Origin of the sequence: Clostridium ganghwense (assembly GCF_026735165.1) — a bacterium.
Classification (GTDB): domain Bacteria; phylum Bacillota; class Clostridia; order Clostridiales; family Clostridiaceae; genus Clostridium_H; species Clostridium_H ganghwense.
Genome location: NZ_JAPQES010000004.1, coordinates 1 through 115343, shown reverse-complemented (window position 1 = coordinate 115343; position 115343 = coordinate 1). Strand labels below are relative to the sequence as shown.

Annotated in this window: 106 protein-coding genes (1 of these 106 running past the window's edge); 80 read left to right on the top strand and 26 right to left on the bottom strand. The window is 28.9% G+C overall.

The genetic code is table 11. The annotated features are described in order from the left end of the window. A protein-coding gene (locus OXH55_RS11810) for a GNAT family N-acetyltransferase (RefSeq protein ID WP_268050182.1) crosses the window boundary here: on the top strand, nt 1-171 show its final stretch. It extends 252 nt beyond the left edge of the window; only the last 171 of its 423 coding nucleotides appear in the window; its start codon lies off the left edge, out of view; its stop codon occupies nt 169-171. 134 nt (nt 172-305) lie between these two features. Here the strand turns inward: OXH55_RS11810 and OXH55_RS11805 are convergent, their stop codons facing one another. Next, entirely contained in the window at nt 306-1217 is a 912-nt protein-coding gene (locus OXH55_RS11805) for a vanadium-dependent haloperoxidase (protein ID WP_268050181.1), read from the bottom strand. Nucleotides 1218-1406: 189 nt separating this feature from the next. After that, on the bottom strand, nt 1407-1850 hold the full coding sequence (locus OXH55_RS11800; RefSeq protein WP_268050180.1) for a MarR family winged helix-turn-helix transcriptional regulator: 444 nt from the start codon (nt 1848-1850) through the stop codon (nt 1407-1409). A 282-nt stretch (nt 1851-2132) separates the two neighbouring features. On the opposite strand from OXH55_RS11800, the gene OXH55_RS11795 reads away from it, so the two are divergent. Then, complete coding sequence (locus OXH55_RS11795) at nt 2133-2750, top strand: GNAT family N-acetyltransferase (RefSeq protein ID WP_268050179.1); 618 nt, start codon at nt 2133-2135, stop codon at nt 2748-2750. Nucleotides 2751-2801: 51 nt separating this feature from the next. On the opposite strand, the gene OXH55_RS11790 is transcribed toward OXH55_RS11795, so the two are convergent. Together OXH55_RS11790 and OXH55_RS11785 are read right to left on the bottom strand one after the other, a co-directional pair. Further along, nucleotides 2802-3443, bottom strand: a complete 642-nt coding sequence (locus OXH55_RS11790) for a lactate utilization protein (RefSeq protein WP_268050178.1) — start codon at nt 3441-3443, stop codon at nt 2802-2804. Nucleotides 3444-3875: 432 nt separating this feature from the next. Next, nucleotides 3876-4202 (bottom strand): hypothetical protein, encoded by a 327-nt coding sequence (locus OXH55_RS11785; RefSeq protein ID WP_268050177.1) that lies wholly within the window; start codon nt 4200-4202, stop codon nt 3876-3878. A 632-nt stretch (nt 4203-4834) separates the two neighbouring features. Between OXH55_RS11785 and OXH55_RS11780 the strand changes: the two genes are divergently transcribed. The 4 genes from OXH55_RS11780 to OXH55_RS11765 all read left to right on the top strand — a co-directional run bounded on the left by OXH55_RS11780 (nt 4835) and on the right by OXH55_RS11765 (nt 10431). After that, complete coding sequence (locus OXH55_RS11780; protein WP_268050176.1) at nt 4835-6757, top strand: endonuclease MutS2; 1923 nt, start codon at nt 4835-4837, stop codon at nt 6755-6757. A 165-nt stretch (nt 6758-6922) separates the two neighbouring features. Continuing rightward, complete coding sequence (locus tag OXH55_RS11775) at nt 6923-8266, top strand: hypothetical protein (protein ID WP_268050175.1); 1344 nt, start codon at nt 6923-6925, stop codon at nt 8264-8266. 81 nt (nt 8267-8347) lie between these two features. After that, nucleotides 8348-9046, top strand: coding sequence for a response regulator transcription factor (locus OXH55_RS11770; RefSeq protein WP_268050174.1), 699 nt, complete (start codon nt 8348-8350; stop codon nt 9044-9046). Then, nucleotides 9043-10431 (top strand): sensor histidine kinase, encoded by a 1389-nt coding sequence (locus OXH55_RS11765; RefSeq protein ID WP_268050173.1) that lies wholly within the window; start codon nt 9043-9045, stop codon nt 10429-10431. Before OXH55_RS11770 ends, OXH55_RS11765 begins: the two co-directional genes overlap by 4 nt. Here OXH55_RS11765 and OXH55_RS11760 read toward each other — a convergent pair. Then, nucleotides 10428-10715, bottom strand: coding sequence for a hypothetical protein (locus OXH55_RS11760; protein WP_268050172.1), 288 nt, complete (start codon nt 10713-10715; stop codon nt 10428-10430). The genes OXH55_RS11765 and OXH55_RS11760 overlap by 4 nt on opposite strands. A gap of 206 nt (nt 10716-10921) precedes the next feature. Here OXH55_RS11760 and OXH55_RS11755 point away from each other — a divergent pair, with 206 nt between their 5' ends. From OXH55_RS11755 to OXH55_RS11715, 9 genes are all read left to right on the top strand, one after another. Beyond that, on the top strand, nt 10922-11638 hold the full coding sequence (locus tag OXH55_RS11755) for a hypothetical protein (protein WP_268050171.1): 717 nt from the start codon (nt 10922-10924) through the stop codon (nt 11636-11638). Nucleotides 11639-11813: 175 nt separating this feature from the next. After that, the gene (locus OXH55_RS11750; RefSeq protein ID WP_268050170.1) at nt 11814-12194 is read left to right on the top strand and encodes a hypothetical protein; all 381 of its coding nucleotides are present in this window, start codon (nt 11814-11816) and stop codon (nt 12192-12194) included. A 142-nt stretch (nt 12195-12336) separates the two neighbouring features. Beyond that, complete coding sequence (locus OXH55_RS11745; RefSeq protein WP_418921840.1) at nt 12337-13557, top strand: MerR family transcriptional regulator; 1221 nt, start codon at nt 12337-12339, stop codon at nt 13555-13557. Nucleotides 13558-13599: 42 nt separating this feature from the next. Next, entirely contained in the window at nt 13600-14772 is a 1173-nt protein-coding gene (locus tag OXH55_RS11740; RefSeq protein ID WP_268050498.1) for a DegT/DnrJ/EryC1/StrS family aminotransferase, read from the top strand. A gap of 354 nt (nt 14773-15126) precedes the next feature. Further along, a complete protein-coding gene (locus OXH55_RS11735) occupies nt 15127-16149 on the top strand; it encodes a LacI family DNA-binding transcriptional regulator (protein WP_268050168.1) in 1023 nt (340 codons plus the stop codon). Nucleotides 16150-16288: 139 nt separating this feature from the next. Next, nucleotides 16289-16957 (top strand): deoxyribose-phosphate aldolase, encoded by a 669-nt coding sequence (gene deoC / locus OXH55_RS11730; protein ID WP_268050167.1) that lies wholly within the window; start codon nt 16289-16291, stop codon nt 16955-16957. A gap of 34 nt (nt 16958-16991) precedes the next feature. Further along, a complete protein-coding gene (locus tag OXH55_RS11725) occupies nt 16992-18317 on the top strand; it encodes a pyrimidine-nucleoside phosphorylase (RefSeq protein WP_268050166.1) in 1326 nt (441 codons plus the stop codon). A 160-nt stretch (nt 18318-18477) separates the two neighbouring features. Beyond that, entirely contained in the window at nt 18478-20442 is a 1965-nt protein-coding gene (locus OXH55_RS11720) for a PAS domain-containing sensor histidine kinase (RefSeq protein ID WP_268050165.1), read from the top strand. 225 nt (nt 20443-20667) lie between these two features. Next, nucleotides 20668-21579 (top strand): radical SAM protein, encoded by a 912-nt coding sequence (locus tag OXH55_RS11715; protein WP_268050164.1) that lies wholly within the window; start codon nt 20668-20670, stop codon nt 21577-21579. Nucleotides 21580-21679: 100 nt separating this feature from the next. On the opposite strand, the gene eam is transcribed toward OXH55_RS11715, so the two are convergent. The 4 genes from eam to sdaAB all read right to left on the bottom strand — a co-directional run bounded on the left by eam (nt 21680) and on the right by sdaAB (nt 27369). Next, entirely contained in the window at nt 21680-22951 is a 1272-nt protein-coding gene (gene eam, locus OXH55_RS11710; protein WP_268050163.1) for a glutamate 2,3-aminomutase, read from the bottom strand. Between the two features lie 598 nt (nt 22952-23549). After that, nucleotides 23550-25481, bottom strand: coding sequence for a Cache 3/Cache 2 fusion domain-containing protein (locus OXH55_RS11705; protein WP_268050162.1), 1932 nt, complete (start codon nt 25479-25481; stop codon nt 23550-23552). Nucleotides 25482-25804: 323 nt separating this feature from the next. Beyond that, nucleotides 25805-26683 (bottom strand): L-serine ammonia-lyase, iron-sulfur-dependent, subunit alpha, encoded by an 879-nt coding sequence (gene sdaAA, locus OXH55_RS11700; protein WP_268050161.1) that lies wholly within the window; start codon nt 26681-26683, stop codon nt 25805-25807. 2 nt (nt 26684-26685) lie between these two features. Next, the gene (gene sdaAB / locus OXH55_RS11695; protein WP_268050160.1) at nt 26686-27369 is read right to left on the bottom strand and encodes an L-serine ammonia-lyase, iron-sulfur-dependent subunit beta; all 684 of its coding nucleotides are present in this window, start codon (nt 27367-27369) and stop codon (nt 26686-26688) included. A gap of 405 nt (nt 27370-27774) precedes the next feature. Between sdaAB and OXH55_RS11690 the strand changes: the two genes are divergently transcribed. The 34 genes from OXH55_RS11690 (at nt 27775) to asnA (ending at nt 64650) form a co-directional block, all read left to right on the top strand. Further along, nucleotides 27775-28233: a COG2426 family protein gene (locus OXH55_RS11690; RefSeq protein WP_268050159.1), complete on the top strand. Its 459-nt coding sequence runs from the start codon at nt 27775-27777 to the stop codon at nt 28231-28233. A gap of 181 nt (nt 28234-28414) precedes the next feature. Further along, on the top strand, nt 28415-30088 hold the full coding sequence (locus OXH55_RS11685; RefSeq protein ID WP_268050158.1) for a sensor histidine kinase: 1674 nt from the start codon (nt 28415-28417) through the stop codon (nt 30086-30088). A gap of 4 nt (nt 30089-30092) precedes the next feature. Continuing rightward, the gene (locus OXH55_RS11680; protein WP_268050157.1) at nt 30093-30797 is read left to right on the top strand and encodes a LytR/AlgR family response regulator transcription factor; all 705 of its coding nucleotides are present in this window, start codon (nt 30093-30095) and stop codon (nt 30795-30797) included. Nucleotides 30798-30916: 119 nt separating this feature from the next. Then, nucleotides 30917-32350: a carbon starvation CstA family protein gene (locus tag OXH55_RS11675; RefSeq protein ID WP_268050156.1), complete on the top strand. Its 1434-nt coding sequence runs from the start codon at nt 30917-30919 to the stop codon at nt 32348-32350. Nucleotides 32351-32667: 317 nt separating this feature from the next. Beyond that, nucleotides 32668-33261, top strand: coding sequence for a hypothetical protein (locus tag OXH55_RS11670; protein WP_268050155.1), 594 nt, complete (start codon nt 32668-32670; stop codon nt 33259-33261). Between the two features lie 198 nt (nt 33262-33459). Beyond that, nucleotides 33460-33810, top strand: a complete 351-nt coding sequence (locus tag OXH55_RS11665) for a DUF6514 family protein (RefSeq protein ID WP_268050154.1) — start codon at nt 33460-33462, stop codon at nt 33808-33810. Nucleotides 33811-33935: 125 nt separating this feature from the next. Then, nucleotides 33936-34349 carry a holo-ACP synthase gene (locus OXH55_RS11660; protein ID WP_268050153.1) on the top strand — a complete coding sequence of 138 codons (414 nt, stop codon included), beginning with the start codon at nt 33936-33938 and terminating at the stop codon, nt 34347-34349. Further along, nucleotides 34312-35820: an NAD(P)H-hydrate dehydratase gene (locus OXH55_RS11655; RefSeq protein ID WP_268050497.1), complete on the top strand. Its 1509-nt coding sequence runs from the start codon at nt 34312-34314 to the stop codon at nt 35818-35820. Before OXH55_RS11660 ends, OXH55_RS11655 begins: the two co-directional genes overlap by 38 nt. 79 nt (nt 35821-35899) lie before the next feature. Then, complete coding sequence (locus tag OXH55_RS11650; protein WP_268050152.1) at nt 35900-36529, top strand: germination lipoprotein GerS-related protein; 630 nt, start codon at nt 35900-35902, stop codon at nt 36527-36529. A gap of 50 nt (nt 36530-36579) precedes the next feature. Next, the gene (gene alr, locus OXH55_RS11645) at nt 36580-37743 is read left to right on the top strand and encodes an alanine racemase (protein WP_268050151.1); all 1164 of its coding nucleotides are present in this window, start codon (nt 36580-36582) and stop codon (nt 37741-37743) included. Nucleotides 37744-37884: 141 nt separating this feature from the next. Continuing rightward, nucleotides 37885-38205, top strand: coding sequence for a CopG family transcriptional regulator (locus tag OXH55_RS11640; protein ID WP_268050150.1), 321 nt, complete (start codon nt 37885-37887; stop codon nt 38203-38205). Beyond that, entirely contained in the window at nt 38165-38512 is a 348-nt protein-coding gene (locus OXH55_RS11635) for a type II toxin-antitoxin system PemK/MazF family toxin (protein ID WP_272509053.1), read from the top strand. The genes OXH55_RS11640 and OXH55_RS11635 overlap by 41 nt, the downstream gene beginning before the upstream one ends. Nucleotides 38513-38643: 131 nt before the next feature. Then, complete coding sequence (locus tag OXH55_RS11630; RefSeq protein ID WP_268050149.1) at nt 38644-39468, top strand: transketolase; 825 nt, start codon at nt 38644-38646, stop codon at nt 39466-39468. Further along, complete coding sequence (locus OXH55_RS11625) at nt 39468-40409, top strand: transketolase family protein (protein WP_268050148.1); 942 nt, start codon at nt 39468-39470, stop codon at nt 40407-40409. The genes OXH55_RS11630 and OXH55_RS11625 overlap by 1 nt, the downstream gene beginning before the upstream one ends. Nucleotides 40410-40584: 175 nt before the next feature. Further along, nucleotides 40585-41439: a YitT family protein gene (locus OXH55_RS11620; protein WP_268050147.1), complete on the top strand. Its 855-nt coding sequence runs from the start codon at nt 40585-40587 to the stop codon at nt 41437-41439. 104 nt (nt 41440-41543) lie between these two features. Then, nucleotides 41544-42230 (top strand): cell division ATP-binding protein FtsE, encoded by a 687-nt coding sequence (ftsE, locus tag OXH55_RS11615; protein ID WP_268050146.1) that lies wholly within the window; start codon nt 41544-41546, stop codon nt 42228-42230. After that, nucleotides 42220-43110, top strand: coding sequence for a permease-like cell division protein FtsX (ftsX, locus tag OXH55_RS11610; RefSeq protein WP_268050145.1), 891 nt, complete (start codon nt 42220-42222; stop codon nt 43108-43110). The genes ftsE and ftsX overlap by 11 nt, the downstream gene beginning before the upstream one ends. Nucleotides 43111-43236: 126 nt before the next feature. Further along, a complete protein-coding gene (locus tag OXH55_RS11605) occupies nt 43237-44499 on the top strand; it encodes a S41 family peptidase (RefSeq protein WP_268050144.1) in 1263 nt (420 codons plus the stop codon). A 19-nt stretch (nt 44500-44518) separates the two neighbouring features. Beyond that, a complete protein-coding gene (locus tag OXH55_RS11600) occupies nt 44519-45808 on the top strand; it encodes a PDZ domain-containing protein (RefSeq protein WP_268050143.1) in 1290 nt (429 codons plus the stop codon). A gap of 145 nt (nt 45809-45953) precedes the next feature. Next, the gene (gene uvrB / locus OXH55_RS11595; protein ID WP_268050142.1) at nt 45954-47942 is read left to right on the top strand and encodes an excinuclease ABC subunit UvrB; all 1989 of its coding nucleotides are present in this window, start codon (nt 45954-45956) and stop codon (nt 47940-47942) included. Further along, on the top strand, nt 47932-50754 hold the full coding sequence (gene uvrA, locus OXH55_RS11590) for an excinuclease ABC subunit UvrA (RefSeq protein WP_268050141.1): 2823 nt from the start codon (nt 47932-47934) through the stop codon (nt 50752-50754). Before uvrB ends, uvrA begins: the two co-directional genes overlap by 11 nt. A gap of 84 nt (nt 50755-50838) precedes the next feature. Further along, nucleotides 50839-51273 carry an FHA domain-containing protein gene (locus OXH55_RS11585; protein ID WP_268050140.1) on the top strand — a complete coding sequence of 145 codons (435 nt, stop codon included), beginning with the start codon at nt 50839-50841 and terminating at the stop codon, nt 51271-51273. A 40-nt stretch (nt 51274-51313) separates the two neighbouring features. Beyond that, complete coding sequence (locus OXH55_RS11580; protein ID WP_268050139.1) at nt 51314-52534, top strand: FtsW/RodA/SpoVE family cell cycle protein; 1221 nt, start codon at nt 51314-51316, stop codon at nt 52532-52534. Further along, nucleotides 52527-53960 (top strand): peptidoglycan D,D-transpeptidase FtsI family protein, encoded by a 1434-nt coding sequence (locus OXH55_RS11575; RefSeq protein WP_268050138.1) that lies wholly within the window; start codon nt 52527-52529, stop codon nt 53958-53960. The genes OXH55_RS11580 and OXH55_RS11575 overlap by 8 nt, the downstream gene beginning before the upstream one ends. Nucleotides 53961-54087: 127 nt before the next feature. Continuing rightward, the gene (locus OXH55_RS11570) at nt 54088-54690 is read left to right on the top strand and encodes a metal-dependent hydrolase (protein ID WP_268050137.1); all 603 of its coding nucleotides are present in this window, start codon (nt 54088-54090) and stop codon (nt 54688-54690) included. Nucleotides 54691-54726: 36 nt separating this feature from the next. Then, on the top strand, nt 54727-56592 hold the full coding sequence (uvrC, locus tag OXH55_RS11565) for an excinuclease ABC subunit UvrC (RefSeq protein WP_268050136.1): 1866 nt from the start codon (nt 54727-54729) through the stop codon (nt 56590-56592). Nucleotides 56593-56606: 14 nt separating this feature from the next. After that, nucleotides 56607-57341, top strand: a complete 735-nt coding sequence (locus tag OXH55_RS11560; RefSeq protein WP_268050135.1) for a phosphatase — start codon at nt 56607-56609, stop codon at nt 57339-57341. A gap of 57 nt (nt 57342-57398) precedes the next feature. Next, nucleotides 57399-58322, top strand: coding sequence for a UDP-N-acetylmuramate dehydrogenase (gene murB / locus OXH55_RS11555; RefSeq protein ID WP_268050134.1), 924 nt, complete (start codon nt 57399-57401; stop codon nt 58320-58322). A 177-nt stretch (nt 58323-58499) separates the two neighbouring features. Further along, the gene (gene rapZ / locus OXH55_RS11550) at nt 58500-59384 is read left to right on the top strand and encodes an RNase adapter RapZ (RefSeq protein ID WP_268050133.1); all 885 of its coding nucleotides are present in this window, start codon (nt 58500-58502) and stop codon (nt 59382-59384) included. Beyond that, on the top strand, nt 59381-60718 hold the full coding sequence (locus tag OXH55_RS11545; RefSeq protein ID WP_268050132.1) for a gluconeogenesis factor YvcK family protein: 1338 nt from the start codon (nt 59381-59383) through the stop codon (nt 60716-60718). The genes rapZ and OXH55_RS11545 overlap by 4 nt, the downstream gene beginning before the upstream one ends. A 7-nt stretch (nt 60719-60725) precedes the next feature. Then, the gene (whiA, locus tag OXH55_RS11540; protein WP_268050131.1) at nt 60726-61679 is read left to right on the top strand and encodes a DNA-binding protein WhiA; all 954 of its coding nucleotides are present in this window, start codon (nt 60726-60728) and stop codon (nt 61677-61679) included. Nucleotides 61680-61688: 9 nt separating this feature from the next. Further along, nucleotides 61689-62990: a DRTGG domain-containing protein gene (locus OXH55_RS11535; RefSeq protein WP_268050130.1), complete on the top strand. Its 1302-nt coding sequence runs from the start codon at nt 61689-61691 to the stop codon at nt 62988-62990. Between the two features lie 34 nt (nt 62991-63024). Beyond that, the gene (locus OXH55_RS11530; RefSeq protein ID WP_268050129.1) at nt 63025-63309 is read left to right on the top strand and encodes a Dabb family protein; all 285 of its coding nucleotides are present in this window, start codon (nt 63025-63027) and stop codon (nt 63307-63309) included. Between the two features lie 330 nt (nt 63310-63639). After that, nucleotides 63640-64650 (top strand): aspartate--ammonia ligase, encoded by a 1011-nt coding sequence (gene asnA, locus OXH55_RS11525; protein WP_268050493.1) that lies wholly within the window; start codon nt 63640-63642, stop codon nt 64648-64650. Nucleotides 64651-64701: 51 nt separating this feature from the next. Here the strand turns inward: asnA and OXH55_RS11520 are convergent, their stop codons facing one another. Both OXH55_RS11520 and OXH55_RS11515 read right to left on the bottom strand, forming a co-directional pair. Further along, complete coding sequence (locus tag OXH55_RS11520; protein ID WP_268050128.1) at nt 64702-65397, bottom strand: DUF1048 domain-containing protein; 696 nt, start codon at nt 65395-65397, stop codon at nt 64702-64704. Between the two features lie 2 nt (nt 65398-65399). After that, on the bottom strand, nt 65400-65720 hold the full coding sequence (locus OXH55_RS11515) for a PadR family transcriptional regulator (protein WP_268050127.1): 321 nt from the start codon (nt 65718-65720) through the stop codon (nt 65400-65402). 265 nt (nt 65721-65985) lie between these two features. Between OXH55_RS11515 and OXH55_RS11510 the strand changes: the two genes are divergently transcribed. From OXH55_RS11510 to rlmD, 6 genes are all read left to right on the top strand, one after another. Beyond that, complete coding sequence (locus OXH55_RS11510) at nt 65986-69510, top strand: DNA polymerase III subunit alpha (protein ID WP_268050126.1); 3525 nt, start codon at nt 65986-65988, stop codon at nt 69508-69510. A 238-nt stretch (nt 69511-69748) separates the two neighbouring features. Beyond that, entirely contained in the window at nt 69749-70708 is a 960-nt protein-coding gene (pfkA, locus tag OXH55_RS11505; RefSeq protein WP_268050125.1) for a 6-phosphofructokinase, read from the top strand. Nucleotides 70709-70734: 26 nt separating this feature from the next. Further along, nucleotides 70735-72492, top strand: a complete 1758-nt coding sequence (gene pyk / locus OXH55_RS11500; RefSeq protein ID WP_268050124.1) for a pyruvate kinase — start codon at nt 70735-70737, stop codon at nt 72490-72492. 433 nt (nt 72493-72925) lie between these two features. Continuing rightward, the gene (locus OXH55_RS11495; RefSeq protein WP_268050123.1) at nt 72926-73630 is read left to right on the top strand and encodes a DUF554 domain-containing protein; all 705 of its coding nucleotides are present in this window, start codon (nt 72926-72928) and stop codon (nt 73628-73630) included. Nucleotides 73631-73694: 64 nt separating this feature from the next. After that, nucleotides 73695-74060 (top strand): DUF1540 domain-containing protein, encoded by a 366-nt coding sequence (locus OXH55_RS11490; RefSeq protein WP_268050122.1) that lies wholly within the window; start codon nt 73695-73697, stop codon nt 74058-74060. Nucleotides 74061-74164: 104 nt separating this feature from the next. Further along, entirely contained in the window at nt 74165-75547 is a 1383-nt protein-coding gene (gene rlmD, locus OXH55_RS11485) for a 23S rRNA (uracil(1939)-C(5))-methyltransferase RlmD (protein WP_268050121.1), read from the top strand. A 68-nt stretch (nt 75548-75615) separates the two neighbouring features. Here the strand turns inward: rlmD and OXH55_RS11480 are convergent, their stop codons facing one another. Together OXH55_RS11480 and OXH55_RS11475 are read right to left on the bottom strand one after the other, a co-directional pair. Further along, complete coding sequence (locus OXH55_RS11480; RefSeq protein WP_268050120.1) at nt 75616-76755, bottom strand: site-specific integrase; 1140 nt, start codon at nt 76753-76755, stop codon at nt 75616-75618. Between the two features lie 126 nt (nt 76756-76881). Continuing rightward, a complete protein-coding gene (locus OXH55_RS11475; RefSeq protein ID WP_268050119.1) occupies nt 76882-77451 on the bottom strand; it encodes a helix-turn-helix domain-containing protein in 570 nt (189 codons plus the stop codon). 263 nt (nt 77452-77714) lie between these two features. On the opposite strand from OXH55_RS11475, the gene OXH55_RS11470 reads away from it, so the two are divergent. The 8 genes from OXH55_RS11470 (at nt 77715) to OXH55_RS11435 (ending at nt 84644) form a co-directional block, all read left to right on the top strand. Beyond that, nucleotides 77715-77936: a helix-turn-helix transcriptional regulator gene (locus OXH55_RS11470; protein WP_268050118.1), complete on the top strand. Its 222-nt coding sequence runs from the start codon at nt 77715-77717 to the stop codon at nt 77934-77936. A 29-nt stretch (nt 77937-77965) separates the two neighbouring features. Continuing rightward, nucleotides 77966-78175, top strand: coding sequence for a helix-turn-helix domain-containing protein (locus OXH55_RS11465; protein ID WP_268050117.1), 210 nt, complete (start codon nt 77966-77968; stop codon nt 78173-78175). Between the two features lie 19 nt (nt 78176-78194). Beyond that, nucleotides 78195-78395 (top strand): helix-turn-helix domain-containing protein, encoded by a 201-nt coding sequence (locus tag OXH55_RS11460; protein WP_268050116.1) that lies wholly within the window; start codon nt 78195-78197, stop codon nt 78393-78395. Between the two features lie 75 nt (nt 78396-78470). Further along, nucleotides 78471-78722, top strand: coding sequence for a hypothetical protein (locus OXH55_RS11455; protein ID WP_268050115.1), 252 nt, complete (start codon nt 78471-78473; stop codon nt 78720-78722). Nucleotides 78723-78750: 28 nt separating this feature from the next. Then, complete coding sequence (locus OXH55_RS11450; RefSeq protein WP_418921839.1) at nt 78751-79818, top strand: DnaD domain-containing protein; 1068 nt, start codon at nt 78751-78753, stop codon at nt 79816-79818. A gap of 333 nt (nt 79819-80151) precedes the next feature. Further along, on the top strand, nt 80152-81852 hold the full coding sequence (locus tag OXH55_RS11445; RefSeq protein ID WP_268050113.1) for a P-loop NTPase fold protein: 1701 nt from the start codon (nt 80152-80154) through the stop codon (nt 81850-81852). 113 nt (nt 81853-81965) lie between these two features. Continuing rightward, complete coding sequence (locus tag OXH55_RS11440) at nt 81966-83534, top strand: protein kinase domain-containing protein (protein WP_268050112.1); 1569 nt, start codon at nt 81966-81968, stop codon at nt 83532-83534. A 750-nt stretch (nt 83535-84284) separates the two neighbouring features. Continuing rightward, the gene (locus OXH55_RS11435) at nt 84285-84644 is read left to right on the top strand and encodes a helix-turn-helix domain-containing protein (RefSeq protein WP_268050111.1); all 360 of its coding nucleotides are present in this window, start codon (nt 84285-84287) and stop codon (nt 84642-84644) included. A gap of 558 nt (nt 84645-85202) precedes the next feature. On the opposite strand, the gene OXH55_RS11430 is transcribed toward OXH55_RS11435, so the two are convergent. Further along, nucleotides 85203-85634 carry a hypothetical protein gene (locus OXH55_RS11430; RefSeq protein ID WP_268050110.1) on the bottom strand — a complete coding sequence of 144 codons (432 nt, stop codon included), beginning with the start codon at nt 85632-85634 and terminating at the stop codon, nt 85203-85205. 293 nt (nt 85635-85927) lie between these two features. Between OXH55_RS11430 and OXH55_RS11425 the strand changes: the two genes are divergently transcribed. The 3 genes from OXH55_RS11425 to OXH55_RS11415 all read left to right on the top strand — a co-directional run bounded on the left by OXH55_RS11425 (nt 85928) and on the right by OXH55_RS11415 (nt 88343). Next, nucleotides 85928-86095 (top strand): hypothetical protein, encoded by a 168-nt coding sequence (locus OXH55_RS11425; protein ID WP_268050109.1) that lies wholly within the window; start codon nt 85928-85930, stop codon nt 86093-86095. Between the two features lie 254 nt (nt 86096-86349). Continuing rightward, nucleotides 86350-86610: a helix-turn-helix domain-containing protein gene (locus tag OXH55_RS11420; protein ID WP_268050108.1), complete on the top strand. Its 261-nt coding sequence runs from the start codon at nt 86350-86352 to the stop codon at nt 86608-86610. A 209-nt stretch (nt 86611-86819) separates the two neighbouring features. Further along, on the top strand, nt 86820-88343 hold the full coding sequence (locus tag OXH55_RS11415) for a DNA cytosine methyltransferase (protein WP_268050107.1): 1524 nt from the start codon (nt 86820-86822) through the stop codon (nt 88341-88343). Between the two features lie 50 nt (nt 88344-88393). Here the strand turns inward: OXH55_RS11415 and OXH55_RS11410 are convergent, their stop codons facing one another. Next, nucleotides 88394-89572 (bottom strand): MvaI/BcnI family restriction endonuclease, encoded by a 1179-nt coding sequence (locus OXH55_RS11410; protein ID WP_268050106.1) that lies wholly within the window; start codon nt 89570-89572, stop codon nt 88394-88396. 196 nt (nt 89573-89768) lie between these two features. On the opposite strand from OXH55_RS11410, the gene OXH55_RS11405 reads away from it, so the two are divergent. Continuing rightward, nucleotides 89769-90473, top strand: coding sequence for a M48 family metallopeptidase (locus tag OXH55_RS11405; protein ID WP_268050105.1), 705 nt, complete (start codon nt 89769-89771; stop codon nt 90471-90473). A 35-nt stretch (nt 90474-90508) separates the two neighbouring features. Here the strand turns inward: OXH55_RS11405 and OXH55_RS11400 are convergent, their stop codons facing one another. From OXH55_RS11400 to OXH55_RS11380, 5 genes are all read right to left on the bottom strand, one after another. Then, nucleotides 90509-90991 (bottom strand): hypothetical protein, encoded by a 483-nt coding sequence (locus tag OXH55_RS11400; RefSeq protein ID WP_268050104.1) that lies wholly within the window; start codon nt 90989-90991, stop codon nt 90509-90511. Nucleotides 90992-91046: 55 nt separating this feature from the next. Beyond that, nucleotides 91047-91259: a DUF2922 domain-containing protein gene (locus OXH55_RS11395; RefSeq protein WP_268050103.1), complete on the bottom strand. Its 213-nt coding sequence runs from the start codon at nt 91257-91259 to the stop codon at nt 91047-91049. 12 nt (nt 91260-91271) lie between these two features. After that, the gene (locus tag OXH55_RS11390; protein ID WP_268050102.1) at nt 91272-91493 is read right to left on the bottom strand and encodes a DUF1659 domain-containing protein; all 222 of its coding nucleotides are present in this window, start codon (nt 91491-91493) and stop codon (nt 91272-91274) included. 83 nt (nt 91494-91576) lie between these two features. Next, entirely contained in the window at nt 91577-92164 is a 588-nt protein-coding gene (locus OXH55_RS11385) for an N-acetylmuramoyl-L-alanine amidase (protein ID WP_268050101.1), read from the bottom strand. 13 nt (nt 92165-92177) lie between these two features. Next, nucleotides 92178-92414 carry a BhlA/UviB family holin-like peptide gene (locus OXH55_RS11380; protein WP_268050100.1) on the bottom strand — a complete coding sequence of 79 codons (237 nt, stop codon included), beginning with the start codon at nt 92412-92414 and terminating at the stop codon, nt 92178-92180. Between the two features lie 286 nt (nt 92415-92700). Between OXH55_RS11380 and OXH55_RS11375 the strand changes: the two genes are divergently transcribed. Then, the gene (locus tag OXH55_RS11375) at nt 92701-93246 is read left to right on the top strand and encodes a sigma-70 family RNA polymerase sigma factor (protein ID WP_268050099.1); all 546 of its coding nucleotides are present in this window, start codon (nt 92701-92703) and stop codon (nt 93244-93246) included. Between the two features lie 500 nt (nt 93247-93746). On the opposite strand, the gene OXH55_RS11370 is transcribed toward OXH55_RS11375, so the two are convergent. Both OXH55_RS11370 and OXH55_RS11365 read right to left on the bottom strand, forming a co-directional pair. Further along, on the bottom strand, nt 93747-94679 hold the full coding sequence (locus tag OXH55_RS11370) for an RloB family protein (protein WP_268050098.1): 933 nt from the start codon (nt 94677-94679) through the stop codon (nt 93747-93749). Nucleotides 94680-94683: 4 nt separating this feature from the next. Continuing rightward, a complete protein-coding gene (locus tag OXH55_RS11365) occupies nt 94684-96066 on the bottom strand; it encodes an AAA family ATPase (protein ID WP_268050097.1) in 1383 nt (460 codons plus the stop codon). A gap of 284 nt (nt 96067-96350) precedes the next feature. Here OXH55_RS11365 and OXH55_RS11360 point away from each other — a divergent pair, with 284 nt between their 5' ends. The 4 genes from OXH55_RS11360 to OXH55_RS11345 all read left to right on the top strand — a co-directional run bounded on the left by OXH55_RS11360 (nt 96351) and on the right by OXH55_RS11345 (nt 103719). Beyond that, nucleotides 96351-96518, top strand: a complete 168-nt coding sequence (locus OXH55_RS11360) for a hypothetical protein (protein ID WP_268050096.1) — start codon at nt 96351-96353, stop codon at nt 96516-96518. Between the two features lie 1544 nt (nt 96519-98062). After that, a complete protein-coding gene (locus OXH55_RS11355; RefSeq protein ID WP_268050095.1) occupies nt 98063-101695 on the top strand; it encodes an SIR2 family protein in 3633 nt (1210 codons plus the stop codon). Nucleotides 101696-101756: 61 nt separating this feature from the next. Beyond that, nucleotides 101757-101975: a hypothetical protein gene (locus OXH55_RS11350; protein ID WP_268050094.1), complete on the top strand. Its 219-nt coding sequence runs from the start codon at nt 101757-101759 to the stop codon at nt 101973-101975. A gap of 862 nt (nt 101976-102837) precedes the next feature. After that, a complete protein-coding gene (locus OXH55_RS11345; RefSeq protein ID WP_268050093.1) occupies nt 102838-103719 on the top strand; it encodes a helix-turn-helix transcriptional regulator in 882 nt (293 codons plus the stop codon). 254 nt (nt 103720-103973) lie between these two features. Here OXH55_RS11345 and OXH55_RS11340 read toward each other — a convergent pair whose 3' ends face one another. The 4 genes from OXH55_RS11340 to OXH55_RS11325 all read right to left on the bottom strand — a co-directional run bounded on the left by OXH55_RS11340 (nt 103974) and on the right by OXH55_RS11325 (nt 106342). Further along, nucleotides 103974-104546: a cupin domain-containing protein gene (locus OXH55_RS11340; RefSeq protein WP_268050092.1), complete on the bottom strand. Its 573-nt coding sequence runs from the start codon at nt 104544-104546 to the stop codon at nt 103974-103976. Between the two features lie 75 nt (nt 104547-104621). Then, nucleotides 104622-105113: a hypothetical protein gene (locus OXH55_RS11335; RefSeq protein ID WP_268050091.1), complete on the bottom strand. Its 492-nt coding sequence runs from the start codon at nt 105111-105113 to the stop codon at nt 104622-104624. Nucleotides 105114-105284: 171 nt separating this feature from the next. Continuing rightward, a complete protein-coding gene (locus OXH55_RS11330) occupies nt 105285-105740 on the bottom strand; it encodes a GerW family sporulation protein (RefSeq protein ID WP_268050090.1) in 456 nt (151 codons plus the stop codon). Nucleotides 105741-105808: 68 nt separating this feature from the next. Beyond that, a complete protein-coding gene (locus tag OXH55_RS11325) occupies nt 105809-106342 on the bottom strand; it encodes a DUF2953 domain-containing protein (RefSeq protein ID WP_268050089.1) in 534 nt (177 codons plus the stop codon). A gap of 313 nt (nt 106343-106655) precedes the next feature. Here OXH55_RS11325 and OXH55_RS11320 point away from each other — a divergent pair, with 313 nt between their 5' ends. The 8 genes from OXH55_RS11320 to OXH55_RS11285 form a co-directional block, all read left to right on the top strand. Next, the gene (locus OXH55_RS11320) at nt 106656-107594 is read left to right on the top strand and encodes an MBL fold metallo-hydrolase (protein ID WP_268050088.1); all 939 of its coding nucleotides are present in this window, start codon (nt 106656-106658) and stop codon (nt 107592-107594) included. Between the two features lie 2 nt (nt 107595-107596). Further along, nucleotides 107597-108478, top strand: coding sequence for an AraC family transcriptional regulator (locus OXH55_RS11315; protein ID WP_268050087.1), 882 nt, complete (start codon nt 107597-107599; stop codon nt 108476-108478). Nucleotides 108479-108511: 33 nt separating this feature from the next. Next, entirely contained in the window at nt 108512-109984 is a 1473-nt protein-coding gene (locus OXH55_RS11310) for a Na+/H+ antiporter NhaC family protein (RefSeq protein ID WP_268050086.1), read from the top strand. Nucleotides 109985-110038: 54 nt separating this feature from the next. Next, nucleotides 110039-110713, top strand: a complete 675-nt coding sequence (locus OXH55_RS11305) for a 4Fe-4S binding protein (protein WP_268050085.1) — start codon at nt 110039-110041, stop codon at nt 110711-110713. A 142-nt stretch (nt 110714-110855) separates the two neighbouring features. Then, the gene (gene lepB / locus OXH55_RS11300) at nt 110856-111392 is read left to right on the top strand and encodes a signal peptidase I (RefSeq protein WP_268050084.1); all 537 of its coding nucleotides are present in this window, start codon (nt 110856-110858) and stop codon (nt 111390-111392) included. Nucleotides 111393-111997: 605 nt separating this feature from the next. Continuing rightward, the gene (locus OXH55_RS11295; RefSeq protein ID WP_268050083.1) at nt 111998-112702 is read left to right on the top strand and encodes an MIP/aquaporin family protein; all 705 of its coding nucleotides are present in this window, start codon (nt 111998-112000) and stop codon (nt 112700-112702) included. A 145-nt stretch (nt 112703-112847) separates the two neighbouring features. Beyond that, entirely contained in the window at nt 112848-114344 is a 1497-nt protein-coding gene (gene glpK / locus OXH55_RS11290) for a glycerol kinase GlpK (protein WP_268050082.1), read from the top strand. A 161-nt stretch (nt 114345-114505) separates the two neighbouring features. Then, nucleotides 114506-115343 (top strand): NAD(P)/FAD-dependent oxidoreductase (locus OXH55_RS11285; RefSeq protein WP_268050081.1); only part of this gene is annotated, 838 nt, incomplete at its 3' end.

Here is a 115343-nt window from a genome sequence, read left to right as displayed (position 1 = left end):
GTGCTTATGGAAAATATGTTAATGAAAGCAGAGGAATTAGGGGCAAATGAAATTAGATTACATGCTCAATTTTATGCAAAAAATTTTTACGAAAAATTAGGATTTGAAGCTTATGGTAAAATTTTTAATGAAGCTGGAATTGATCATATTTGCATGAAAAAGGATTTATAAAAAATCGAAAAAATATTATTTTAGTAACTAGTGAATAGTTATGATAATTTTGCTGATATAAATAAAATAAGTCTAAAGATAGATGTTATCTATCTTTAGACTTATTTTAACTTTTATAGATAATCAATTAAAAGTTAATCATAATATTTATCATCATCTAAGGTTTTACATTTACAATTATTTTTATTATCAAGAGAACTTGATCTACAATCATCTTCATATTCAAAAGGAATTACCTGTCGTCTGTAAGGTGGTGGATTCAAGTCAGCCTCTTTATCTTCTAAAATAGGATAATCTATAGCATTTTGACTAATTGAGGATTGTTTCTTCAATATATTAACAATAATATTTCCAATATAACGACCAAGTCTTAATCCCTCGTCATTGTCTATTGGAAAGTGTACTCCAGCATATAGTCTAGACACTGCGCATTCTTCAGCTAAGTAGTGAAGCTGTCGTTTTTCACTTTCAAAGAAATAACTTAATACTACTTCAGCACAACCAGCAACAGTGGCATGCCCAGAAGGATATGATGGATGTTCAGGTGTACATAATAGAGGTACTAGTTCTTGATCTAATTGGTTGGGTCTAGCTACTTTCCACAAATATTTGTAGTACCATGCAATTACAAATGCATCATTAATTGCAGAATAAACTGCAGCTAAGATTCTGGCAGCTCTTGGAGCTGAAACTCCATAGGTATCGATAAGTCTATCTATAATAGGAGTCCACTGCTTAGAGGCTGGGCCGGCACCCCAATATCTTGCTATAGCCCTTCTTCTATGATTTAAGCATTGTAAAACTTTTCTTACTCTTTCTAATTGTTCACCTTCGAAATCTATTCCATTGTTGGGAGTACGAATACCTGCATATATAGGTTTACCTTCATCATCTAAGAAGTTTCCATTTTCATCTCTTTTTATAAAAAAAGTAGGCCATGAACCTGCATCAGGTTCTTCAGATAGTGGAACACGTTTAGCACCAGTATAAGAAAGTTTGTCCCAACTCCTAGGGAGGTTTTTTTCACAATTATTATAGTTATTCATTAAATACCACTCCAAAATATAAAATAATATAGTCGATTACAGAATTCTAAAATTATTGGTTTAATATCTCCTAAGTATATAGATTAGTTATAAATTTTTATAATTTTATATTCTGCAATTATTTATTAATAGTAGAAAATAAGAGTATTATCAGTTTATTATATTAAATGTAGTGATATTTGGTGAACCCTATTTTAACTTAGAAACAATTCTATAAAAATCTTCAGCAGCATTATTAAGTGTGATAATATCCGCATTGTCTAACTCTATAAGTTGATTTTTCATATGCATTATAATTTCTTTTTTCTTTTTTTTAACAAAAGATTTTCCAGCCTCAGTTAGAGAAATTTTTATTATTCTTCTATCATTCTCATCATGGTTACGATTGGCTAATCCACTTTTTATTAGTATATCGATAGCTTTACTACAATTAGGTTTTGAAATAAAAGTGTCTTTACTTATTTGTGAAACTGAAAGATCTGTATTATAGAAAAGCATAAATAATATTCTTAAATGAGATAAAGTAATATTTGTATCTTTTAAGAAAACTTCTGGATTCATTAGTTTCCTTTTCATGATTGAATTTATTCCAAACATATTTTTAATCATTCTTTCAAAATCTATGTTGCTCAAAATAATCCTCCTAGCACATCTAAATTTTATTATAACCAAATAATTGTTAAGTAGAAGTTCTATGAAAAGTATAACACAAAATAAGAGAAATATTGAAAGCAAAGAAAAAGCAATTTAATAGTTAATGGGAAGGAGTAAAGGGCAAGAGTAGTAAATTTATTTAACAATTTATTGACAAATAGAATAAGTTGGATTATTATGCTAGTATAATAGTTATGTTAATACAACTATTATACTAATATAACTATTATAATAGTATGTTTATTTTTGGGGGAATAGTATATGGTAAAAGATTTAGAGAATATTTTTCTCTTGACGAAAGCCCATATTAAACCTGCAGTAGAAACACTAACTAAGGCATTTGAAAATGATCCAGTATATTCTTATCTTATTCCAGATGAAGAGGAAAGAAAAAGAATTTTACCTCATCTCTTTCAATTCAGAATGTGCTATGGTATCACATATGGAGAAGCTTATGCAATTTCTCCAGATGTTGAAGGGCTTGCAGTTTGGATTCCACATAAAAATGCTGCTATGACTCCATGGAGAATGCTTAGATGTGGAGGTTTTCCCCTCTTTCTTAAAGCAGGTAAAAGTGTTATGACAAGATTATCTTCATTTGGGGAATATGAGTCGCAGTTACATAAGAAATATGCAAATTTTCCTCATTTATTTTTATCACCTATTGCTGTAGATCCTGTTTTTCAAGGAAGAGGGTTTGCACGAACTCTTTTAAAAGATATGTTTGAACGAGTAGACAGAGAAAAATTACCGTGCTTTTTACAAACCCAAAGTGAGTATAATGTGTCAATCTATGAAAAATACGGATTTAGAGTAGTTGAGCAAGGAAAAATTCCTGGAACTAATTTATCTAATTGGGCTATGATAAGACATAAATAAGAACTCCTCCTTATCTCATTTATTTAAATGGTAGATAAGGAGGAGCTTTTATTAGTAGCCTAATTCTTTTCCAACGATTATAACATTAATTCTTCCTTTTTGACCTTGTTTCCTTATTAAAACATAGTCATTACAAATTCTTTCAGGACTATTACAGTCTACACAATAACCTAGCTTAGCACAAGGAGTTTTCCTATCTAATCTTTTAGCATTTGCTGGTGCAGCACATCTTCTATTTCTTTCAATAGCTTCATCTAAATTTTTTACTATTTTATTGAGTCCTATAACTACTATTACCTTATCAGGTCCATAAATCATAGCAGCTACTCGATTACCAGTTCCATCTACATTATAAAGTTCTCCATCTTCAGTTACGGCATTACTGCTTGTAAAATATGCATCAGCATAAAAACTTTTTCTATAAATTTCTTTAATATCCTCTTTAGTTAAATTAGGCTTATATCTATCTAAGAAATTATATTTACCGCTGCGAAGCATATCAATAACTCCTGTTTCAAAAAGAGACATAGAACCTCCTACTGATACTGTATCACCTTCATTGATAAGTTCACTAATTTTTTCAAGTAGAGAATTCTCATCTTTTACAAAATAAGCTCCCATATTGTTTTTTTCTAAGTTTTCAATTGTTCTTTGAAGTTTTTTTTCAATAACCCATTCTACATTTTTATCCATAAAGCTAACCTCCTTATATAATAAATTCACAAAATTACTTTTGATATAAAATATATTGTTTTATGAAGTTATAAATGTATTTAGTATTAAATTCTAATACTAAATACACTTATATAGAGTTTGTATACAATATAATTATAAATTAATTATATTTATTATGTAAGTATGTAAAATACTTTTGTTATCTTATATAGTATAGAAATCTTAGTAAGACAGATAGTAATATAAAAAAATAAATTAGAGGTTTTTATAATGAAATTTATATTAGTGAAGATAGAAAAATAAAAGGTGGAGAAAATCGAGAGATTAGAGAACCAAGTTCCCCAATATTTAGGCTGTTGAAAAAGCATAAAAGAAAAAAGTACATCCTTTCCCAAAATTAAGAGTTAGTATGGAGAAAGGACGTCTTTAATGATTGAACTGTATTTAAAATTATTTAAGTCCTGTAAGTTTACCCTTAAGAGCTTTTATACGTCCATTTACATAGTTAAGCAGTTCAGCTTCATCATTTTTTATATTAGTTGGAGCTTTAGAAACTATTGTAAGAATATCTAAAGTATTTACTTTTATTGTTTTAGAGATATCATAAGCTAAATATTTATTTTTTACTTTCCAATAGGTAGTATTAAATTCATCTACCTGCTTTTTATTGTAATATCCCTTTTCAATACCAAATTGAAATAAATCTGCTGCTGCTTCTAATTCATCTAAGTCTTCAACTTGTAAAGTTTCATCAATAAGATTTTTAAATGTTTTCATTATAGCACCACTTTCTAGTGTGATAATAATATTTTAAACTTATACTATAGTTTATATACTGGAGTATATTGGAGTTAATCTCAATTTAAATAAAGTATTTTATTGAGATAAATAAACCAGTTTATAAATTAGTTTCACAGGATAAGTCAGATTAATTGTAATATGCTATGTGGAAAATGTAAAGAGATTTTATTACTATTTGTGATTTTTTTACCTCAACTTCTCTATTTTGAAGTTTCAACTGTCATAAATACTTGACATAAAATATGAAGTGTTTTAAACTGATTTTGGGTAGATTAAAAAATAAAATGAAGAAGAGGTGCTTGATGAGCGGGGTAGTATTTAAATAGACAAAACTTATAAATGAATAAATTCTTTCAAAAAGGTATTCGATATACCTTTATTTATCATGGGATTTATTCGGTTTGACTATGAAGATACTAAAAGCCACTTATCAAATACTTTAAGATAGATAGAGTATGCATATATACTAGAAGTTTATCTATTTTAAATGAAGATTACTAAGTTGTGGGTGTATCCACAGCTTTTTTTATTATAGTGCTTCAAGTCTACCTAGTGGAAGTACGTATCTTTATAGAAAATAAAAATTTTCTATAAAGGGAGAGAGAACATTGAATACAAAAACATTTGAAACATTAGAATATAATAAATTAAAAGAAATAGTTAAAGGGTTCTGCACAAGTGGATTGGGAAAAGATTTGATTGATAGATTACAACCATCTAGTAATATAAATGTAGTAACAAGAAGGTTAAAGGAAACAAGTGAAGCTAAAAATATATTAAATAATTCAAATTATGTTCCATTACAAGGACTATACAATATAAAAGATTTGATAGAGAAAGTAAGTAAAGGTGTTATTTTGCATCCAGAAGAATTAGTTATGATATCAGATTTATTAAGAGGATGTAGAAAAATAAAGAAATTTATGATGAGTCAAGAATTTTATGCTCCTATTTTAAGTGAATATGCTAATTCAATTACTGAGCTTCAGAAGATTGAAGAAGAAATTAATTATTCAATAAAAGGTAATAGAATAGATTCTTCAGCAACCAAAGAACTTAAAAGAATAAGAAGACATATAGAAAATACAGAGGTGAAAATCGAAGATAGATTAAATAAATTTATTACATCATCTAAAAATAAAAAATATATTCAAGAGTTTTTTATAAGCAAAAGAAATGAGAGATATGTAGTTCCTATTAAGGCTTCATATAAAAATCAAGTTCAAGGAGTAATAGTTGATGCATCATCTAAAGGTTCAACTGTGTTTATAGAACCTAGTTCTGTTTCAAAGTTAAATATAGAACTTGTTAGTTTAAAAGCAGAAGAAATGGCAGAAGAATATCAAATACTTGCCTATTTAACAGGTATTATTTATGAAAACTTAAAAGCAATTAATATTAATTTAGAGTTAATGGCGGAATATGATATGGTATTTGCTAAAGCCAAATACAGCAATAAAATAAAAGGAATTGAACCTAAAATTAATACAAATGGATATATAAAATTAATAAATGTAAAACATCCTTTATTAAAAGGTGAGGTAGTTCCTTTAGAGTTTGAAGTAGGGAAAGATTATAGAAGTTTAATAATAACAGGGCCTAATGCAGGGGGGAAAACAATTGTATTGAAAACAATAGGAATTTTGACATTAGCTGTTCAATCTGGTTTTCATATTGAGGCACAAGAAGGTACAGAATTCTCAGTTTTTCAAAATATATTTGTTGATATAGGAGATAATCAAAGTATAGAAAACTCACTTAGTACATTTTCTTCACATATTAAAAATATTGCTGAGATAATGAGAGGTTCTAATAAATCAACACTTATATTATTTGATGAAATAGGAACTGGAACTGAACCAAATGAGGGTGCAGGTCTTGCCATTGCAATATTAGAAGAACTTTATCATATGGGATGTATAAGTATTGCAACAACTCATTATGCAGAGATTAAGAAGTTTTCACAGAATCATCCAGAGTTTGAAAATGCATGTATGAAGTTTAATGCTGAAACATTAGAACCTTTATATAAGTTAATAATAGGAAGGTCAGGAGAAAGTAATGCTCTATGGATTTCTAAAAAGATGGGATTGAAAACTTCTGTTTTAGAAAGAGCTAAAAAATATATTGATAGAAAAGAATATAATTTTGAGCTTGTTAAGAGAAGTAAAATTAATAAAAATGATAAAGTGTCCAAAAATATAAATGAAGAAGCAGAAAAATACGAGTTTAGAAAAGGAGATAAAGTTAAACTTCTAGAAACAAATGAATGTGCCATTGTATATAAAGAAAGGGACGAGTTCAATAATATTGAAGTGTTGACTGATGATAAATTTGAAAAAGTGAATATTAAAAGAGTAATTTTATATTTGAAAAGAGAAGAATTATATCCAGAAGGATATGATTTAGATAGTTTATTTATTTCTTATGGAAAAAGAAAATTAGAAAAAGATATTGAAAGAGGTTCTAAAAAAGCATTAAAGAAAATACAAAAAGATATGAGAAAAAGAAATAATGATTTAAAAATATAAAATCAATAAAATAATGTATTAAAATAGCTGCTAGTAGTTTCTTCTGGCAGCTTATATTAGTTAAAAATGGATTATATAGCTGTATCATGGTGAAATGTTAACCAGTCTGTAAATAAATAATGTACTGTAGTGGCTATAATAATAAGTAAAGAAGGAGGAAAACTAGTGTATAAAAAGATAAATACAATTATTATATGTATATTTATGATTTTCGTAGTATTAGGTTGCTCAATAACAAAACCTCCAAGTGAGCTAATAAATAAACCTAAAAATTTAATAGAAGGTATTGAAATAGATAATATAGTTTCACAATTTTTATCTGATAAAGAGACATTAACATTAGCTATAAGACAAAATGATAAGGAATCCGTTAGAAGAGTTAATCTTGATGAAGATGAAGAGAAGGAGTTGCTCTTATTATATAAAGGAGATAAAAATTCTTTTGCAGATAAAAATGAATATGGTGTGATTATTTTAAAAAAAAATAAAGATAAGTGGCATGAGATAAATAGAATTTCACAAAATGTGGATGGATTGGATCTAGTAGAATATAAGGATTTAACAGGAGATAAAAAGCCAGATTTACTTATAGGATGGAATATGGGAGAGAATCAAGATAAAATTTTAAGTCTATATTCCTGGCATAATGGATATTTTCATTCAATCTATGAAAGTAGATATAGAGAACTTAGCATAGATGATTTGAATAATGATGGACAAAATGAATTAGTTTTATTAGAAAGACTTCCTAAAAGTGATGCTACAAGTATAGAAGTTCTTAGATATTCCAAGGAAGAAATGATTTCGATTGATAAATTTAATATTAATAATAAGAGTTATTACAGTACTATGACAGTTGGTAATGCATCACTAGATAAAAAGGGAATCTTTATTGATTTTGATATGGATATATTTTCTTCTTATACGGATTTACTAATTATGAAAAATAATAAATTAGTTGAAGTATTAGGAAATGAGACTATAGATATACCTAAAACATCACATGAGTATATGATTAAATCAAAAGATATAAATAATGACGGAATTATAGAATTTGGTCTTTTAGAAAAGATTACTGAAGTAAAAAATTCTTCAAAATACAATATACCTCTGATTAATACGTGGTATAAATGGGATGGGAAAAATGATATTACTTTAGTATTAAAAGAATATTATAATCATGATAAAGGTTATAAAGTTCAAATTCCTAAGGAATGGGGAGAAGAGTTTACTATTATTAAAAAATTTGATGAAAAAGGCTTTGAAAATAAGGTGGAGTTTTATACTTTAGATAGCAATAGGAATTTACATGAATTTATTTTTTCTATTCAAAGCTTTAGTAAAGAAGAGTGGGAAGAAAATAAATATTTATTACAAGATAAAAGATATGTAGTTTTAGAAGAAAATGAAAAGAGTGTAATAGTAGGGGGAATATCTGATTTACAAAAAGAATCAAAATATTTTATGAATGAAGATAGGCTAAAAGGAATTTTTTCTACTCTTAAATAGTGAAAAATTTTCATTATTAAATTATTAAGATGTATATAAGTTTGTTAAATAAAATAATATGTTTAATTTAGGAGAGTAACTATGAGCAATAAGATATTAATTTTAGAAGATGAAAAATCAATAAGAAGTTTTATGAAAATAAAATTAAGAGCTTTAAAATATGATGTTATAGAAGCGGAAAATGGTAATGAGGCTTTAAAAAAAGTGGATGGAAGTGTGGACATTGCATTATTAGATGTTATGCTTCCAGATATAGATGGATTTGAGGTTTGTAGAAGACTTAGAGAAGGTTATCCTAATATTGGCATTATCATGATTACAGCGAAAGGACAAGATGATGATAAAGTAGTTGGTTTAGGAAGTGGAGCTGATGATTATCTTGTAAAGCCATTTAGTCCTAAAGAGTTGGTAGCTAGAATTGAAGCGTTATTAAGGCGCATTAACAGAACTATTAATAAACAAACAGCAGATACTAATCTTATTAAGAATGGTCCTTTTACTTTAGATATGAATAAAAAAGTTTTAAGGAAAGAAGATGTGGAAATTTCGATTACGCCAACAGAATATGAAATTATAAAGCTGCTAATAAATAATGCTAATAAAACTGTTAGTAGAGATGAAATATTAGATAGGGTTTGGGGTAAAAATTATTTTGGGGATATAAAAACTGTGGATGTTAACATAAGGAGAATAAGACGAAAAATAGAAGAAGATGCTTCAAATCCTATTTATTTAAAAACAGTTTGGGGACACGGATATATGTGGAGTATTGATAAATGAAAGGAATAAAAAGCCGTATATATAAACAAAATGGTATTATCATTATAAGTATTGTTCTTATTTTAGAGATTATTTTTCTTTTGGTAGTAAGAAATTATTATTTTCAAAGTGTACAACAAGAATTATTAAATAAAGTAAAGGTTTCAGGTGGATTTTATAATAAATATCTTATAAATGAAAGAATAGAGGAAAAAGCAAGATATATATTAGAGAATGATTCAAGAGACCCTGTTTTTTATATGCAGGTATATGATACTAATAGAAGGATGCTTACAGATTCAAATGGATTAAAGTCTAATGAACCAATTGATGCAGCTGATATTAAAGCAGCACTAAATGAGGAAATGCAAATTATTAAAGAGAAAAATAATGAAACTAAGGAAAGTATAATGGCTGTATCTACTCCACTTTATCATTTGGGGGAGATTTCAGGAGCTTTGAGATATACTGTTTCTGTTGAAAAAATAGAAACTATGCTGTTAAAGATTTTTTTTGCTTCAATTTTTATAGGCGTGTTTGTAGTAATTATAACATTTTTATTAAGTTCATTTTTAGCTAAGGGAATAGTGTATCCTATTGAAGAAGTAACAAAAGTTGCAGAAATAATGGCCGCAGGTGATTTTACAAAGAGAGCTGTAAAAATAAATAATGATGAAATAGGCAAGCTATCAGATACATTAAATTATATGTCAGAGGAAATACAGAAAAGTAATTTAATTAAAAATGAATTTATTTCATCAATATCACATGAATTAAGAACACCTCTAACTGCAATACAGGGGTGGAGTGAAATTATACTTACAGGTGAGGTTGAAAATTTAGAAGAGGCAAAGGAAGGTTTGAAAATAATATCTAGTGAAACTAAAAGATTAACTGGATTAGTAGAAGAACTTCTTGATTTTTCTAAATTTGAAGCTGGTAAAATCAGTTTAAATTTAGAGAAGGTTGATATAAATCAATTAACAATGGAAGTATATAATTATTTTAAAAAAAGATTTGAAAAAGTAGGCATTGAAGTTAGTTTAAATATTGAAAAAAAGCCTTGTTATGCAGCAGGTGATGTAAATAGACTTAAACAGGTTCTAATTAATATTATAGATAATGCCATAAAATTTTCAGAGGAGGATGGGAAGATAAGCATTAATACTTACCTTCGCCAAGAAAATGTTTTAATACAAATAGAGGATAATGGCATAGGAATACCAAAGAAAGACATCCACAAAGTAACACATAAATTTTATAAAGGTAAATCAAAAAAATCAGGTAGTGGTATTGGTTTATCAATTTGTAAAGAGATTATACATCTGCATGGTGGAGAATTAAGTATAGATAGTGTAGAAGGAGAAGGAACAAAAGTAAATATACTTATTCCTATTGAGTATTAAAATTGATAAAGTTCTTTTGCTAAATCTTTTGGTAAGAATACTGTTGCAATGAATCTAAAGGGAATTAAGCAGATTTCATTTTCAGCTTCAGTAATTACAACACCATTATCTACTTTTAAAATTAATAAATTTTTAAAAATTCCCTCACGGCCATTTAGCAAGATATCTACTCTTTTACCTACTAATCTATTAAATAAATTTTTAAAATAAGTATTTGTGTCCATTGGCATCTGCGACGTAGGCATTTGACGAAATGGCATAAATGGATACATAGCATTGAACATTATATAACCTCCTTATAGATATAACCACTTATTATGTTATGAAATCAATATAAAAATGTTACAGTTATTTTTAAATTGTTTTACAATAACCTTAACCTATTTGTAAAGATTTGATTAGGGTATTTAAATTACAATATAAATATAGGGAGATGATTTGTAGCAGATAAATTCGAACTATCAAATATAAATTGAGGAGGAAATCAAATATGAAATCAATTATCAAAAAAATATCTTGTTTTGCATGTGTTTCAGTTTTAACAGCTGTAATAGTAGGATGTGGAGCAAAAGGGAAAGCTGAAGTAGCAAAAAATAAGGATGCAGCTAAGACAGCTAAAGTTTATAGTGAGGAACTAGCAAAATATTTTCCAGCACTAGAAGGAACTGTTTTAAAATATTCTGGAACAGCTGAATATGGTCACACGATAACTTTGAATAAAGTTACAGATAATCAAGAATCATTAACATTAGACTTTAAAGGTGAAATTCAAGATGTAAGTGAGGGAGAAGGACCTTCAAAAGAAGATTTATTACTTGAAACTCAGTATGTAGTAGATAAAGATTCTGTTAAAGAAATTCAAAAGAATGTAAAAAGAAGACATTCACAATCTATTATACGAGAACAAGTGGTTTTAAAGCTGCCTATTGAAAAAGGAAAAACATGGAGCCAAAAAGTTAGTATAGATGGAAAAGAATATACTGCAGAAACAAAAATTGTTGAAGTATCTACCGATGATAAAAATAAAAATATAGTAAAAACAGAAACAGTAGTTAAAGGTATAGAATCCTATCCAGAAAATACTTATAAAGAAATAAAAATATTTAAAGAGGGTAAAGGACTTGTAGAATTTCAAAATGTAATTTTACTACAAAAAGAACCTTTCGAATTTAGATATAAATTATTTGAACCACAAGAGAATAAATAAAGTTTGGGCATGCATATATAGATTTATATATTGCATGCTTTTGTATTTAAATTTCTTTGAATTCGTATTTATTTATTTTCTAAACATGTATCGACAATTTTATGGTAAATTTGATATAATATACAATTGTATAGTTAAAAATGGAAAAAAATAAATTGAAGAAAGGAAAAGGAATATGTTTAAGAAAATTACTGATATGGAAACTGCAAAAAAAACAGCTAGAGAAGGAGCTGCAGTATCTATTATTATAGCAATTATTACAGCTGTAACAATTATAATAAGTATGAATGTTTCTAAAATCTATGATATGGACTATTGGGCTTTTGGTGATGTAGCGGTTTTTCTTATAATTGCATTGGGAATATATAAAATGTCAAGAATAGCAGCTGTTTTAGGATTAACAATTTATTGGCTTGAGCAAATAATGATGATGGCATCACATGGAGTAAAGTTCAGTGTATTAATGATTATTTTTACTATAGTGTATATAGAATCAATACGAGCGACTTTTGCATATCATAAATATAAAAAAGAACAAAGAGAGATAAGTGCTTAACTACAATAAATGATAAAATAGAAAATAAGCATCTGCTGGAAAGTAGATGTTTATTTTTATAGTTATATTTATTCACAAGATTTAAAAAATATATAATAATTAATAGTTAAATATTGCAACTTACGTTACGTAATGTATTATAATGTTTCATAAAGAGGTGATAAGAGTGAATAATGATGACCACCTTATAAATATCGGTGAGTTTGCTTCAAAAGCAGGCATTACATTAAGAACTTTAAGGTATTATGATAATATAGGCTTACTCAAACCTTGTTCTTACAGTGATACAGGACATAGAATGTATAATAAACAAGATTTTGCCAAACTTCAGAAAATTTTAACCTTAAAATTTATTGGATTTTCTTTGAATGATATTAAAAATGTAGTAAAGCATGATGTTAATGATAAAGATTTTAGAAAATCCTTAGAAATACAAAAAAAGATAATGGAAGAAAAAATACATCATACACATATGGTTATTAAAGCCATAGATGAAACATTAGACATGTTGAATTATAAAGAGGTAATGAATTGGGATAAATTTGTAAATATAATGAATGTATTGAATACAGACAAAAAATTATTAGATCAATATAAGAATGCTTCTAATCTTAGATCAAGGATAAACATTCATGAATTATATAGTGTGAATAAATATGGTTGGATGAAATGGTTTTTTGAACAATTGAATATTCCTAAAAATGCTAAAATTCTTGAAGTGGGTTGTGGAGATGCTAGTTTATGGGAAAAAAACTTAAATAGAATTCCAAAAGGATGGGATATTACACTTACTGATTTTTCAAAAGGAATGTTGGAGGATGCTAAAAGAAATTTAGGTAATAATGCAACTAACTTTAAATTTAAAATAGTTGATGCTCAAGATATTCCTTTTGATGACTGTAGTTTTGATGTAGTAATAGCTAATCACATGTTATATCATGTTGAAAATAGAGAAAAAGCTTTTGCAGAGATAGCTAGGGTTTTGAAAATGGGGGGATGTTTTTACACGTCTACAGTAGGAAAAAATCATATGGCTGAAATGAGAGAACTTATATTTAAATTTAAATCACAAGCAATGACTTCAAAAAGTTGGGATATTACTTCTAGCTTTCAATTGGAAAATGGCTTTAAACAGATTGATAAGTGGTTCAAAAATGTTAAGTTAAAAAAATATGAAGATAGTTTAATTGTTACAGAACCAGAACCATTGATAGATTATATTTTTTCAATGCCTGGTAATGTAAAAGAAAGTTTTAATAATAAAAAACTAAAGCAGTTTGAAAAGTTTTTACAAGATAAAATTTATAAGGAAGATGGTATTTATATAACAAAGGATACAGGATTTTTTGAAGCTAAAAAATAATATAAAATTTATAACTTAAAAGAAAGGATGAGTATCATGAAGATAAAAAATATACCTTTTTCACCTCCAGATATAACAGAACATGAAAAAAAAGCAGTAATGGATGTTTTAGAATCTGGATGGATTACAACTGGACCTAGGACTGTTGAATTTGAAGAAAAAATTTCTGAGTATTGCTGTACAAATGAAGCAGTAACACTTTCTAGTAATACTGCTGGATTGGAATTAATTTTGAAGGCTTTCAATATTAAAGAAGGAGATGAGGTAATTACTACTCCATATACATATACAGCTACAGCTAATGTAATTCTTCATAGAGGAATTATGCCTAAATTTGTAGATGTAAAAGAGGAAAGCTTTTTCCTAGATGAACAAAACCTTTTTGATGCTATTACACCTAAAACAAAGGCAATTATAACTGTTGATTTTGCAGGTGTACCTGTGGATTATGATTCTATAAGAGAAGTTCTAAAAGCTAAAAATCGTGAAGATATTATATTTATATCAGATTCAGCTCATTCTTTTGGAGCGAAATATAAAGGTGAAAGAGTTGGAGGACAAGCAGATTTTCATGTTTTCTCTTTTCATGCAGTAAAAAATTTAACAACTTCAGAAGGAGGAGCTGTTACTTTCAATAATTATTTTGGCAGAGATGATTTGAAAAAAGAATTAAAAATTACTTCACTTCATGGACAGTCTAAGGATGCATTATCTAAGATGAAGGCAGGAGCATGGAAATATGATATTGTAACAGATGGGTTTAAATGCAATATGACAGATATTAATGCAGCTATTGGATTAAGTCAACTTAGTCGCTATGATGTAATGCTGAAAAATAGAAAAGCTATATTTGATACATATAATAAAGCACTTTGTGATAAAGAATGGGCAATACTTCCTTTTAAAAGTGATGAGAACAAAGAAACGTCATACCACCTTTATCCGCTTAGAATTAAAAGATTTAGTGAAGAAATGAGAGATAAGTTAATACAGAATCTTGCTAATAAAGGGATAGCGACAAATGTTCACTATATGCCATTACCAATGTTTACTTTATATAAAAATCTTGGATATAATATAAAGGATTATCCTAATGCTTATAAACAATATGTAAATGAAATTTCATTACCAATATACTCAACTCTTACATTAGAGGATGCAGAATATGTAGTTAAAGAACTTGTAAAGAGTGTAGCGGAAATTGAGAAAAGATAAAAATTAGTTTTATAAGTGATGATAGTTTCAGGAGTGCAGAAAATAAAAGGATTCTTGAAACTATTATTACTTATTTTTACTATATAGGAAGTTATATAAATAAAAGTTATTGAATTGTTAAAAATATATTGAAAATTCTATAACAATATGGTATGTTAAATATATGAGAGCGGTCACATATTTTAAATTACTAAAATATATCACAATAAACATAAATATTTAAATTTTTATTGAAGTAATTTGTGATATTATTTATCATAATTACTATTCTTATACATTATTAGATACATATGTGATATAATAATGTATAAGGATTGTGAGAGCAGTTCCTTAAAAAAAATTGGGGGGAATAAGATGTCAGTTACTATATATGACATTGCTCAGAAATCAGGAGTATCTCGTGCTACAGTATCAAGAGTCTTAAATGATTCAGGATATGTAAAAGAAGAAACAAAACAAAAGGTTTTAAAAGCAATAAAAGAGTTAAATTATACTCCTAGTGCAATAGCGAGAAGTTTATCTACAAGTAAAACAAATACAATAGGAGTTGTTGTTCCAGAGATAAGTAATCCTTTTTTTGGAGAAATAATAAAAGGTATTAGTCAAATAGCAGATGAGCATAATTTGAATATAATTCTTTGTGATACTGAAGAAAATATAAATAAAGAAATAAAAGCACTTAAACTTCTTAGACAGCAAAGGATTGAGGGAATCATCATAACACCAACGGCAGCTGAACATAAATTTAACAGTGAGTATTTATCTACTCTTGAGAATTTAGGAATTCCAATTGTTTTAGTAGATGGACATGTTGAGTATTCTAATTTTAATGGGGTTTTTGTTGATCACATAAAAGGAGCTTATGATGGAACAGAAGCTTTAATAAAAGAAGGGCATAGAAAAATAGCAATTATTACTGGAGATATGAAATCTAGACCAGCAAAGGATAGACTAATAGGATATAAAAAGGCGCTATCCGCAAATAATATACCTATAGAAGATAGATATATTTTTTATGGTGATTACAATTATGAAAGTGCATATGGGATTACAAAAGAAATAATAAAAATGGAAGATAGACCTACCGCTATTTTTGTAAGTAGTAATATGATGAGTCTAGGATGTGTAAAAGCATTTTATGAAGAAAAAATGAATATTCCAGAAGATATAGCTATTATAGGATTTGATAAATTAGATGTATTAAATATATTAGGTCTAGATATTAGTTTTGTTAATGGACCTACTGTAGAAATGGGTAGAGTAGGTATGAATATGCTTATAGATATTATAAGAAATAAAAATAGCAGAGAAGTGAAAAGGATTACCCTTTTACCTGAGCTTGTTTTAAAAGGATCAGAAATGTATATAAAAAAATAAATGTGAATATGTTTATTATTCACATTTATAAATTTCTATGATGTGTGAGCGGTTTCATACCGTTTCGCAAAATAGCAATCATTTGTAGGTATTAAAATTATAAAATATATAAAAGATAAGATAAAAGGAGAGGATAAAAATGAAACTACAAGGATATATAGACCACACATTATTAAAACCACAAGCAACAGAGGAACAAATTATAAAAATTTGTGAAGAAGCTAAGAAATATGAATTTGCTTCAGTATGTGTAAACGCATACTATGCTCCATTAGTAAGTAAAGAGTTAGAAGGAACTAACGTAAAAACTTGTGTAGTTGTAGGTTTCCCGCTAGGTGCTACAACAAAAGAAGTAAAGGCATTTGAAACAAAACAAGCTATCGAAAATGGCGCAAATGAAGTAGATATGGTAATAAATGTTGGAGCTTTAAAAGATAAAAAATATGATGTAGTGAAGGAAGATATTAAAGCAGTAGTAGAAGCAGCAAAGGAAAAAGCTTTAGTAAAAGTTATCCTTGAAAATTGTCTTTTAACAAAAGATGAAATCGTTAAAGCATGTGAATTATCAAAAGAAGCTGGAGCTGATTTTGTAAAGACTTCAACTGGATTTTCTACAGGGGGAGCAACTGTTGAAGACTTAAAATTAATGAGAGAAACTGTTGGAACTGAAATGGGAGTTAAAGCATCAGGTGGAGTAAGAACTAAAGAAGATGCAGAAGCAGTTATTGCAGCAGGTGCTAATAGAATAGGTGCTAGTGCTTCAATAGCAATTGTTGAAGGAACTAAAGCTGAAAATGCTGGATATTAATTTAAAAAGATAAAGAGAGTATGAGGTGAATAGTATGAGAATGTATGATATTATCATGAAAAAGAGAAATGGTGAAGAACTCACTACACAAGAAATTAATTTTTTTGTAGAAGGATATACTAAGGGCGAAATTCCAGATTATCAAGTATCAGCTCTTATGATGGCTATTTACTTTCAAAAGATGAATAAAAGAGAAACAGCTGATTTAACAAAAGCTATGGTAGATAGTGGAGAAATTATTGATCTATCAGCTATAGAAGGTATAAAGGTTGATAAACATAGTACAGGTGGAGTTGGTGACACAACAACTTTAATTCTTGGACCTATAGTTGCAGCAGCAGGAGTACCTGTTGCAAAAATGTCTGGTAGAGGTCTTGGACATACTGGTGGAACTATTGACAAATTAGAGTCTTTTGATGGATTTTCAGTAGAGATGCCAATTGAAAAGTTTATGCAAAACGTAAACGAAAAGAAAATAGCAATAGGTGGTCAAACAGCTAATTTAGCTCCGGCTGATAAAAAGCTATATGCGCTTCGTGATGTTACTGCAACTGTTGATAATATGTCATTAATTGCTGGAAGTATTATGAGTAAGAAGATAGCTTCTGGAGCTGATGCTATTGTACTTGATGTAAAAACAGGCAGTGGTGCTTTTATGAAGGATGAAAATAGTTCTTTTGAACTTGCACAAGAAATGGTTGATATCGGAACACATGTTGGAAGAAATACAGTTGGTGTAATAACTGATATGGACCAGCCATTAGGTTTTGCTGTAGGTAATGCTTTAGAAGTTAAAGAGGCTATCGATACTTTAAGAGGAGAAGGTCCTGCTGACCTTACTGAGCTTTGCTTAACTCTTGGATCACATATGCTTGTTTTAGGAGAAAAAGCAAAAAATGCTGAAGAAGCAAGAGAAATACTTGAAGACATAATTAAATCAGGAAAAGGAATTGCAAAATTAAAAGAACTTGTTGAAGCTCAAGGTGGAAATCCAACTTATGTTGATGATACGTCTTTATTCCCTATTCCAAGTATTGTAGAACCAGTTGTAGCTGCTGAAGATGGATATGTAAAGGGAATAAAAGCAGATGACATAGGAATAGCAGCACTTGTACTTGGTGCAGGACGTGAAACTAAGGAAAGTGATATAGATTTAGCTGTTGGAATAGTTCTTCATAAAAAAATTGGAGATTTTGTGAAGAAGGGTGAAACTATAGCAACTATATATGCTAATGACGCTAAAAAACAAAAAACATCTGAAGAAATGATTATAAAAGCTTATGATATTGTAGAAGAAGAAATTAAAGCAAAACCATTAATAAAAGGTATTGTTACAAAGGATGGTATAACAAAATTTTAATTTTATAGTTAAAAAAATATGAGGTATATGATTAATTTCATATACCTCATATTTTTTTTGTTGGATTTTGAAGGAAAAAGTAAATATTAGAAGAATATACCTATAATGCATTAAAATTTCAATTGTATAAAGATTCTTATTTAGGGGGATAACAGGTTATATGTTTAGTGATAGCATTGATATGGAATTATTTTTTTATAATATACCTACACCTATTGTAGTTTTTGATAATAATATAGAAATTATAAATATAAACAATGAAGTTATAAATTTGTGTGAAGGTAGTCTACTTATGAAATCTGATAATACTAATAGTTATATAAAGAATTGGCTTGAAGAAGATTTAATACTTTTTAAAAATGATACCACGAAAGAATCTCTATGTTTAGAAAAGTACTTGAAATCAAATGGAAAAGCTTCATATTTTAAAATAAATTTTAAAAAAATATTTAATGATAAATTTCAATTAAAGAATATAATTGTTGTTTTAAATGATATAACTAGTTGTAAGCTATATGAAATAAATCTTAAAAAAAGTGAGGAACATTTACGTTCTGTTCTTCAAAATATGCCTATAATGATGGATGCTATTGATGAAAATGATAATATTACAGTATGGAACAAAGAATGTGAGCTTGTAACAGGTTATTCTAAGAGTGAGATTATTGATAATCCTAAAATATGGGATAACTTATATCCAGATGAAACATATAAAGAAAAAATATTAAAACAAATAAGGGAAAAAGATTGTGATTTTAGAGATTTAGAGTATGATATTATATGCAAAGATGGCAGCAGAAAAACTATATCATGGTTTAATATATCTAAGAAGTTCCCTATTCCAGGATGGCATTCTTGGGCTTTTGGAATTGATGTTACCAATCGAAAAAATACAGAAGAGGCACTTAGAGATAGTGAAGAACGTTATCGTACTTTCTTTAATATATGTCCAGATTTTATTTATCTCGTTGATATAAACAATAATTGTATCATTAATGCTAACCCAGCTTTTCTAAGAAAATTTGGAATTAAGAAAGAACAAATAAGTAATGTAACGTTTAAACACTTAATAGATGACAATAGCATTGATATATGTAAGCAAACTTGCTTGAGATTATCAAAAGGTGAAGAATTTACAGGGGTAAATCTTAGAGGAAAAGATGTTTATGGAAACTCCTTCGATGTTGAAATAAATTGTACACCAATAATTAAAAATGGTAGAGTAGTAAAAATATTATGTTGTGCAAGGGATATAACTGAGAGAAATAAAATGATAGAAATGAGAAAAAAAGCTGAAGTAAATCAGAAGCTGTTAAAAGAGGCTGTAGAATATGAAAAGTTAAGAACAGAATTTTTTGCTAATATATCTCATGAGTTTAGAACTCCATTAAATGTAGTATTAGGATCTATACAGTTAATGGACATGTACCTTAATAATATATCGTATTTAGGGTTTTATGAAAAATTTTCAAAACTAAATAAAAGTATGAAGCAAAATTGTTATAGATTAATAAGGTTAGTTAATAATTTAATTGATGTTACGAAGATAGATTCAGGTTTTTTAGAATTAAATCTTACAAATTGTGATATTGTAAAAATAGTAAAGGACATAACTTTATCAGTATCAGATTTTGCAAAACTTAAGTCTTTAAATCTCCAATTTGATTCAGATATACATAAAAAAACAATAGCATGTGATCCAGATAAAATTGAGCGTATACTGTTAAATCTTTTATCAAATGCTATAAAATTTACAAAAGAAGGGGATAAAATATCTGTTGATATACAAAATGCAAAAGATACAGTTATAATTACTGTACAAGATTCAGGAATAGGTATTAAAGAAGAAGATAAAAAGGTTATATTCGAAAGATTTAGGCAGGTAAATAAATCTCTAACTAGGGAGAATGAAGGAAGCGGAATAGGATTATCGCTTGTAAAGTCATTAATTGAAATGCATGAAGGGGATATAGATGTTGAAAGTGAGTATGAAAAGGGAAGCAAATTTATTATAAAACTTCCTGTAAAACTAGTTAAGGATAGTACCAGTAATATTTCTTCAAAGAATATTCAGGCAAATAAGGTTGAAAAGATATCTATAGAATTTTCGGATATATATTTTTAAAGTTCCATTTATAAATTTATATGGTTGAAAAATAAGCTCCTTACTAAAAAAAATATAAGTAAGGAGCTTTTAAACTATAATATTTCTTCTTTTAATACTTCAGACATAGCAGTAATAGTATTAAGAAATCAATAATAAGATGTGCATTATATTATTTTTTATAAAGGGAAATATAAATCATATGTTATTGTTTAATAAATATTTTAATAGTAAAGGATGAGAATTATGCTTAAGCCAGGATATTTAGATTTATTATCAAGTGGTGAGCTAGAAAATAGAGTAAAAACTTTAAAGGAAATGCTTGTAAATTGTGTTCTTTGTCCTCATCAATGTGGTGTAAATAGACTAAAAGGAGAAAAAGGTTATTGCAAAACATTAGATAATGTTATTGTATCTGGAGCTCAAGCACATTTAGGTGAAGAAGAAGAATTAGTGGGTAGATATGGATCAGGTACAATATTTTTTTCACATTGTAATTTAGGATGTGTATTTTGTCAAAACTATGAAATAAGTTATTGTGGAGAAGGTGAAGAAGTAAATACAAATGAACTGGCTGAAATGATGCTTTATTTGCAGAGGAGAAGATGTCATAATATTAATCTTGTTTCTCCAGGTCATATAGTACCGCAAATTGTGGAGGCCATTTTTATAGCTGCAAAAAACGGATTGAACATACCTATAGTATATAATTCAAATGGATATGATCTAACGGATACACTTAAGCTTTTAGAGGGTATTGTGGATATTTATATGCCTGATATGAAATTCTCAGATGATAATATTGCTGAGAAATATTTAGGCGTAAAAAATTATTATAAAATAGCAAAAGCTGCAATAAAAGAAATGTACAGACAAGTTGGAGATTTAAAAACAGATGATAAAAATATAGCTTATAAGGGACTTCTTATTAGACATTTGATAATGCCACAGAATTTAGCAGGTACAGAAGAAATAATGAGATTTATAGCTGAAGAAATATCTAAAGATATATATGTAAATATTATGGAACAGTATTATCCTGCTCATAAATCGTACAATTTTGAAGAATTAAGTAGGAGAATATCAAGGGAGGAATATAAAAAGGCAGTAAACTCTGCTAAATTAGTGGGATTAAAAAGGTATAAATATAGTATATAAAATAAATATTTTTTAGTAACAATAAAAATATAAAACCCTATATTATGAAAGAAGTTGTTTCTTTTATAATATAGGGTCTTATATATTAAAGTTATAAAACTTATTTTTCGTTATTAGATAACATAGCTTTTATATCAACAGAAGGATGATTTGGATAATCTATTACTTCACCTTCCCAAGTTCTGATTTTTACTGAATCTTTTCCTCTAGATATTAAATATTGAGGCAAGATAGGAGTTTTACCTTTACCCTTTGGTGCGTTAACTATATAAGTTGGTATAGCTAGACCAGAAGTATAGCCTCTTAAATACTCCATAATTTCTATTCCATCATCTATTGATGTATTGAAGTGTGTTGTACCGATTACATGTTTAGCATGGAAAATGTAATAAGGTCTAACTCTACATTTTAATAATTCTTGATTTAATAGTCTCATGACATATTTATCATTGTTTATACCATTTAATAGAACACATTGGTTTCCTAAAGGAATACCTGCATTTGCAAGTTTTTCACAAGCAGCTTTTGATTCTTCTGTTATTTCTAGTGGATGATTAAAGTGTGTATTTATATAAAGTGGATGATACTTTTTGAAGATATTAACTAAATTATCAGTAATTCTTTGAGGCATTGTAACTAAAGTTCTACTTCCTAATCTTATTATTTCAACTGTAGGAATTGAACGTAATTCAGAAAGCAACCAATCAAGCATATTATCTGATAAAGCTAGTGAATCTCCACCTGTAATTAATACATCTCTAATTTCAGGATTATTTCTTATATAGTCTATAGATTCTTGTATTGTTTCTTTACTTTTGTGAGAATCTGTAGTACTGATATTTCTTCTTCTTTGACAATGTCTACAGTACATAGCACATTCGTTTGTCACATTTATTATAAGTCTATCTGGATATCTTCTTGTAATTGAACCAGCTGGATTAGTGAATTCTTCTCCCATAGGATCTGTATCACCCTCGCCAACAAGTTCTAAACCAGTTGGTAGTGATTGAAGTTTTACAGCGTTAAATTTATCTTCATCTATTAAAGAAAGATAATAAGGTGAAATAGCCCATCTATAGTTTTCGCCTACTTTTTTTATGTTTTCTAGTTCATTATCGTCAAGGTCAATTAGTTGAGCTAATGTATTTATATCACTTATTCTATTCTTTAATTGCCATTTCCAATCTTTCCAGTCTTCTTCTGTTGCATTAAAGAAAGATAATATCTTTGCTTTTTTTGCAGCAATCTTATTTTTTTGTTCATCACTAGTTCCTTTTTTTAGTGTATCTTTGATTTGAAGATAATCGTCAATCCTAGATTTTAATTCTCCAGCTCTTTTTAATGAGATTTCTCTTTTATTAATGTTATTCATGTATCGGCCTCCTTGTATGTTGAAATGTAATTTTTATCGAGTTTAATATATTACATATTAAAGATTTGTATACCTTAAGAAGAATTTAAAAAAATGTATACAGGAATGTATACAAAAGCATTTGAAAAATGCAGAAATTTTAATAAAAAATGAAAGTACTTAAATTTCAATGCAAAATAAAAAGAACAGAAACTTTAGTACAAAGTATTGAAAGGTTATGGATTAAACAAATAAAGCTTAGTTATGATTATGAGATTTATTGATGGAATGAAATAAATCCTGCAATATTTATTTTAATACAATATATAAAATTATACAAGAGTAAATTTGAAAGATATATCCTATAATACACATTTAAAGCTAAATCATCCAATTTATTATGGTTATGTTTTATATTGAAAAAAATAAGAAAATTAAACGTAATATATAATAATATGTTGCAGTTTTTGAAGGAATATATGCAAATATTGAAAATTTGAGATAAATGTGTAAATTTTTGAAATAGCAAACAAAAATAAAATTAGAATAATAAACAGCCTAAAGAAAGAGAATTTTATTTAGCTTTAGGCTGTTATAATAGTGTATCCTAACATTGTTATTAAGAGTATATATCTGAGAACTCAATTTGTATTTTTTCTACATTAGTTTTTGGGGTAAAATGTTTTAAGGTTTCAGTATTATTTTCTTCAGGAATAAGTTTAACTGGTAATTCAATGATAAATTCAGTTCCTTTACCATATTCACTTTTAACAGTAATAGTACCCTTATGCATTTCTACTAAAGATTTAACAAGAGATAAACCTATTCCACTTCCTTCATGATTCCTACTTAATAAAGGGTCTACTTGCTTAAATCTTTCAAAAATCTTTTCAAGTTCATTTTCTGGTATGCCTAGTCCTGTATCTTTTATAGTAATATGCACATAATCATTATTGTCATTAATAGTGACTTTTATTTCATCTCCTGGTTTTGTGAATTTAGTTGCATTAGAAATAAGATTTAGTATAATCCTTTCCATTTTTTCAGGGTCTACAGCTATAATTTTTTCTTCTGTATCAGTATCAAATATAATTGTTCTAGATTTGTTTTTTATATATTCAGCAGTTGATAAGGTTATGTTTTCAACAACTTCTATAATATTTTGGTTTTTTAAATCTAATTCCATAAATCCAGAATCAATTTTAGTGACATCAATTAAATTATTAACTAATCTTAGAAGTCTATAACAATTTTGTTTTAGGATACCTGTATATTTATTTAATTTTGTAGTATTAATTTTTTCATTATTTATATAAAAATCAAATAACTGAGCTGTGGAAAATATTATATTTAATGGAGTTTTTAATTCATGAGATATATTAGCAAAAAATTCAGTTTTTAATTGATCACATTTTCTTGTTTCTTCTAATAATCTTTTATTTTCTTTCATCATATTATTGAAACTATTTGAGAGTATGCCTATTTCATCTTTGCTATTTATATCAGATTGAACTGTTAAGTCTCCTGTACCAGCTATCTCCATATAATTTTTTAATTTATTAATAGGCTTAACTAGGGTATTTGCTGATAATAAAGCTATAAGTGTACTTATTAACAAAATAATAAAGCCGGCTAGTAATATTGTATATAAGATCGTTTTAGAAGAGGATTTTAAATCATCATAATTAGCGGTTGTAACAATATACCAATCATAAGGTTCAAAGTATCTATAAGCTGCTAATTTGTAGACACCGTTAAATTTATATTCAATTTTACCATTTTTATTTTTTATTATTTCTTTAGAAAAATCAAAATTTTTTATACTTTGTCCTTTAATATTTGGATGAAGAAGAAGATCACCTTTGGAATTCATTATATATATATAGCCTGTTTCTCCAATTTTAATATCGCTTAATGTTTTTTCTAAAAAATTATTTAGTTGAGTATATCCTAATGCTAGTGCACCTATAACTTTTCCATTCTCATCTAATAGAGGTCTATATCCTGTTATAAACCAATTGTCTATAACTAAAGCTCTTCCACGATAATGCTTATTATTGATTATTTTTTTATAGATTGGAGAATTGTTAGAGATATAGGTACCCATAGCTCTTTTACCATTTTTAGTAACATTAGTAGTAACCCTTATTAACTTTTCATCTTTTAATAAAAATACCGAAGCAATTGCACCTATTGATTCTTTTATATCATCAACAAGAGTAGTATCTAAAGTTAAGTTAGTGTTTCCGGCGTATAAGGAAGGTAATTTATAATTTCCAACTTGAATTTGTTGTGTATTATCAATTCTTAATTGACCTGAACCATTTAATAGTTTTTCTGCTAAATGTAGATCACTCCATACTTTTTCTGAAAGCAAATCATTTCTAACACTAACCATACTATTAATTAATTGTGTTGTATGTTCACTTTTTTCAGTTACTTCATCAAAAACAGCTTTTTGTGATTTGTTCCCGATTAGAAATCCTAAAATACTCACGGAAAATATTATTAAGGACAAATAACTAATTATTAGTTTCGATTTTATACTCATATGTTTAGACCTCTCCTTGCTTACTTATCTTTTGAGTTTTTTACTATAAAATATATAATTCTACATTTTCCCTTATATTCCTTTAAGTACTAAGAAAATATTACAAAAAATCCTATAATTTTGTGAATTATATTAGTACTATATGATATAAGCAAAGAATATTAACATATTTAAGTATGACTTTATATAAGATATGAATAATGAAATTGATATCAACTATGTATATGTAGGAAATGTGTTTAAAAATGATAGTTCTACTTACTGTCTACAATTTGGATATAATATAAAAATAGTGCTATAGTAATTCTATAGCACTATTTTTATTAGTCTTCTCCTAAAACTTTTTTCTTTAATTCAAGACCTGTTGGAGTAATAGCCAATCCTCCTAAAGCCGTTTCACGAAGTTCGCAAGGAAGTTGTTTACCAACTCTGTACATAGCCCATACTGTTTCATCAAAAGGAATCTTACTAGTAACTCCGCTCATAACCATATCAGCAGTTGTAAGTGCACTTACAGTCCCAGAAGCATTTCTTTTAGCGCATGGAATCTCAACCAGTCCAGCTACTGGATCACAAACTAATCCTAGTATATTTTTAATAACTATTGCGGATGCATTTAGAGCTTGTTCTACAGTTCCACCCATCATTTCTACTATTGCTGCTGAAGCCATAGCTGATGCAGAACCACATTCAGCCTGGCAACCACCTTCTGCACCAGATACAGTAGCATTCTTAGCTATAATCATTCCTACGCCAGAAGCAGTAAATAACGCTTTTACTAGTTCATTTTCTGATTTATTTAATTTTTCACCAGCAGATATAATTGCAGCTGGCATAATGCCACAGGAACCTGCAGTTGGACAGGCAACTATTTTACCCATTGCTGCATTAACTTCTGAACAAGAAATAGCTCTTGCCATAGCTTTAACCATAAATCCACCAGTTAAAGTATTATTGCTTTCAGCATATTTTTTTAGTTTAATAGCATCTCCACCTATTAACCCACTTACAGATTTAACTTCATTTTCAAGGGCATAGTTTGCAGAATGCTGCATAACGTGAAGAGTTTTTCTCATTTTTTCAAATATTTGTTCTTGGTTTAAACCGCTTTCCTCAACCTCTGATTTAAGAGTGTATTCCCAAATAGTACAATTTTGTTCTTTGCAAGCTTTAAGAAGCTCTAATCCACTGTTTGCAAACATATTTAGAAATCTCCTTCCATGATTGGATTTATAACTTTAATACTATAAATTTCAGGTATTGCTTTTATTTTTTCAATAACATCATCAGGGATTATATTATCTGTTTCAAGACCCATAGCTGCTGTTGACCCCTTACTAGTTCTATAAACTTTCATAGAACCAATGTTTATTCCTTCACAATAAAGTAGTGATGTTATTTTTGATACAACACCTGGGGTATCCTTATGATTTGTTATTAGAGTAGGATAATCACCTCTGAATTCTACTGATTGTCCGTCAACATCAAATATTACTATATTTCCTCCTCCTATAGAAGAGCCTATTACACTGGATACGTTTCCATTCTGTTTCGTAATAACAAATTTAACTGTATTAGGATGAACATCTCCTAAATCTGTTTCAGTAAATTTAAATTCGATTCCTTTTTCTTGAGCTATAGTAAAGGAATTTCTTAAATTTTCATTCCAAGGATCCATTCCAAGAATACCAGCAACTAGAGCTTTGTCAGTACCATGTCCTTTATAAGTTTGTGCAAATGATCCATGTAATAAAAAATCTACTTTTTTGATATGATTACCAGCAATAATGGTAGCTACCTTAGCAAGTCTTGCAGCGCCAGCAGTATGGGAACTAGATGGACCTATCATTATAGGACCTACTATATCAAAAACACTAAAATTACTCATAAATTTTCCTCCTTTGATTTTCTATTGTGAAATGAAGAATGTGTATGTATATGCATTAATTACCTAGGAAATTGAAAATGTTTATTATACTAAATTTCATCTCTTATTTTCATTATAAATTAAATTTTAAATTTGTCACTACTTTTGAAAGAAAATTGCGAAATTTGATTTAAAAATGCAAAAAAATATTCATATGAAACACAAGTGTTTATTAGACGAAGACTCTTAAGGGGGATTATATCAGTCATTATAAAAACATTTGATGTAAGACTTCTAATCAAAAATGAATGTTTACAAGAAAATTTTAGTATTAAAATAAAAGGCTTAACTATTTCTAAGATAAATGATAATATAAAAAAGAGTATATACAATATTACTGAGCTAATGAAAAAAAGGAGAAAATATATGAGTAATTTACTTAAAGTTTTTTTACTTTCAGCAGTTCCTATAGTAGAACAAAGAGGGGCAATCCCTTTGGGCATTATTGGATATGAACTAACTCCCTCTAAGGTGTTTTTGATTAGCTTTTTAGGAAGTATGCTTCCAGTACCCTTTATACTTTTATTATTTAATAAAATTTTTGCATGGATGAAAAAGTACAAGTTTTTTAGCGGTATAAATCAGTTTATAGAAAAGAAAATAAACAAGAATTCAGCTAAAATGGAAAAGTATAAGGAAATAGGTTTAATTACTTTTATAGCAATTCCGCTTCCTACAACAGGAGTATGGACAGGAAGTGCAGTTGCAGCATTTTTAAAATTGGATTTTAAAAAATCAGTTTTATGTGCTGCCATAGGAGGATTGATATCAGCTGTATTAATTACTATTGCATCTATGTTTTTTCCTGCACTAGTTTCGTACTAATAACTAGATAGCAGTAGTTAGGTATGGGGTCCCAATAATTAGGGACCAGATACCAGCTTATAAGTACTAGGTGTCAGTAAGTAAAATTCAAATTGAAGAAAAAATTGCAAGTTTAGCAGAAATATTGCAATAAATTATGCACTAAAGACAGATGCCCGAGAAAAGAGAAGGGGTGGAAAATTTGATAGAAATATTAAAAAATCTTACCAATAATGTAGGGTATATTTTATTTGTTGCATTTATTATTTCCCAATCTAATAGCTTTAAAAAAATTATTCAAAAAGATAAATTTAGGAAGAATGATTTGATTGCTTTATCTATTATTTTTGGATGTTTTGGAATATTAGGCACATATATAGGTACAGATATTAATGGAGCAATAGCTAATACAAGAATGATTGGTGTTATTGCAGGGGGGATACTTTGTGGTCCTTTTGTAGGTACAGTGGCAGGAATTATAGCTGGTGTGCATAGATTCTTAATAGGAGTTGGAGGAATAACTACTGTTCCATGTGTTATTACAACAATCACTGCAGGAATTGTATCAGGTATATTGTATGAAAAATGTGACAGTAAAAATAATTGGATATATGGACTTATAGGTGGAATTTTTATGGAAAGTTTAGAAATGTTATTAATTCTTATTATTTCTAAACCATTTCCAACAGCAATTGCAATAGTTAAGAATATATATATACCTATGGGGTTCACAAATGCAGTAGGTATATCTGTATTAATATTATTAATACAAAATATATTTAAAGAGAAAGAACAAATAGCAGCAAAGCAGGCGCAGATAGCTTTAGAAATAGCAAATAAGACTTTACCTTATTTTAGAGAAATAAATAGTGATTCTTTTGAAAAAATATGTGAAATTATAAAAGATTCTATAAATGCTGATTCAGTATCTATTACAGATAGGGAACACGTACTTGCTCATGTAGGGTTGGGATCAGATCATCATGTTAAGGGAGCTAAAATATTAACTGGTGCTACAGAAAAAGTTATTAAAAGCGGTGAAATTTTAGAATTGAATAGTGCAGAATTAATTAATTGTCCTTATGAGAATTGTCCATTAAAATCAGGTATTATTGCTCCGCTAAAGGATGGAGAAGAAATAATAGGTTCGTTAAAAATATATTATGGAAAAGAAGGTGCTACATCCTTTAGAAATAGGAATTTAGCTGTAGGACTTTCACAAATAATATCAACACAATTAGAAATAAGTAAGCTTGGTAAGTTAAAAGAAATGGCTAACAAAGCTGAAATAAAAGCTCTTCAAGCTCAAATCAATCCTCACTTTCTATTTAATGCATTAAATACAATAACTTCTTTTGTTAGAATAAATCCAAATAAAGCTAGAGAATTAATTATTAACTTATCCACATATTTGAGGTATAATTTGGAAATAGGAGATACTCCTGTGGATATTTACAAAGAAATGGAACAAGTAAAAGCCTATATAGAAGTAGAAAAGGCAAGATTTGGAGAAAAATTAAATGTTATTTACGATATTGATGATAACATAGATATAAAGATACCTAGTTTGATTATTCAACCTATAGTTGAGAATTCTGTAAAACATGGAATTTTAAAAAATGATAAAAAAGGAACAATAAAGATTGAGATAAAGAAGGTAGATAATGAGAAAGTTAAGGTTAGTATAGAGGATGATGGAATAGGAATTTCACAAGAGGTTATTGATAAAGTGTATGAAGGCAGTATGAAGGAGAGTAAAATAGGAATTTCTAATGTTAACAATAGGCTAAAATATATTTATGGAAGAGGCCTTCAAATAGAAAGATTAAAGAAAGGAACTAAAACAACTTTTATTATTGAACAGTTGAAAGGATGATTTTATGAACTGTATTGTTGTTGATGACGAATATCCTGCAAGAGAAGAATTAAAGTATTTTATTAAACAGTTTAGCAGCATAAAGATACAAGAGGAATTTGATGATTCTATAAAAGCATTAGAATATATAGAAAAGAATAAACCTGATATTGTTTTTTTAGATATAAATATGCCTAAGCTGGACGGAATGGCATTAGGAAGAATAATAAATAATTTTGAAAAAAAGATAATAATAGTATTTATAACGGCATATAAAGAACATGCAGTACATGCTTTTGAGATAGAAGCTTTTGACTATCTTTTAAAGCCATATTCCGAAGAAAGAATTGTAAATACTTTAATGCGTCTTGAGAAAATCGAATTTACAAATAAATGTATAAATAGTAAGATTACTTTAAGAACAAATAATAAACTGAGAGTAATAAATATTTGTGATATCTGTTATTGTGAGGCGCATGAAAGAGAAACAATTATTTATACAAGTAAGGAGAAATTTATTGAGAACTGCAGTATATCAGAATTTTATAAAAGGTTGCCTACAAATAATTTCTTTAAAAGTCATAGATCTTATATAGTTAATTTAGAAAAAATAGTTGAAATAATACCTTGGTTTAATAATACCTATATGGTTAAATTACAAGAGATAGATGAAGAAATACCAGTTAGTAGAAACAATATAAACGATTTCAAGCACTTAATGGGCATATAAATGCACTTTATGTGCTTTTTTTGTTCTTTGATGTAAGATATAAATAAATACTCTAATAAGTTAATTATAATGTAGACAAGAAGTAAGTGTTATAAAACTTATGGGAGGAGTGTTGTTTAATGGTATCATTTTTATTATCTATTGTTGCTTTAATTATTGGATATTTCGTTTATGGTAAGATTGTTGAAAAGGTTTTCGGTGCTGATGATAGTATTGAAACACCAGCGGTTAGACTTGAAGATGGTGTTGATTTTGTTCCATTGCCAGAATGGAAAATATTCTTGATTCAATTCTTAAATATAGCAGGCCTTGGACCAATTTTTGGTGCAATAGCAGGTGCTATGTGGGGACCTGTTGCTTTTCTTTGGATAGTTTTTGGATGTATTTTTGCTGGTGCAGTACATGATTATTTTTCAGGTATGTTATCAGTAAGACATAATGGGGCTAGTATTGCAGAAGTAGTTGGACAGTATCTTGGAAATGGATTTAAACAATTCATGAGAGTGTTTTCCGTTGTGTTACTTATTCTTGTAGGGGTTGTATTTGTAAAAGGACCTGCTTCTATATTAAACAATTTAACAGGAATTGATATAACAATATTATTATATTGCATATTTGCTTATTATTTAATTGCTACAGTAGTTCCAGTAGACAAGCTTATAGGGAAAATATATCCTATATTTGGTATTTGTCTGTTGATTATGGCAATTGGTGTTGCTGGAGCAATGGTATTTGGAGGAGTTCATATTCCAGAAATAGCGTTAAAAAGCATGCACCCTAAAGCTGAATCAAATCCACTATATCCATTGTTATTTATAACAATTGCTTGTGGAGCTATTTCAGGATTCCATGCAACTCAATCACCACTTATGGCTAGATGTATAACAAAAGAATCTCAAGGAAGAAGAATATTCTATGGTTCAATGATAGCTGAAGGTATAGTTGCTTTGATTTGGGCAGCAGCTGCAATGAGTTTCTTTGGTGGAGTAGATGGACTTGCTGGTGCAATGTCTGTTAAAGGACATAACGCCGCTTGGGTTGTAAATGAAGTATGTAATACATGGTTAGGTAGAGTTGGTGGATTCTTAGCAGTATTAGGTGTTGTAGCTGCTCCTATAACATCAGGAGATACTGCATTCAGAAGTGCAAGACTTACAATAGCTGATTCATTAAATTTCAAACAAAGTGCAATTAAGAATAGATTTGTAATTAGTATTCCACTATTTGCAATTGGATTTGCATTAACTAAAGTTAACTTTACAATAATCTGGAGATATTTTGGATGGTCAAATCAAACTTTAGCTACAATAGTGCTTTGGACTGCAGCAATGTATTTGGTTCATAAAGGTAAGAATTTCTGGATGGCAGCAGTTCCAGCTACATTTATGTCAGCTGTATGTATAACATTTATTGCAAATGCTAAAATAGGATTTAAGTTACCTATGAGTATATCACTTCCACTTGGTATAGGTGGAGCAATATTAGCTTTAGTATTGTTCTTAGGTGCGGCTAAAAAAGTACAAGCTAAAGTTAATGGAAATAAGGCAGCATAGAATAAAAGTGCGAAGGAACATTAATCTAGTAACTAGTAGTTAGGTGCCAGTAACCAGTGAAGGAAGTTTTGCTAAGACAAAACCTAAACTTAAATAAAAGAAAGAGCAAGAACATAGATATTCTCTATATTCTTGCTCTTTTTTTTGTGTTTATTTTTACTTAATTTAATTTTTGAAATTTTCTTTTTATTTTTCTTTCAGGCTACTGGTTACTGGTCACTGATAACAGAATGTTGCTTTGCAACATTCTTATATAACGTATATTTTATGTTTAATTTGATAAAATAAGAACGTATATTTCTAAGGTAGGTGCTTATATGAAAAATGAGGATTATTTAAGAAAACGTTATAGACGCTTTGCAGAATTTTTATCTGTAGCTTGTTCAAGAGAGTTGGAATACTTTATTCTTGATTCCAGGTTTACTAGTGCTTTTAATTATAGAGTAAAGGAAATTGTAAAAGAAGTTAAAAAAGAAGGAAATAAAGATATTGAGTTTAGTGTTCTATATAACACAGAAGGGGATGTTGCTTTAATAGATGCAAATATCTTAGGGGATTTCATAAGTAATAACTATAATGCATCTATGGAGAAATACTATAAAGGAATAGTATTAGATAAGATAATAAAAGAAGTGATAAATGGAAAAGAGAAAGCAAAAGCAGATTTTATTAAAATTTCATATTCCATAATGTATAAGACTATAAATGAATTATATAGAGAAGTAAAATGTAAAAAAGAAGTTATGAATAATTATATGGAAAAATATAAATTAGCAGAATACAAAGGAAATGATAAAGCTATAATAGTAATTGTTTTACTTATAATGGAAGATGTATGTAGGTATATTTCTATCGATAAAGATTTATTTCTTTCAAGTATAAGCCAAATAATCTTTTCTAAGAATATATAAGTATTCGACAAATAAACATATAGCTTCCAATTGCTGGTTGTAAAAATGGGTTTTATAATAAATGATAAGGTAATTAAGGTATATTATTGTCATAAATTCTAGATAAATTTCAAGAAATACATTTTAAAAATTGACAAGTTTTTCACAAAAAGGATGATATTATATTGTTAAAGGAAAGTTGCAGGGGGGATAACAATAATGTTAATAGTAGAAAACTTGTGCAGAAGTGAAAAATATGAAGATGTAGAGTACAATTACTCATATAGAGTAATTAAAGACCAAGTTATCTTTGCAGAATGTGAGAAATCAGAAATACAATCTTATGGAATTGAAGTGGAAAGACAAGATATAGTTGAGGGAAAAGTTATAAAGATTGAAAGAGATTTTGTTAAATGTATAAGCCCTCATAGACATAAAGTTCATAATTTAGTAAAAGTGCTTTACGATAATACAGTGTCGCCGCTACATCTTCTAGATGTTTTAGGAGAATACATAGACCAATATATAACTGACTTTGATGAAGTTTTAAAAAATATATACATTTGCTAAAGGAGGATTACCTCCTTTTTTGTTTATAAAAATAAATTTTAGGTGTAAAATTAATGTAGGCTATGTTTAAATAAAAAGTTTATTAGGAACATAGTTCACATTTAGTTATTGGGGGTGGTTTTAGTTTGATAATTGGTATAGGTGTGGATATAGTCGAGATAAGCAGGATAAAAAAAGCTATGGAGAGAAATTCTAATTTTATCAATAAATTGTTTAGTAAAAATGAGATTGAGTATTTACAAAGCAGAAATATGAGAGTAGAAAGTGTAGCTGGTAGATTTGCCGCAAAGGAAGCAGTGTCAAAAGCACTAGGAACAGGGTTCAGAGAATTTGAGTTTAAAGATATAGAAATTGATAGAACTACTTTAGGAAAACCTATTGTTTTATTAAAAGGTAAAGCTAAAAAGATGGATAGGAAATGGGGACAATATAAAATACATTTAAGTATCTCTCATAGTAAAGAAAATGCTATAGCTTATGCAGTTTTGGAGGTTTATGATGATGCGAATAGTAACATCACAGAAAATGAGAGAAATTGATAAGTTTTGTATAGAAAATTTGAAAATACCAAGTATAGTTTTGATGGAAAATGCAGCTTTAAAGGTACTTAATAATTTGGATGTACATAAAAATAATTATTTTGTTATTATATGTGGAAGTGGAAATAATGGTGGCGATGGATTAGCTCTTGCAAGACATTTATGGATACTTAAAAAGAAAGTAGAGATATTTTTAATAGGAGACGAATCAGGGTTAAGTGGAGATTGCAAAGTAAATTACGATATTTTATTAAGTATGGACATTAAGATAAATCATATAAAAAATATTGGAGATGTGGATGAACTTAGAAATGCAACAAATAGATGTGAAGTTATTGTAGATGCTATATTTGGCACCGGACTTTCCAGAAAAGTAAAGGATATGTATGAAATTGTCATTTCACTTATAAATGTAAGTAATAAATATGTAATTTCAATAGATATTCCATCAGGACTTAATGCTGATACTGGAAATGTTTTGGGAGTTGTAGTAAAAGCAGATAAAACAGTATCTTTTCAATTTTATAAAAAAGGATTTTTGAATTATGATGCTCATAATTCAACTGGTGAAATTATAATTGAAAAAATAGGAATTCCTGAATTTACTGCTGATGAATTTCAAATTAAAGATTACTTAATACAAGAAGATGATGTAAAAAAAGCTATGACTTATAGAAATAAATATTCCCACAAAGGTAGATTTGGAAGGGTGTCAGTGATTGCAGGTTCAAAAGGCTTTACGGGGGCAGCATATATAACAACTCAGGCGGTAGTAAGAAGTGGAGCTGGGCTTGTTACTTTATGCTGTACAGAGGCTGTTCAACAAATTATGAGTAATAAGTTTGTTGAAGCAATGACAGTTTCTTTTAAGGAAAGGGAAAAGTTAAACGAGATTTTAAAGAAAAGTAATGTCATAGCTATAGGACCTGGCATGGGTAATAATGAAGGTACTTTGAAAATAGTTACAGATGTTTTAAAATTTACTCAATGTCCTTTAGTTATAGATGCAGATGGTATAAATGTATTAAAGGATAAACTGCATTTATTAAAAGATAAGAAGGCAGAGGTAGTGCTAACACCACATTTAGGTGAAATGTCTAGAATTACAGGTATTTCAATAGAAAAAATAGAAAAGAATAGAATAGATATAGCTAAGAAATTTGCTAAAGAATATGGGGTTATTTTGCTTTTAAAAGGATATAATACTGTAATTACTAATGGTGAAACTGTCGTAGTTAATTCAACAGGCAATAGTGCTATGGCATCAGGGGGAATGGGAGACTGTTTAACAGGGATAATAGCATCCTTTATCGGACAAGGAGTTAAGCCCTTTGAGGCGGCATGTATTTCAACGTATATCCATGGTTATTGTGGGGATAAATTATCAAAGAAAATGTTTTGTGTAAATGCACAACATGTTTTGGAAGAGGTACCTTATGCTATAAAAGAATTACAACAGCAAAGTATCTAGATAAGTTTCAAGAGAATAAGAATATTGTAAGGTAATAGAGAATAGTATTAGTAATATAAATTTTAATCTGGAGGAATTTATGAGAAAAAGGTTATTAATACTATTCACTATTAGTTTATTAATGGTATTAAATTTATGTGGATGCAGTAAAAAACAAAACGACCCCAGTAAAGTTGTACAGTTTTTAAAGGAACTTAATAGTTATACTTGTGATCTAGATATACATATAAAAAATAGTAAGCAAGAGAGAAAAGTTGAATGTAAACAATTTTATGATGAAAAATTTGGTCACAGACTAGACATTGGAGATGGGAGAATATTAATATATAAAGAAAATGATATATTAGTAAGTGATCTCAATAACAATGAAGATTATACATTGGACAAGAATTTCGATAGTGTATACAAGTTGAGCTTTTTACAAGAATATATTGGGCTGTTATATACTAATGAAGAAATAAGATATTCTACACAAACTATATGTGATAAAGAATATCAACTTATCCATTTAATGATTCCTGGTAATAATAGAAATATTAGTAAAGCCATTATGTATGTAAATCTTGAGAATAAACTTCCAGAAAGAACAGTGATTTGCGACATAAAAGGGCATGAAGTAATAAGCTTTGGTTACAGAAATTTTATTCCAAATCCAAAGCTAGAAAAAGATATTTTTGAAAATAAAAAAGATGAAAATACAAATGAATAATATAATCAAGTTTTAGGAGAAACTTGGTTTTCTAGTATGGGGGTAATAGAGTGGTTAAACATTTAAGACCAGTATGGGCAGAAATTAATCTAGATAATTTAGAATTTAATATGCAGCAAATAAGAAAAATTTCAAAAAGTGAAGAAATTATAGGTGTAGTTAAAGCTGATGCTTATGGACATGGAGCTTTAGATATAGCTCCTGTACTATTGGAAAATGGTGCAACAAGACTTGCTGTTGCAGTAGTTACTGAAGGTATAGAACTAAGAAGAGGTGGAATACAGTGTCCTATAATAGTTTTAGGATTTACAGATCCTAATTTTATACCAGATTTATTAAAATATGATATTGAACAGACAGTATTTTCTTACGAATATGCTAAAGAACTTTCAGAAACAGCCCAAAAAAAGCATAAAATAGCTAAAATTCATATAGCAGTAGATACGGGTATGGGGAGGATTGGATTTTTTCCTAATCAGGAAAGTGCAGAAGAAGTATATAAAATAAGCCAACTTCCTAATATATCAATAGAAGGTGTGTTTTCTCATTTTTCAACTGCAGATGAAGAAAATAAAGAATATACTTATTACCAATTGGAAAATTTTAATAAATTTTATGGTTATTTAGAACAAAAAGGTATAAATATAAAGAAAAGACATATAGCAAACAGTGCTGCTATAATTGATTTGCCAGAGACACATTTTGAAGCTGTAAGACCAGGAATAATTTTATATGGATATTATCCTTCTAAGGAAATTGATAAAAGCAAATTAGAATTAAGACCTGTTATGAAACTTAAGACGAAGATAGCTCACATAAAAAATATACCATCAGGGCATTATATAAGTTATGGAAGAAAGTTTAAAAGTTCTAAGGAAAGTATAATTGCTACATTACCTATAGGGTATGCAGATGGTTATACAAGAGCACTATTTAACAAAGGCAAAGTAATAATAAAAGGACAGCATGCGCCAGTTGTTGGAAGTATTTGTATGGATCAATGCATGATTGACATTACTAATATATCTTCAGAGATTAAAGTAGGTGATGAAGTTGTACTTATGGGTAAGACAGATGAAGTGAAGTTTGATGCTGACGACATAGCAGAAATATTAGGTACTATTAATTACGAAGTGATTTGTGCCATAAGCAAAAGGGTTCCAAGAGTGTACATAAAAGATGGAGAAGTTGTTAAAATAAGGAACTATGTGTAATATATAAATGAATTGTGTATAATTACATACCAAAAAATTTAAAAGAAACAGGGTTTTTCTTTGACAATTTGACAAATATTAAACTATAATGGGATATGTACATATTCGCTTTATGATAATTTAGGAGGTATTAATAACTCTATGTCAAGCTCAAAGAAATTAATGACAAACCTGTCTAAAGAACTTAATGAAGAGATTAGAAAAAAATTAAAAAAAAAATACAAAAAAAAGAGTGAATTTATTAGAGATACTTTAATACTATATATTGAGGACAAAAAAAAGTTAAGCAAGATAGATGAATTAAAAAAAGGATATATAGAAATGGCGCAAATTAATTTAGAGCTAAGTGAAACGGGCTTTGTGAAGGATATGTCACAATTAAAAGAATATGAAGCCAAGCTTGCGGAGAGTGATTTGCCTGATGACAATGGTAGTGAAAAGAGGAGATATATTTTATGCTGACTTAAGTCCAGTTGTTGGTTCAGAACAAGGTGGAATAAGACCGGTACTTATTATTCAAAATAATGTAGGCAATAAATACAGTCCTACTGTAATTGTTTCTGCCATTACATCGCAGATAAATAAGGCAAAACTTCCAACCCATGTAGAAATATCATCGGAGGAATATGGTCTGAATAAGGATTCAGTTGTTTTGCTAGAGCAGATTAGGACTTTAGACAAAAGAAGATTAAAAGAAAAAATCGGTCATATGTCGGAAAAAGATATGAGAAAAGTGGATGAAGCACTTTTAATAAGTGTTGGATTATGAAGAAAAAGGGCATAAAAGCCCTTTTTTTGATGCAATTTAATAACTCTTATACAAAATGTGATATAATTTAGTGTATTTTTGTACATAAATTGATATAATAAGTAAAGAGAAAACATTAGGAGGCGTTAAAAATGGAAAAAGATATGCAGAATCTCAAAGAGATAGCAAAACAAGTTAGAAAAGACATTGTAACCATGTTAACAGAGTCTGGGTCAGGTCATCCAGGCGGATCTTTATCAGCGGTTGAAATTTTGACTACTCTATATTTTAAAGAAATGAATATAAATAGTGAAGAACCACAAAATCCAGATAGAGATAGATTTGTTCTTTCAAAAGGTCATGCAGCACCAGTTTTATATAGTACATTAGCTCAAAAAGGCTTTTTTGATAAGGATGAACTACTAAAATTAAGAAAAATGGGTTCTATGCTTCAAGGCCATCCTAATATGAATTATGTTCCAGGAATTGATATGTCAACAGGGTCTTTAGGTCAAGGTATATCTACAGCTGTAGGTATGGCTATAGCAGGCAAATTAGATAAAAAAGACTATAGAGTATATGCATTACTTGGAGATGGAGAATTACAAGAAGGACAAGTTTGGGAAGCAGCTATGTCAGCAGCTCATTATAAATTAGATAATTTAACTGCTTTTTTAGATAATAATGGATTACAAATAGATGGAAATGTAGAAGATGTATTAAATCCAGGTCCAGTAGATGAAAAGTTTAAGGCTTTTGGATGGCATGTAATAAATGTTGATGGACATGATTTTGAAGCTTTAATCAACGCAATTGCTGAAGCTAAAGCTATAAAAGAAAAGCCTACAATGATAGTATGCAAAACTGTAAAAGGAAAAGGCGTGTCATTCATGGAAAACGAAGCTGGTTGGCATGGCTCAACACCTAGTAGAGAACAATGCGACCAAGCTTTAAAAGAAATCGGGGGTGAAGAATAATGGCTAATAAAATTGCTACTAGAGAAGCTTACGGAAAAGCTTTAGCCAAATTAGGACAGGAAAATCCAAATGTAGTTGTACTTGATGCAGACTTATCAAAATCAACTAAAACAGCAGAATTTAAAAAAGTTTGTCCAGAAAGATTCATAAATATGGGAATAGCAGAAGCAAACATGATGGCTGTTGCTGGAGGACTTTCAACTTGTGGTAAGATACCATTTGCTAGTACTTTTGCAATGTTTGCAGCAGGAAGAGCTTTTGAACAAATAAGAAATACAATTTGTTATCCAAAATTAAATGTAAAAGTATGTGCAACTCACGCAGGAATTACAGTTGGTGAAGATGGAGCATCACATCAAGCTATAGAAGATATATCTTTAATGAGAAGCATACCAAATATGACAGTAATATGTCCAAGTGATGGTGTTGAAGCTGAAGCAGCAATAAGAGCTATTGCTGAATATAATGGACCATGCTATGTAAGACTTGGAAGATCAGCAGTTCCAGTTATAAATGATAATCCTGAATATAAATTTGAACTAGGAAAAGCTGTAACTTTAAGAGAAGGAAAAGATGCGACAATAGTTGCAACAGGTATTATGGTAGATGCAGCTCTTGAAGCTTACAATCTTCTTGCAGAAGAAGGGATTAAAGTTAAAGTTATAAATATACATACTATAAAACCAATAGATGTAGATGCAATAGCAAATGCTGCAAGAGAAACAGGAGTAGTGATTACTGCTGAAGAACACAGCATAATTGGTGGATTAGGTTCTGCGGTATGTGAAGTGTTAAGTGAAAATAGCCCTGTTCCAGCAGTAAGAGTTGGAGTTAAGGATGTTTTTGGTGAAAGTGGTAAACCGAATGAATTATTAAAAGCATATGGACTAACAGCTGAAGATATAGTTAAAGCTGTTAAAAAAGGAATTTCACTTAAATAAAAGAAGTAGCTGAAGCTGCTGATAAGGAAGGAGTTAATTTTACTCCTTCCTTTTATTTTAATAAAAATTTTTAGTTATTATGAGAATTTTGTATAATATATTTTGAAGTTTGGATATATTGTATGTTGTGTGGAAAACTAAGTTTAAAGGAATTACAAAAGAAGGAGTAGGTTTAATGGAAAAAAGGTTTAAAGAATATTTTTGGACTACTATAGGGTTTTTAATAGTTGCATTTGCTATAAAATTTTTCTTAGCACCTAATAAGATAGCAGGTGGGGGAGTTATGGGTATTGCTATAATAATTAATCACCTAATTCCTAATCTATCAATAGGTATTTTAATGCTGGCAATGAATGCAGTGTCTTTTATAATAGGTATTATAATTATTGGACCTAGTTTTGGTGCTAAAACAATATATGCTAGTTTAGCTATGTCTGCTGTAATAGATGTTTTAGATAGATTAATACCACCAACAACAGCAATAACAAATGATTTGTTTTTAGCTACTTTTTTTGGAACTGTTTTGTCAGGTATAGGTATGGGGATTGTTTTTAATCAAAATGCTTCTACTGGGGGTACAGATATATTAGCAAAAATTATGAACAAATTTGTTCATATAGATATAGGTAAAGCACTACTTATAGTAGATTTAATTATAGCAGTTTTTTGTGGCGTTATTTTTGAAGCTGAAATAGGAATGTATGCTATATTTTCTGTCATTTTGTTAGGCTTTATAATTGATAGTGTAATTGAAGGATTAAATAAATGTAAAACAGTTATGGTTGTGAGCGGCAAGAACGATATGATAAATAAGTATATAATTGAAGAATTAGATAGAGGCTGTACAATATTTGAAGCAAAGGGTGCTTACAGTGGAAATAATAGAGAGGTTTTATATACTGTAGTAGATAGAAGACAATTTATAAAATTAAAAAATTACATAAAAGAAATAGATAAAAGAGCATTTATTACAGTTAGTGAAGCTCATGAGGTTTTAGGAGAAGGTTTTAAAGATATAGTCGAAGATTAGTGTAAATATTCATAATTCGTTAATCAATATTTGCAAATATTATGTTATAATGATAGAGAGAATGTCAATTGCTAAAGAAAACGAGAATAGGAGAAAGTTATAACATGATAGAATTTAAGAATACTACTAAGATATATGAAAATAATGTTTTTGCACTTTCTAATATAAATTTGGATATAGATAGAGGAGAATTCGTTTTTCTTGTAGGACCAAGTGGAGCTGGTAAGTCTACATTTATTAAGCTACTTTTCAAAGAGATAGAACCTACAACTGGAAGAGTGTTAGTAAATGGTGAAGATATAACTAAAATAAAAAGAAAAGATGTACCTTATTATAGAAGAAAAATAGGTATGGTATTTCAAGATTTCAGATTAATACCAACTTTAAATGTATATGAAAATGTTGCCTTTGCAATGAGAGTTGTAGAAGGTAGTAGAAGAGATATTAAAAAAAGAGTTCCAATGGTTTTATCTATGGTTGGATTATCTAAAAAGTACAAGTGCTTTCCTAATGAACTTTCAGGCGGAGAACAACAGAGAGTTGCGCTTGCAAGAGCAATAGTAAACAATCCGTCAGTGCTTATTGCTGATGAACCAACAGGAAACTTAGATCCAGATACATCAGTTGAAATTATGAAGATACTAAACGATATTAATCATGCAGGTACTACTATTATTATGGCTACTCATGATAAGGGGATTGTTAACAGCATGAAAAAGAGAGTTATAGCTATTGAAAAAGGCGTAATAGTAAGAGATGAGCAGAGGGGTAGATACGGTTATGAAGATTAGTACATTAAAATATTTTTCAATTGATGCATTAAGGAGTTTAAAAAGAAACAAAACTTTAAGTGCTGCTTCTATAATTACAGTTGCACTAACGCTTTTTATGTTTGGTATATTTTTACTTACTATGCTTAATGCAAGTAGAATTGTAAGAAATGTTGAATCTAAGCTAGAAGTACAAGTATTTTTAAAAGAAGAAGTTAGTGGAAGTGATAAAACTAGTATCGAAGAAACTGTTAAGGCTATAGATGGAGTTGTTGAAGTTAAATTTGAAACAAAAGAACAAGCTTTAGAAAAGTTTAAAGAACAGCTAGGAGAGAAAAATAAGGACTTGCTCCAAGGATTTGATAAAGAAAATCCACTCCCAGAATCTTATATTGTTAAAGTAAAGAGCCCAGAGATAGTTGAAACAGTGGTTAGTAAGACTGAAAACAAGTCAGGAGTAAAAGAAGTTGCAGCTAATAGGGACTTAGTTGATAGAATTGCCTCTTTTACTAATGGAATTAAATGGCTTGGAATTGCTGCTTTAGTAATTTTAATACCAATTTCTTTACTTTTAATAGGAAATACTATTAAGCTTGCCGTGTATTCAAGAAAGAGAGAAATAGGTATAATGAAATTTGTTGGAGCAACAGATGGATTTATAAGATGGCCATTTATAATTGAAGGGGTAACAATAGGATTAGTAGGTTCCTTGATTTCTACTATTTTACTTAATTATTCATATAAGTTTGCTTACCATAAACTTTCATCAGCTATTGGAATGTTAAATTTAGTATCACCTGCGTATGTGGTAGGTAATGTGTTGTGGATATTTGTTTTAGCTGGAATAATTATTGGTGGACTAGGAAGTATAATATCTATTAGAAAGTTTTTACGAGTATAAAACCAATATATACATTGAAAGGCTGGCATTTTTATAGCCAGCCTTAATATTTATTTTTTATAGGTATAAATATATACTTATTAACGTAACAATATAAGTAATATGGTGTACAAGAGGTGAAAAAAAGTGGATTATAAAGAAATAAAGGATAATTATAACCAAGATAAAGTTAGGAATAAAAGCAAGAAACTTTCATGGATTTTAATAGTTGTTTTAGTAGTTGTTTTAACAAATTTTACTACTTATATTGTAGCAACTAGAGTACCTATAAAAGGTACAATGAGAATAAGTGAAAAAACTTATGATGAAGTTGCAAAGTTTAGTAAAATGTTTATTGTAAAAAATAATATAGAAAAATATTATGATGGAAAGATTGATGAAAATGTTTTAATAGATGGGGCAATAAAAGGAATGACTGAAAGCTTAAATGACCCTTATACTGTATATATGAATGAAAAAGAGTATAAGGAGTTTAGTACTACAACAGAAGGCAATTATGTTGGAATTGGAATACAGATAGATGTAAAAAGCAATAACATAGTGGTTGTAACAGCTTTTGAAGATTCACCTGCAAAGAAGGTAGGATTATTATCAGGAGATATAATTGAAAAAGTTGATGGGAAAGAAGTATCAGGTAAGGATGTAGATAAAGCAATTTCTATGATGAAGGGTGAAAAAAATACTTCTGTAGTAATTACTATAAAAAGAGGCGACCAAGTTCCTTTTGATGTAAAAGTTAAAAGAGATGTTATACCTCTAATTACAGTTAGAGGAGAAATGTTAGATGATAAAATAGGATATATACAGATGTCCATATTTGATGAGCATACAGGAAAACAATTTGTTAAGGAAGCTGAAAAATTAAAGAAAAAAGGAATGAAAGGTTTAATTTTAGATTTAAGACAAAATCCAGGTGGATGGTTAACACAGTGTATTGATGTTACATCAAATTTCCTTAAAAAGGGAAACGTGATTGTTTCAACTAAAGACAAGTATGGATACGAAGAAAAGTTGACATCAAAGGGTGGAGATTTAATAGGAATGCCTCTTGTAGTATTAATAGATGGAGGAACTGCAAGTGCTGCAGAAATTTTTTCAGGAGTAGTAAGAGATTATAAATTAGGAACGTTAGTAGGAACTAAAACTTTTGGAAAAGGAATAGTTCAAAGTGTTTTAAGTGGAAGAAAACAGGGATTTGGAGATGGTACAGCTCTAAAGGTAACAACTTCAAAATATTATACTCCTAATGGAGAAAATATACACCATAAAGGAATTAATCCAGATGTTGAGGTGAAATATCCAGAAGAATTATTAAAGAAGCCTTATGATAGAAAAAAAGATTCTCAATTTAATAAGGCTATGGAAATTATGAAAGAAAAAATGAAATAGTAGAAAGAGTGAGATGTAGATGAATATTACATTAAATACACTAAGAGCCGTTGCATCTGCTATTATAAGTTCGCCTTATGTATTTATACTAATTGGTTTTATAATTATGTTTTATAGGCAAAATAAAAAAACAGTATTGATGCAAAAAATGATTATAGGTGAGAAGCTTAATTCACCTTTTGAACTTACTATATCACAAATAGTTTTAGGATTATTTGCTGGTATTTTAGGAAGTATTTTATTAAGTTATTTAGGAGTAGCATTTGATGAGAATACATCTATAGAATTAATATTTTTGGTATCAATACTTCTTATGTTTATAAATCCAAGATTAATATGTTTTTCTTATTCAGGAGCGCTTTTGGGCTTTATAAGTGTCTTACTGGAAATAATGAGAGGAATGTATGGTATAGAGGTAGAAGCTTTAAAATTTTTAAATATAGATGTGGTAGCTTTAATGACTCTAATTGCAGTTTTGCATTTTGTTGAAGCTATATTAGTTATGGTTGATGGAAGTAAAGGAGCTATACCAATATTTACGAAGAAAGAAAATAAGATAATTGGTGGATTTGCACTTAAAAGATATTGGGCAATACCTATAGCTATTGTTTTAATAATAAATTCAAAAATGTATTCATTAGATGAAGTGATTTCACTTGCTAATTGGAATACCTTATTAAATGTTTCAACACCTATTAGTATTATAAAAAATGCAGCTATAATGCTAATGCCTTTTTATGGGGTAATCGGTTATAGTAATGTAACATTCACTAAGACAAAAAAACAAAAATCAGTTTCATCAGGGATTATGATAATGCTTTTTAGTGCATTTTTATTTATATTTGCGAGACTTGCGGTATTGAATATTTTCTTTAAGTTATTTGTGGTTATTTTTGCGCCTGCGGCTCATGAATTTATGTTATATATACAAAAATATCTTGAGGTTAAAGAAGAACCTAAATATGTTAGCGATGAAAATGGAATGATGATTTTAGAGGTAGCACCAAATTCGCCAGCTTTTGAAATGGGCATAAAGAGTGGAGATGTTCTAGTAGAAGTTAATGATAGAAGAATATTTAAAGAAGATGATATTTTAAATATAATTAGAGAAACTTCTAATTATGCTTGGTTTAAAATAAAAAGAGCAGCTGGTAATTTAGAAGAAATAAGGTACAAAAATCCTAGTAATTTTAAAAGGCTTGGAGTTGTTTTTGTTCCGAAACATGTTCCAGAAGAAAGCGTAGTCGTAAAAGTTAATGAAAATAAGTTTTCGGAAGTTCTAGAAAAAATGAAAAATAAACACAAATAAAATAATTTCAATTTAATGATAGCCAAAAGGCTATCATATTTTTTATATATATATTTAAAAATTAGTTTAAATAAGATTATTGACATGAAAAATATTAAAGTATATTATTAATATAATCGAACAAATGTTCACAGGAGATGGTAAAATGGGAGAATTTAAAATATACTCTAAATTCAAGCCTACAGGTGATCAGCCTGAAGCTATTAAAAGTATATCAGAGAAAATTTCAAAAGGAGACAAATTTCAAACGTTATTAGGTGTTACGGGTTCTGGAAAAACTTTTACTATGGCTAATATTATAGAAAAAGTACAAAAGCCTACTTTAGTTTTAGCTCATAATAAGACTTTAGCGGCTCAGTTATGTTCAGAATTTAAAGAGTTTTTTCCAGAAAATTGTGTTGAATATTTTGTGTCATATTATGATTACTATCAACCAGAAGCATATGTACCTCAAACAGATACCTTTATTGAAAAAGATGCGTCAATAAATGATGAAATAGATAAATTACGACACTCAGCTACGGCTGCTTTATTTGAACGAAGAGATGTAATTGTGGTAGCTTCCGTTTCATGTATATATGGACTTGGTAATCCAGAAGAATATAAAAAGCTTACTGTATCTTTAAGAGAAGGAATGGAAAAAGATAGAGATGAAGTAATGAGACAATTGGTAGATATACAATATGAAAGAAATGAGATAAATTTTGTAAGAGGTACTTTTAGAGTGAGAGGAGATACTTTGGATATTTTTCCTGCTTCTTCTACTAATAAAGGAATAAGAATAGAATTTTTTGGGGATGAAATAGATAGGATTAGAGAATTTGATGTTCTTACAGGAGAAATCCTATCTTCAAGAAAGCATATTTCTATTTTCCCAGCTTCGCACTTTGCAACTTCAAAAGAAAATTTGGATAGGGCTATAACAGAAATAGAAGAAGAATTAGAGACACATGTTAAAAATTTAATGGGGGAAGAAAAATTACTAGAAGCACAAAGAATAAAACAAAGAACTAACTTCGATATTGAAATGATGAGAGAAGTAGGATATTGCAGTGGAATAGAAAATTATTCTAGAGTTTTAGATGGAAGAGCACCGGGAACTCCTCCTCAGACTTTAATTGATTATTTCCCGGGAGATTTTTTGTTGTTTATTGACGAAAGTCATGTAAGTCTTCCACAAGTAAAAGCAATGTATGGCGGCGATAAATCAAGAAAAGACAATCTTGTTGAATATGGTTTTAGACTTCCTTGTGCTTATGACAATAGACCTCTTAAGTTTGAAGAATTTGAGACAAAATTAAATCAAACAGTATTTGTAAGTGCTACACCGTCTAAATATGAATTAGATCATTCTACAAATGTTGCAGAACAAATTATAAGACCTACTGGTCTTTTGGATCCTGAGATAATAGTTAAACCAATTAAGGGACAAATTGATGATTTATATGCGAATATTCGTGAAACTATAGATAAAGGATTTAGAGTACTTGTAACAACTTTAACTAAAAAGATGTCCGAGGATTTAACAGATTATCTGAAGGAAATGGGAATAAAAACAGAGTATCTACATTCCAGTATTGATACTATTAAAAGAATGGAGATAATTAGAGATTTAAGAAAAGGGGAGTTTGATGTTTTAGTTGGAATTAACCTTTTAAGAGAAGGACTTGATATTCCAGAAGTCGCTTTTGTTGCTATACTTGATGCTGATAAGCAAGGTTTCTTAAGATCAGAAACATCACTTATACAGACAATAGGAAGAGCTGCAAGAAATTCAGAAAGTAAGGTTATTATGTATGGAGATAATATTACAAAGGCTATGGAAAAAGCTATAAGCGAAACAAATAGAAGAAGAAAAATACAAATGGAATATAATAAAAAGAATGGAATAGTCCCTAAGAGTGTTTTAAAAGATATAAGAGAAGTTATACAAAATACAAAAGTAGGGGAAGAAAAAGCAGAATATAAGGCTACTCAAAAATCAGAAAAGCTTACTAAAAAAGAAATAGAAAAACTTATAGCTAAATATGAAAAGGAAATGAAACAGGCAGCTAAGGATTTACAATTTGAAAGAGCTGCTGAACTTAGAGATGAAATTTTAAAGCTAAAGGAGCAAGAAATGCATGAAAGATAAAATTTTTATAAAAGGTGCTAAGGTTCACAATTTAAAAAATGTTGACCTTGAAATACCTAGAGATAAATTAGTAGTTTTTACTGGACTTTCTGGTTCAGGTAAATCATCTTTGGCTTTTGACACTCTTTATGCAGAAGGTCAAAGAAGATATGTTGAATCTTTGTCTGCTTATGCAAGACAATTTTTAGGACAAATGGATAAGCCGGATGTTGAATATATAGAAGGATTATCTCCTGCAATTTCTATTGATCAAAAAACAACAAGCAGAAATCCACGTTCAACTGTAGGAACGGTTACAGAAATTTATGATTATTTAAGACTTTTATATGCTAGAGTTGGAGTGCCACATTGTCCAAAATGTGGAAGAAAAATAACTCAGCAAAGTGTAGACATTATGGTAGATAAAATTTTAGAACTTTCAGAGAGAACAAAGATTCAGGTTTTAGCCCCTATAATTAAAGGTAGAAAAGGGCAACACATAAAAGTACTGGACAATATTAAGAAAAATGGTTTTGTAAGAGCAAGAATAGATGGAGAACTTTATGACTTACAAGAAGAAGAAGTTAAATTAGATAAAAATAAAAAGCATAATATTGAAGCAGTAATAGATAGATTAATAATAAAAGAAGGAATAACTAGTAGATTAACAGATTCTTTAGAAACGGCATTAAAATTATCAGAAGGCCAAGTAATAATAAATGTTGTAGGGGATAAGGATATTCTATTTAGTGAAAAATTTGCTTGTCCTGATTGTGGGATAAGTATAGATGAATTGGCACCAAGACTGTTCTCATTTAATTCTCCGTTTGGTAGATGTGATAGATGTGATGGGATAGGTACTTTAATGGAAATTGATGAGGACTTAGTTATACCTGATAAATCAAAGAGTATCATGCAAGGTGCGATAATTTCATTGGGAGAGGGAGCTTTGAAGGAAGAGTCATGGACTTTTAGTATTTTGAAAGCATTGTCAAAGGAATTAAAATTTGATTTAAATATTCCAATTAAAGATTTACCTAGAGATATTTTGGATTATATTTTATATGGTTTAGATGGTGAGAAGATAACGGTAGAATATGTTAAAGAGGATAAGCGTGGAGTTTATAATCATAAATATGAAGGCATTATAAATAATTTAAGAAGAAGATATTTAGAAACTAACTCTGATTACATAAAGAGACAAGTAGAACAGTATATGAGTGACACACCTTGTCCGAAATGTAAGGGGGCAAGATTAAAAGCAGAAGCTTTAGCTGTAACTGTAGGAGAAAAAAATATATTTGGTTTCTGTAATATGTCTATAAAGGATGAGCTTGACTTTATAGAAAGTTTAAAGTTATCTGAGAAAAATACAATAATAGCTAATCAAATATTAAAAGAAATAAAAAGTAGACTTAAATTTTTGATTGATGTTGGTCTTGATTATTTAACTTTAAATAGAAAGGCTGGAACTTTATCTGGTGGAGAGTCTCAAAGAATAAGACTTGCAAGTCAAATTGGATCTGGGTTAGTAGGAGTTTTATATATTCTAGATGAGCCGAGCATAGGGCTTCACCAAAGAGATAATGACAGACTTATAGGGACTTTAAAGCACTTAAGAAATTTAGGAAATACTTTAGTTGTAGTTGAGCATGATGAAGATACTATTAGAGAAGCAGATTTTATTGTGGATATAGGACCAAGAGCAGGAGAACATGGTGGAAAGATAGTAGCAGCAGGAGATTTAGAATATATAAAGAACTGCGAAGAATCTATAACAGGAAAGTATTTGACTGGAGAAAAGAAAGTAGTAGTTCCAGAGATAAGAAGAAAAGGAAATGGTAAAAAAATAAAAGTTGTAGGGGCTAAAGAAAATAATTTAAAGAATATAAATGTTGAAATTCCGCTAGGAGTTCTCACTACTGTAACAGGAGTATCTGGCTCAGGGAAGAGTACACTTGTAAATGAGATACTTTATAAAGGATTAAATAAAAAAATTAACAAATCAAAGGTGATTTCAGGGCTTCATAAGGATATTATAGGTTCGGAAAACATAGATAAAATAATAAATATTGATCAGAGCCCTATAGGAAGAACTCCAAGATCTAATCCAGCCACTTATACAGGAGTATTCGATGTAATAAGAGAACTATTCTCTAATACTCCAGAGGCTAGAATGAGAGGATATAAGCCTGGAAGATTTAGTTTTAATGTAAAAGGTGGAAGATGTGAAGCGTGTCGTGGAGATGGAATAATAAAAATAGAGATGCAATTTTTATCTGATGTTTATGTTCCATGTGAAGTTTGTAAAGGAAAAAGATATAACAGAGAAACTTTAGAAATAAAATATAAAGGTAAGAATATTGATGAAATTCTAAATTTAACTGTAGAAGAAGCGTTAGAGTTTTTCGCAAATATTCCAAGAGCTAAGAATAAGCTTCAAACTCTTATGGATGTTGGTCTAGGGTATATAAGGCTTGGACAGCCATCTACACAGCTTTCAGGTGGAGAAGCTCAGAGAATTAAATTAGCTACAGAATTATCTAAGAGAAGCACAGGAAAAACTCTTTATATTCTAGATGAGCCTACAACAGGACTGCATACTGATGATGTAAACAGGCTTATTACTATACTTCAACGTTTAGTAGAGACAGGAAATTCAGTTGTAGTTATTGAGCATAATTTAGATGTTATAAAGTGTGCTGATTATTTAGTTGATTTGGGACCAGAGGGTGGAGATAAAGGTGGTACAATAGTATGTACAGGTACACCAGAAGAAATATCAAAAAATAATAATTCTTATACAGGATATTATCTAAAAAAAATGTTATAATAAAAAGAAATAGAGATATGTGGGGCTAGCATTATTTTAAATGCTAGTCTTTAATATAATAAATTATCTTAGAATAAGAAGGTGATGAATATGCCTTTATTAAAATTAGTCTTGAAGATTTTAATTATTGCAGTAATCTATGTAATAATATTTTGGGCATTAAGAATTATGTACAAGGATATAAAGAGTGGAAATAAGAAAAGGAAAAGTTCTAAAGTTTTTGGATTAGAAATAGTTAGAATAGGAGAAGGAAATACAAATTTAAAAAGAGGATCTGTAATTCCTATTCGTAATGTACTTTCCATAGGTCGGAAAGACAGTAATTTACTTGTCCTGAACAATGAATATATTTCAGGACATCATGCAAAAATTTATATTAGAAATAATGAGTGCTTTATTGAAGATTTAAAAAGTACAAATGGAACTATTGTTAATAATAACCCTATAGATAAGGTTACTTATTTAAAGGGTGGAGATGAAATTGTAATTGGAGAGTATGTATTTAAATTTATAGGATAATTTTATTAGAAAGATTTTAGATGCGGAATGGAGAAGATTTATGAATAGTAACAGAGAGGAGAAGAAGCTTTTAACGTATACTTATATATTTTGTTTAATATGTTTTTTAAATTTAAGTATATTACATTGGACAAAGCAAGGCTTAGACAAAACAGCAATTGTTGTAGCAGTAGTTGTATGTGGGCTTATTACATATGCTCATTTTATAATTAGGAAGTTTTTTCCCGATGGAGATAAGTACATTCAAATTTTTGCGTGTATATTAACTGTAATAGGATTAGTTATTTTATATAGAATAAATGCAGTTTATGCTATTAAACAGGTTATATGGTTTGTAGTAGGAATAACAGGATTTATAATTCTAGTTGTTTTGCTTCCAGATTTAAAAAGTTTTGCAAAATGGAAATATTTTTATTTAGTGTGTACTGTGATTTTAATGGCTATGGGAACTTTATTTGGTAAAGAAAAGTATGGAGCTAAAAACTGGATATATATAGGTGAATATGGATTCCAGCCTTCTGAATTTGCAAAGCTCTTTTTAGTTGCTTATTTAGCTGCAGCCTTAAAAAAATATACACAAAATAAAGATCTGATTGAACCTGCAATTGTTGTAATGATATCTCTTGGGTTTATGGTACTACAAAAAGATTTAGGTTCAGCTTTAATATTTTTTGGGATTTCTGTTACTATGCTTTATATAGCCACTTCGAAGGTTAAATATGTGGCTACTTGTTTTGGGTTATTTGCAGCAGGTTCTGTAATTAGCTACAAATTATTCTCACATGTTAGACTTAGATTTTTAATATGGAAGGATGTTTGGAAGTATGCTAATGACAAAGGATATCAAATAGTTCAGTCTTTGATTGCTATTGCTTCAGGTGGATTATTTGGAACTGGTCTTGGACTTGGACATCCTGAATTTGTTCCCGTAAATTCAACAGATTTTATTTTTGCTGTCTTATGCGAAGAAATGGGAGGATTAATGGGATTTGCTGTGATAATTTTATATTTCTTGCTATTTTACAGATGCATGAGAGCAGCAGTATATACAGATGATAAATTTTCTGCTCTTGTGGCTGTTGGATATTCTTCAATGATAGCAACTCAAGTTTTAGTTATAATTGGTGGAGTTATAAATTTAATTCCTCTTACAGGTATAACAATGCCTCTTATTAGTTATGGAGGAAGTTCTATGATTACAACTTTTTTTGCATTAGGGATATTACAAAAGATTTCTGAGGAGGCAACTAGCGTTGAGTGATTTTCTAAAGAATGATATTTCTAAAAATATAAAGAATGTTCTTGTTGTCTTTTTAGTTTGTTTTATAGGTTTAATTTCATATATAACATATTTTCAAGTTTTTAAAGCAGATGAGATTTCAGCAAGTCCGTATAATAGAAGACTGCAAGCAAAGAGAAATTTAATACTAAGAGGAACTATTTACGATAGAAATATGAATCCTCTTACTAAAAGTAAAAAGGTTAGTTCATTGAATCAAGAAAGGACTTATGTTTATGGTGATATTTTTGCAAATGTTTTAGGATATGTAAGTCCTAGATATGGCATAACAGGGCTTGAAAGAAAATATGATTCTGTACTTATAGGTGCAGATACTATAGAACTATCTAAATTTTTTCAGTCTATTACTGAAAAAACAGATAAAGTTGGTTATAGTTTAAGAACAACTTTAGATTCTAATATTCAAAAGAAAGCTTATGAACTTTTAGGAAATAATAAGGGTGCTGTAGTAGCTTTAAATCCTAGAACAGGTGAAGTGCTTGCTATGGTTTCAAAACCATCTTATAATCCTAATAAGCTTGAGGCAGATTGGAAAAGTATAAGCAAAAATAAAGATAATCCCTTATATAACAGAGCTATTTATGGATTATACCCTCCAGGGTCTACTTTCAAAATAGTTACTGCAGTTAGTGCTCTTGAAAATATTAAAGATATTAAGCAAAGAACTTTTAAAGACGAAGGAAAGCTTGTATTTAATTCAAATGAGTCTTTAAAAAATTATAATGGTGAAGTTCTTGGAAATATAGATTTTAGTGAATCTTTTGTAGAATCAAGTAATGTAGTTTTTGGTGGATTAGGGATTGAACTTGGAAACGATAAGCTTAGGGAAACTGCTGAAAAATTTTATTTTAACAAAGCTTTACCAATAAATGATTTTGCTACAAAACAGGGGAGATTTCCTTCTTTGAAAAGAAATGAAAAGGGAAATATTGCTCAAAGTGCCATAGGGCAAGGAGAGGTACTAGTAAGTCCAATGCAAATGGCATTAGTAACCGCAACTATTGCTAATGATGGGGTTATGATGAAGCCGTTTTTAGTTAAAGATGTATTAAATAGTGAAGGTAAGAGAGTCAAAAAGACTAAAACGGAAAGTTTAGGACAGATAACTTCAAAGGAAAATGCAGCAATTATGAAGAAGTTTATGAAAAAAGTTGTTGAAGATGGAACTGGTAGAAATGCTTCCATTGATGGAATAAGTGTATGTGGTAAAACTGGTACTGCTGATAATGAAAGTGGTAATAAGAAACCTCATTCCTGGTTTGTAGGGTTTGCTCCTTATGAAAATCCACAGATATCCGTAGTTGTTATTGTGGAAAATGGAGGAGTAGGAGGAAGAAAGGCTGCTGATATTACAAGAGAAGTAATATCAGCAGCATTAAAAAAATAAATTATAAAAAAATAGAAAAAAACATATGAACATATGTTTCTCTTGTTTTTATAATGGTATAATAAAGTCAAGAATTCTAATCGAATCTTGACTTTTTTTATATTATTTTAACGACAAAGGAGAAAATATGAAAGGGAAAACTCATGCTGGTATTGGAGCAATAACATTTTTTTGTATATGTGACAAGCTACCTGGAAAGTTTAGTTATATAGGATTAATAATAGTAATGATAGCCTCTTTAGTACCAGATATAGATCATCCAAAGAGTCTTATAAATAAATATATTTTACCTTTTAAAAATAAAAAAACTAAAACAGTTGTATATTTATGTCTAGCTTTAGTGGTGCTTTGGTTTGATTATCTATATGTGGGTGAACCAGCATTAAAAGCTTTGGGAATTTCATTGATATTTATTGCAGTATCTTCTCATAGAAATGGGTTAAGCCATAGCTTAGGAGGGCTCATAGTGTTTACATTAATATCAGGATATTTGGGTAATGTTTATAATATACCTTTTATAGTTTATTACTTTATGATTGGATATGGAATGCACTTACTATGTGATATGTTCACTAAAATGGGAATACCTTTATTTTATCCTTTTATAAGAAGAAAATATAAGTTTCCGTTAACTTATAAGGTTAGTTCTAAAAGTGGTAACTTATTTGAAGATTTCCTTATGATTATGGGAATTGTATATACAATATATAGATTGCCAGGAATTTTATAAAAGTTGAAAATTGAAACATGAGAGTGGAGGGTTGAAATGTTTGATTTTAAATATCAGCTTAAAATGCTGCCAGACAAGTCTGGAGTTTATTTGATGAAGAACTCTCTAGGAGAAGTTATATATGTTGGAAAGGCAAAAATACTTAAAAATAGAGTTAAGCAATATTTTCAAAACTCTAAAAATCATAGCAGTAAAGTGAAGGCTATGGTGAAAAATATTGCTGAATTTGAATATATTGTTACAGATTCAGAAATAGAAGCTCTTATTTTAGAATGTAATCTTATAAAAAAATACAGGCCAAGATATAATGTTTTGCTTAAGGATGATAAACATTATCCTTTTATAAAAATCACTACAAATGAGGATTTTCCAAGAGTTTTTGTAACTAGAATAAGAGTCAAAGATGGTGCTAAATATTTTGGGCCATATCCAGAAACTTCAGCAGTGAATGAAACTATAGAACTTATAAAAAAAATTTTTCCAATAAGAACTTGTAGAAAAGTAATAAAAGAAAATGGAGATAGGATAAAGCCTTGCTTAAATTATCATATAAATCTATGCAAGGCTCCTTGTGCGGGTTATATAAGTAAAGATGAATATACACAAATAATAAAAGAGTTAATAGATTTATTGACAGGTAAAGGTAATCAGATAGTAAATGACTTAAGAAAACAGATGAATGAAGCAGCGGAAAATTTAGAATTTGAGAAGGCGGCTTCATTAAGAGATAAAGTAATGGCAATTGATAAAATAAGGGAAAGACAAAAAATTATTTTGAGTAATTTTGAAAATGAAGATTTAATAAATGTGTATAGTGATGGAGAAGATTGGTGTTCTCAGGTATTTTTTGTGAGAAATGGGAAAATAATAGGGAGAGAACATTTTATTTTAGAAAACAATATTTTTGACAATAAAGGTGAAATAATTTCTAATTTTATAAAGGAATTTTACGGAGGAACAGCATTTATACCCAAAAATATATATGTCCCTGAAAGCGGAGAGTTAGAACTTTTAGAAGAATGGCTTTCTTCTAAAAGAGGAGCTAAAGTGCAAATTAAAGTACCTAAAAAAGGTAAAAAAAAGAAATTATTAGGTATGGTAGAGGAAAATGCTAAAATTACTTTAGAGCAATTTAAATTAAAGCTAAAAAGAGAAAAAGAATTTCATGGGAATTCTCTTAGTGAGCTTGCAGAAATTTTAGAACTAGATGAAATTCCACATAGAATAGAAGCATATGATATTTCCAATATACAAGGGGTAGATTCAGTTGGAACTATGGTTGTTTTTGATGAGGGAAAACCTAAAAATAGCGATTATAGAAGATTTAGAATAAAGTCAATTAAAGGTGCAAATGACTATGAGAGCATGCGTGAAATATTAACCAGAAGGTTTGAACATGGTCTTTCTGAGATAAGAGAAATTCAAGAAAGAGAACTTTTATTAAGTGGAGCAAAGTTTAGCGTATTTCCAGATTTAATACTTATGGATGGCGGAAAGGGGCAAGTTAATATTGCCTTAGAAGTTTTAAAAGAATATAACATCAACATACCAGTATGCGGAATGGTTAAAGACGATAAACACAAAACTAGAGGCTTAGTATATAATAATAAAGAGTTAAAAATTAAATATAATTCCAAAGTTATGAATTTGATAACAAGAATTCAAGATGAAGTGCATAGGTTTGCTATAACTTATCACAGAAGCTTAAGAGATAAGAGAGTACTACATTCTATTCTGGAAGATATACCCAATGTAGGCGCAAAAAGAAGAAAAGAATTATTAAAAAAATTTGGAAGTATTGAAAATATCAAAAAAGCCTCTTATAATGAATTGTTGAGTACAGAATCAATTAATGAAAAAGCTGCTCGAAGTATACTAGATTATTTTCATAAAAATAAGTAAAAAAGGGTGATAGTATGAAATATGTTCTTGATGTCCACACACATACAATAGCTAGTGGTCATGCATATACTACTTTATTGGAGAATGCAAAACAAGCTGCAGATATAGGTTTAAAGGTTTTAGGAACAACTGAGCATGGACCAAAGATGCCAGCAGCTCCACACATATGGTATTTTGGTAATTATAAAGTTTTACCTAGAGAAATATATGGAGTAACAATGTTACATGGGTGTGAAGCTAATATTTTAGATCATAAAGGTAATATAGATATTCCAGAAGAAATTTTGAAAAACTTAGATATAGTTATAGCTAGTTTGCATGAACCGTGTATTGAGCCAGGAACTATAGAAGAGAATACAGAAGCATTTTTAAATGCAATGGATAATCCATATGTAGATATTATAGGACATTCTGGAAATCCTAATTTCCCAATATATGAAGAGGAAATTGTGAAGAAAGCAAAGGAAAAAGATATATTAATTGAATTAAATAATAGTTCTTTTAAAACGTCACGTATAGGAAGTGCACCTATATGTACAAAGATTGCAGAGTTATGTAAAAAGCATGGTGCTAAAGTAATATTAGGTACTGATTCACATGTATGCTTTACAATAGGAAAATTTGATAAATTAGAAGAGGTTTTAGAAAAAATTCAAATGCCAGAACAACTAATAATTAATAGTGATCATAAAAAATTTATTAGATATCTACAAAACAAGGGTAAAGTACAAGATATAAAACTTGATTAAAAGAGTATATATCTATTATACTATTTACATATTTAAATAATTATCAAGGAGAAGTAAATGGTGCAGTATAATGATATAATTAATAAATTAAAAAATATTTTAGATGATAGTGATATTAAAGTTAATGCATTGATGAAGGACTATACTTCATTTAAAGTTGGTGGACCAGCAGATTTTATGGTTACACCTAGAAAAAATGAACAAGTGAAAGAATTAATAGATTTGTGTAGAAATAACAATATACCATATTTTGTATTTGGTAATGGATCTAATTTGATAGTAAGAGACGGAGGATTTAGAGGAATAATAATAAATCTTTCCGAATTAAATGAAGTTTATGTAGAAGGAGAAAAAATAGTTGCACAGAGTGGAGTGTTACTTTCAAGTGTATCCAAAACTGCTCTAAAACAAAGCTTAAAAGGATTAGAGTTTGCTAGTGGTATACCAGGTAGTATAGGTGGAGCTGTTGCCATGAATGCAGGTGCATATCAGGGTGAAATATCACAAGTAATAGAAAGTGCTGTTATTGTAGACAAGGATGGAAACATAAAAAAACTTTCAAAAGATCAATTAGAATTAAGTTATAGAATGAGTGCAATACTGAAATATGGATATATAGTACTTGAAGCTACCTTTAAATTAGAAAAGGGAGACCATGATACTATAAAAGATAAAATGGATGATTTAAACAGAAGAAGAAGAGAAAAACAACCATTAGAATATCCATCAGCTGGCAGTACTTTCAAAAGACCAGTAGGATATTTTGCAGGTAAACTCATACAAGATAGTGATTTGAAGGGAACAACTGTAGGAGGAGCAGAAGTATCTACTAAACATTCTGGATTTATAATTAATAAGAGTAATGCAACTGCAAAAGATATATTAGAACTTATAGAGATTGTACAAAAAACAGTTAAGAAAAAATTTAATGTTGATTTAAATACTGAAGTTAGAATAATCGGAGAAGAAAAAAATAATTAGAAATTTAGAATATACTAAAAGGATATTGTTTATCAATATCCTTTTAGTTTGCTTAAAAAAAGAAATTTTATAATTTGTAATTAATAATTTGAAATCTACATAAAACTAAATAGAACTTTAGAGTAGATTCGTGTTATAATAAAAAAATGATACTGTATTAATACAGGAGGGATACTTATGAGATTTGTCATTGTTACAGGATTGTCAGGAGCAGGTAAAAGTCAAGCTATTAGAAGTTTAGAAGACCTGGGATATTTTTGTGTGGATAATTTACCTCCAACGTTGATGGCTAAATTTGCTGAGGCATGCTATCAAACAGATGGTAAAATAGATAAAATAGCTTTAGTTATAGATATTAGAGGTGGAGAATTTTTTGATGACCTTTTTGAAAATTTAAAGTATTTAAAGGATAAGGAGTACAAATATGAAATACTATTCTTGGATGCTAATGATAAGGTTCTCGTAAAAAGATATAAAGAATCTAGAAGAAAGCATCCTCTAGCTCCAGAGGGGAGAATTCTACAAGGTATAGAGTTAGAAAGAAAAAGATTAGATGAAGTGAAGTATAGAGCAACAAATATAATAGATACTTCAAATATGACTACAAGACAGTTAAGGGAAAGAATAGCAAGAATATATGCTGATGAAGGACAAATGGAGAATCAGCTTATGATAACAGTATTATCCTTTGGATTTAAATATGGAATACCTGTAGATTCAGATTTAGTTTTTGACGTAAGATTTTTACCAAACCCTTTTTATATACCTGAGCTTAAAGAATTTTCAGGCAATGATCAACAAATTAAAGATTATGTATTAAAGTTTAAGGAAACTAATGAATTTATTGATAAATTATCTGATATGCTTGAATTTTTAATCCCTAATTATATAAAAGAAGGTAAAAGGCAGCTTATTGTTTCAATAGGGTGTACTGGAGGAAGACATCGTTCTGTTACAATTGCTAATGCTATTTGTGATAAACTAAATTCAAAAGGTCATAATGTAAGCAAAGAGCATAGAGATATAAATGAAGATGTTAAAAAGGGTGGAATAAAGTTATGAAACTAGTGGAGTGGCTTAAACCAGGCATAAAAGTAAAAAGATGGATTGCACTGGGAGCCATGGGTATTTTATTCATTGTTTTTGCAGCAGTAGAGTTTTTTAATAAAAGAGTTATTAATAGTAATTACATGAGTTTTTATGCATTTTTAATTATTTCAGGAATTATAATTCTATATATTTCTGTTACTCAAGGAATACGTTCAGTAATGGCACTTGTAAATAAGGGATATTTAAATGTGTCATTAGATTCGGATAAATTGGAAAACTTGATATATGAAAAGAGATTGCTTGTAAAAGGTCCTAAGATAGTAGCTATAGGTGGAGGTACAGGACTTTCTACAATGTTAAGAGGATTAAAGTACTATACTTCTAATATTACAGCAATAGTAACAGTTGGTGATGATGGTGGTGGTTCTGGTACTCTAAGAGAAGAACTTGGTATGTTGCCACCAGGAGATATTAGAAACTGTATATTGGCTTTAGCAGATACAGAACCTTTAATGGAAGACCTTCTTCAATATAGGTTTAAGGATGGTAATTTAAAGAACCAAAGCTTTGGTAATTTATTTTTAGCTGCAATGGATGGAGTATCTAATAACTTTGAAGAAGCAGTTCAAAAGATGAGTTCGGTTCTTGCAGTAACAGGAAGAGTTTTACCTGTTACATTAGATGATATGGTTCTTAAGGCTAAGCTGAAAAATGGAAATGTAATTGAAGGAGAATCTAATATTCCAAAGCAAGTAGCTGAACAAAATAGTAAAATAAGTAGACTTTTTATTGAACCAGAAAATGCACAAGCTTTAAAAGAAGCTGTAGAGGCTATAAGAGAAGCTGATGCAGTAATTTTAGGACCAGGAAGTCTTTACACTAGCGTGATACCTAATCTCTTAGTTAAGGATATAAGCAAAGCTTTAAAGGATACTAATGCATTGAAAATATATGTTTCAAATATAATGACCCAAGAAGGAGAAACAGATGATTATGGAGTTGCTGAACATATACAGGCCGTATTTAAACATGGTGGTACTGGAATAATTGATTATGTAGCAACAAATACTGAATCTATAAGCGATGAAATAAAACAAAAATATTTAGAGGAAAATGCAAAGCAGGTAAAAATTGATGAAAAGAAAATAAATTCTTTAAATGTTAAAATTGCAGAAGGCGATTTTGTAACTATTAAGAATGGATGGCTTAGACATGATCCAGATAAATTGGCAAAGTTTTTAATAGAAATAATTATGGATAAAAAATTGTTGTATGATAAGAAGAAGATAATAGAATATTTTTATCTATATCAAAGGCTAAAGGAGAATAAAAAGAGTAAGGAGTAGAAACAAAATGTCATTTTCTTCAAAAGTAAAAAATGAAATTTGTAGAGATACAGAATTTAATAAAGCAGAAGCAACTGCATTACTATCAGGAATTATGAAAGTAAGTGGTACTTTAGGATTTAGTGGAGATAGAAAGATTAATTTTAGGGTTACTACAGAGAACCCAGCTATTGCAAGGCTTGTGTTCAAGCTTTTAAAAGAACATTTTAATATACATGCAAAGCTTTTTGTAAAGAAAAGTAATTCTTTAAAAAAGAATAATGTTTATCTAGTTATGATATCTCATGAAATGGAAGTAAAGGAATTATTAAAGGAAGTTGGAGTATTAAATGAAGAAAAAGATTTGATTTCATTAGAGTATAGTATACCAAAAAGAATCATTGATACAGATGAGTGTAAAAGACTTTTTATAAGAGGCGTTTTTTTAGGTGGAGGAAGTATTAGCAATCCAGAAAAATCATATCATTTAGAATTTGTTACTCATCATGAGGAGTATGCTAATGAGTTTAGTAAGATTCTTAATAGCTATGGATTAAATTCTAAAGTTATTGAAAGAAAAAGTAGTTATGTTATATATATAAAAGAAGGAGAGCAAATAGTAGATTTGCTTAATATAATAGGGGCTCATGAATCACTTTTAGAAATTGAAAATGTAAGAATTATGAAGGAAATGAGAAATAATATAAATAGATTAGTTAATTGTGAAACAGCTAATTTAAGCAAAACTGTTAATGCAGCAGTAAGGCAAATAGAAAGCATAAAGCTTATTCAAAAGGAAATAGGATTTCAAAGACTTCCTAAAAATTTGAGAGAAATTGCTGAACTTAGATTAAACTTTCCAAATGAATCCTTAAAAGAACTTGGACAAATGCTTGAGCCGCCTGTTGGAAAATCTGGAGTAAATCATAGACTTAGAAGAATAGAAAAGATAGCAGAGGAACTAAGAAAAGAAGGAAAGTAGGTTTAGTATATGTCAAAGCATGAAGAAATAATAAAATATATATCTTCGTTAGAGGTGGGAGCTAAAATTTCTGTTCGAAGTATTGCTAACGATCAGGGAGTAAGTGATGGAACGGCTTATAGAGCTATAAAAGATGCAGAGGGCATGGGAATTGTATCTACTATACCTAGAGTAGGGACCGTTAGAATTGAAAAGGTAGAAAAAAAGAATATAGAGTCCCTTAGTTACGCAGAAGTTGTAAATATAGTTGATGGTACACTTATTGGTGGTAAAGATGGAATACATAAGAGATTGAATAAATTTATTATGGGAGCTATGCAAGTAAATGAAGCTATGAAATATATTCAGCCAAGATCCTTACTTATTGTTGGTAATAGAGAAGACATTCAAAAACTTGCTTTAGAGCATGAATGTGCAGTTTTGATAACTGGTGGTTTAACATGTAGTGATACAATAAAAAAACTAGGTGATGAGAAATGTTTACCCATAATATCAACAACTTATGATAGTTTTACCGTTGCTAGTATGATAAATAAGGCAATATCTGAAAGTTTAATAAAAAAGGATATTATTCTTGTTGAAGATATTATGAAAACAAATCCAAAATACTTAAATGTTAATGATAGTGTAGAAAAGCTTAAAGAAGTAATTAAAAAAGTAAAGCATCAAAGATATCCTGTAGTAGATGATCAAATGAATGTAGTGGGGATTGTTACTATAAAAGATTTGCCTAATAGCGGAACAGGTGGAGATATGACAGTTGGTAAGTTAATGAGTAGAGAACCGATAACGGTTACAGCTAAAACAACTGTATCATATACAGCACATATCATGGGGTGGGAAGACATAGAACTTTCTCCTGTAGTTGATGGTAAGAAGTTAATAGGGGTTGTTGGACGGCAAGATGTTATAAAAGCACTTCAATATGCAGCTAGACAGCCTCAGGTAGGAGAAACTCTAGAAGACTTAATACTAAAGAATTTTAGATATGAAACAAAAGATAATCAGATGAATTTTTCAGGAAAAATAATTCCAGAAATGTTAGATCAACTAGGTACAGCATCATGGAGTTCATTAAATATGCTTTTGTCTACTATAGGTATTATGACACTAAGACATAAAAACAATATAAATATTACTGTAGATAGTATAATGACATATTTTATGAAACCTGTTCAAATGGATAGTGTTATAGATATATATGCTGAAATAATTGATATGGGAAGAAACTTCAGTAAGGTAGAAATCACTATGTATAAAAAGAAAGAATTAATTGCAAAAGCATTTTTATCAGCTAAAATGGTAAGATAAAAAACAAGTAAAATATAAAAGGGGATGAATGTTTATGTTTACTCACATTGTATTTTTTAAGTTAAAAGAACCTTCTACTGAAAATATGGAAAAAGCTAAAAATATTTTAGAAAGTATGAGGGGGAAAATACCACAATTAAAAGATTTAGAAATTGGAGTGGATGTAGTTAAATCAGAAAGGTCTTTTGATTTGGCTTTAGTTACTAGATTTGATTCACATGAAGCTATGGATGAATATCAAGTACATCCTTTTCATGTAAATGAAGTTTTAAAAAATCTAAAGCCTATGCTTGAAAAATCAGCAGCAGTAGACTATTAATAAAATAAGTAAACAATCAAAGCCTAAAGTTAGAATTTATCTACCTTTAGGTTTGTTTTTATTTAATTTTAGTTTTGCTTTAGTAAAACCTAGTATTTAAGAATAGAAATTTTAACAATATGAAATTTTTTTGGTATCTGAAAACAATCACATTGATAAAATGTTAATATAATCATTAAAAAATAAATGAATTAATAAATAAAAACAAATAATGTTGACAAATTACAAACAAACTTTTATAATACTTATTAAAGTGATAACAAATTAATCGGTAGGGCAATTAATTAATAATTAGGTTAATATATACGAGGGGGAATTTACATGGAAAAAATGTCAAGATTTGTAGTGCCTGAAGGGTATAGATCAAGTTTAGATTTAAAAAAGACAGAAATAGCTATAAAAAGTGTTAAGGATTTTTTTGAAAGAGAGCTTGCTAAGAAACTTAACTTAATAAGAGTATCAGCACCGCTTTTTGTAAATGCTAATTCAGGAATAAATGATAATTTAAATGGAGTAGAAAGACCAGTTGCTTTTGATGCTTTAGATATAAAAGGAGAAAATTTCCAAATAGTACATTCTCTTGCAAAATGGAAGCGTATGGCTCTTTATAGATATGAATTTGAAGCAGGAGAAGGTCTATATACAGATATGAATGCAATTCGTCGTGATGAAGAGTTAGATAATATTCATTCAATGTATGTTGACCAATGGGATTGGGAAAAAGTAATAACTAAAGAAGATAGAACAATAGAAAAATTAAAATCAACTGTGGAAGGTATATATGAAGTTTTTAAAAGTACTGAAGCTTTCATAAATGATGCATATCCACATATAAAAAAGATATTACCAGAGAAAATAAGTTTTGTTACTTCTCAAGAATTAGAGGATATGTATCCTGATTTAACTTCAAAGGAAAGAGAAGACAAAATAGCTAAAGAAAAAGGTGCAGTGTTTATTATGCAAATAGGTGATAAGCTGGCATCAGGAGAAAAACATGATGGAAGAGCACCGGATTATGATGATTGGAAACTTAATGGAGATATCATATTCTGGAATCCAATTTTAAACAGTGCTTTCGAATTATCATCTATGGGAATTAGAGTAGATAAAGAAGCATTATTATATCAACTTGAAGCAGAAGATGAAATGGATAGAAAAGAGTTGAAATTCCACAAAATGCTTTTAGAAGATAAATTACCTTTAACTATGGGTGGAGGAATAGGTCAATCAAGAATATGTATGTTCTTCTTAAGAAAAGCTCACATTGGAGAGGTTCAAGCATCTATATGGTCAGAACAGGTTATAGAAGAGTGTAGAGAATTAGGTATTAGATTACTTTAAAAGAAAAGGAATTGAAGTTGGTTATGAACCTTCTCCAATTCCTTTTTAATTTTATTTATTTTTTAGTGAAGTTCTTTTGTATATTTCTATACATATAGCTGTAATAGTAAAGATAATCACGTATATAATATTGTTAAACAAATTTATAGTATATAAAGAAATATTTGTTCCAAATATATTTGATATAATATTCATTATTATCTCGTAGCCAATCATTATAAAGATTACTATAAATATATTCCAAGCGTTATTAGGCATAGAGAATTTGAAAGGAAAAGGAATGAAAGCTTTTTCCTGTTGATTTTTTTTAGATAAAGGTATTATAAAGAGAGAAATAATACTTGCTAAGAAAAAATTACTTACAGTAATATTAAGAGTAAAGTTAAAATTATTCAAAAGTCCTTTAGTTAATAATATCACTAATACTAGAGAAAATGTACAAAGAATATATTGCTGAAAATAATTTAAAATTTTATAAATAGGAGTCTTTCCAGTGTTATATTCTTTAATTATTGAATCGCAGAATTTTTTATAGTCATTTCCAATAAATAAATGCATATTCTTATCTTCTGCTTGAGTTTGCAGCATTATATCCATTATCTGCTGAAGTATTTCTTCTTTTTCGTATCCTCTTAAATTGCTATTTTGAATGTATGTACACATACTTTTAAATATCATTAGATTTTTGCTATTTAATTTTTTTTGTTCTTGTAATCTTATTTTTTTTAATTTTAATTCTAATAACATATTTATTCCTCCAAAACATTATCAATATTTTTTTTGATTTTGTTCCAAGAAGTTATAAACTCCTCTAATTCTTTAGTTCCCTCATCTGTAATATAATAGTATTTTCGCATAGGTCCTAAAGGTGATTTTTTCATAATAGAGTATAATAATTTTTTCTTTTCTAATCTTATAAGTATAGGATAAACACTACCTTCTGTAATTTCTTCAAATCCATAATTTAATAGCTTTTCGCATATCTCATACCCGTAAGTTTCATGTTTGTTAACTACATTTAAAATGCATCCTTCCAATAAACCTTTTAGTATCTGTGTTGTCTTAGCCATATATTCACCTACTTTGTATTACATAATAGTCTGTATGTAAATATTATCCTAACTACTTTGTAATGTCAAGTAGTTAGGGTAATTTTTAAAATTATTTAGTTCTTATGTTTAGAGAATTAAAGATAAGATATAATTTAAGGTAATACACAAATTTCTAATTTATTTTTATCTTTATTATGATATTATTAAGGTAATCCTTATTAAAGGTATAGAGTAAGAACGGTAATGTGATTAGAGAAGTAAGGAGAAAGGAGGAAAAGATTCTTTGGAAGAAAATATCCACATTAGAAATACAAAAGAATTTTGTCATCTTCATGTTCATACAGAATATAGTCTTTTAGATGGTTCTGGTAAGATAAGCAAGCTGATTGCAAGAGCAAAAGAATTAGGAATGAAAAGTCTTGCTATAACAGATCACGGATCTATGTATGGATGTGTAGAATTTTATAAACAGGCAAAAGCACAAGGAATAAAGCCTATTATTGGATGTGAGGTATATGTAGCAGCTAAGTCTATGTATATTAAACAAACTGATAGAGAAAATAGAACTCATCATTTAGTTCTTTTGGTAAAAAATGAAGAAGGTTACAAAAACCTTATGAAAATAGTATCCAAAGCTTCTATAGATGGATTTTATTATAAACCTCGAGTTGATCATGAATATTTAAAAAAACACAGTAATGGATTAATAGCCTTAAGTGCTTGTTTAGCAGGCGAGGTTCAGGCAAACTTACTGGATAATAATATAGAAAAAGCGAAAGAAAAAGCACTTTTTTATAAAGAAACTTTTAAGGATGGTTTTTATTTAGAATTACAGTATCATGGTATGGAAGAACAGCTTAAAGTTAATGAGATGCTTGTGGATTTATCAAAGGAGCTAGATATTCCTCTTGTTGCCACAAATGATGTTCATTATATTAAAAAAGAAGATACAAAATCTCATGATGTACTACTTTGTATTCAAACAGGAAAAAATTTAGATGATGAAAATAGAATGCATTATGAGCCAGAACAATTTTATTTAAGAACACCAGAAGAGATGTATGAGAGATTTGCGTATGCACCTGAAGCTTTAGGGAATACAGCAAAAATTGCTGAGGAATGTAATTTTGACTATAAATTTCATGAGTCTAAACTTCCCAATTTTCCTCTACCAAAAGGAACTGATCATTATGAGTATATGAGAGATTTATGCTATAAGGGATTAAAGGAAAGGTATGCACATATAGATCAACAATTGAAAGAAAGGCTTGAATATGAACTTGGAGTAATCAAGCAAATGGGATATGTAGATTATTTCTTGATTGTTTGGGACTTTTTTAGATTTTCAAACGAAAAAGGAATAATTACAGGGCCGGGACGTGGTAGTGCTGCAGGATCCTTAGTAGCTTATACTTTAGGAATAACTAAAATAGATCCTATAAAATATAGTCTTATATTTGAGCGTTTTTTAAATCCTGATCGTGTATCCATGCCAGATATAGATAGTGACTTTTGCTATGAGAGACGTGGTGAAGTTATAGATTATGTTGTTGAAAAATATGGAAAAGACAATGTGTCACAGATAGTTACTTTTGGAACTATGGCACCAAGAGCCTGTATAAGAGATGTTGGAAGAGCTATGAATTATTCTTATGCTGAGGTAGATAGAATAGCTAAAATGATTCCAACAGTTCTAGGAATAACTATAGATAAAGCTTTGGAAATGAATCCAGAATTTAAGCTTGAATATGATAGTGATGATAGAGTTAAAGAATTAATTGATGTTGCAAAAGCATTAGAGGGGCTTCCAAGACATACGTCAACTCATGCAGCGGGAGTTGTAATTGCATCACAACCTCTAGTAAACTATGTTCCTCTTTTAAAAAATGAAGAGTCAATAGTAGCTCAATTTACTATGACTACTTTAGAAGAATTGGGACTTTTAAAAATGGATTTCTTGGGACTTAGAACTCTTACAGTTATGAGAGATGCAGTAGAACTTATAAAAGAAAATACTGGTGTAGAAATAGACATAGATAAAATAAATTTTGAAGATCAAAATGTATATAAGATGATTGGAAGAGGAAAAACAGTTGGTATATTTCAACTTGAGTCTCCGGGAATGACGAGTTTCATGAAAGAATTAAAGCCTGAAAGCTTAGAAGATATTATAGCTGGAATAAGTTTGTATAGACCAGGTCCTATGGCAGAAATACCAACATATATTAGAAATAAAAATAATCCAGATAAGGTAGAATATGAGACTCCACAGCTTCAGCCAATTCTTGGAGTTACTTATGGATGTATGGTATATCAGGAACAGGTTATGCAGATAGTTAGAGATTTAGCAGGATATTCTATGGGTCGAAGTGACCTTGTTCGTCGTGCTATGTCTAAGAAGAAGCATAAAGTTATGGAAGAGGAAAGAAAGAATTTTATATATGGAATTGTAGATGAAAATGGTAATGTAGAGGTTCCTGGTTGTGTTAGAAATGGAATCAGCGAAGAAGCTGCAAATAAAATCTATGATTCTATGATGGATTTTGCTTCTTATGCTTTTAATAAATCTCATGCTGCTGCTTATGCAGTTGTAGCTTATGGCACTGCATATTTAGTTCATTACTATCCTACTGAGTTTATGGCAGCAATGCTTAATAGTGTAAGAGGAAATAGTGATAAGGTAGCTCTTTATACTAGAGCTGCACAAGAAATGAATATAGAGACTTTATCACCAGATATAAACGAGAGCTTTGGTAAATTTACAGTTCAAAATAATAAAATTCGATTTGGTCTTGCGGCTATTAAAAATGTTGGTGATAATATTATAGAAAATATAGTTAAGACTAGAAATGCAAAAGGTAAATTTACAAACTTTATTGATTTTTGTAATAAGGTAGATTCTAGGTGTATAAATAAAAGAATGATAGAAAGTTTAATAAAAGCTGGAGCTTTTGATTGTTTTTGTATTTATCGTTCACAACTTTTAGCTGTTTACGAGAGGATAATAGATTCTATAGTTAGTCAGAGGAAAAAAAATATTGAGGGTCAAATGAGCTTATTCTCTGGATTTAAAGATGAGTTTAAAGAAATAGAAATAAAATATCCTAATATTAAAGAATTTGATAAAAAATATCTTTTAGCTATGGAAAAAGAAATGACGGGACTTTATTTGTCCGGGCATCCATTAGAAGATTATGAAGGAACTCTTAAAAATGTTACTTCAGCTAGAAGCGTTGATATACTAGGAGATGAATCATTAGAAGAGGAATTACTGGATGAGGCTGCAAAACATGTAGAGGAACAAAATGCAAAAATAAAGGATGGACAGAGAGTTATTATTGGTGGGATTATAAGTGAGGTCAATAGAAAAATAACTAAAAATAATACTATGATGGCTTTTATTAAATTGGAAGATTTATATGGAGTATTAGAGGTTATAATTTTCCCAAAAGTTTTAGATAAGTTTAATGAATTAATAGTAGAAGATGAAATTGTTTTAATAAAAGGGAGAGTTACTAAGAGAGAAGATGAACAGCCTAAAATTTTATGTGATAATCTTCAAACGTTAGTAAGGACATCTAATAAAAAATTATATATTTTAGTTGAAGAAGATAAAGAAGTACTAAAAACTAAAAATTATTTAAAAGAGAAATTTCTGAAAAATAAGGGTAATGTACCAGTATTCATATGTACTAGAAAAGAAAGAAAAAAATATATGTTGAGTAGAGAATTTTGGATTCAAGAAGAAGAAGAATTACTAAACTACTTAATGGATAAATTTGGAAAAGACAATGTGAAAGTAATATAATCTAAAATTTATAGTATATTTACTTCTAAGGTTAAACAAAATATTATTAAGAAAATACAAAAATAATATTAGAGTTTATACAAAAAATAATATTATTTTTGTATTTCTGTAAGAAACTTCAATGAAAAAATAACAATATTTGTGGTATACTATCGGTAGTTAAAAATAGTATTAAAATAGTTAATTTATAGGTTTGACGGGATGAAAAAAGTCCCGGCAGTTTCAGGAGGGAGTAATTATGAGAACAATTGCTGTTTTAACAAGTGGTGGAGATGCACCAGGAATGAATGCTGCTATAAGGTCAGTAGTAAGAGTAGGATTGGCCAAAGGCCTTAAAGTAATGGGGATTCAAAGAGGATACAGTGGTTTAATTAATGGTGAAATTTTTGAAATGGGACGTCAAAGTGTAGCTGATATAATTCAAAGAGGTGGGACAATTCTTAGAACAGCTCGTTGTGAAGAATTTAGAACTGAAGAAGGTAGAAAAAAAGCAGTTAATATTCTAAAGGCATTTGGAATTGACGGTGTTGTAGTAATTGGAGGAGATGGTTCTTTCCAAGGAGCTAGATTACTATCAAAACTAGGAATATCTACAATAGGTTTACCAGGAACTATAGATAATGATTTAGCTTATACAGATTATACAATAGGGTTTGATACTGCATTAAATACAGTATTAGATGCAATAAACAAACTAAGAGACACATCATCTTCTCATGAAAGAGTTAGTATAATAGAAGTTATGGGAAGAAATTGTGGTGATTTAGCTCTTTATGCAGGAGTTGCAGGTGGAGCTGAAAGTATTATAGTTCCCGAAAAAGGTTTTAATGAAGATGAACTAAGTAGAAAAATTCTAGAAGGAAAGTTAAGAGGAAAGCTTCATAATTTGGTTATGTTAGCAGAAGGAGTAGGTGGAGCTGAAAACTTGGCTGAAAAAGTTCAAGAAGTAACAGGAATAGAAACAAGAGCAACAATACTTGGACATATCCAAAGAGGAGGAAGTCCATCAGCTTTTGATAGAGTTTTAGCATCAAGAATGGGAGCTAGAGCAGTTGAGTTATTGATAGAGGGAAAATCTTCAAGAGTAGTTGGAACAAGAGATGGAAAAATTGTTGATGACGATATAGAAGAAGCTCTAGCTGTAGAAAGAAAATTTGATGATGAGTTATATGATATAGCTAATATATTATCTTATTAAAAATTTTAACTAAAGGAGAGTAAACTATGCAAAAAACTAAAATGATTTTCACGATTGGACCAACAAGTGAAAGCAAAGAAGTATTAACAGAATTAATTAAAGCTGGAATGAATGCAGCTAGACTTAACTTTTCTCATGGTGATCATGAAGAACATGGGAACAGAATAAAACTAATAAAAGAATTAACAAAAGAATTAAATAAACCTATTGCAATAGTTTTAGACACAAAAGGACCTGAAATAAGAACTAAAGACTTTGCAGAAAAAGTTGAATTAAAAGAAGGAAGCAAATTCACAATTTATTGTGGAGAAGATGTACTTGGAGACGAAACAAAATGTTCTGTAACTTATGATAATTTATATCAAGATGTAAAACCAGGAAATACTATACTAATAGATGATGGTTTAGTTGGTCTTACAGTAGAACAAATTGAAGGAAATAAAGTACATTGCATAGTTGCAAATAATGGATTTGTATCTAGTAAAAAGGGAATAAATGTTCCAAATGTATCAATAAAATTACCAGCACTTACTGAAAAGGATAAATCAGATTTAATATTTGGTTGTGAACAAGAACTAGATATGGTAGCTGCTTCATTCATAAGAAAAGCAGCAGACGTTTTAGCAATAAGAAAAGTTTTAGAACAAAATGGTGGAAGTGATATTCAAATATTCTCAAAAATAGAAAACCAAGAGGGTGTTGATAATATAGATGAAATTATCAAATTCTCTGATGGTATAATGGTTGCAAGAGGAGATATGGGAGTTGAAATTCCTATAGAAAAAGTTCCTGTAGTTCAAAAAATGATTATTGAAAAATGTAATAAAGCAGGAAAACCAGTTATTACTGCAACTCAAATGTTAGATTCTATGATGAGAAATCCAAGACCTACAAGAGCAGAAGCTTCAGACGTTGCAAATGCAATTTTCGATGGTACAGATGCTGTAATGTTAAGTGGAGAATCTGCAAATGGTAAATATCCCGTTCAAGCAGCAAAAACTATGTCAAAAATAGCTACAGCTGCAGAAGCACAAATAGATTACGAAGCTGCTTTAAATAAGAGAAAAGAAAGTGTATTAGCTAATCCTGCAAATGCAATAAGTCTTGCTACTTGTACAACTGCAAGAGAATTAAATGTTTCAGCTATAATTACAGCTACTCAAACAGGAACTACTGCAAGAATGGTTTCTAAATATAGACCAGAATGTCCAATAATTGCAGTTACTCCTAATGAAAAAGTTGCAAGAAAATTAGCATTAACTTTTGGTGTATTTGCTATATGTGCTAGAAAGTTTGAATCAACTGATGAAATGATAAATGAATCTGTTAACAAGGCAAAAGAAGTTGGATATGTTGAAAATGGAGATTTAGTTGTAGTAGCAGCAGGAATACCTGTACACTACTCAGGAACTACAAATATGCTTAAAGTTCATATTGTTGGAGATGTTCTTGTACAAGGTAAAGGAGCAGGCTCTTTCCCAGGATATGGAACAGCTAAGGTTGTTAAAAATGCACAAGAAGCTGCTAAAAAGGTAGAAAATGATGACATTTTAGTAGTTAAAAACTTAGACAAGGATTATATGCATATTTTAGATAGAGTTGCTGGTGTTATATCAGAACAAGGAGGACTTACTTCACACATGGCTATTGAATGTTTATCAAGAGGAATACCTCTTATCTGCAATGCTGGTGGAGCTACAGAATCTATAAAATCAGGATCATTTATAACTCTAGATGTTGCTCGTGGAGTTGTTTATAGTGGAAGAGCAAATATAGAACAATAAGTGTTAGAAATTTAACATAATTTAGTAGTAAAAAAGGAATGTATTGGTTAAAAATATACATTCCTTTTTAAAATTTTAAAAAAATTATATATTTGGATAAAATTTATGTAAAAAATTTTGAAAAATATGTGGAATACCCAATGTATATGTGGTAAAATGTATAGATGAAATTTAAACTTACATAAGTATTTATTAAACACAATAGTGACATAATAAAAGTAAATAATCATAAATGTGATTATTTATTTTTGTTTAGTATAACTTGTATACAACTGGTTAAAATACTTAAATATACCATATTGACCAGGTAACTGATTCCATTCTTAGCATCCTTATAATAAGGGTGCACTTTTTTTATAAATTTTTAAAAAGATACTTACATTTACCATAAATAAGTTTATAATAACTTCATATATAATTGGAGGTGGGAACTTTGTTTGGGACTATAGTTAATTTTTTTGCCATCATTATAGGAAGTTTGATTGGAATGTTATTAAAAGGAGGAATAAATGAAAAGATAAGTAAAAGTATAATGAATGGATTAGCCTTATGTGTGCTATTTATTGGAATATTAAATATTATTGATGTACATAATAAACTAGGATCAAATAGTGTACTTGTAATTATAATTTCTATTGTTGTAGGAACAGCAATAGGAGAAATAATAGATATAGATGATAAAATTGAGCGTTTAGGAAAAAATATAGAATCAAAATTTAAAAGAAGTGGTGGAGGAATAGCAGAAGGATTTGTTACATGTAGTCTTTTATTTTGTGTAGGTGCTATGGCTATCATAGGTTCGCTTGAAAGTGGTCTTTCAGGTAGTTATAAAACTCTTTTTGCAAAATCAGTACTTGATGGAATTACATCCATTGTATTTGCTTCATCTTTAGGTATAGGAGTTATGATATCAGCTGTATCAGTATTTATATATCAAGGATTAATAACTATTGGAGCAAGTTTTTTAAAGGGAATATTAATTGGGGCAGTAATAAATAATATGACGGCTATAGGTGGTATTCTTATAATTGGACTAGCTTTTAACATGCTTGGGACTGCAAAGATAAAGGTAGCAAATTTACTTCCAGCTGTGTTTTTACCGATAATTTATCAAGTTGTTATGAATATAATATATTAGAATAAGAACGTATAAAAACTCCTAAAAATCGAAAAATATAATAAAAAGGTAAGGAGGAGTTTTTATGGATACAAAGTTAAGTTGCAGTGCTGGAAATTGTGTACATAATATAAATGGTTTATGTGCAGCAAGAGAGATACAAGTAACAGGTTTAACAGCTACAACAAGTAATGCAACTCAATGTAATACCTTTGCAGAAAGGAATTTTAAAAATGCTTTTACAAATTTAGCTAATATGAATGTAGTTGGAGAAGCAAAACAATTATTTGCTAGAAATTCTTCTGTTGAAATGAGTCCAAAGATTGCATGTGATGCACAAAATTGTCTTTATAATAAAAATAAAATTTGTAATGCTAGTAGTGTACAAATAAATGGATTACAAGCACAAACAAGTGAATTAACTCAGTGTGAGACTTTTAGGCAGAGTTAGGAGTTAAGCTTTTCTGTTTTGACAGAAAAGCTTTTAATTTTGGTTACTTTTTTGATAAAATGTAATACAGCAACAATAACAAGAATAGAATGGAGATAGAATAAATGAATAAAGGCATACCTATAGAAAAAAACCAAGAATATGTTGTAGAAATAACGGGATTAGGTTATGAGGGAGAAGGCGTAGCCAAAATAGATAATTATGCAATTTTTATTCATGGTGCCATGATCGGTGAAAAGGTTAGAGTTAAAATTGTTAAGGTTAAAAAGAATTTTGCTTTTGGTAAACTTTTAGAGGTATTAGAAGCTTCAACGGTTAGAACTGAACCTGTTTGTAGTATATATAAAAGATGTGGTGGCTGTAGTTTGCAGCATATGTCTTATGAAGCACAACTTGAATTTAAGAAAAATAGGGTTAGAGATGTTTTAGAGAGAATAGGAAAGCTTGAAGATTATGTTTTACACGATACTTTAGGAATGAAAGAACCTTATAGATACAGAAATAAGGTGCAGCTTCCTGTAGGAGAAGAGAATGGTGAAATAAAAATAGGGTTTTATGCACCTAGAAGTCATAATATCATAGATATGGATACTTGTTATATACAGGATGAGATTGCAGACAAGGTTGTGAAACTTACTAAGGAATGGATGAATAAATTTAATCTTAAGGCTTACAATGAAGAAGATAACAGTGGAATAGTAAGACATATAATGATAAGACGAGGGTTTAAAACTAAGGAAGTTATGGTGGTTATAGTTACTAGGCAAAATTCTTTTCCATACAAAGAAGAATTTGTGGAATTAATAAGAGAAAATATAAAAGAAGTAACTAGTATAGTTCAGAATATAAATCATAAAAAGACAAATGTTATTTTAGGAGAAAAATGTATAACATTATATGGTGAGGATTTTATAAGTGATTACATAGGAGAGTTTAAATTTAATATATCACCATTATCTTTCTTCCAGGTTAATCCTATTCAAACAGAAGTATTATATAATAAAGCTTTAGAATATGCTGATTTAAGCGGCAAGGAAGTGGTCTTTGATGCATACTGCGGTACAGGAACTATATCATTATTTTTGTCTAAAAAGGCTAATAAAGTATATGGAGTAGAGATAGTACAACAGGCTATAGAAAATGCAAAAATAAATGCAAAACAAAACAATATAAATAATGTTGAATTCCAAGTAGGAAAATCAGAAGAAGCTATTCCTGAATTGATTAAAAACGGTATAAAAGCGGATGTAGTAGTAGTAGATCCCCCAAGAAAAGGTTGTGACAAAGTTCTTTTAGAAGCTATTACAGAAATGAAACCTGAGAGAATAGTATATGTATCCTGTGATCCTTCAACACTTGCAAGAGACCTTGCTATTCTAAAAGAAGAAGGTTATAAAACTGTGGAAGTTCAGCCGGTAGATATGTTTCCACAAACCGGCCATGTGGAAACTGTGGTGAAAATATGCAAGCAAAATCAACATTTATAAAAAATTAAATAGGGCAATTTTACTCATTTGCCACCCGTTTGCCACCGCTTTTTTAATTGGGTGGCAAATTATTTTATTGTAGAGATAATAGACTCAAATTTATCAACACTATCTTGTTTTAATTTATCAGTAATATGAGAATATGTGTCCATAGTTGTTGATAGTTGACTATGACCTAGGCGATGCTGAATATCTTTTATATTTGCTCCAGATTCTAAGAGCATAGTTGCATGAGTATGACGCAAAGAGTGGAAATTGAAAGTTATTCCAAGCTCATAATTGACTACTCGGCTTAAATATTTTAAACTATCAGTAGATACTAATTGACCATTTTCTTTAGTACATACAAAATTACTATCAGTATAATATTTACCATACTGTAATTTATTTTTTATTTTATGTTTTTTATGGTGTTTTAAAATATTAACAAGTGTTTTACCAATTAGAATGGACCTATTGGAGCTTTTAGTTTTAGGAGTTCCAAATACCCATTCTCTTTCTTTTTTTATAATTATTTTTTCAACCTTAATGGTCTTTTTCTTAAAATCTATACAATCCCATGTAAGGCCGCAAACTTCTGATGCTCTCATTCCAGTATTAAATGCTATTTGAAGGGGAATATAAAAGCTGCTCCCTTGAGGAAATCTATTTATGATTTTATTAAACTGTTCTAAGGTAATTACTTTTAAATCATCTTTATCCTTTTTAATTTGATTATATTTAGGCATAGTTACATATTGCATTGGATTTTCTTTTATAAGCTTATAAGGATATACTGCCATTCTTAAAGCTCCTGAAAGAACACCATAAAAGCCAGATAAGGTATTCTTAGAAAAACCATTTATATATTTCTTGTTTAAAAATTCTTGCAGTGTAGCAGGAGTTAGTGATTTAAGTTTGTATATTCCTAAAATAGGTTTTATATGATTAGCTATTATCCGTTTATAGTTTAGTTGAGTATTATATTTACAATTTATTAATACATACTCTTTATACCAATAGTCTAAATAATCAGATGTACTAATACTACTTTCATTCACAATGGAACCACAATTCTCATATTCACGAAGAGCTTTTCTAAGTGCTGCCTCAGCTTCTTTTTTAGTATTGCCTCCTTTCCTTTCAATCTTTTTCCTTTTGCCATCAATTTTCCCAAGATCAAAGTAATAGTACCAGGTACTACCTCTTTTCCTTACTCCACCTTGCATGAAGCATCGCTCCTTTGTTTTTTATTATATAAACCAGTTAATATAAACAGTTATAAGTTTAAATAACTGGTTATATGCTTTAAAATAAAATCTAAAAAATATTATCTAGACTTTTGATGTAATAGATTATTTCTTGTATTTATAGCTAATAAGTTTAATTTGTCGTACTACTTCATTTGTAAAATCAGTTATTTCTTCAGTGCTCATCTTTTTTAGGTCAAATTCGCAGAACTCCCTTATTATTGGTTGTTTTAAGATATAGCTTATAGCTTCTTCAGGAGTTTTGAATGAATCATTTGGAGAGTTTTCATACAAAGTATCACTATTATCTTCATGTATAAGATTATATATGTACTCCATTTTTGTATCGGGGTCTTTTTTTATTGCTTCTCTTATCTTATGTACTTCTCCATCTTTTAAGTCAGTTAGCTGTAGTTTAACAAATTTATCTATATCCTTATTAATTTTTTGGTCGTCTTGAAAGTAGCTAATAGGAACATGACAAGCGTTAGCTATTCCATTTAAAACTACAAAACTGGGGTAAGTTCTTCCAGATTCAATATCTCCAATGTAACTTTGGGACTTACCTATATCATTGGCTAACATTTTTTGAGTATATTTTTTATCTATTCTATCAGAATGAATTTTTCGTGCTTGTTTTATTAACTTTCCTAATTCTTTTTTTTCTAATACCAAAGTGTTTAACTCCTTTCTATGAAGAATTATTTAAAAAATCATTACAATTATCATAACGTATGGAACGTTACTTTGTCAATTATGTGACGTAAATATGTAAAAAAAACAACGTAAATAGTGACGATATAAAGAAAATTGAAGTAAATGTGAAATAATTTCAAGAAAATACAAAATATAACTTAAAAGTAATTTGTCCACTATAATAAATAGTGGTATATTTATTAAACGTAAATAACGTTCAATAATTACGGAGGAGATTCAGTATGATTATTAAAAAATTAATTAACAACTTACCTTGGAATAAAAAGATTGAAATTTTAAGGGTAGCTAATAGCTGGACTCAAGAAGAAGCAGCAGAGAAATGTAATACAAATCAGAAGATGTACTGGAATTGGGAGAAAGGAAAAAACTATCCTAGAAAAAAGAGTCAGGCTTTAATAGCAAGAGCTTATAAAGTTAAAGTTGAAGATATATTTCCAGTTTAAAGTAAGCTGAAAATATGGGGGGAGAAATTATGGAGGAATATTTATATACTGTTGAAGAAGTAGCAGCAATTTTAAAAGTAAATAAAAATACTGTATATAACTTAATTCGAAATGGACTTCTAAGTGCTCTTAAATTAGGAAGGCTTAAGGTAACAAGAGCAACATTATTAAAGTTTTTAAAAGATTTTAATGGGAAGGATTTATCGGATTTAGATAATATAAAAGAATTAAATTTTTAAACATATGGGAGTGGGAGTTATGACAGATAAAGAGATTAATGAATTACCAGTATTGCTAACTGTACCGGAGATGGCAAAGGTTTTAAGAATAGGAAGAAATGCGGCTTATAAGCTAGTTTATCAAAAGAACTTTCCAATACTAAGATTAGGTCCTAAGAAAATAAGAATACCAAAAGATAAATTGATAGAGTGGGTTAAGAGTAACGCAAAAGAAGGTTGATAAAATTAATTTAAAGAGGTGATTAAAATTAACCATAACAGAGTATGGAGAAAAAAGACTAATTACATAATAGGAATGATATGCAAATCACTTAATGACTATAAAACTCCTAGACATGAAATATATAGGATAGTACAGGCAAGAGCTAATTGTAACCTTAGAGTAAAATTAAAAAAATTACAGGAGAAAGCTTTAAAAGAAGGAATGTCTTCTGGAAAGGCAAAGCAGCTCAATATTTTAGATTTAATTGCAAAGGATCCTGAGCTTAGAGAAATTTATATTGATGTAGTTAATGAAATGGCTATTAAATACGGGGTAAGTATTTAATAAAGATTAAATTTGAGGGGGTGTAATGGTGGCAAAGTACAGGCAACTTCATACTGATTTTTGGAATGATGGCTTTGTTTTAGATCTAACACCAGAGGAGAAATATTTTTATCTATATCTTATGACTAATCCCAATACTGCTCAATGTGGTATCTATGAGTTGCCTAAAAGAATAATGGAAACTCATACAGGTTATAATAGAGAAACAGTAGACAAGTTGTTGCAGAGATTTAAAGAATACGGAAAGATAGATTATTGTGATGAAACTAAAGAGATAATGATAATAAATTGGATTAAATATAATCAGCCTAACAATACTAATGCAGTTAAGTGTGTTAACAAAGAATTAAAAAACATAAAGAATATAAGGTTTATTTCAACATTTTATAAGCAATGTGTACATCAGCAATTAAATGTTGAGAATGTTTTTGAAGGGATTGAAGATATTTTGCAAGGAGCTTATGAGGGTATACCAAGCCCCTACCAAGGGGCTTATAAGGGGCTTGGTAGGGGATGTTTTGAGAAAGATGATGATAATATGTATGTGCGTAGTGAAAGTGAGGAAAGTCAAGGAGTTACGGGTTTTAATAAGCCCCTTATAAGGGGCTTGCAAGGGGCTTATAAGGGGCTAACAAGTAATAAAGTAATAAGTAATAAAGAAGTAGTAATAAATAATGAAGAAGAAGTAGTAAGTAATGAAGGAAAAGAAGGTGCAGCTGCTGAACATGATTTTAAACATGTAATAATTATATTTAAAAACAATATACATACGCCTACATCTATAGAATATGAAAAGCTGATAGAATGGAGCAGAGTTTTAAGTTGTGATGTGGTTGTTATGGCTATAGAAGAAGCTGTAAATTATAATGTGAGAAATATGAGTTATATAGAACGGATTTTATTTGCATGGCAGGCTAAAGGTATAAATACATTAGAAAAGGTAAGGAGTTACCAGAGGGAATGGGATAAGAAGAAAAAAGCAATACAAAATAAGGGCAGTGGTTTTGATTATATGAACCAGAGAGAGTATGATTATAAAGAACTGGAGATTAAGCTGTTGGGATGGGATAAAGAGATGGAGGATAAGAAAGGGTGAAGAGCTGTGTGGATTGGCTCTTCTTTTTTTATTACTGAATAGTTTGATATGTGTTATTATGGTATAATATGTATTAAAGTGTAGAAGTTTGAAAGTGATATTTTGAGGATGGGAATACACTAGATATTTAAAGTTTAAGAGTTATGGAAGTTTAGATTTATGTAGTTAGAAATATGGAAGAAGTAAAATAAGTCTAAATCATAGTGTAATTATGTCTATAATGGGAAGTTTATTGTATTTATATTTATAAAAATTATGTTATCAATATTGTGTATTTAAAAAAATAGATAATAATGTGAAATGTGTAACCAGAAGAGAAAGAGGGAAATTATTATGAATACTTTGGAATCAACAAAAGCTTTAGATAGAATATTTAGTGATTGCAATATAAGATTTAGTAATAAATCATGTGTACTTATTGATGGAACTTGGGGAATTGGTAAAACTAAATTTATAGAAAATTATTTTTCAGAAAATGAAAATGAATTTATTTATACATCAGTATTCGGTAAAAATTTTGTTAGAGATATAGAAAAATCTATTTTAATCCATTCATTACCAGGCCTAAAAAAATTTAATGAAGATAGTGGATTTGCTAAAGCTACACAGAAAATTTTAAATGATATAAGTGATAAGTTTTTAGGAGTAAGTATTGATAGTTACCTTAATTCATTTTCAATAGATGATATTAAGTTAGATATAATTAGCAATAAACGTAAAATTATTTGTTTTGATGATATTGAAAGGAAGTCAGATTCTATAGAAATGAAAAGCTTATTAGGTTTGATTGAACGAGCAAGAAAAAATTTTGATGTTCTCATAATTTGTAATACGCATGAGCTAGATGAAAAAAATAGTGAAATATTTAATAGGTATAAAGAGAAAGTTATAGATTATGTAATTAATATCGACATCACTCACAGAAATACATTAATTTCTATTTTGAAAGATATGAATGTAGGAAATAGAAACGAAATAATTGACGTTTATTTGAGTGGCAACGTATCTTGGGGAAAAGCGCCTGCTGGGAAAAAACTTTTTCTAAAGAATAAATTACATAATTTAAGAATTTTTATCAAATATGTAGAATTAATTATCAAATTAGAAAAATATTTAGAACCTTATAAAGCAGATGAACATATTTTAAAAATTTGTAAAGCTGTTATTTACGATTATTATTTTCCAAATAAAGATGGAAAGAAAAATTCTATGAATTTTGATAAATTTAATGTATATAAAACTATAAATAAAATTTTGTTAAATGAAGATATTAAAAAAGATGAATTTAAAGAATACTTTGTGGCTAATTCTGAAATAAGAAAAGATATTAATAATATATATAATGCATATAAACTTACGGAAAAAGAATTTCAGAATATGATACAAAGAATAAAGAGTAAAATAGAAGATGAAGATTTGCAATACTTTATAAAGCAAGAAAATGTTATTTCCTTAGTGAGTGCATTAAATGAATTTAAAATTATTGATAAGAATATGAGAAAAAAACTACTTAAAATTGCTATAGACTTGTACTCAACAGAAAAAAATATACCATATACAAAAATAGATTATTTAGAGTGGAATGATTTTGATTATTATGGAAATGAAATAGAATGTAATAAAAGTGTAAAATTATTTATTAAAGAAATAAATGAAAAGTGTACAGAAAAATTTCAAAACTTTATTGTTAATAAGTTAGAAGAATCAAAGAAGACTAAAGATTATGATGAAGTGCTAAAACTTTATAAATTTAATCAAATCGATAGAATTGAAGAATTTGAAGATATATTTGATCATTATTTTAATCAGTTAGTAGAAAATTACTCTGATGAAATATCCCAGAAAATAAATACTTTAATTACAGAAACAAATAGTGAGATTATTAGCAACTTCTTAACTAATCGAATTAAGAATGAAACTGAAGTTACAAAAATTAAAAAATATCAACAGTTTGATTTTGAACTGGAAAGAAAAATGCAATGGGAAGCGGAGGAAGAACATTATAGAAATAATCCCCCAGAAGAAATTGAATGATGTGGAACTATAGATTTTTATTTAAATTTGTAACTTCCCATTACCTATAAAATTGGACAGGTTATGTTTATAATGGGAAGTTAAAATGCAACGATTAAAGGATGTGGGATACAATGGATTATAATAAGAGTGATTTGAAAAATATAGCAAAATTACTCTCAGGTGCTGGAAATGTTATGTTGCCAGAGTTGATTGTAATTGATGAAACTGCATTATATGAATGTTGTTATGATATGCAGTTGGATACATCGATTTTGGATAATCATGAATACCAGTTAGATGTATTTCTTAAATTTTTAATACAACTAGCTATGGACGATAAATTGGTTTTATTTATAGACTTTTATTTTAATAAATATATGGAAAATCGAATACATGGTTTAACTGTAGATGGATATAATGTCTTTTTACTGAAGGATAAAATTCTTACAGCCTTAAATTCATTGTGGAGTATTAGAAGTCAAGAGTTTGGAATAGATAACAGTAAGATTTCTATGAAGAGTGTTGTTTTTAAACAATATGATAAAATGGGTGAAGGTGGCTTTTGTACAGTTTACAATTGCCCAGAGGATATGTTAGTGGTTTACAAAGTATTAAATACTGTTGAAAAAGCAGATGTAGGTTCAGTTCATAGATTTAAAAGAGAATTTGATATAATGGAAAAGGAGAATGATAGTGGTTATACGATTAAAGTGTTTGATTATGATTCAAAAGCTCTAGTTTACTCTATGGAAAAAGCGAGTATTTCATTGGAAGAGTATATAGAAACAAATGTTTTAAAGGACACTGAAAAAGATGAGATTATAATTAGATGTGCTGAATGTATGAAATATCTACATAGTAAAGGAGTTATACATAGAGATTTTCACCCAGGTAATATCTTAAGAAATTACTCTAAAGAATGGATGGTTACTGATTTTGGATTGGCAAAAGATATATCAAGTAGATATTCTCACCAAACAACTACAACTCATGCGGTTGGGCGGGCATGGTTCACAGATCCTTTACAGCTGTTTGCATTGAAAGATGGTAACTTTAGAACAGATATGTTTTCTTTAGCAAAAACAATCGATTATGTAGTGAATGCAAATATGTCAGGAACTCCCCATAAATACTCTTCAGTCGTATACAAAGCCACTGCATCAAACCCTGAAAATAGATATGAGAGTATTGAGCAAATGTATGAAGATTTAGTTAGTATATGTGGAAGATTAAAATATGAGTCGCCAGATGAAATAATTAAAACGCTATTAATTCAATATGATGAAACAAAAAAGTTTGATGTTGTTCAACTTGTTAGTCTTTTGAATAAGGATACTGAAGGAGTTCTGATGTGGAATTTAGTTGTAGAATTCGGACGGAGAATCTGTTCTCCCTTTGTTAGTATAATAAACATATCATTTGAAATTGCTTTAAGAGAGATACGAAATGTATCAAGTACAATGCAAGCAAGTTATCATAAGTGGGATGATTATGATGTTGTAGCATACTGGGCTATTGGACTAATTAATGAAAGAAAAAATGCGAATGATGAAATAAACATTGAGGCTGCTAAGATTATAGAATACGTGGCATCAAATGTTAGCAGATACGATATAAAATCAGCTTCTAATAGCTTAAAAAACAACTCATCAATTGATGGTCATATTCGTTCGGAATTATCGTATCACGAAGGTTATTAATGGAGATACTTTAGATAATAGAAGAAGTAATCATGAGTTAGTGAATATAGAAGTGTAGTAACTGTTGAGAAGTGGTGTGTGTATTTTAAAGGGCAAGTATCGCCTCCACCATGAAAACCACGAACCGCCGAGCAAGTTCGTCGGTAAACCTCCTCACTAAGGTGACAGGCACTTGTAAAAATATAGGAACATAAAAATTTTTAAGTAGTAAAAGAATTAGATAAATTAACTTCCCATAATCCATATAACTCCAATAAGAAAATCTTACAAATTTTCAATTCATGTTAAATATATAAATACCCCTGGAGGGCGGGTGGGTCGATTTCATTCAATTATAGACATGCCAAGGAAGGCTTGTTTATAATTTCCTATTTGAGGACCCTAGAGGAATACATACAAGGGGTGGAACTGCCTTGCTGCTCAGGAGTTATGGACATGTCTTTTTAATGCATGTTAATGAGGAGTGAAGCTGGAAGCAAGTCCACCCCTACGCACTCTGCCGGGTACCAAAATAAAGGATTAGCTAAAGTCGTGGAACTCTTAGAGCGTATAAGGCTCGGAATTAAGGGAGAGACTTTTACACTCTTAGAGATGCTAGACAGGAGCCTGTACTTTTTTGGGTGGCAGTTAAAGTGCCAGTAAGTGAAATAATAGGTATAGCAGCATTAACTATAAACTAAATAAAAAGATTTATAGTATTAGTTATATGATTATTGTTTATAGCTGATTATGTTTATGGAGGTGATGAGTTTGGTAATATTCGGTGAAAGGATAAGAAACGAAAGAACTAGGAAAAATATATCTCTAGACAAGCTAGCGAAAGAACTTAATACTACTAAGGCTACAGTAAGTAGATATGAAAACAACCTAAGGGAACCTAAAATTGAATTTATTAAACAAATTGCCGATTATTTTGATTGCTCCACTGATTACCTTCTTGGTAGGACAGATAATAGAGCAGGTATTGTTGTTAAAGATAAAGTAAATTCTGATAATGTACAAATACAAGTGGAGAAATATGTTTATCCAGATGGTCTAACTTATGAGCAAGTAATAGAAATATTAAATAATTTAAAAAAAGTAGGATTTCAGTGGAACAGCAAAATTTAATGCATGTTTATGTAGAGTTAGTTTAATTATGGTTAATATAAATAAATTAATTAGTAGTATGTAATGAGGTTGGACTAGCTTTTGTGACAATTTATTGTGACAGAAAAAGCTTGTCCAACCTATAATACCCTAAAGGAATACCTTAGCAAAGACCACAAAGAAATGCCTAGCTGATACAATTTTACCCTGGAGGTACGGAAGGTTAAAGTTGTATGAGCGGAGATAGGACCTGTGAGAAATGCTGGAGGGGATGTATGCGTGAAAAGTGGGAGCTTTTGACGCATATCTTTAAATAAAATTTTAATAATCGGGACAAGGCTATAAAAAACTTTAGATATTATAAAAACACAAAGATATACCTTTTGATTATTAACAAATACTTTTGTCAATAATTAAATGAGGTGATAATCATGATTCAATTTAAAATATTAGTAGGGTTTATAGGATTATGTAGTATATTAATAATATGGTTTATTACAGCAATATATTTAATTCATTATTTTAGCAACAAGGGCAGAAAGTTATAAAATAAAATAGTAAGTGTTTAATTTAATGCACTTACTGTTTCTTTTTAAAATCATAAAAAAATCTTATAGCAGCATCTACAATATCATTGTATTTTATGTATGGATCATCATATATGAAAACTTTAAGTTTCTGGAGCATTTTAACGGTGAAAGGTCTTAAGGTATAGCTTCTTTTTACTGAAAGGGCTTCTTCAACAGTTTCTTTTGAATTTATGTCTAATTTTTCTGCGTCTTCATCCTCTATATTTACATTTAACACAGGTGTATTATTGGAGTTGAAGTTAAACTGTTGCTCTACTTTAGCATTAGAAAGATCAATATTGCCGCCCAGTAGTATCTCAGTTCCGTTAGCATCAAAGGTAATATCATCTTTTACAATCTCTACTTTACTACTGGATAATTCTTCAACAGAATTTTTATTTTTAGATTTTTTACTTCTTAAATTTTTATTTTCCTTAGCCAACGATACCCCTCCCTCTATGTATTCTAAAAAATAAGCTGCAGAGCAGCTCATTTTTATATGTCTAATTCTTCATTTGTTGTTACTACAATATCAGCAGAGTCTTTAATCTTTAAGTCACCAGATGAGGATATGAAAATGTTTTTTTCAATTAATGCATATTATAGACTAGTCAGGGACGGCTTGTTGATAAAGTTCCTATTAAGAGAAATGCAGAAGAGTATCTTCCAAAGCTTATACCTTATGTTAAGAATCCTGTTTTAAAAAGAAGAGGAAGAAAAGTTAAGGGAGTTAAGATGTTCAATATATATTCTCTTCATTATGCTAGTTTTATACTTATAGATATGGTAAAGCTTCAGGAGCTATGGGAAGTTTTAATTAAAATTGGCCAAAGAGAAATGATGTGCTTTTTATATACATATTGGTGCTGCTGTTTTACAAATGATACAGATAAGGCATTATAGGATACTTTAGACTTTAATAGAGAATTTATACTATTGTTAGGTGAAAGTGCTGTAATAAGCCAAACTAGGCAGTCAGAAAAGGTATATGAAGAGTGGAAGTACAATGAATTTAATTTGAAGAAGAAAAAAGATGGTGAAATAGCTGAATAAGATAAGAAAAAAGCAGCAACTTTAAAAAAAAAGCTTTTAAGATTCTTGGATATGATTATAAGAATGAAATATTAATAGAGCTTTTATGTATTACAGAAGAGGAAATGAAAGAGCTTAAGACTATTATTAGTGATAAAGAAGTTAAAAGAAGAACCAATATAAGGACCAGTAACCATCATAAGAAAAAACGTAGAAATGAAAAGGGACTTACAAAGAGAGAGCAGGAAAAATTAGAAAAACTTAATATAGTTAAACAATTAAAAGATAAAGGATATAAGCAGAAGGAAATAGCAAAAGAAATAGGTGTAAGTATAAGAATGGTTAAAGTGTATTATAAAGAAGTTAAGAAACAAAATCTGCAATAAATGTAAAATATATAGGTAAAAATGAAACGTCACTATTAAATTATGGTGGCTTTAGCCCGTTTACTTTTTATTTATGTATTTTTAGGGTTTAGTTTAGGTTATAATGAATGATGTGGGAGAAACTACCCCCTGAACTTTTGGGGATTATTTTGAGATAATAAATAGTCAAATATATTAAATAATGTTTAAGGAAAGGAGACAAACAAAAGATGTTGGCCATAGATGTATTTTGTGGTGCTGGAGGAATGAGTGAAGGTATACTTCAAGCAGGATTTAACATAGTGTTTTCAAGTGATATAAGCAAAGATGCAGCATTAACGTATAAAAATAGGCATGAACAATTAGGGTTAATTCATGGATATAATACTCATTTTCAACTAGCGGATATTAGGAGCTTAACAGGTGAGTTTATTAAGGATAGTATTAAAAACCTAGAGATATTTATAGGTCGTGAAAACATAGATATAGATGCTATGTTTGGAGGGCCACCTTGCCAAGGGTTTAGCCGCTCAGGAAAACGAAAAAAAGATGATCCAAGAAATTTTTTGTTTCGAGAATATATTAGAGTTATTAGTGAAGTTAAACCTAAGTATGTAGTAATGGAAAACGTTGAAGGTATTATGGATATGACTTTAGTAGGATTTACAGGATTGGATGGAGCGGAGTATGCTGATACTATAACAGTTCCTGAAATTTTAATAAGTGAATTTAATAAAATAGGATATAATACATTAGAACCTAGACTTTTAGATGCTTCAGATTATGGAGTTCCTCAAAGAAGAAAAAGGGCTATTTTTATAGCTTATCGAGAAGGAGAAAAAGTTCCTTCATATCCCCAGCCTATATTTAATCAAGATAAAAAGGTAACAGTATTAGAAGCTATAGGAGATTTAATTTCTGATGTAGAAATAAGAAGAGAAATAAATCTCGAAAGAACTACATATCAATTAGAATCAAGTAATGGAAGAACTTTAAAGATAGATGGAACTCCTGTAGAACATAATGGAGATATATATAATTATGAGTTTTCAAATCACTCAGAATGTATAGTAGAAAGATTTTCAATTTATAATGAAGGAGAAGATACTCAAGCTCTTAGAAGAAGAATTAAAAAAGACGGTATAAATATTAAGAATAAACATTATTTATTAGATGAAGCTATAAATAATTTAAAAAAATCTGCTTTAAAAAAACTTAAAGATTTAAATAAAAAATATGATGCTTGTGAAGTTAAACAAGCTTTAATAAATAATAATGCTCCTGTAGAATTGATTAATATTTGTGTTAACCAAGATGAAGATAATGGTGATAATCTTGTTCAAGAAGCGTTAGAAGATTTACATAAAGATGAAATTAAATATATAATTGAGTTTTATAGTTATAGTAGAAGAAGATTAGTTAATGTTTTAAGAAGAGGAAATGCTCCAGATGAAATAATTAATTCTATTTTAACTAAGAAAAATAATAGAAAAAGAATTGGCAGAAATGAACAATCACCAACTATTGTTACATTACCTGATGACTATATCTCTCCTTTTGAAAACAGGATATTTTCTGTTAGAGAAATGGCAAGGCTTCAATCTTTTGATGATAGTTTTAAATTTCTAGGTAAAAGAACAACGGGAGGTTCTAGAAGAAAAATAGAGGTTCCACAATATACGCAGGTGGGAAATGCAGTTCCACCACTTTTAGCTAAGGCTATAGCTCTTGAAATAAAGAAAGTTTTGGAATAAATTTTTTAATATGAGAACTCAAGATTGACCTTGAGTTCTCATATTATTGGTTAAAGTTTTATTTCTTTAGTTTCTCCAAATAATAAATTTCTATATTTAGGTGATATTCTAAAACAGTGTCCTTTATCTTTATAGCCTGTACCATCTTCTCTTACTCTACCACGCCAGTCATAAGTAAGTATTCCTTGCTCTATAAGACTTAAAAATTGAGAAAATATAGGTCGTTGAGTAAGTGTAACTTTATTATACTTAAAATTTATTTTCTCATTTATTTTTTTATTTTCAGCTAATAGCCACATAGTTTTAGGATGTTTAGTATATAGTTTTTCTTTAACTTTTTCAAATTCCCAAACACATACATCTTTATTTATTTTTCCGTTAGAATATCTTTGAAAAATTACTTCATTTTCATAATCTATACCCATATATAATCCTTGTGGATTTGGGGTAGTAGATACAGTAACATAGAGGTCTTTATATCCTTTATATTTTTCTTTATTACTAGGATAACCATATGTGAGTATCATTTCATTAGAACCTTTTATTTCACTTATATCCCAATTAGGAATCATACTAAATAGAGTATCCTTTGTTTTAGAATCAGCTCTTTTAGCTTTTAACTCTATTTCACCTTTATAATCAGCAGAAATAAGTGTATTTGGTTTTATACCTAAAGCTGCCTCTAAGGTTTCACCTACATCTTTAGGATTTAATTTATTTGGTGAAACACTTTCTATCCATCCTCTATTTTTTATATCTTGTAGTTTATCACAAAGCTCTTTAATAATAGCTTTATCTTTATCTCTTTCACCAAAAATATTTACTAATAAGGTTTCTAGATTATCATTATCAATAAGTGGTATTGCAATAAGCTTGGACTCATGTGTGGTAAAGTAAATTAATGTATCTACAGATATATAATTCTTAAGAGCATATATCCAAAACCTAGGGTCTTTTCGAGTGTTTGCGGTATAAAAGCTAGTTTTTATTTCTTTAATTTTGTCCTTTAAAAATAGATATGTTTTGTCAAATACTTTATTTGTTAATGTATCATAATCTATTATACAGCTGTCTTTTAAAATAATTCTAAACATTTCAGAAGCATCTATTATACTTTTATTTAGCATTGTAGGAGTTATTCGTATAAGAGCAAAATCATTTCTACAATACTTTTGGATAAACTGCATAATTTGTTCTTCTTCATAATTTGGAAAAAATAGTGGATTCATAATGTATATCTCCTTTACTGTAAATTTAGTATTATATACTATAATTTACCACATCATATGTTGAAAAAGATACTAATATGAATTATTTTGAATGTAAATTGAATTTATTAATTTAAATCTTTTAGTATAGTTAATGATATAATCAAATACATACCCAGCTTGGAATTTAAAAATATTAAAGGTGATGTGAATAAATATGGAAGTTAATTACGGAGAAAAGAAGATAGAATTTCAAATTCAATATAAGAAAAGAAAGAGCATGAAAATTTCAGTTAAACCTACTTTAGAAGTTGAAGTTTCAGCTCCAGAAGGAATAGAAGATGAAAAAATTAAGGAGATTGTTTTAAAAAAGGCTGCTTGGATATTAGAACGCAGGGATTATTTTGAAAAACATTCACCTTCACTTACACATAAATATTATGTAAGTGGAGAAATTCATAGATATTTAGGAAATCAATATACTCTTAAAGTAATTGCAGATACTAAAAATGATGTAAAATTAAAAGATAGGTTTATCTATATTCATACTATACATAAGCATGATAGTGAATATAATAAAAATTTACTGTATAAATGGTATAGAGAAAATTCTAAAAAAAAGTTCAGCGAGCTGTTTGATGCTTGCTATGAAAATATTAAAAAATATGATGTAGAAAAACCGACCTGGTCTATACGAAAAATGAAAATAAGATGGGGCAGCTACCATCCTAAAAACAACCATATACTTTTAAATATAGAACTTGCTAAGGCACCTATTTATGAAATAGAGTATGTTATTATGCATGAATTATGTCATGTAAAGCATCCAAACCACAGTAAAAGGTTTTATAACTTTATGGACTTAGTAATGCCAGATTGGGAAGAAAGAAAGAAAAAATTAGAGGAAGTAAATTATATATAATTGTAATATAGAAAACAGTAAGTGGATTTATTAATTCACTTACTGTTTTTTTTAAAATCATAAAAAAACCTTACAGCTGCATCTACAATATCATTATATTTTATATATGGATCATCATATATGAAAACTTTCAGCTCCTGAAGCATTTTAACGGTAGAAGGTCTTAGGGTATAGCTTCTTTTTACTGAAAGGGCTTCTTCAACAGTTTCCTTTGAATTTATGTCTAATTTTTCTGCATCTTCATCCTCTATATTTACATTTAACACAGGTGTATTATTGGAGTTGAAGTTAAATTGCTGTTCTATCTTAGCATTAGAAAGATCAATATCGCCACCCATTAGTATCTCAGTTCCGTTAGCATCAAACTCAATGTCGTCTTTCACAATTTCTACTTCATTACTGGATAGATCTTCAACAGAATCTTTGTTTTTAGATTTTTTACTTCTTAAATTCTTAGATTCTTTAATTCCAAAATTCTTAAATTCTTTACTTTTTAAATTTTTATTTTCCTTAGCCAAGGATACCCCTCCTTATATGTACTCTTAAAAAAATAAGCTGCAGAGCAGCTCATTTTTATATGTCTAGTTCTTGATTTGTTGTTACTACAATATCCGCAGAGTCTTTAAGCTTTAAATCACCAGATGCTGATATGAAAATGTTTTTTGCAATTATAGTATCCATGATATTGGATACCTCAGTAGCATCTAAACCTTCTTTAACGTCTTTAATTCTTATTGTAGTTTTTTTCCCACCAGAAGTTAAGAAATTCATTACTAATGTTCTCATTTACTACACCTCCTACATCTCAGTTAAAAGATTTTCATTTTCTTTGTAAATTTCAGTAATAGGATCTTCTAAGAATTTTGATACAGCTGTTGCTACTGCGAAAACCTCATCATCAGTAGCAGTAGGTTTTAATTTAGTAAGTCTTTGTTTCTTGTAGAGCTCCTTACCTTTGTCGTCTTGTCCAAAGTGGTATTTGATTGCTACATCACTTTTTATAAGTGCTGATTTAGCCATAATAACAGCCCCTTTCTTTTTAATTTCAAACTTATATATGCTTTTATAAGAAAAAGTGCTAAAAAAATAACTGCAAGCTACAGTTATTTTAGTTTTAACATTTGATTTGGATATATAATTTCTGATGATAAATTATTTAGTGCTTTTAATTGGGAAACACTTAAATTATATTTTCTAGATATAGCCCACAAGGTATCACCTTTTTTTACAGTATAGGTTAAAGAGCGAGAACTTAAAATATTATTCTTTATTTCAGATAATGGATAGTTAGTTCCAGGGCAATCTGTTGAGCTGAGTTCTTTATGACCTTTAATTATTTTTATATTGTATTTGCTGCATAAGTACTTGCAGAGTTTTATTACAGATTGTTTTTGTGCAGCTGGCATACATTCCTGCATATAATCTCCTTGAACACAGATTCCTAGAGTATAATGGTTATGGTGAAGGCAGTGAGCTCCCATTACGTTTTCAGGTCTACCTCGGAATATATGACCATTCTTATCTATGAAGAAGTGATATCCAATACCGCTCCAGTGTCTTCCATTTTTATGGAAGGCATGTACATCATATACATTCCAAGTTTTATGTTGAGCATGGTGGAGAACTAATGCTTTTGTTGAGGACCTATGACTTAGTGGTCCAAAATTCAAATTGGTTTCAATAATTTTCATAATTTCACCTTCTCTACTTTAGATTTTTACATGAAACCATTGTTTTTATTTCTTCTACATCTTTTTTTACATCTTCAACTATGTTAAATTTTTCTGTGAGCTTTTGGATTATAGCTTGATAATTCTTCTCTCTTTCTTCTTGCTTTAAGTCTCTTTTTTCCTGAGCTTTTAATATATAAAAAATAAGTGCAACTGATAGAGCTGCCCATATTCCTTGTGATGAAGCCAGTTTTAAAAGTTCATTTTCCACAAGAACACCTCCTCGAATTTAAGAATTTTTATTTTAAACTTATATATGAAATTTGGACAGAGAGTGCTAAGTAATAATAAAAGTTTTGGGTGATATTTATAAATTTGGGTTGAAGGTGAGATTTGAAATTCAATCTAAGATTTTAAAAATATACTTGCTGCTGTAACTTGCTAATTACTTTTGGATAATATAATAAAAATTGTTAATAAATATGAAATATTAAATAATAAATTACATTAAATAGTATATAATATAATTAAAGGAAATATATAAAGGTGGTGTTTCTTTGGAAGATATAATTCGAAAAGCTAAACTTGGAGATGAAGAGGCTGTTGCTTGCATAATAAACAAGTATAAAAATTATATATTAAAAAAAGCTTGGCAGCTTAAAATACCAGGATATGATTTTGAAGATTTAGTTCAGCATGGGTATCTTTCAATCATAAAAGCAGTACATATGTACAAGCTTGGTAGCAGGTCCTACAATGGCTATTTTATAAATTCAATTGATAAAAACTTTTATGCTCTTTTAAAGGGAAAGATAAAGCATTACAGAGAAGTGGCTGATGAAAACATATTGAATAAAGATGAGCAGTATGATTTTACACTGGAAGATGAGGTTATAGCTTATGAGGAAATACTAAAACTTAGATCAGCAGTAGAAAAGTTAGTTCCAGAAGAAAGAGAAGTTATTGAGAAACACTACCTAATGGAGAAAAGCTATAGGGAAATAGCAGTAGATATTAATAAGACTGTTTCACAGGTGAGGTATTTGAGGAAGAAAGGGATTGACAAGTTGAAGGAAGAGTATAAATGTGATACGGAGAAGTGAAGTTATTTATACTAAAAATTAAAGAAATAGGATGAAAAATAACTCTAGGTATTAGGTGCTTAGGGTTATTTTTAATTGGTCAATATGTAATATTTTATCATAATAGGATTTAATATGATATGGTTTGATATTGAGTGATGCTACAACATATAAAGAAAGTGTGTCATAAGAAGATATAATGTTTTAAGACCAAATTGTTTGATATTGCCTTTGGAGTTATATATTTAGGATTATTAGACAGTGTATTTATTGATTATACGTGAATTACCGATTGAACTGTTTTTTTATAAAAGATGAAGGGAAACAAGTTAATTTATAGTATTCTTTTAAGAATAAGGATTAATAAATATGTTAAAAATAATATGTTTAAATATAAGTTTAAATTTATGTTAAAAATAATAAGACAAGGAAATAAAGCTGGCTAATGTTAATTATATTTGATGTAGGTAAATTTGTGTAAAAATAAATTTACCTACATACATTTTTATTTTTACATTATCTTAGCTATTATCAATCAATTCACTTAGTAATAATCCTACATTGGTTCCTAATTTATCTTTAAGATAATGTATATCCTCACAGAAGCTTTTTTCTTGTTGTATGGCTAGAGTTATATATGGAAAGAATCTTTCAAACTTAATATTGTGTTTCTTATAGCCATTAAATTTATTAGTTAGTTCTTTCTCAAGATATCTCTTTTTTCCTGATTTGTTATTTTTCAATAATTTACATTTATCCAATTCAGGCAACTCAGATGAATGTAATAATAACCAAAACTCAAAAGTTGGATTGCTTACATACAATTTTATACCTTTATCATTACACTTTTGTATTATTTCGTCATATTGAGATGATTTAACATTTCCTTTATCTCTATCTATTACAAGACATAGCTTGTCTATATCTTTATTATATATAATTTCCTGTTCATCTATATATTTTTGTATATTTTCGATTTGCTCTAATATATTGATTTTATCTTTCAAATAATTAGATAAATCTTCTAGGATATCATTAGTTAATACAAATTCGCTGTTTTTTTCTAAGTTATACTTATTACATAAATATGTAAATATATCATCATATAGTGTTTTCACATTATATATATTATTTTCTTTTATTCCTAAATTCTCAAAACAATAGTCTACTATCTTATTAACTATAATATCAACTGTATGGTAATGATCTATGTGCTCATCTATATACTTTAAAATTTGAAGTGGGTGACTATGAGAAAGTTGTAATGTTCCTCTTAATATTGGTAATAAATCAATAAGAGGATTTATATTTAAATCCTCTCTTCTATCTATTACTCCTTGAAAATACTGAACTTCTGTTTCTTGGCCTTCATAAACAAATATATATTTTGCTCTAGCTTCTTGAACTTTATCAAAATATAAGGTTCTTTTACCATATTGCTTGGGTACTCTCATAAAATTAATCCTCCTTCTTTATAGGGAAGATTGAACTAAATATAGGAACTCCACCATATCTACCTTCTAAGTATGCTTTTTCTATTTTTTGGTCAAATCTCACATTATATTCATCTAATGAATATAATTCTGTTTCTCCTTTTATATTCTTGTTTGATAACCAAATTTCATCTTGTCTTACTAAACCAAAATCTAATAACCTCGCTTCATGTGTTGTTATTATTAATTGAATATTTTTCTTATTAGCTTGCTTTAAAAATTCCTCTACAAATTTGTAGGTTAACTGAGGATGTAAGCTTCGATCTAATTCATCAATAACATATATTTTTTCATCAGATGCAAACAATATTTCAATTAAATCTAGTATTCTTCTAGTTCCATCAGATTCCTCATTAAAATCAAATTCAACATTATTACCATGATTAAATACAATAGTGGTTACATCTATCTGATTTGTTTCATCTAGTGTTATCATAAAATACATTTCATTAGCTCTTATTGTAATAGTTGATAAATGTTTATTTTTATCTCTTATATCTCTTATATCTCTTAAATGTTTTAATTCTTCTAAATCATTTTGTAGCTGTGATAACAGTTTTTTAGGTAATTTATCGCTAACCTGTTCCAACGAAGAGTGCTTTATTTGAAAATTGCTTATTCCTGTTCCGAATCCTTTTATCACTCTGCATATATCTTCTTTATTATTACTATCTCTAAAATAAGAATAATCAGAAATAGGTCTATCTGGATAATTTACATCTAGTTTTTCTGCAAACCAATTGTAGACATCTTTAAAAATTGATAATTCATTCTTAGATTTATATAACTCAGATTTAGCTCTATTATTCATTTCATTTATAAATAATATATCCTTATTATTTTTTAAATCATCAGAATATACATCAAATTTAGTTTTTAACCCTGCAGTTTTGATTAATAAATCACTTTTAAATTGACCATTAAGGATATCTCTAGTAAAAATATTCTTTTCACTATTATTAGAATAAAGTTCAATTAACCATTCTGATACAAATTGTTTTTTATGAATATTCATTTCAAATCCATAACTATAGTTTTTATTATTTATCACTATCTCAAACTCGAAATATGAATTTTTATTTTTATAACTTTGATCTAACTTAAATGACGATATATGTCTATTATTTATTTTTCCTTTTAAAATAGTTGCTTGTGCATATTTTATAGCTTTAACTAAATTAGATTTTCCAGAAGCATTAGCTCCGAAAATAGAAGAAAATTTCAACAATTTTATTTTCCCATTATCATAAAGTCTATCTGATTTATTTTTTACTTTTCCCTTTATTAATGAAAATTCTTGAATTTCTTTAAATGATAAGAAATTTCCCACATTGAATCTAACTAACATTTTACCATCTCCTCTCAATACATTATATGTGAAAAAATCACCTTTGTTAATATATTTATCATAATTTTATCATTTTATTCATGTTACAAGTGAAAAACAAGTTATAATACATCGTTTTTATAAATGCTTGTTACTACATATTAATTTATTAAGTATTTCTATAATTAAGGTTATTAACAAAAATTGTATTATACAAGGTATTATCTCTAAGGAATGCAGTTCAAAAGAGGAATGAAGTGTAAAAAATAGGATTTTTAACAATACTCATTTCTATAATCCCTATAATGTTATTAGAAAGTTTAATAAAATATATATTACCAATAATTATATTGGTTATAGGAGTATATTTTGAAAGTCAATATAAGTATCCACAAGATGGATATGTATTTGACCCAAGATTAAAGTCTATTGAGTTAATCTATTGCCTCAAATGTGGCGAAAAACTCCAATAGTAAGACATAATATTTTAAAATTATAGGGTGAAAGGTTAATAATTAAGGAAACATTTAAGTCGTATTAACAAAATATTTTGCAACAAATGAATGTAAACTTTTGAATGAAATATTACATTTGCTTAAATGGGTAAAAGTATTGATATTAAAGAGCTAGTACTAAGTGGGTGTTAATCTCTTTTTTAGTACTGTTTTTAAATGTATAGTTTTATATGAAAACGGAGCAGACGTGTCCCTACCTCTGCTCCTTAAAGCTCCAATCGGAAATTAAAAAACACTCACCATGCAAAAACCTCATCGTGAGCCTTTTTTAATTTGTAATCGGCTATGCCAAACGTGAAGTCGGAAGCAAGTTTATTTTTTACGAAAAACCCTTCAAAAATAAACTAGCTTTCCACTTTCACTTAAAAGAAAAAATCGGATAGAAAATGGACATGCTTCACGTCTGTTTTTAGGATGTAACAGTTTTTAAGATTATACTATGGCAGATATAAAGAATGTCCATTTTCAATTAATCCGCCCATGGGCGAAAGTAGAACTAAGAACTGGCAAGCCAGCTCTTAGTTTTTAGTTAGCAGCTATAGCTTACAATAATAATTTTACAGTAATTAAAAAAGACATATAAATAAATTATATCAGGAGTTTATTTTTAGCTGCTATATATAATAATAAATTAATTCATAATTTTAAATTTAATTAATAAGAAGTACAGTGTATTTATGTTATATACAGTATTACTAGTAGTATATATAGTAAGTCTTTGGGCGCTAAACCCTGTCACCCAACAAACTTCATGTTTTGCTAAGTAGTACTAGAACTCTATAAGTCTTTCATAACTTCCAGACTTCTACAGCTCAAGTACTTCTACAGCCCTCCAAATTGTTCTTATGGGTACCCGACAGAGCGCAAGGGCGAGGGTTGACATGCTTCCAGCTCTAAATAGCACGTACAAGCATTAAAAAGTCATGTCCGTACCTTTGGGCAGCAAGGCAAGTCCACCCTTTTTTAGTATTCCTTTGGGGTCCTTATCTAGGGTATTCCTCTAGGTGCTGCCCAACTTCGCCAAATAACCCGCTCGTTTTGCGAAATATACAAGCCTTAAAAGGACATGCATAATTCGCAAAACTGTTATTTAACTAAATTGGGCTGGAATAATTGAAAATGGGGCACAGCCCCAAACCCCAGCAGCAGTTTTCTATGGTCTATCAAATAGGAAATTATAGTTCTGTATTCCTGGGACAAACCATAACAAGCTCCAGCAAGTAGAGGGCATGCAAGTTTTGTCCCAGGAGAACTATAATAATTAAATTCATATCCCACCCACCAGCCCTTCTTAACTTTATATGGTATAATATGTTTGTATTTGGTTTATTTAGTATATATTTATGCTGATTTATAGCTGATTTTATAATAGAAGAATATATTTTTTAGAAATTTATGAAATGCTTTTGAGTTAAGATGAGGTGAACTATATTATAAATAGATAAGGTTTTCTTTAAAATCTAGTTGAAAAATATTATATAAGATTAATTTAGGAGGAGATTATGTCTGGAGAAATAAAAAATGAAATTCAGCTTATACCTAAAATTCCAGAACGAATTATACAAGCTATAAATGATAATAAATTAGCTGTTTTTATAGGTGCTGGTGTATCTAGATTAATAGGATGCTTAGGATGGGATCAGTTAGCAAGAAAATTAATAGATATATGTTTTTATAAGAAATGTATTAATTTTAAAGAAAAAGAAACTTTAAGTTATATGAATGACCAAAAAAAAGTTATAACCATGTGTTATGGTATATTACAATCAAATAAATTAGAAGAACTATTTTATGAAGAAATGAATAAAGCTTTAAAAGAAGATGAAGAAAAATTAAAAAATAGAAATATATATAATGAAATCTTAAAATTAAGAGGAATATTTATAACAACAAATGCAGATGAACATTTTGATAAAAAATTTGAACCAATTAATATTAAATATAGAATAGAAGATTTTCATCCTGAAAAATTAAACAGAAATACTTTGTATCATATACATGGGAGTATAAAGGATAGGCAATCTTTAGTTTTTACAGTACATGAGTATATCGAAAGATATAATAAGAGTATTTTTACAGAATTTTTAAGTAAAATTTTTAATGAATATACGGTTCTTTTTATAGGGTATGGTTTAGCAGAATTTGAAGTGTTAGATTTTGTTATAACTAAATTTTTTGAGAATGGATTAAAAAAACCTAAACATTATGCATTAATGCCTTATTTTAAAGGAGAAGAAAATATTTTTGAATATGAGCAATATTATTATAAACATTTAGGAATTAATTTAGTACCATATGCGAAAGATGAGTTAGGTTATGACCAATTATATGAAGTAATACATCAATGGAATATAGAAATAAATAGTTTAAGTACTTATTTACCCAAATCATTTGAGTATATAAAACAAGCAGTAGAAAATTTTGATGTTAATAAAGTAGAGGATATATTTCAGCTTATTAAAGAAGACAAGCCTCAAGAAAATGAATTTTTTGAAAATTTGGCAACTTCAAATAATCCTTTCCCATGGTTTGAGTATTTATACAGAAAAGGATATTTTTTACCAAATAAAAATCCACAACCTTTAGAAGATAGAAATCAAAAAGGTTATTATAGTATACCAAAGTGGAATGTATTAGATTTTTTATTGAATATCTCAAGTAAAAACAAGAAAAAAAGTGATTGTAATATAACTGATTTACTGATAAACATAGTTGATTCAATAATTGATTTTAAAGATTGTAAAGAAAATAGAATAGAAAATTTTAGAACTGATAATACAATTATTGAGATTATTATGAATTTACCATGTGAAAGAATAATGAAAAAACACATTGATTTTATAATTACAGCACTTAAATCAAAATGGAATGATGGATTTTTAGAAGGTACACTATCAAAATATGATTTACCTAAAATATTGAATAAAGAATTAATGATACTTTTATTAAATGGTTTATTAGATCCTAATTTAAAAATTCAATCTTATTGGTTTGGAAAAATACTAGAAAGAAACAAGAAGATAATTGGAAATCTGTATCCCATTGATGCAATAAATGTAATTTTAAACAAAATAGAGAATATTATAAGTGAAGATAAATATGCTTTCCCTATTTATAAATTTGCTGCAATTGAAAATGTTGAAAATAATTCTTATAAAAGTCAATTAATTAGTTTTTTAAGAGAAGTACTTCAATATTCAGAACCTAAAGAGATTAAAGAAAAAATAAAAGAAATGATTATTAGTAGTAACTTAATATATAGGAACTTAGCTATACATATTATTAATTATCACTATGATGAATTAAAAAATATTTTTTGGAATCTGAATCAAAATCCTTTAGAAGATAGGTATGTTAAATATGAGGTTTACAAATTATTTAAAGAAAGATCTAAAGTATTTAATAAAGAAGAAATAAATAAAGCAATAAATTGGATAGAAAATAAAAATTATTATATTTCTGATGAATACAAAGATAAAGAGAATGTTAAGAGAGAAATTATAGCATATAGAAAAAAAGAATTTTTAAGTCCTTTATTAAATTCTAAAAATAAAAAAGTAATAAATTTATATGATAAATATAATAAGATAGATTCAACTGAAATAGAAGATCCAATAGAAGGAAATTATCGTACACATGGTTTTAAAGCAGTTGAGTACATAAGTCCTTTAGAGATAGAGGAGTTTGAAAAAATGTCAAGTAAAGAAATATCTGATTATTTAAGTGATTTTAAAGAAACTTCAACTTGGAAAGGACCAAGTGTAGAAGGGTTAGCATCTAATTTTGAGAAATATATAATTAATAATTTTTCAAGTTTTATTATTGATTTAGATGAATATTTAAGTATACCTACTAGATATCAATATACAGTTATAAATGCATTTAAAAATATAGCTATACCAAATAAAAGTTCATATTTAAAAAAAATACTAGAGTTTTTGGACAAGTTATCAACAAATTTATGTGAAAATATAGACAATAAAGATGAATATATAAAATACACATTAGTTTCATTAATAGGATTCATAAATGACAATTTGTTAAAAACAGAGAATTTTAATAATGATAAGCTTTTGAAAAAAACTGAGTATATATTAATTCAAATACTTAATAATGTAAAAAAAGAGGAAAATGAATCTGATGATTGTGTTGAAAATGCAATTAATTCAATTAAAGGAAATATTTATATTTCTCTGATTACTTATTCTCTTAAAATAGCAAAACTGAAAAATGTAAAGGAAAAAAGCAAATGGGAAAGTAATATAAAAGAATTATTTACATTAAAGCTAAATAAACAAGAAGAGCCTTCTTTAAATTTTTCAACTATATTAGGGATGTATTTACCACAGTTAATGTATTTAGATAAGGATTGGGTAACTAAGTATTTTGATAAAATTTTTGATAAAACATTAGAAGAGTATTGGAATGCTGCAATGATAGGATATATAGGATATACTAGATTATATTTAGATATATATAAACTTATGAAAAGTAATGGTAATTATGATAGAGCATTAAACATTAATTTTGATGAAGAATCTATAAACAGAGGATTAGTACAGCAAATATGTATTGCATATTTGAATGGAGAAGAATCTATAGAGGATAATTCAAGTTTAATTACTAAACTAATAAATAATGAAAATATAAAACAATTAGAAGAAATAATATTTTTTGTTTCTGGAGAAAAATATGAAGATATAAAATATGAAATGAAGTTAAAAATAAAAGATCTATGGGGTAAACTTATATATATTTTAGAAAATAATTCAGAAAAAGAAGAAGTTAGGAAATTATCATATAAGTTATGTAATTGGGTTAATTTAGTAGATAGTTTAGATGATAATGTATATGAATGGTTATTAATATCTATTAAATATTATAGATATGCTCATGAAACATATAGATTTATAAAGGGATTATTAAGACACGTAGAAAAAGAATCAGCTAAAGTCGCTTTAATTTATTTAAATATGATTAAGAACGAAATATATCCTACAAACAAAGAAGAGGTAAGAAATATAGTGAGAATATTATACACGAGAGGAAATAAAAAGGAAGCAAATCAAATATGTAATTTATATTTGTCTAGAGGAATTAAATTTTTACAGGATATATACGATGAATTTAATTAATAAAATATATTATTAGATATTATGATAAAATCTAGGGAGAAGATGGAGCAATGGGAATAAAATGTATTATGTATATGAAAACTGGACAGCAGACAAGAAAGCTGTAATTCATAGAGGAGAATGTAGATTTTGCAATAATGGTAAAGGAACGGGAAAAGGTACCCTTGGAGAAAGCAATGGTAAATGGCATGGAGGATATTTAAAATATCAAGATGCAAAAAAAAAAGCAGAGTCGTTAGAAAATAGAGAAGTTAGAGAGTGCAAATTCTGTATAAAATAATTTGAGAGAAACTTCATTAAAAAATAGATAAGGATAATTGTATCACAAACAAAAATTTAAGATTATTTATAAAAAATATTAGTTGTAATTAAAAATTCATACTTTAATAAAAATGAAGTAGCTTTATTCATATATTTGTAAACAACAGCTTTAATAAAAAGGGTGGCAAAATTCAATTTTGCCACCCTTTTGCCACCCACAAGGAAGTTATGATTAAATATCTTAAAATATGATAAAATACAATTAGATAAATAGTTTCTTTTAAGCCTTGATATTTCAAGTGATTATAAGATACTATAAAATACAGTAAAATATAATAAGATATTTAGGTGAAATAAACCGGACACATTGAGTGCGTAGTAAAGATTAAAAGGAAACACAGCTAGAAGACTAGGTTTTGAGATTTTTTAAATATGACTACGCATACGAAAAATGCTTTACCGTTGAGAATAGGAATATAAAAAATAAATTTTAAAAGTATATTTTTATTAACCTGAATAGGTATGTTGAGTGTGTATATTTATTGTAGAAAAAATAGTTTAAAGCTAAATAGGTAGATTATAATAATCACAGTATGTTATGATTTGAAAATGAGTTTGGGCAAAAAACGGACGAAAAGAGCTGTTTTTTGCCCTTTTAAAATTATCAATCAAAACGCTTATATATTATAAACATGTAATACACCTTGATGGAATGAGCAGGGACATAAGAAAGCAATAGTATAACAATTAAGTAAGGTACATAGATAACAGATAAATAATATATATTTGTTCCTTCTGAAATTAATGGCTTAGAAGAAGGCAAGAATCATCAAAAGTTAAATCTGAACAAGTGCTATAATAATTGCAAGGCGGTGATATTAGTGACGCATATTCAAGAAATTCAGGCAGCATTAGATTATATTGAAATGAATTTACATGAAGAACTGACTTTAGATGAAATTTCTAAAGTTGTAGGATTTTCAAAATTCTATTTCCATAGGATTTTTAAAAAAGAAGTAGGGATTTCGTTATATGATTATGTCAGAAAGCGAAGACTTACTAAGGCAGCATCAGTTTTGCTAAATACAAATACATCTATACTCGATATTGCACTAACCTACCGCTTTGAATCTCAAGAATCATTCACGAGAGCTTTTAAAAGTGTTTATCAATTACCCCCGGGGAGATACAGAACAGCCATTAAGGATTTAATTATAGGAGGAATAAATATGAATAAGCAAAATAAAATAAAAGGTTGGATTATAACAGGAACAGCCCCTGAAAAATACCAGATCAGTATTGACAATAAAATATATCACATGGGTTCAAAGGCAGCTACAATTTGCTCTGTTGCAGATGAATTTTCAACTGAAGAATACGGCACTATAATGCAACAAATTAGTGCTAAAAATTTTGTTGGAAAACGAATGCGCTTTTCAGGCTTTGTAAAAACCCAAGAAGTGGAGGGGTGGTGCGGATTATGGATGAGAATAGACAACGCTTTGAGTGTTACATTGAAACTTGATAATATGCAGAGCAGGGCAATTACCGGAACAACTGAATGGAATTATTATTCTTGTGTACTGGATATCCCAGAGAACGGAGCCATTATCAATATTGGCGTATTGCTAACCGGTAAAGGGCAGATTTGGTTTGATAATGCTGATTTTCAGGAAGTAGACCATAATACACCAACAACTGAATTTGTTTCTGAAGAAGTATTCCCTGACCATCTTTTGAATTCATCGTTTGAGGAAGTTTGATTAATGACATTATGTAATAAGACTAATCATATGTTTTTAAATAAAAAAATCAAAGAAAAAATGGTTTAGCGTTGAGAATGGAACATAAAAAATCAATTTAAAAATATGTTCCTATTGCCCTGAATAATGCATGTGGAAACTGTAGTGAAGATAGATAGAAAATAGATTGAAATAGAGTATGCTTAGTGTTGGTAGCACTAAGCATTTCTTATTTATATTATATCAAAATTTTTAAAGAAATAAACCTTTTGATATTAGTAACCGTAGTTTTCTTCAGCAGCTTCTGCATCTGCTTTAGTTTCATGAACCGTACCACGTGGATGTTCAGGTGGCCCATAGATAGCGTACAATTTAAGTGGTTTATCACCCGTATTGATTACATTGTGCCATTTACCAGCAGGTATCATGATTGCATAATCATCATAGACTTTTCTTTGATAATCCAACTTATCTTTACTATCCCCCATTTTAACAAGTCCTTGACCTTCTTCAATACGTATGAATTGATCACCTTTGGGATGAACCTCTAAACCTATGTCCTCACCAGGCTTGATGCTCATCAAGGTAACTTGCAAATCGTCTCCTGTCCATAAAGCGGTACGATAAGTATTATTTCGCTTAGTAGCCTTCTCAATATTAACTACAAATGGTTCTGGTCCATAATCCTTCAATTTAGTAAACTGTTTCGAACAGTCTGAGTTATATATTGGTGGGTCAATGCAGTAAGGACATGGATACATTCCATAAACATAATACATATTGTATGGGTTATACATTGGGGTGTTAACGTAGTAAGGACATGGATACATTTCGTAAAAATTACACATATTACTCATTCCTTTCATAGGCTTTAATATATATAATATGTTCTATGTTTAGATAAGGTGTTTTATAATATCTAACTAACACATAACAATAATTTGGTATGGTATGGTTTGGGCTGGGATACTCTTTGTGGTAGCACCATATACAACAGTTAGATATCGGTTTGAAGGATTTTGAGTAAAGGCTTGGTCGTTTTCAAGTATTATCTCAGTAGATGGTGCAATATTTAATTTCAGTGTATTATCGCTACTCACTAATTCATTATTAAAATAGTCTACTTTCACATTTTGATATGGTGTATCTTCTGCCATTACAATGGCATTATATTGTGGTGGGAAAATGAGAGGAACAGGTGCATTTGCATCATAGAATGAAGTTACCCTATCACCTGGTACCACTGTTACATGGTCTACAAAGTAAGTAGCTGGTGCCACAACAAAATTTACTAAAGTCCCATCTTCATTTTCCACAGACATTAATTTATAACATCCTATTTTTGCAACATTTCCTCCTGTATAAAGATCGGTAATCATGGTAACAACACCATTGAAATATAGAAATTTTTTCATTTTTTCGCCGTCCCTATTAAAATTTATATCCTATATAGATTATGAATTGTTAATACTTTATGTTACATCAACTAATGAAATTACCAAGTACTAAAAATTTTTTTATAAAAAATATAAAAAAGGCTGTTGACAAAATATATTTATCAACAGCTTTACTTAATATTTAAATTTTTATTTTGGTTGTTTTTGTTGATTTTGAGCCTTATCTTGTGGTTGAGCTTGAGGTTGATTTTGTTGTTGATTTTGAGCCATATTTTGTGGTTGAGCGCCTTGTTTAAAATTATTTATCATTTCGGGGATTTTATCCACTAAGGTACTCATTGTATTATTATCATTTGGTAAATTATTAACGTTACCTTTTTCATTTACTGGAAGCATAGAAACAGAATCTTTATTTATAACTACAACGGCATTGGTTGCTATTCTAGCTCCTAAACCAACTCCAGGTCCTCCATTTGCAGGGACAGGAGCTTTGTTATTTGATCCACTTCCATAACCTATTGTAACTGAGACAACAGGAACTAAAGTTTTATCAGCTACATTAACAGGAGTACCCATAACAGACTCTGTTTTTACGAAGTTTTGCAAACCTGTAAATAAGGCATCAACATTTTGAATATCTTGCATAGTTATTCCTCCTTAGTTTTTTTATATATTAATTAATTTATTGTATTAATAAATTAATATAAGCATTTTTATTTTTGGTAAATAACTTTATGTGATTTTATATATGATGACAATAATTTTATAATTGTTGAAACAATGTGCAATTTTACAATTCCATTAACATTAAAATAATTATTTTCTGTAACAAAATTTGGATTATTGCGTATATTTCTCAAATCTATTAATTCTGCAAATGAATTTATTATTCCGCATATTATTCCTGTTATTGAGGGATCTTTAAACCCATAAGAAGTATCAATATTAAAATAATATGGTTTAACTTGTTGTAAATAATATAATTTATTTTTATTATTTAGTTTTTTTGTCTTTTTGTTTTTTGCTTTTACAGGTTTTGATAATATTTTTTTATTAAATAAATATACTGATAGAAAAATAATAGTGTCTTTATTTTGTACACTTGCTTTAAATAAGGGATTTAACCAAGTGACTAAAATATGAAAGTCGAGATTTTCATCTGAATTAAATATAATTTTAAGTGGAACTATAGTTATTAAAATTAATATTGTTAGAAAAATAGATATTAAGATCCAAATTAATACCATATTAAACATCTCCGTTTTATATTTTCATATTAATAGTATTGGGTATTATTAATTTAAATATTTTATAAAACTAATGGTAAAAAGTTTTATAATTTTTATAATAGTAAATATATGGAGTATGGTATGATATTTAATTTTGAATATGCCACAGAAAAAAATTATTATTATGGAAGAAGTCTTCCTGGTATGTGTAAATTATTTAATGAGAAAGGGATTATAAGAAAAGAATAAATTTATGATATAATGAAGCATAGTTAAACCCTTGATTTTTCAAGGGACTTTCTTTATGGAAAAGTTTATTGGAGGAGATCAAATGGAAATAAAAAAAGTTAGTGGAAATACATTTTGTATTGATACTGGAATGACATATATACCTTTTTATAAAATTAATGATAAAGAAATTATTATGTTAGATTCGGGATGGGCAGAAGGAGAGAGAGAAGGAATAGACGAGTTACTGGAAAAAAACAATTTTAAGGTAGTTGGTATAGTATGCAGTCATGCTCATATAGATCATATAGGAAATAATGCATATTTTAAGAAAAAATATAATTGCATTATTGCTATGTCAGCCTATGAGGCTCTTGCTTGTAGTTCCACGGTCAATCTTAAGGTTTGTTACAGCAGCCAGACATTATCTGATGTAACAAAGCATTTTGGACATATGGTTTGTGAAACAGATATTATGATTTTGGATAACCAAGATAGCATATATGTCTGTGGTATTAAATTTAAAGTTCTTCATACACCAGGACATAGTCCGGGACATATATGCATTATTACTCCTGATGATGTTGCTTATATAGGAGATGCTCTTATAAGTTATGAAGTTATAAAAGGGGCAAAAATGCCTTATGCTTTTATACTCAAAGAGGATTTGAAAAGTAAAAAAAAGCTTTATGATTTAAAATGCAGCAAATATGTAGTGGCACATAAAGGAATGTATGATGACATTACAAACCTTATAACTGATAATATAGATTTCTATAAGAATAGAGCTGCAGCAATATATGACCTCATAGATGGTGCTATGACAATGGAAGATATCATGAAGGTTGTTATTAAAAATTGGAATATTAATGTGAAAAGCATATATAAATATGCCATAATAGAAAAAATGTTAAGGTCATATGTTGAATATTTGAATGAAACAGGAATGGTTGAGTTAATTATGGAGGATGGATTTCTTAAATATACAAAGGAATGTCTCAAACTTAGCAAGTCAATGAATAGATACAATTTTGAGGAGTAAGTATGGATACAATCAAGAGAATTAAATTTCAAAAAACTAAAGATAAGCATTTTGATTTTGAGATTATTAAATTAAAAGATTTTTTTGCAACTAAAAATTTACAATACCTTATGCGTAATTATAGAGTGAATTTCTATATGATATTGTGTATCACATCAGGGAATGGTCAACATGAAATTGACTTTAAATTATATCCTTATCAGGAAGGTGATATTCTGATGATAGCTAAAAATCAGGTACACCGATTTTATCCTAAAGAAAATGTTGATGGATATTTAATCTTATTTACGGATAATTTTCTATGTGGTTATATAGGTTCAAGTATTTCTGAGTTTTTGGAGCCTTTTCAATCCACTTATTTTTATCCCATAGTAAAATTTAATAATAGTGATAATGGTATAGAGCGAATTCAATTGGAGCTATTATATAGATGTTATATTGATAAAAAAAATGTTTTAAAGCCTGAAATTTTGAAATCTCAGTTAAGAACATTAATGTTGTTGATTAAGAGAGATAGTCAAGAAAATGAAAATAATATGGATACTCACAATTACGAAAAATTTATTACATTTATGAATTTAGTCGAAGCTAATTTTAAAGAGAAAAAGACAGTTCAAGAATATGCAGATCTTATGTATGTTTCAAAGAAAACAGTTAACTTAATCACTCGAAAGGCAGTTGATTTGTCTGCAAAACAGTTTATCATTAATCGTATTATTTTAGAAATTAAAAGGTACCTTTCTCAGGGGGATTTGACAGTTAATGAAATCTCGGAAATGATGGGATTTGATGAACCTGCAAACTTAACAAAATTTTTCAAACGTTATGAAGGATTAACTCCATCTGAGTTTAGGAAAAAACAGCAAATACATACTGAACATTAAATGGCACTCTAAGAGGTGTCATTTTTACAGTTTTTGAAACCAAATTTACCTGTTGAATCACCAAAAATAATAATAGAATTAATTATAAACTATGAATTATTAAGAGGTGAGATTATGGAAATTGGTTGGATATCATTGGCTCCAGTAGTCTTGGCTATTGTTTTAGCATTTATTACTAAAAACGTTTTTGTTGCATTATTATCTGGTATCATTTCAGCAGGTATTATTATTGATGTTCAATCTAGTCAATTATTTTCAGGATTAAACAGCATCTATCAGGTATTTCAAGATGCGTGGGCAGCAAAATCCATATTATTTTGTTTAATGATTGGTGCATTTGTTTATGTCATTGAGGCATCAGGTGGTGTTCATGGCATGGTGATTTTACTAACAGAGCATAAGAAAATGATTAAGTCTAAATTGGGGGCGCAGTTAGTGGCTTATCTGATTGGGTTATTGATGTTTATTGATGCAACAAGTTCAATTGTAATCTCAGGAGTTGCTGCACGTCCTTTATTTGATAGATTCAATGTTTCAAGGGCAAAACTTGCTTATATTACAGATTCAACATCATCACCAGTAGCGTGGTTCGTACCATTTAATGCTGCTGGGGCATTTTTAATGGCTATGATTGGTGGACAAATTGCCCAAGGATTTATTAAAGGAGATCCAATGACTTTAATAATAGCAGCGATGCCGTATCAACTTTATGGAATTGTATCCATACTGATTGTTGGAATAACAATTTTTTCTAAGAAAGATTTTGGTGTTATGGAAGTAGAAAAGTCAGCAGAAACAACTAAAATTCAATCTAATGATTTTGATGGGGTCTATGACAGTGAGAATATTAACCCCAATCCTAGGAACATGCTTATACCATTGATTGTATTCGTTGGAAGCATATTTGCCATAATGATGATTACAGGTAATGGGAACTTACTAAAAGGGGATGGGTCTACAAGCATATACATTGGAGTATTTATTACATTAGTTGTAACTGGAATTTATTATTTAATAAAGGGTGTCACATCTTTTGATAACTATATTAAATGGGTAATGAAGGGTATGTCTAGTTATCTTGAAATAACGGTGATTCTAACATTAGCATTTGCTTTAAGCAGCTTGGTTGGTCAATTAGGCACTGGGGCATATATAGCAGGTATGTGTGGTAGTGTTAGTAAAGCTTTGATTCCATTCATTATATTTGTTTTAGGAATGCTTATGTCATTTGCAACAGGGACAAGCAGTGGAACTGTATCGGTATTAATTCCTATTGCAGTGCCATTAGCTTCAGCACTTGGAGTAAATATGCCATTGCTACTAGGTGCTATTATTTCTGGAGCGGTATTTGGAGATCATTGTTCTCCAATATCTGATTCAACAATCTTAGCATCAATGATTGCTGAAATAGATGTGATGGCTCATGTAAAAACGCAAATGCCATATGCGATGACATCTGGTGTTATAGCGGGTATTGGATTTTTAGCAATTGGAATCAGCGGGTAATGAATGATTATATAAAATAAGAATATATAAAGAGATTAGAGGGAGGATTTAATAATGAATATTAAAGAAATATACGAATATATTGATAAAATAGGATGCGTTTCTTTTTCTACAATTGATGATGGATATGTGCAATCTCGGATTGCCCACTTTTTTGCATTTGATGATGAGGGGCTATACTTTAGAACAATGACTGTTAAACCCTTTTATCACCAACTGAAGAAAACCGGAAATGTAACTGTTTGTGGTATGTACCCATCAACACAGCTACTAGGACATAATGATGAAGGTTCGCCAAATTTTACAGCCGGTTATACTTTAAGGATTACCGGAGATATTAAAGAATTAACCACAGAGGAAGTAACATTAAAAGGCAAAACTAATCCGGATTTTAAAACTGCAATATATGATATAAATAAATATCCTGCGACACGATGCTTTTGTATTTACAAAGCAAAGGGAGAAATCTTTGACTATGACTTTGAGCTAGAGAAACGTGATCACAAGCTATTGAGAACAAGATTTTCTTTTGGTGGAATGACATATAACAATGCAGGATGCACTATTACCGATAAGTGTATAGGGTGTGGAAAATGCTATAAAGTCTGTACATTTAAAGCGGTAGAAAAGGGAGTACCATATAAAATCAATGGAGAGCGCTGTGATGAATGTGGTTCATGTTATTTAGCATGTCCAGTGGGAGCTATTGAAAAACCGTTAACTTTGTAACTTAGTTATCACAAGGTAATTACCAATACAAAAGCATAAAATGTAGAAATATGATAAAAAAGATGCCGATAAAATAAATTGGTATCTTTTTTTATTTATGATAAAATATTTAATAAGCATACATAAAAGGGAGAGGTAGACTATGGAATCTAAAAAAATTTTAAAAGAGTGGATAATGCCTATAGGTATAGCAGTTTTACTTGCGTTTTTAATAAATCAATTTTTATTTTTTCAGGTATCAGTACCTACAAAATCAATGTATCCTACAATTAAACCAGGGGATAGAATTATTGTAACTAGAGTTTATAATAAAAAATCTTTAAAAAGAGGAGATATTGTAGTTTTTTACTCAGATGAATTACAAGAAACCTTAATAAAAAGACTTATAGGATTGCCAGGAGATGAAGTTAAAATAGATAACAGTAGGCAATTATATGTAAACGGGGAAAAAATAGAGCAACCTTACGTAGTTTATAATGGTGGTGTAGGTGGCACCTTTAAAGTACCAGAAGGAAAATACTTCTTCATGGGTGATAATAGAGCTAATTCATGGGATAGCAGATATTGGAATCAACATTACATATCAGAAAGTAAGATAAAAGGTAAAGCACGTTTTATAATTTTCCCATTTAATAGGTTTGGAAAATTTGTATATGGAGAATCAGCAGAAGTAGAATAATATAAGAATACTGCGAAGTAATATTCAGTAGCCAGAAAGAAAAATGAAAAGAAAATTAAAGAAATCCAATTAAGTAAAAATAAACATAAAAAAAGAGCAAGAATATAGATAATATCTATGTTCTTGTTCTTTCTTTTATTTAAGTTTAGGTTTTGCTTTAGCAAAACTTCCTTCACTAGTTATTGGCATATGGCAACTGGTTACTAGAATAATGTTGTTAGTAATATAAAGAACAATAATTATGGTAAAAAATAATGTAGAAAATATTATTATTTTTTATAGTTATTAAATACCATATTAAAAGGTTTATAGAATATTTAAAAATAGTTTTAAATAAATTTAAAATATTCTAAAAATTTTAACAAAAACTACTTGCAGAATTTTCGAAAATGTTGTAATATTTAATTAAGATAAATGAATAAATTAAGGCAGAGATGAGAGAGCCGTTTTTAATACGAGTGAAGTATTATTAAAAATTAATTTTTAATATACTTTCAGTCCTATTAAGATGGGTCTATTTTTTTTATGGAATAGTAAAACGTTTACAACTCTTACCTTAATTAGTTTATTTAAAATATTATACAAAATAGTAAGGAGGAATTATAATGTCAAATTTTATGGCTGAGTTTCTAGGAACACTTATCTTAGTTTGGCTTGGAGATGGTGTAGTTGCCAGTGTCGCACTAAACAAAAGTAAAGGTAAAGATGGTGGTTGGATAGTTGTAACACTTGCTTGGGGTCTTGCAGTTGCCATTCCAGTTTATATTTTTGGAGCAATAAGTGGTGCCCACTTAAATCCTGCAGTTACAATAGGTAATGCAGCTGCTGGAAATTTTGCATGGAATGAAGTGCCTACCTATTTAGGAGGACAAATGTTAGGAGCTATAGCAGGAGCTACATTAGTATGGTTAACTTACTTACCACATTGGAAAGAAACAGAAGATAAGGCTACAAAATTAGGAGTTTTCTGTACAGCACCAGCAATAAGAGATACTAAGGCGAATTTCTTAACTGAATTCTTAGCAACTGGATTATTAGTTTTTGGTTTGATAGGTTTAGGACAAGCTGAAATGGTAGCAGGTATTAGTGCATTAGCAGTTGGTTTATTAATCGTAGTTATAGGGCTTTCTCTTGGAGGACCTACAGGATATGCAATTAATCCAGCTAGAGATTTAGGACCACGTATAGCACATGCTATATTACCTATAGCAGGTAAAGGAGATTCAGACTGGGGATATGCATGGATACCAGTAGTTGCACCTATTCTTGGTGGAATAGTAGGAGCATTACTTGGTACATCATTATTCTAGAAAACGTTTAAAATTACAAAATAATTACTCTTAAGAATTAATATTATTTTTAACTATTACTATTTTTAACTATTACTATTTTAATTTAAACATTAATATTGTTAGCAATTGTAAAAAAAATAAATTGGGTAGGGGGATTTGTATTATGGAAAAAAAATATATAATGGCATTAGACCAAGGTACTACAAGTTCAAGATGTATAATATTTAATAAAAAAGGTGAGATTGTAAGCGTAGCTCAAAAAGAATTTAAACAAATATATCCTAAAGCAGGATGGGTAGAACATGATCCATTAGAAATATGGGGAAAACAAGCGGGGGTTGCTGGAGAAGCTCTTATGACATCTAGAATCTCTGCAGAACAAATTGCAGCAATTGGTATTACAAACCAAAGAGAAACAACAGTAGTTTGGAATAAGAGAACAGGACTTCCAGTATACAATGCTATAGTATGGCAGTGTAGAAGAACAGCATCAATGTGTGATGAATTAAGAGAAAAAGGATTAGATAAAAAAATAAGAGAAAAAACAGGTTTAGTTTTAGATGCATATTTTTCAGCTACAAAAGTAAAATGGATACTAGACAATGTTGAAGGTGCTAGAGAACAAGCTGAAAGAGGAGATTTATTATTTGGAAATATAGATACATGGTTAATGTGGAACTTAACAAAAGGAAAGATACATGTAACTGATTATACTAATGCATCAAGAACAATGCTATATAATATACATGAACTTAAATGGGATGAAGAACTTTTAGAAATATTTAATATACCAAAATCAATGCTTCCAGAAGTAAAACCTTCTAGTTGTGTTTATGGAGAAACAGATGAAATTTTATTCGGAGCACCTATTCCAATAGCTGGAGATGCAGGGGATCAACAAGCTGCATTATTTGGACAAACTTGTTTTAAACCGGGTATGGCTAAAAACACATATGGTACAGGATGTTTCTTATTAATGAATACAGGAGAAAAGGCAGTTGATTCAAAGAACGGATTACTTACTACAATAGCAGTAGGAATTGATGGTAAGGTTGAATATGCACTTGAAGGAAGTGTATTTATTGGAGGAGCAGTTATTCAATGGCTAAGAGATGAACTTAGAATGATAAAGAGTGCTGCAGAATCAGAAAAATATGCTACAGCAGTAGAAGATTCAAATGGAGTATATTTAGTACCTGCATTTGTTGGTATAGGAGCACCATATTGGGATCAATATGCAAGAGGAACAATAGTTGGTCTTACAAGAGGTGCTAAGAAAGAACATATCATAAGAGCTGCTGTTGAATCAATGGCATATCAAACACATGATCTTTTAAAAGCTATGCAAGAAGATTCAGAAATAGAACTTAAATCTTTAAAAGTAGACGGTGGAGCATGTGCAAATAACTTCTTAATGCAATTTCAATCTGATATCTTAGGAGTAAATGTAGATAGACCAGAAGTAATTGAAACTACAGCTCTTGGAGCAGCGTACTTAGCTGGACTTGCTGTAGGATATTGGAAGGATAGAGAAGAAGTAGCTCAAAACTGGGCGATATCAAAGACATTTGAGGCTTCAATGGAAGCAGATAAGAGCGAAAAATTAGTTACAGGATGGCATAAAGCAGTAAATAGATCATTAGAATGGGAAGAAAAATAATATAAATCAAAAAAATATTGAAAAATAATAAAAAATGTGCTACAATGCAAGCATAAAATAAAAAATGATTGGCTGAGAGATAGAGAGCCTTAATTTAAAGGGTAGCACATATACCCTTTGAATTGAGTGCTCTTTTTTTATTAATATGGAGGAGGAATAATATGTTTGATATTACAATTATAGGTGCAGGCGTTACAGGATGTGCAATTGCAAGAGAATTATCTAAGTATAAACTGAAAACGTGTGTATTAGAAAAAGAAATAGATGTTGCATCAGGAACAAGTAAAGCTAATAGTGGAATCGTTCACGCAGGGGAAGACCCAGTTCCAGGAACTCTTAAAGCTAAGATGAACGTTAGAGGAAATGAAATGTTTGATAAACTTCAAGAAGAATTAGATTTTCCTTTTAAAAGAAATGGTTCTTTAGTATTATGCTTTGATGAAAAGGATATCGATAAATTAGAAGAAATGAGACAACATGGTCTTGTAAACGGTGTACCAGATACGATGGAAATATTAAACAGAGAAGATGCTTTGAAGTTAGAGCCAAATTTATCAGATAAAGTTGCAGCTGTATTAACACTTCCTACCGGAGGAATTGTTTGTCCATATGAACTTACAATTGCTCTTGCAGAAAATGCTAATACTAATGGAGTAGAATTCAAGTTTGAAACAGAAGTACAAGAGATAGATAAAAAAGAAGGAAGCTATGTATTAAAAACTAACAAAGGTAATATAGAAACTAAATTAGTTATAAATGCAGCTGGCCTTTATGCGGACAAGTTAAATAACATGGTAAGTGAAAAGAAGTACAACATTACTGGAAGAAAAGGAGAATACCTACTATTTGATAAAGCAGTAGGAGATATGGCTTCAAGAACTTTATTCCAATTACCAACTAAAATGGGTAAAGGAGTTTTAGTTACTCCAACAGTTGATGGAAACTTACTTATGGGACCAACATCAGAAGATATTGATGATAAAACAAATGTAGATACTA

Bases quoted from the DNA above. Each gene is read 5' to 3' on its own strand.
- OXH55_RS11745 (WP_418921840.1), top strand. From the start codon at position 12,337: ATGTTTCATAAAGAGGTGATAAGAGTGAATAATGATGACCACCTTATA.
- OXH55_RS11765 (WP_268050173.1), top strand. From the start codon at position 9,043: ATGAAAGGAATAAAAAGCCGTATATATAAACAAAATGGTATTATCATT.
- rlmD (WP_268050121.1), top strand. From the start codon at position 74,165: ATGAATAAAGGCATACCTATAGAAAAAAACCAAGAATATGTTGTAGAA.
- OXH55_RS11760 (WP_268050172.1), bottom strand. From the start codon at position 10,715: ATGTTCAATGCTATGTATCCATTTATGCCATTTCGTCAAATGCCTACG.
- rapZ (WP_268050133.1), top strand. From the start codon at position 58,500: ATGAGATTTGTCATTGTTACAGGATTGTCAGGAGCAGGTAAAAGTCAA.
- OXH55_RS11410 (WP_268050106.1), bottom strand. From the start codon at position 89,572: ATGAATCCACTATTTTTTCCAAATTATGAAGAAGAACAAATTATGCAG.
- OXH55_RS11650 (WP_268050152.1), top strand. From the start codon at position 35,900: ATGAGAAAAAGGTTATTAATACTATTCACTATTAGTTTATTAATGGTA.
- OXH55_RS11585 (WP_268050140.1), top strand. From the start codon at position 50,839: ATGAATATGCCTTTATTAAAATTAGTCTTGAAGATTTTAATTATTGCA.
- OXH55_RS11330 (WP_268050090.1), bottom strand. From the start codon at position 105,740: ATGCAAGATATTCAAAATGTTGATGCCTTATTTACAGGTTTGCAAAAC.
- OXH55_RS11515 (WP_268050127.1), bottom strand. From the start codon at position 65,720: ATGGCTAAGACAACACAGATACTAAAAGGTTTATTGGAAGGATGCATT.
- OXH55_RS11570 (WP_268050137.1), top strand. From the start codon at position 54,088: ATGAAAGGGAAAACTCATGCTGGTATTGGAGCAATAACATTTTTTTGT.
- ftsE (WP_268050146.1), top strand. From the start codon at position 41,544: ATGATAGAATTTAAGAATACTACTAAGATATATGAAAATAATGTTTTT.
- uvrC (WP_268050136.1), top strand. From the start codon at position 54,727: ATGTTTGATTTTAAATATCAGCTTAAAATGCTGCCAGACAAGTCTGGA.
- OXH55_RS11625 (WP_268050148.1), top strand. From the start codon at position 39,468: ATGGCTAATAAAATTGCTACTAGAGAAGCTTACGGAAAAGCTTTAGCC.
- uvrA (WP_268050141.1), top strand. From the start codon at position 47,932: ATGAAAGATAAAATTTTTATAAAAGGTGCTAAGGTTCACAATTTAAAA.
- OXH55_RS11630 (WP_268050149.1), top strand. From the start codon at position 38,644: ATGGAAAAAGATATGCAGAATCTCAAAGAGATAGCAAAACAAGTTAGA.
- OXH55_RS11420 (WP_268050108.1), top strand. From the start codon at position 86,350: ATGAAAGAGCTTAAGACTATTATTAGTGATAAAGAAGTTAAAAGAAGA.
- OXH55_RS11690 (WP_268050159.1), top strand. From the start codon at position 27,775: ATGAGTAATTTACTTAAAGTTTTTTTACTTTCAGCAGTTCCTATAGTA.
- OXH55_RS11670 (WP_268050155.1), top strand. From the start codon at position 32,668: ATGAAAAATGAGGATTATTTAAGAAAACGTTATAGACGCTTTGCAGAA.
- lepB (WP_268050084.1), top strand. From the start codon at position 110,856: ATGGAATCTAAAAAAATTTTAAAAGAGTGGATAATGCCTATAGGTATA.
- OXH55_RS11455 (WP_268050115.1), top strand. From the start codon at position 78,471: ATGATATGCAAATCACTTAATGACTATAAAACTCCTAGACATGAAATA.
- OXH55_RS11465 (WP_268050117.1), top strand. From the start codon at position 77,966: ATGGAGGAATATTTATATACTGTTGAAGAAGTAGCAGCAATTTTAAAA.
- OXH55_RS11735 (WP_268050168.1), top strand. From the start codon at position 15,127: ATGTCAGTTACTATATATGACATTGCTCAGAAATCAGGAGTATCTCGT.
- OXH55_RS11770 (WP_268050174.1), top strand. From the start codon at position 8,348: ATGAGCAATAAGATATTAATTTTAGAAGATGAAAAATCAATAAGAAGT.
- OXH55_RS11635 (WP_272509053.1), top strand. From the start codon at position 38,165: ATGACAATGGTAGTGAAAAGAGGAGATATATTTTATGCTGACTTAAGT.
- OXH55_RS11405 (WP_268050105.1), top strand. From the start codon at position 89,769: ATGGAAGTTAATTACGGAGAAAAGAAGATAGAATTTCAAATTCAATAT.
- OXH55_RS11355 (WP_268050095.1), top strand. From the start codon at position 98,063: ATGTCTGGAGAAATAAAAAATGAAATTCAGCTTATACCTAAAATTCCA.
- OXH55_RS11675 (WP_268050156.1), top strand. From the start codon at position 30,917: ATGGTATCATTTTTATTATCTATTGTTGCTTTAATTATTGGATATTTC.
- glpK (WP_268050082.1), top strand. From the start codon at position 112,848: ATGGAAAAAAAATATATAATGGCATTAGACCAAGGTACTACAAGTTCA.
- OXH55_RS11440 (WP_268050112.1), top strand. From the start codon at position 81,966: ATGGATTATAATAAGAGTGATTTGAAAAATATAGCAAAATTACTCTCA.
- OXH55_RS11350 (WP_268050094.1), top strand. From the start codon at position 101,757: ATGTATTATGTATATGAAAACTGGACAGCAGACAAGAAAGCTGTAATT.
- OXH55_RS11665 (WP_268050154.1), top strand. From the start codon at position 33,460: ATGTTAATAGTAGAAAACTTGTGCAGAAGTGAAAAATATGAAGATGTA.
- OXH55_RS11560 (WP_268050135.1), top strand. From the start codon at position 56,607: ATGAAATATGTTCTTGATGTCCACACACATACAATAGCTAGTGGTCAT.
- OXH55_RS11320 (WP_268050088.1), top strand. From the start codon at position 106,656: ATGGAAATAAAAAAAGTTAGTGGAAATACATTTTGTATTGATACTGGA.
- OXH55_RS11460 (WP_268050116.1), top strand. From the start codon at position 78,195: ATGACAGATAAAGAGATTAATGAATTACCAGTATTGCTAACTGTACCG.
- OXH55_RS11480 (WP_268050120.1), bottom strand. From the start codon at position 76,755: ATGCAAGGTGGAGTAAGGAAAAGAGGTAGTACCTGGTACTATTACTTT.
- pyk (WP_268050124.1), top strand. From the start codon at position 70,735: ATGCAAAAAACTAAAATGATTTTCACGATTGGACCAACAAGTGAAAGC.
- OXH55_RS11640 (WP_268050150.1), top strand. From the start codon at position 37,885: ATGTCAAGCTCAAAGAAATTAATGACAAACCTGTCTAAAGAACTTAAT.
- OXH55_RS11715 (WP_268050164.1), top strand. From the start codon at position 20,668: ATGCTTAAGCCAGGATATTTAGATTTATTATCAAGTGGTGAGCTAGAA.
- OXH55_RS11620 (WP_268050147.1), top strand. From the start codon at position 40,585: ATGGAAAAAAGGTTTAAAGAATATTTTTGGACTACTATAGGGTTTTTA.
- uvrB (WP_268050142.1), top strand. From the start codon at position 45,954: ATGGGAGAATTTAAAATATACTCTAAATTCAAGCCTACAGGTGATCAG.
- sdaAB (WP_268050160.1), bottom strand. From the start codon at position 27,369: ATGAGTAATTTTAGTGTTTTTGATATAGTAGGTCCTATAATGATAGGT.
- OXH55_RS11335 (WP_268050091.1), bottom strand. From the start codon at position 105,113: ATGAAAAAATTTCTATATTTCAATGGTGTTGTTACCATGATTACCGAT.
- OXH55_RS11315 (WP_268050087.1), top strand. From the start codon at position 107,597: ATGGATACAATCAAGAGAATTAAATTTCAAAAAACTAAAGATAAGCAT.
- murB (WP_268050134.1), top strand. From the start codon at position 57,399: ATGGTGCAGTATAATGATATAATTAATAAATTAAAAAATATTTTAGAT.
- OXH55_RS11370 (WP_268050098.1), bottom strand. From the start codon at position 94,679: ATGAGAGTACCCAAGCAATATGGTAAAAGAACCTTATATTTTGATAAA.
- OXH55_RS11360 (WP_268050096.1), top strand. From the start codon at position 96,351: ATGTTATTAGAAAGTTTAATAAAATATATATTACCAATAATTATATTG.
- OXH55_RS11365 (WP_268050097.1), bottom strand. From the start codon at position 96,066: ATGTTAGTTAGATTCAATGTGGGAAATTTCTTATCATTTAAAGAAATT.
- OXH55_RS11385 (WP_268050101.1), bottom strand. From the start codon at position 92,164: ATGAAAATTATTGAAACCAATTTGAATTTTGGACCACTAAGTCATAGG.
- pfkA (WP_268050125.1), top strand. From the start codon at position 69,749: ATGAGAACAATTGCTGTTTTAACAAGTGGTGGAGATGCACCAGGAATG.
- OXH55_RS11790 (WP_268050178.1), bottom strand. From the start codon at position 3,443: ATGGATAAAAATGTAGAATGGGTTATTGAAAAAAAACTTCAAAGAACA.
- OXH55_RS11680 (WP_268050157.1), top strand. From the start codon at position 30,093: ATGAACTGTATTGTTGTTGATGACGAATATCCTGCAAGAGAAGAATTA.
- OXH55_RS11305 (WP_268050085.1), top strand. From the start codon at position 110,039: ATGAATATTAAAGAAATATACGAATATATTGATAAAATAGGATGCGTT.
- sdaAA (WP_268050161.1), bottom strand. From the start codon at position 26,683: ATGTTTGCAAACAGTGGATTAGAGCTTCTTAAAGCTTGCAAAGAACAA.
- OXH55_RS11600 (WP_268050143.1), top strand. From the start codon at position 44,519: ATGAATATTACATTAAATACACTAAGAGCCGTTGCATCTGCTATTATA.
- eam (WP_268050163.1), bottom strand. From the start codon at position 22,951: ATGAATAACATTAATAAAAGAGAAATCTCATTAAAAAGAGCTGGAGAA.
- OXH55_RS11295 (WP_268050083.1), top strand. From the start codon at position 111,998: ATGTCAAATTTTATGGCTGAGTTTCTAGGAACACTTATCTTAGTTTGG.
- OXH55_RS11445 (WP_268050113.1), top strand. From the start codon at position 80,152: ATGAATACTTTGGAATCAACAAAAGCTTTAGATAGAATATTTAGTGAT.
- OXH55_RS11705 (WP_268050162.1), bottom strand. From the start codon at position 25,481: ATGAGTATAAAATCGAAACTAATAATTAGTTATTTGTCCTTAATAATA.
- OXH55_RS11805 (WP_268050181.1), bottom strand. From the start codon at position 1,217: ATGAATAACTATAATAATTGTGAAAAAAACCTCCCTAGGAGTTGGGAC.
- OXH55_RS11750 (WP_268050170.1), top strand. From the start codon at position 11,814: ATGTTTAAGAAAATTACTGATATGGAAACTGCAAAAAAAACAGCTAGA.
- OXH55_RS11725 (WP_268050166.1), top strand. From the start codon at position 16,992: ATGAGAATGTATGATATTATCATGAAAAAGAGAAATGGTGAAGAACTC.
- OXH55_RS11340 (WP_268050092.1), bottom strand. From the start codon at position 104,546: ATGTGTAATTTTTACGAAATGTATCCATGTCCTTACTACGTTAACACC.
- OXH55_RS11520 (WP_268050128.1), bottom strand. From the start codon at position 65,397: ATGTTATTAGAATTAAAATTAAAAAAAATAAGATTACAAGAACAAAAA.
- OXH55_RS11425 (WP_268050109.1), top strand. From the start codon at position 85,928: ATGTTCAATATATATTCTCTTCATTATGCTAGTTTTATACTTATAGAT.
- OXH55_RS11720 (WP_268050165.1), top strand. From the start codon at position 18,478: ATGTTTAGTGATAGCATTGATATGGAATTATTTTTTTATAATATACCT.
- OXH55_RS11325 (WP_268050089.1), bottom strand. From the start codon at position 106,342: ATGGTATTAATTTGGATCTTAATATCTATTTTTCTAACAATATTAATT.
- OXH55_RS11655 (WP_268050497.1), top strand. From the start codon at position 34,312: ATGCGAATAGTAACATCACAGAAAATGAGAGAAATTGATAAGTTTTGT.
- OXH55_RS11580 (WP_268050139.1), top strand. From the start codon at position 51,314: ATGAATAGTAACAGAGAGGAGAAGAAGCTTTTAACGTATACTTATATA.
- whiA (WP_268050131.1), top strand. From the start codon at position 60,726: ATGTCATTTTCTTCAAAAGTAAAAAATGAAATTTGTAGAGATACAGAA.
- OXH55_RS11785 (WP_268050177.1), bottom strand. From the start codon at position 4,202: ATGAAAACATTTAAAAATCTTATTGATGAAACTTTACAAGTTGAAGAC.
- OXH55_RS11395 (WP_268050103.1), bottom strand. From the start codon at position 91,259: ATGAGAACATTAGTAATGAATTTCTTAACTTCTGGTGGGAAAAAAACT.
- asnA (WP_268050493.1), top strand. From the start codon at position 63,640: ATGTCAAGATTTGTAGTGCCTGAAGGGTATAGATCAAGTTTAGATTTA.
- OXH55_RS11530 (WP_268050129.1), top strand. From the start codon at position 63,025: ATGTTTACTCACATTGTATTTTTTAAGTTAAAAGAACCTTCTACTGAA.
- OXH55_RS11755 (WP_268050171.1), top strand. From the start codon at position 10,922: ATGAAATCAATTATCAAAAAAATATCTTGTTTTGCATGTGTTTCAGTT.
- OXH55_RS11545 (WP_268050132.1), top strand. From the start codon at position 59,381: ATGAAACTAGTGGAGTGGCTTAAACCAGGCATAAAAGTAAAAAGATGG.
- deoC (WP_268050167.1), top strand. From the start codon at position 16,289: ATGAAACTACAAGGATATATAGACCACACATTATTAAAACCACAAGCA.
- OXH55_RS11795 (WP_268050179.1), top strand. From the start codon at position 2,133: ATGGTAAAAGATTTAGAGAATATTTTTCTCTTGACGAAAGCCCATATT.
- OXH55_RS11390 (WP_268050102.1), bottom strand. From the start codon at position 91,493: ATGGCTAAATCAGCACTTATAAAAAGTGATGTAGCAATCAAATACCAC.
- OXH55_RS11535 (WP_268050130.1), top strand. From the start codon at position 61,689: ATGTCAAAGCATGAAGAAATAATAAAATATATATCTTCGTTAGAGGTG.
- OXH55_RS11470 (WP_268050118.1), top strand. From the start codon at position 77,715: ATGATTATTAAAAAATTAATTAACAACTTACCTTGGAATAAAAAGATT.
- OXH55_RS11415 (WP_268050107.1), top strand. From the start codon at position 86,820: ATGTTGGCCATAGATGTATTTTGTGGTGCTGGAGGAATGAGTGAAGGT.
- ftsX (WP_268050145.1), top strand. From the start codon at position 42,220: ATGAAGATTAGTACATTAAAATATTTTTCAATTGATGCATTAAGGAGT.
- OXH55_RS11490 (WP_268050122.1), top strand. From the start codon at position 73,695: ATGGATACAAAGTTAAGTTGCAGTGCTGGAAATTGTGTACATAATATA.